Below are 112,363 nucleotides of genomic sequence, written 5' to 3' on the forward strand. Positions count from 1 at the left end.
TTGGATTGTTGATGGAAGGCCAAGCTCAAGTATTGCGTGGTCGTCGAGTATCTCAATCAGGCGCGTTGCAAGGAGTGATCGCGCGCATGAAGGAATGGTTTGCAGGAAATTTTTAAGTTGTTTTTCGTCGTCGTCAATGTAGTACGTTTTTTACCTAGGAGGGTATATGGAATTTGAAATGTTAGATCAAGAAGTTGCTGGCAAAACCATTATTAAAGTGGTTGGCGTTGGCGGGGCTGGTGGTAATGCAGTCCAACACATGATCCGTCGCGGAGTAAATGGCGTAGAGTTCATTTGCATGAACACCGATGCTGGCGCGTTACAGCGTTCTGAAGCATCTGTGAATTTGCAACTGGGCTCTAGCGGATTAGGTGCTGGTGCAAAACCAGAAATTGGCGCAGCAGCAGCTGAAGAAGCCCGTGCTCGTATTGCAGACGTATTGCAAGGCGCACATATGGTATTCATTACTGCTGGTATGGGTGGTGGCACAGGTACTGGTGCCGCCCCAATCGTTGCTCAAGTGGCAAAAGAAATGGGCATTTTGACAGTTGGTGTCATTAGCAAGCCATTTGATTTTGAGGGCGTAAAGCGTTTGAAAGTTGCAGAAAACGGCGCTACCGAACTCGAATCATATGTAGATTCATTAATTGTTGTCCTCAATGAAAAACTATTCGAAGTAATGGGTGAAGATGCTGAGTTTGACAAGGCTTTCGCTTGCGCTGATGATGTTTTGCATAATGCAGTTTCTGGCATCGCAGAAATTATTAACGTTCAAGGTTTGATTAACGTAGACTTTGAAGACGTTAAGACTGTTATGGGCGAACAAGGCAAAGCCATGATGGGAACGGCAACTGTTTCTGGTATGGATCGTGCCCGTTTAGCTGCCGAGGCTGCAGTTGCTTCACCATTGCTAGAGGGTGTAGATTTGTCTGGTGCGCGTGGCGTATTGGTAAATATCACTGCAAGCCGTTCGTTGAAGTTGTCTGAAACCCGTGAAGTCATGGCTGCTATTCGTGGTTACGCCGCTGATGATGCAACTGTGATCTTCGGAACGGTATATGATGATAGTCTCGGCGATGCTTTGCGCGTAACTGTAGTTGCAACTGGTTTAAACAACCCACAAGCTCGTCAAAGCAATCAACCAGAAGTTGTTTGGAGACAAGCTACTGGTACTCATGATGCAATTCCAACAATGGCAGACCTCAATAGCTTTGCGCCTGCAAGTGCTTCTGCAGCAATCAGTAAGATTGGTCTAGATTCTGCATTAAGCACTAGTGCAGGAGTGGCGATGACTGGTTCTGCTGGTGCGCCAGCAATGGCAGCCCAGCCGACATCGACTAGTGCGGTTGATTACAGTCAGTATGATTTGCCACGGGTTTTTCGTAGCTCTCGTGAAGCAACTCCTGCGCCGACATTAGGTGCAGATAGCTCTCCGCAAGCGAAGACCTTATTGGACAAAGGGGCTGATTACTATGAAATCCCTGCGTTTTTGCGTAAGCAAGCAGATTAACTGACTGCTCAATACAATAGGTAATTGCAAGATGCCAGCGCAGCGCCCCTCCGGACGACGAATCCTGCGCTTGCGTTGGCACGTTAACTGACAATTACTTATTGGAGACACCATGATTGCTATTGGACAAAAATTACCAAATGCCACCCTTTATGAGTTTTTTAATGAAGAGACTGAGGGATGTGCATTAGGGCCAAATGCATTTGAAGTTGAAAAAATTGCCGCTGGCAAAAAAATTGTGATTTTTGGGTTACCTGGTGCGTTTACTCCAACATGTTCTGCCAAACATGTTCCAGGATATGTTGAGAATTACGATGCGATTAAGGCTAAAGGCGTAGATGAAATTTGGTGTATTTCCGTGAATGATCCATTCGTAATGGGCGCATGGGGACGCGACCAAAAAGTAGGAAAGAAAGTTCGCATGCTAGGTGACGGCAGTGCCGAGTTCACTAAAAAATTAGGCTTAGAGTTGGATTTAACAGCTCGGGGTTTGGGTGTTCGATCAGATCGTTACGCCATGATTGTTGAAGATGGCGTAGTGAAATCTTTAGATCGTGAAGCGCCTGGAAAATTTGAAGTAAGTGATGCTGCTTCCATATTGAAGAAGCTGTAATTTTTAATCTATATCCCCTGAATTTAGAAAAGCGATCATGATGAAGCAAAGAACCATAGCCTCTCCGGTGAAAACCGTGGGAATTGGTTTGCACTCTGGTCGTAAGGTGACGATTGTCATTAAGCCTGCACCAGTAAATTCAGGGGTTCAATTTGTTCGCGTGGATACCGAGCAGCAATCCACTGTGCCTGCAACTGCTTTGGCTGTTTGCGACACACGTTTGGCATCGGTTATTCAGAAGGATGGCGTTCGAGTATCTACGGTTGAGCACCTGCTTTCAGCTTGTGCAGGCTTAGGTTTGGATAATTTGTTTATCGAGCTTGATGGTGAAGAGGTTCCCATCATGGATGGTAGTGCCGCTTCTTTTCTGTTCTTAATTGAATCAGCTGGAATCGTTGAGCAGGATGCTCCACGCCAGTTTGTAGTGATTAAGAAACCAGTTGAAGTTCGTGAAGGTGATAAGCTTGCGCGCCTTGAGCCTTTCTTCGGGTTTAAGTTAGATTTCACGATTGATTTCAAACACCCTGCTGTAGATAAAACTGGTCAGCGATTTGTAGTGGACTTTGCAGAGCATGCCTATCGTAGTGAAATTGGGCGCGCTCGTACATTTGGATTTGCACACGAAGTAGAAGCCCTCAGAGAAATGGGCTTGGCTCGCGGTGGCAGTTTAGATAACGCAATCGTGCTTGATGAGCATCGTATTTTGAATAACGAAGAGCTTCGCTACGAAGATGAGTTTGTGCGTCATAAAATTTTGGACGCAATTGGCGATTTGTATTTAGTTGGCCACCCTATCGTGGGCGCTTACGTTGCCGAAAAGTCAGGACATGCATTAAATAACGCACTGTTACGCAAGCTCTTGGAAGATCCAAGCGCTTACGAAATTAGTACTTTTGCAGAAAATAAGGCGCCTGCCGCCTATTCTCAAGAAAATCAGCCCCTCTTTTTCTAGGGACATTTTTCCTTATTTCGGTTTATGCCGAAGTAATCTTTCTACCGTTTTTCGTAGTTCTGAATCGGGCGCAAGTTTTTGCAGTAAATCTTCCCAAGATTTTTTAGCAACCTCATTAAACCCTCGTGCACTCCCGCTAGCTGGGGCGTTTTCTCGAGGTTTTATTTCCCACTGGGCTGATGCAGGTTTTATTTTGATCTGAATTGCGGTGCATTGGACACCTAATTTCTGTAACTCGTTGATTATGCTGGGTAAATTCTGCTGTAATCGATTCGCAATACTAGCGTTATTCACCAGTAGAAAAAGCGCATTTTCTTTGTTTGAGCTCCATCCTGGTTCAATTTTGGAGCTGAGGTGCTCGAGATCTAACTTTGCCAATGCTTGCTCAAGGGTGAGTTTGAGCTTCACAAGACCTTCGGTTTTAGCCAGAATCCCTCCTAAACCATTGGATTCGCGTAGGTAATCAACCCATTCGTGGGCCGTCTGCTTGCGGGAAGGTTTACGAGCAAAGTTCATAAAAAATGGGGTTCGGATGATAAACTCAAGGTCTTCATTTTCTTCAATATCCCATGGTAATCGGTCTTCTTAAAACCCTGGTCGGCAGTCGTAACGACCGCCTATTAAAACAGTATCGCAAAGTCGTTGCCAAAGTAGCCGCTTTTGAGCCTGGCCTTAAGGCTTTGGACGATGCTGCACTTGCGGCCAAAACAGATGAATTCAAATCTCGTTTGGCTGCTGGCGAGTCTTTGGATGACATTGCACCAGAGGCTTTCGCTGTTGTGCGTGAAGCTAGTGTACGTGTGATGAAGATGCGCCACTTTGATGCTCAGCTCATGGGTGGTCTTGCGCTTCACCAAGGCAAGATTGCTGAAATGGGAACAGGTGAAGGTAAAACTTTAACTGCCACTCTCCCTGTTTACTTAAATGCACTCACCGGTAAAGGTGTGCATGTTGTTACGGTGAATGATTACTTGGCGCAACGTGACGCTGAGTGGATGTCGACTTTGTATAACTTCTTGGGTATGAAAGTTGGTGTGAATCTATCGCAGATGGATCATAAGACCAAGCAAGAAGCATATGCGGCCGATATTACTTACGGTACGAATAATGAATTCGGTTTTGATTATTTGCGCGATAACATGGTGCAAGACCTGGGTCAGCGTGTTCAACGTGGCTTGGCATATGCAATCGTTGATGAAGTTGATTCGATCTTGATCGACGAAGCGCGTACCCCATTAATTATTTCTGGTCAGGCGGATGATCACACTGATCTGTATATCAAGATTAATAAACTACCCGCCTATTTAGAGCGTCAAATTGGCGAAGAAAAGGCTGATGGTACTGGCGTTGAGAAGCCAGGTGATTATTGGGTAGATGAGAAGTCCCAGCAGGTTTACTTGACTGAGCAAGGTCATGAAAAAGCTGAGCAGGTGTTGGTACAAATCGGCGCTTTGAATGATGGCGATTCTTTATACGCACCTCAGAATATTACTTTGATGCACCACGTTTATGCTGCTTTGCGTGCACATACTTTGTATAACCGCGATCAACACTACGTTGTTCAAAATAACGAAGTTATTATTGTTGACGAGTTTACTGGTCGTCTCATGCAAGGTCGTCGTTGGTCAGATGGCTTGCATCAAGCAGTGGAGGCCAAAGAAGGTGTGCCGATTCAGAATGAGAATCAGACTCTAGCGACAATTACCTTCCAAAATTATTTCCGGATGTATGGCAAGTTGGCCGGTATGACTGGTACAGCCGATACAGAAGCTTATGAATTCAAGGAAATTTATAACCTTGAAACAGTCGTTATTCCTCCGAATCGTATTAGTCAGCGCAAAGATCGCCAAGACCAAATTTACAAGTCTTCGCGTGAGCGTTATGACGCTGTTATTAAAGACATTGAGGATTGTTATCAGCGTGGTCAGCCAGTATTGGTTGGTACAACCTCAATCGAAAACTCAGAATTAATTGCTGGCTTATTGGATAAGCGCAAGTTGCCACACCAAGTACTGAATGCGAAGCAACATGCTCGTGAGGCAGAGATCATTGCACAAGCAGGTCGTCCAAAGATGATCACGATTGCAACCAATATGGCTGGTCGTGGTACCGATATCGTCTTGGGTGGCAATGTTGGTAAGCAATCCGCCCTAATTGAGGCCGATACTTCCCTCTCCGATGCTGAAAAAGCTGCCAAGGTCAAGCAATTGCAAGATGAGTGGCAAAGCATTCATGATCAAGTTTTAGCTGCTGGCGGTTTGCATATTATTGGTACTGAGCGCCATGAGAGCCGCCGTATTGATAATCAGCTTAGAGGCCGTTCAGGACGTCAAGGCGATCCAGGCTCATCGCGCTTCTATCTCTCGCTAGATGATCCATTGCTTCGTATCTTTGCAGGAGATCGTTTGCGCGCAGTGATGGAGCGTTTGAAGATGCCTGATGGTGAGCCAATTGAAGCGGGTATGGTGACTCGTTCGATTGAATCCGCTCAACGCAAGGTTGAGGGTCGCAACTTCGATATACGTAAGCAGTTGCTCGAGTATGACGACGTTGCAAATGATCAGCGTAAAGAAACCTATCGCCTCAGAAATGAAGTACTCGAAAGTGCTGATGTAGGTGAACTCATCGCTAATTTGCGTGAGGATGTTCTCCGTTCTGTCTGCTCTTACTATGTTCCAGCTGAGTCAATGGAAGAGCAGTGGGATTTATCAGGCTTGGAAAATGTTCTAGCAAGCGAGTGGGGTTTAACGGTCGATCTGCAGAAATGGGTTGAGGGTGAGGAAAGCGTTGACGATTCTGAAATCGTTGAGCGCGTGTTGCAAGCGGCTAAGGATTCGTATGACGCAAAAGTCGATCTCGTTGGCCGTGAGTCATTTGCTGGTTTTGAGCGTTCTGTTCTTCTCTACAGTCTTGATACCCATTGGCGCGAGCATTTGGCTGCTTTAGATCATTTGCGCCAAGGTATTCATTTGCGAGGCTATGCCCAGAAGGATCCGAAGCAAGAATATCGTCGTGAGGCATTCGAACTATATGGCGAGCTCTTGAATGTCATCAAGAACGACGTCGTTAAAAGTATCATGACCGTGCAAATTCGGAGCGCAAGTGAGTTGGATCAAGCGTCTGAGTCTATGAACGAAGATTTGGCCAAACTCAAAGATCTTCAATATCAGCATGCTGATGCCGATAAGGAGGTGGCCGGTTCAACGGGTGATCGTGGTGCTTTAATTGATATTCAGCCGGCGCCTGTGCGCACTGGCCCGAAGATTGGCCGTAATGATCCGTGTAGCTGTGGCAGCGGTAAAAAATATAAGAACTGCTGCGGCGCCTTAGCTTAATCAGCTTATTTGCTTATTCATTGCAAGGCTCAGATTACTGAGCCTTTTTTCTTGGTGAAATCCCTAGTCATTTCATGCGACGATCATCGGTGATATCTGTCATGATTTGTAAGTTCTAAATTGATTTTTAGCTTGTTACATATTCATGATTAGGGGGCGCTATGGCCGTAACATTTACTCTCAATGGTAAAGCAGTTAATTTTGATGGAGACCCAGAAACTCCCATTCTTTGGGTTTTGCGGGATCACTTAGATGTCACCAGTCCTAAGTATGGTTGTGGTGCTGGGCTTTGTGGTGCTTGTACCGTTCACTTAGATGGTGCAGCGATTCGCTCATGTTCTACCCCAGTTTCAGTAGCTTCTGGCAAAAAGGTAACTACTTTAGAGGGCCTATCTCCAAAAGTAGGCAAAGCGCTTGCAGATGCTTGGACAGAATTCGATGTGCCGCAATGTGGTTATTGCCAAACGGGGCAAATGATGTCGGCAGCAGATTTATTAGCCAAAAACAAAAAGCCTAATAGTGATGAAATTAAGAATGCCATGGCCGGCAATATTTGTCGCTGCGGAACCTATTCCCGTATTGAGAAGGCAGTGAAACGCGCTGCTGATAAATTGGCTTAAGGGGGGGTAGATACATGAAAAATCATTCATTAACAAATTTAAGCCGTCGTCAATTTCTTCAACAAAGTGCTGCAGCTACTGGAGCATTCGTGATTGGAATGCATCTACCTGTTGCTAGCGAGGCTGCAACTGCCAGTACTACACCTGCTTTGGCAAATGCCTGGATTCAAATAACACCAAGCAATCAAATTACCCTGATTTGTGCTCGATCAGAAATGGGTCAGGATGTGTACACCTCATTACCTGCATTAGTTGCGGAAGAATTAAATCTTCCACTTTCCATGGTTAAAGTAGAAATTGCTGGTGTGGCTCCGATCTATGTCAATGCAATGTTGGGTGGCCAAATTACTGGCGGCTCGACTTCAGTGCGTGAAGCATTTGATAAGCTGAGAATAGCTGGCGCTGCAACTCGATCTGTCCTGGTTCAGGCTGCTGCGCAACGATGGAATGTTTCTGTATCAGACTGTAAAGCTTTGAACGGCAAGGTGATACACGCCAGTGGTAAGACGGCTACCTATGGTGAGTTGGCTGCAGATGCCGCTAAATTGCCTCTCCCAGAAAAGCCTGTCTTGAAATCCCCAGCTAATTTCATGGTGATCGGAAAAGAGACCATGCGTCGCCTGGATACACCTGCAAAAGTTGCGGGCAAGGCGGTCTACGGTATTGACGTCAAGATTCCAGGCATGGCAATTGCCTCTTTGGCGCAATGCCCTGTGATTGGCGGTACTCCGAAATCTTATGATGCATCGGCTGCGCTTAAGGTTTCTGGAGTTCTTAAGGTCGTGCAAATTTCTGATGGCGTTGCGGTATTGGCAAAAGATTTTTACGCTGCACGCAAGGGTAGAGATGCTTTAAAGATTAATTGGGATGAAGGTCCAAACGCTAGCTTAAATAACGCAACTATTCGCAAAGCTCTTGAAGCTGGATTGGCGAAAAAAGGCGCTGTGATTAAGACGGTTGGAGATGTGAATAAAGCTACTTCAGGTGGCAAATCAATCAGTGCACAATATTTCTTGCCGTACTTAGCGCACTCCACCATGGAGCCGGTTAACTGTTCTGCAGATGTTTCAAATGGCAAGTGCAGAATTATTGGGCCTATTCAGTTTCAGCAGGGTGGTCAAGCCGTTGCTGCGGCTGCAGCCGGCGTCAAGCCAGAAGATGTCACTATTGAAACCACTTTCTTGGGTGGTGGATTTGGCCGTAAGTTAGAGCTCGACTTTATTCGTCAAGCTGCAGAGATCTCAAAGGCAGCAGGCATGCCTGTAAAGATGCTCTGGACAAAAGAAGACGATATTACGCATGACTTCTATCGTCCAATGAGTATTCATCAGGTTGACGGAGTGATCGGTGCTAATGGCCAGCTCGAGTTGATGAAGGCAAAGATGGTTTCGCAGTCGGTGACCGCACGCGCATTCCCGGGCTTTGTAAAGGATGGCTTTGACCCCTTCATGGTTGAAGGCTCTAATAATCTGACTTATGACATTCCTAATCTTGAGTTGACTAATGTAATTGAGGGTACTGGTGTTCGAGTGGGATATTGGCGGTCAGTTAGTAATGCATTAAATGCTTTTGCAGTTGAAAGCTTTATTGATGAAGCCGCTAAAGCTGCCGGCAAGGATCCGGTCGCATTTCGCATGGCTTCATTAAATAAACATCCACGAGCAAAAGCAGTGCTTGATACCGCAGTGAAAAAGTCTGGCTATACCGCGGGTAGTAAACGATTTGGTGTGGCTCAAATGGAGTGTTATGACACTTATTCAGCATGCGTTGTTGAATTAGACACTGCATCGACGGATACCAAAGTGAAGAAAATTACCTTCGTATCTGATTGTGGACTCGTGGTTCACCCAGACCAAGCAAGGGCCCAGTTAACGGGTGGTGTGATCTACGGACTAGGCGCAGCTTTGGGTAATGCGATTACGATCGAAAATGGTCGTGTTCAGCAGACAAACTTCAATAACTATCCAAGTCTTCGACAAAATCAGGTTCCGACAATCGAAGTGCATTTAATTCCTAGCCAAGAAAAACCTGGCGGATTGGGTGAGGTTGGGGTTCCGCTGGTAGCTCCAGCTCTGGTTAACGCAATTGCGATGGCCACAGGCAAACGTATTCGCGAGTTGCCAGTAAAGGCTTGATTTAGGTAATCTGCAGCCAAGCAAGCAAAGCGCGCCAAATACGGCGCGCTTTGTTTTTAAGCCTCATCTACAATTATTGGACTATGACCGTTAATTTACCTCTCCCTCAAAAAGCTGATCTGAAACCCGTTAAGGGCTTTGCCATGGGTATTGCAGAAGCTGGCATTAAAAAAGCCAATCGCAAAGATTTGCTAGTGATGACGCTTGCGCCGGGTTCTCAGGTGGCAGGCGTATTTACCTTAAATCGATTCTGTGCTGCTCCCGTTCAAGTTTGTCGTGAGCATTTGGCACAAGATGGCGCTAAAGGTGAAATAAGAGCATTAGTGGTTAACACGGGTAATGCCAATGCGGGCACCGGTGAGCAGGGCATGAAACATGCTCAAGAGACTTGTCAGGCGCTGGCTAAAGAATTGAAGCTCAATCCTGAACAGATCTTGCCATTTTCAACGGGTGTGATCTTAGAGCCATTGCCGATTCAGAAAATTATTAGCGCGCTTCCTAAAGCGGTTGCAAACCTTGGTGAGAATCATTGGTTTGATGCTGCCCAAGCCATTATGACTACCGACACTCAGCCAAAAGCGAGCTCTGTCACAGTTCAAACTCCAGTTGGCCGAGTGGTGCTGACAGGTATCTGTAAAGGCGCAGGAATGATTCATCCCAATATGGCAACCATGTTGGGTTTTATTGCAACGGATGCGGGATTTGCTCCAGGATTGCTCAACGAGCTTACGCGCGAGGTAGCCGATCTTTCATTCAACGCCATCACAATTGATGGGGATACCTCTACTAATGATTCTTTCATCATCATGGCGACGGGTCAGTCTTCGGTAAGCATTCAGTCGACAAGCGATCCAAGTTATGCAGTATTACGCGATGCCCTGATTGATCTCGCTAGAAAATTAGCGCAAATGATTGTGCGCGATGGTGAGGGTGCAACCAAATTTATGACGATTGAGGTGTTGGGCGGCAAAACTCCAGAAGAATGTCGTTTGGTTGCAAAAGCAGTATCTCACTCACCTTTAGTCAAAACAGCATTCTTTGCTAGCGATCCAAATTTGGGACGGATATTGGCTGCCATTGGATATGCTGGCATTCAAGACTTGGATGTGAGTCGCGTCCAGATGTGGCTTGGCGATGTTTGGGTGGCCAAAGATGGTGGACGTAATCCGGACTATCAAGAGGCAGATGGCCAACGAGTAATGCAGGCTCCCGAAATCACGGTCAAGATTGACTTAGGTCGTGGCACTGCGTCTCAAACGATATGGACATGTGATTTATCACACGACTATGTATCAATTAATGCGGACTATCGCTCATAAGTAAGACTAATCCCATGAATGAAAAATTAGACCGTCTTTTAGAGCATCTAGAGACTTTTTTACCAAAGCCATTAACCGAAGAACAGTGGAAATCCTCTACTGCTTTTAGATGGCGTCGTCGAGATAGTATTTTTGGCAGCATCGGATTTTTACAGCCTGTAAAACATGTTGCAGACATTACCTTTGAAGATCTAAAAAACATTGATCGTCAACGTGATGCGATTCGAGATAACACGAAAAATTTCATACAGAAAAAGCCAGCAAATAATATTTTGCTAACTGGCGCAAGGGGTACAGGAAAGTCTTCCCTTATCAAGGCTAGTCTGCATGAATTTGCGAGCCAGGGATTACGTTTAGTGGAGGTGGAGAAAGAGCATTTGGCAGATCTCGCCGATATTACTGAGCTACTGGCAGACCGCCCTGAGCGGTTCATCATTTTCTGTGACGATCTGTCGTTTGAGGATGGCGAATCAGGCTATAAAGCCATGAAATCCGCCCTCGATGGCTCCGTTTCTGCCCAGGTCGACAATATCTTGATCTATGCCACTTCAAATCGCCGCCATTTGTTGCCCGAATATATGAAGGACAACGAAGGCTATGTGCATAGTGATGATGGTGAAATTCATCCAGGGGAAGTCGTAGAAGAAAAGATCTCTCTTTCGGAGCGATTTGGCTTATGGCTTTCTTTTTATCCGCCAAAGCAAGATGAGTACCTAGCCATCGTTGCGCATTGGTTGGCGCATTTTGGTTTAAGCAATTCGCAAATTGAAGCAGCTAGATCTGAAGCGCTCGTTTGGGCTTTAGAGCGTGGCTCACGTTCAGGTCGAGTAGCTTGGCAGTTTGCCAAACATTGGGCTGGCTCTCACGCTTAAAGCAATCCCTTGAACTCAATAGATCGACCCATTACTGAAGTAGCCGCAGGAATCTTAATTGATGAATCTGGTCGCTATCTTTTAGGTCAACGACCAGAAGGTAAACCATATGCTGGCTACTGGGAAGTTCCAGGAGGAAAAATTGAAAAAGGGGAATCCGTTTTTCAGGCATTAAAGCGAGAGCTTCATGAAGAGTTAGGAATTGATATTCAATCTAGTGAAGAGTTAACCGTTCTTGAACATGATTACCCGCATGCATATGTCCGTTTGCATGTCAGCGTTATTCGAAATTGGAGTGGCACCCCGAAGGGCTGTGAGGGGCAGGCTCTATCTTGGGAGATTTTGGGTGCCGAGAAGCCAAGTGTTGAGCCCTTGTTGCCAGCCGCTTGGCCAATGCTGGAAAGGCTAAAAGCCTTATTGACCTAGAACTGACAGAGTGTCAGTTTAAAAGGCACATCTTTATTAGCGGGTTGTGCTTTTTTGTCACGATCAGACTGCATGAAGCGGATCGAAAGTAGATATTTATTGGCACTAATTTCTGAGAAGAGCGTGTCATCCTCAACAGCAATACGCATGAGTTGATAGACTTTTCCAGAAGGTGCTTGCTGAAAAGATCCGCTGTGAGCAACGACATCTTTAGCCTCACCTGATTGACGCAGTAAACGCAAAAATAATTGACAAGCATCTTGCCAGGGCAACAAAGGCGCAATATAACTTTCTAATAATTTTCGTCGTTCAGTCGACGGACTATTTTTCCAAGCGTGGTAACTTGGTAAATCAATCGGGCTTGTTCCACCAGGAATATTTAGACGAGTGCGTATGCCATTGAGCCATTCACTCTCAGAAATGATTAAATTTGGCCTACCTGCGGATTGGTTGATTTTGGATGCGACCGAATCAATCTCATTTAAAGTTTGTGTGAGAGCTTCTTGGTCAACCTTTTGAGATGACTTCAATCCATTAAGAGCATATTTCTGGCGTTCAAATTCTTTTAAGAGCAGGGATTTGATGTCACCACGTGCGCCAATGTCACCAAGATCAAACAAAATAGCGATTGCATTGTGATGCAATTCAGGGTCATCAGACCGAATGAAATGATTAAAGCGGGCGAACAAATACTCCAGTCGAAGCATGCTTCGAACTAATTCATTGAAAGGGTATTCGTAGACGATCACAAGCCCATATTCTATGACGAACTGCGTTACCCCTTCTGAATTTCGAGGATTTTTTGGTTTAGCTGATTTACTTGATTAATGAGCTGATCGAGACTGCCTTGATTTTCGATAACAAAATCGGCATGAGCCAGGCGATCATCTCGAGAGGCTTGAGTTTGGAGAATTTTCTCAACCTCGGTTCTCGGTAAATTGTTGCGCTGCATTACCCTGGTGATTTGGGTCTCTACAGGGCAATCAACCACTACCAATCGGTCAATCAGATCTATCCAAGTGCCAGATTCAAGGAGGAGTGGAACGACAAAAACGAGATAAGGTGCACCGCCGCTGGCTTGCTGGAAGGCTTGTTTAATGGTTTCTTGGCGGATTAGGGGGTGGGTGATTGATTCCAGTGCTTTCTTGGCTTCTGGCTTATTAAAAACCAGGGCGCGCATCTTAGTCCGGTCTAAGGCGCCATTGGCATCAATGTAGTCTGGGCCAAAATGCTCGCGTATAGGATTGATTGCTGAGCCGTTTGCTGCAGTAATTTGATGAGCAATGACATCGGTATCAATAACTCCAGCACCTAATTTACCCAATTGATCGCTAACAGCAGTTTTTCCGGAGCCAATTCCGCCTGTGAGACCAATAAGGGGGATGACCCCCTTAAGTCCCTTTAAGTTGGACTGTTCAGAATAAGGGCTTGAAGATGTTGTGGCCATAACAACTCAATAATGCCAGCAAACGCAAGAAACGGTCCAAAAGGAAATGCAGTATGAATATTTTGCTTTTGATAACGCAGCCACAGGACTCCTCCAATGGCGCCGCTGATGGAAGCAATTAGAAGAATGCTGGGGATGGCTTCGATTCCAAGCCATGCCCCGAGGGCTGATAAAAGCTTTGCGTCCCCCAGGCCAACCCCATGCTGTTTCTTTATTTGAAAGTACGCTTGATCCAGGTTCCACAATAGGGCATAGCCAATAATTGCGCCGAGAAGGCTATTTAGGGGGCTTGCAAACCCTGCGTAAAGTAATCCACCAATCGTATTGAAGATTAATCCAACTGCAATCATCGGAATGGTGATGGAATTAGGCAATTGAAAAGAATGTAAATCAATGTAAGCCAGAAAAATAAGTGCGGTGATGAGCACTACTTTTAGTATTACTAGGAATGTAAATACATCCATCAAACAATTTGCCCCAACTGAAAGATTGGTAGATACAGAATTATGACAAGACTGCCAATAATGATTCCAATCAAAATGATTAGCAAGGGTTCCAAGGTTTGTCCGAGATTATTTAATTGTTTACTGAGTTGTTCACTCAGTGTTTTAGCGCGTTTATTAAGCATATTTGCCAGAAAGCCACTCTGACTGGAAATATGAAGTAGTTGAAGGGTTTCAAAGTCAAAGAATCGATTTTTGGGGTCTGCCTTTTGCAGCGCTTCCCCTAGCGACCAGCCGCGGGTGATGTGTTTGAATACCTCAGCGCTAAGATCGTGGGTAGTCCAGTGATTGGATGAGTGGGCTGTAACTCGTAATGCATCTGGCAGAGGTAGGCCCGATTCTAGTAAGTGTCCCAATGTGCGACACCAGTATTGAAGAGCTGAAATCCGAAAAAGCTTACCTAGTAATGGAATATGAAGAGTCCATTGATCACATTTCTTTTGTAGGTAGATGTATTTACTCCAACCGAAGAAAAGCGCAATAAAGAAAAAGATGAGACAAATACTCATTTCAATAAAGTAATTTTGAATAGCGGTAGAAATCTGAATAAGCGCCTTAGTAGCTGAAGGTAGATCGGCTTGAAAATTTTCAAAAACTTCTTTGAATACGGGTATCACCCATACCATCATCACAATTAATAATAAAAAAGAAGTTCCCAATGTTGTGATGGGATAAGTTAAGGCTTGTCTAATTTTTTGCTTAAGTTGAATTTGGGCTTCTAGTTGTTGGGTGATAATTTCAAGCGCGAGTTGCATATTGCCTGTGCGCTCACTGACTCGAATGAGATTAATCAATTCAACGGCAAACAAATTACCTTGAGTGGCTAAGCTTTGAGAGAAGCTATTACCTTTATTGAGTTGACCCTGAATAACTTTAAGCCATGGCTGCCAGTCTCTGGGCGCGCTAGACTGGATAAGTTGCATAGCATTGAGAAGGGGTAGACCAGCATTTAGGAGCGTTAATAATTGCTCTGAGAACTCCAATTGGCATTGCGAACTCAGTGCCATGAGTAAATTTCCGCTCTCAAAGAGACCTGATCAATTAATCCCGCATTGATATGTCGTGATCCCGCCTCGTTCATGCTGATATACGCCAGCGAAGGATTGACAACTTGTTCGACATTTAAAACTTCATGAACGCCAATGCGACCTAAGTAAGTAATTCCCTTGCAGGCTCTGCAAGGATTAATAGATTGATCAGACCCACCATCAAACTTTTGCTCTCTGCAATAAGGGCAACGTGCTCTAACAAGGCGCTGTGAGCTCACACACAATAAACAGGATTCAAGCAATTCTCTTTCTACACCCAGACTTTGAAGTCGGGATAGGGCACTTCTTGCGTCGCGTGTGTGAAGGGTGCTGAGAACAAGGTGCCCAGTCTGTGCCGCTTGGATGGCTAGGTTCGCAGTAGCACCATCTCGAATCTCGCCAATCATGATGACATCAGGATCTTGGCGCAGTAGTGCTTTGATAATGGTCGAAAACTCCAGGCCAGCGCGTGGATGGTAGGCCACTTGATTTACGCCAGGCAGACGAATTTCAATGGGGTCTTCAATGCTACATAGATTGCGGTGCGTTTGATTCAGTTTGTTAAGGCAGCTATAGAGAGTGCGCGTTTTGCCGCTGCCAGTTGGGCCAGTTACCAGAATTAGACCATTTGGCTGGGCAATTGCAGTTTGCAAGAGATCCAGTTGTTCGGGTAATAAACCAATTTTTTCAAGGTCAAGTTCCTTAATTTGACTCTGCAAAATGCGAATAACTGCTTTCTCGCCATAAAGTGTTGGTATTAAAGAAACACGACAATCAATTTCTGGGTTTGAAAAATTGAAGCCGATACACAGCCGTCCATCTTGTGGAACGCGTTTCTCTGCGATATCTAAACGCGCCAGTATTTTGATGCGAGTAATGAGCCGCTCGTGAAATTCAATCGGATACTCATATTGCGTCTGTAGCAATCCATCTACACGAATACGGACGAGGCTGCTTAAAGGGCGGGCCTCAATGTGAATATCGCTCGCCCTGGCATGAAGTGCATTTTCTGCTATCTCTTGCCAAGTACGAATAATAAAAGATTCATCATGAATGCTGATCAAGCTAAATCTTGGTCAATTTTAGGTCTGTAAAGTTTGACCGTTTTCACACCTTGATCATCAAACTGAACAATTTCCATCACGATCTCACCAATTTTGATGCTGACATCATGATCTGGAATGGCTTCTAGATTTTCGAGGATAAGGCCATTCAAGGTGCGTGGCCCATCTAGAGGGAGATCTAAGTTCAACAGGCGATTGAGATCTCGTAACGAGGCTCCACCACTAGCAAGATAGGTACCATCTGCTAGCCAGCGCGGATCGGTGGAAAGGTCAGAAAAAGAGGTGGTGAACTCCCCAATTAGCTCCTCCACAATATCCTCGAATGTCACTAAACCTAAAACTTCCCCATACTCATCGACAACTAAACTCAAGCGTTGTTGGTTGTCTTGAAAAAATTGCATCTGCTGCAATACTGGTGTACCAGTAGGGATAAAGTAAGGCTCATTGAGCAAGGCGCGGAAATCTTCATGCTGTAAATCGGAGTCGCCCAGTAGGGATAGAGCCTTCTTAACTGACAGGATACCGACGATACGCTCAGAATCCCCATCGCAAACCGGTAATTTATTGTGATAGCAAGTTTCTAACTGCTGAACGACCTCATCAATCGGTCTTGAAAGGTCTAGCAATTCAATTTTTGACCTAGGCGTCATAACATCATCGACGGTGATGTTCTCTAAATTAAATAAATTGAGCAAAATATTGCGATGATGATTTGACACAAAACGATTAGATTCCAGAACAAGGCTGCGTAATTCCTCTTTGCTCATAGTTCTGCTGTCGGAGGATGATTGCAAGCCCGAGACTCTCATTAATCCAGATACAAAGTTATTAATTAGCCACAGTAATGGAGCAAAGAGAAATGTGAGGGGCAGGATTAACCAGCCTACATTAGATGCGATCTTTTCTGGGAAGGCTGCGCCAATTACTTTTGGTGTGATTTCGCTGAAAATAATAATGAGCAAAGCGACGAGTAGAGTGGCAACAGATAAAACAAGCCCGCTCTCGCCAAATAAATGCAAAGCAATCCCAGTTACCAAAATTGGAAGAATGGTGTTGATCAAATTGTTCGAAATCAACAATACTGATAGCAGTGAGTCAATGCGTTTAAGTAATTTTTCAGCTAAAGCTGCCCCCGTATTTCCACTATTGGCCATCGCACGTAGGCGATGACGATTCGACGAGATCATGCTGGTCTCGGCCATAGAAAAGAAGCCTGAAAGGGCGAGTAAGAATAGGACTAAGGCTGCCTGACTATAAAGGGGCCAATCGTCAAAAAAGTTATCCATCTGTGTGCCTATGTAAATGCAGGATGATTCAATATAGCAAAGTGGGGTTACACAAGCTATAGATCAAATGCGTTAAGTCATCATCCTGTTTGCTGAAATTGTGTGAGAATCTTTCTTATGCCTCGGACAAAAGACTCTGTAACCATCAAAAGCGCAAGTTATTGTGTGATTGAAGCCCCATTTGGTCGATTGGGTATCGCGACTGAATTGGTTGATGGCAGTCTAATGTTGTCAAAAATTGACTATCTTCCTGTGAGCAAGGCTTTGTCATCACCCCAAAATGCTTTAGCTAAAGAAGTGGCCAAGCAATGTAAAGCGTATTTTAAAGATCCGAACTATCAATTCGATCTTCCCATGAAGCCATCAGGAACCGTTCACCAACAGAAAGTCTGGCAAAGTATTCGGAAGATTCCAGCGGGGGAGGCAAAAACGTATGGAGAGATTGCCCGAGCAATTAAGAGTGGGCCACGCGCAGTTGGCACAGCCTGTGGCGCAAACCCTTTTCCCTTAATTACACCCTGCCATCGAGTAGTTTCTGCTCAAGGTATTGGTGGATTCATGAAAGAAAACTCACCAGGCCTATATCGTCAAATTAAGACTTGGTTGCTAAAGCACGAGGGCGTGCTCTAGATCTTAGTCATTTTTCTAAGATTTTTAGAGGAGCAGTGAAAAAAGATTTTCATCAAAAGATCGCTATGAATAGCAAGCCCAGTAAAGCTGTAAAAAGTCATCACCGTTCTTCTGGATAACTTCACTTCATTCTTATTATTAAATTCGGTACGCTGAGCAATTTTGCTGAGTGTCATCACGGCTAAGCCAAAAGCTAGAAAGCAGAAACGTCTTATTCCACTATCTTGTTTTGGAACTAGCAAAATGTACCGCAAAGAGTCCTGTAGTTTTTCATAGGCAATCTGCAGAAGATTAGATTGGCTCATATCGGCAGGCTTCCAAGAAACTCCACGCGCTTTGTCTTCAGGAGAGTCCTTTAGGATATTGGTCATTTGTAGCGCTTGACCAAAAGCAATTGCTAGACTCTCTTTGCTTTGGAAGCTTTTGGCAAATGCAGTTGAGTGATTGCCAAATACCGTTGTTAAGAGTTCCCCAACAACGCCGGCAACAACATAGCAATATTTTTCAAATTCTTTTAGATCTTGAAGTCCAGCTTGGTTTTGCTTATCATGGAAATAAGACATCCCATCAGACATGATCGATATGCATCTACTGACTGCCGCTTGATCTTCCTTAGAGCATGTGTGCAAAATTCTTAAGACCGTTGGCGTATGTGCAATGAGATCTAGTTCATCAAGATTGCCGTAATCTCGAAGTGCCAAGAGACAGGCATTTACGAAGTCCTGTGCAGGCAATCGTTCCAAAACACAATCCAAAAATAGTTTAGATAGTTCCTGTTTCGTACTGACGCTTAAATTAGCTGCGTCCTCGATGGTATCGATGATCCGACAAAGTAAGTAGGTGTTACCTACGACCTTTTCGATTGCAGGGGGGAGAAGGGGAATGGTTAGTGCAAAGGTTCTGGATACCGAACGCAAAATGGTCTTTTGGTAAGCCAAATCCTGGGCTTGGCTGTCGTTAAGGCTTGCGGTGAGGCTGGATGTAGGCGATTGCACCCGCCCATTATGTCAGACGTAGTGGTATTGAAGCGGCAGTGAATTGGGCTTTCATTTCCTTACTAACAAAAGTGACATAGCCATATAATTTCATCTAATTCTTTTAGGGGAAATCTGGCGTGCTGATTTGGTTCGTCATCATTTATTGGGTGGTATCAGTCGGCATTGGCTTGTGGGCTGCTCTACGCGTTAAAAATACTGCTGACTTTGCTGCGGCAGGACATAGCCTCCCCATGCCAATCGTTACAGCTACGGTTTTCGCTACTTGGTTTGGATCTGAGACGGTTTTAGGTATTCCTGCTACTTTCCTAAAAGAGGGTCTGGGTGGGGTAGTCTCTGATCCATTTGGATCCTCTTTATGTTTAATTCTGGTCGGTCTCTTTTTTGCGCGTCATTTGTACAACAGACGTATGTTGACGATCGGTGACTTCTTTCGTGAAAAATATGGTCGCACAGTTGAAGTTCTAGTTACGCTTTGCATCGTCGTTTCTTATTTGGGTTGGGTAGCCGCCCAGATCAAGGCCTTGGGTTTGGTCTTTAGTGTTGTATCTGAGGGCAGCATTTCTCAAACGGGCGGCATGATGATTGGCGCTGCCAGCGTTTTGATCTATACCTTGTTTGGCGGTATGTGGTCTGTGGCAATTACCGACTTTATTCAGATGATCATTATTGTGATTGGCATGCTGTATATCGGTGGAGAGATGACAGCTCAAACTGGTGGCATTAGCGTGGTGATTGAGCATGCCGCCGCAGCTGGTCAATTTAGCAATTTTTTGCCTGATATGAATTTGGCGTCCATCTTGGGGTTTGTTGCTGCGCTTTGCACCATGATGCTGGGCTCCATTCCTCAGCAGGATGTGTTCCAGCGCATTACCTCAAGCAAGAACGTCACCATTGCCGTTAACGCTGCAATTTTGGGTGGCGTACTATATTTTATTTTTGCGTTTGTACCGATGTACTTGGCATATTCAGCAACATTAATTAGTCCGGATCTAGTGAAGCAATATCTCAATACTGATCCGCAGATGATTCTGCCTAAATTGATTTTGAATCACGTCCCAATCATTGCGCAGGTGATGTTCTTCGGTGCACTGCTCTCTGCAATCAAGAGTTGTGCAAGCGCAACTCTATTGGCACCTTCGGTAACCTTTGCTGAAAATATTGTTCGAGGCTTTTTCAAGCACCTATCTGATCATGCGCTATTGAAAATTATGCGAATCACAGTTTTATGTTTCGCAGTGGTGGTGACATTCTTTGCTGTGAACTCCGAGCTGTCTATTTTTAAGATGGTGGAGAGTGCATACAAGGTGACCTTGGTTGCCGCATTTGTGCCACTCGCATTTGGGGTGTATTGGTCAAGAGCAAATTCTTTGGGAGGTTTGCTGGCGGTGGTTGGCGGTTTGACTGTGTGGATTAGCTCTGAAATCCTGGCTCCCAACGCCATCATGCCGCCTCAGTTAGCGGGACTGCTAGCAAGTATTGCAGGGATGATTTTGGGTAGTCTAGTTCCAAAAGACGATCTCAAGGCGGTTTAAAGCAATGCATGCCTAAAAAATAGGCAATCAAATTTGTTGCACCGCAAAACATTCACATTAAAATGAAACTAATTCAAAATTTTTTATTCTTGTGGAGTTCCTATGAAAATCTGTGTGATCGGTGGAGGTGGCGCTATTGGCGGCTACCTAGCTGTCATGTTGGCGAGAGCGGGCAATGATGTAACGGTTGTTGCGCGTGGCGCTACTTTAGCTGCCATTAAAGAACGTGGTCTAGCTCTAATTATGGATGAGCAACCTGAGCCATTGGTTGCACAGGTAAAGGCAGTCGAAAAGATTCGTGATGCCGAGACACCAGACGTTGTTATTTTGGCAGTGAAAGCGCATCAAGTGGAGCCAATCATTGATGACTTAGCAGCCATCATGGGGCCAGAAACTATTTTGATTCCGATGCAAAACGGAATTCCTTGGTGGTATTTCCAGAAGTTGGGTGGCGAGTATCAAGATCATTCTGTTGAGACTGTGGATGCTGGTGGACTTGCTAAGAAGGCAATTAATCCAAACAACATCATTGGTTGTGTTGTTTATCCAGCTACCTTTACACAAGCTCCTGGCGTGATTCGTCACGTTGAAGGCAATCGTTTCCCATTGGGTGAGTTGGATGGCAAGACAACCGATCGCATCCAAAAAATGTCAGAGATGATGAGTGCCGCAGGCTTCAAGTCTCCGATTCTGGATGATATCCGCTCAGAGATTTGGTTAAAGCTTTGGGGCAATATGACTTTCAATCCAATCAGCTCGCTGACACATGGAACACTTGAAGGTATCTGCCAATATCCGTTAACCAAAGAGTTGGCGCGCAACATGATGGCTGAGGCACAAACGATCGCTGAAAAGTTGGGCGTTACTTTTCGTGTGGATATCGAGCGTCGTATTGCTGGCGCGGAGAAGGTCGGTAAACATAAAACTTCGATGTTGCAAGACCTAGAGGCAGGTCGTAGCCTAGAGATTGATGCACTCCTAGGTTCAGTAATTGAATTGGGTCGCATTACCCAGACCCCAACTCCTTGCCTAAATACAGTCTTTGCTCTAACGAAGTACTTGGATGAAAACGTTCAAGCCTCTAAAGGTAGCTTGGCTTTGCCTTCAGTATCGGGTTATTAAAAAATAATTTGAGTTATTTGATTCATTTAACTCATTTCTTTTCGCGGTAGTTAAAAAGCCCTTACTTTTAGCAAGGGCTTTTACTTAACGGCCTGTCGATAAGCGTTTATTCGAAACGATTATCCAGTCTACCAACGCCATCAATGATGATGCTCACGTTGCTTCCAGGTTTCATGGATCCAACGCCGACTGAGGTGCCGCAAGCAATAATGTCGCCAGGTTCAAGTGGAACATCTTGTGAAATGAGACTCGCTAATTTAGCGGGCGGGAAGATCATGTCTGCAACAGGATAGTTTTGGCGCTCTTGATCGTTCAAGATCGTTTTGATGGTGAGCTTGCTTGGATCTACATCAGTAGTGATGTAAGGGCCAAACACACCAAAGGTATTAAAGCTTTTAGAGCGCGTCCACTGAGCGTAGCCAGGATCACGATTCAGAATTTCAATAGCAGTGACATCATTGATGCAGGTGTAGCCAAAAATCGCTTTAGCCGCTTCAGATTCATCTGCTTCGTGGATGCGTTTGCCAATCACAATGCCTAGTTCACCTTCATAAACCACTTTCCCTGAGTAAGACTTGGGTGTACGAATGACTTGATTTGCCGCCAGGAATGAATTATTCCCTTTTAAGAAATACAGCGGTTCAGTTGGCACTGTGTGTTCAAGCTTAGTCACGAGCGCATGAAAGTTATCCACCATGGCAACCATTTTGGAAGGGGTGCAAGGGATATCAATGGTGACTTCTGCTAACGGAATTGTTTCACCGGTGGGTGAAGGGCTATTAAACAAATCACCTGAATAGACGGCAATCTGATCCCCTTGAACTTGCCCTAATCCACTTTTGCCTTGATGTTGAAATCTGAGCCATTGAGCCATAATGGTTTCCTAAAAGTTAAATATTGAATAGGCGATATCTTACAGGGCGGACTTATGTCTCAAGTAACTGAACTTGTTTTTGCACCAGAATGGGATCGGCCAGTTCCTTATATGGAGCGGACGCGCAACTATTACTTAGGCTTAGGCTACGACAATCCCTATGTATGGGCACATTACGTAGAGGTTCCATTTAGCCCCCTCAAAAAACCGCTGAACGAATCTGTATTGGCATTAATTACCACCGCAGTTCCATATGACCCGCAAAAAGGGAATCAAGGGCCTGGTGCGCCATATAACGCAGCAGCAAAGTTTTATAAACCATACCAGCAATCTATTGATGCGAACGCTGACCTAAGAATTGCACATGTTGGTATTGATCGCAAGAACGCCAACATGGAAGATAGTCACTGCTGGTTTCCGCTAGAGGCGGCTAAGCAGGCAAAACAAGGCGGTAGGATTAAAGCGCTATCACCCCATTTTTATGGCCTCCCAACTAATCGTAGTCAGCGACATACTTTAGAGATAGATGCTCCAATTATTTTGGAGATGTTGCGTGCCGATCATGTAGATGCGGCGGTATTAATTCCGAATTGCCCTATTTGTCATCAGAGTCAAAGTTTATTGGCGCGCTATTTAGAGGCCGAAGGAATTTCTACGGTCGTAATGGGCGCAGCAAAAGATATCGTGGAGTTTTGTGGCGTGCCCAGATTTTTGTTTAGTGATTTCCCCCTCGGTAATGCTGCAGCTAAACCGTATGACGCTGTATCCAGGCAATTGAATTTTGAATTGGCTTTGCGTCTTTTGGAATCGGCACCAGCGCCCAGAACTACTGTGCAATCCCCATTGGTTTGGTCTTTGGATCCGAGTTGGAAATTAGATTATTCCAATATAGAGAGACTCTCTAAAGACGAGGTTGCACGATTGCGTGAGGAGGCCGAGCAGGCTCGAATTACTGCGCGTGAACTACGTATGAATAGCGTTGGGTCTTAAGTTTGTCTAGCAAGTGAGTAGACGCATAGATCACGTAATGCAGTAGTTGCTTCATTGCTTGGAAAGTCTTGAATGCATTCCAAGGCTAAGTCCGCTTCACGTTTAGCGGCGGCTTGTGTGTAATCAAGTGCACCAGAATTTTGTACCGCACTTAAGATTTGGGCAAAGACGTCCTCAGGCAAATCTTGGTTTTGTTCAATCGCTGCCCGCACCAGAATTTGTTCTGCATGCGTGCCATTCTCAAGAAGATAGATCAGCGGCAAGGTAGGTTTGCCTTCACGTAAATCATCTCCTGCATTTTTGCCCATTTGAGCTGCATTAGCGGTGTAGTCCAACAGGTCATCCATGAGTTGGAAGGCGGTGCCAATGTGTCTTCCAAATGCCGCAGCTTGTTCTCGTTGTACATCACTGGCTTGAGCCAAAATAGCGCCAAGCTCGGTTGATGCTTCGAATAACTTGGCAGTTTTATAACGAATCACTTGTAGATAACTTGCTTCATCCACTTCGGGATCATTCATATTGAGTAATTGCAATACCTCGCCTTCAGCAATCGTATTGGTTGCATCCGACAGAATTTGCATTACTCGAAGATCATTGGGTCCCACCATCATCTGGAAGGCTCTGGAATACAAAAAATCACCCACTAAAACGCTAGCTGCATTTCCGAAGGCGGCATTAGCGGTTTCACGACCTCTTCTGAGTGTCGATTCGTCGACTACATCGTCGTGTAAGAGGGTGGCTGTATGGATAAATTCAACCACAGCAGCCATTTCTAGGGTGTGTGGGGTTGGTTTGCCGTTGGCAAGTGCTTTAGCAATTAACATCAATAAAGCGGGCCTTACCCGTTTTCCACCCGCTTGGATGATGTATGAAGAAATCTGGTCAATAAGGGCTACTTTTGAGGCTAAACGAGCTCGAATTACTTGATCTAAGTCCTTGAATTCTAAGGAAATTGGCGCCAGTATTTGGCTAAGGTCATTGGTTTTGACAGTGCTCGTCATGCAAGATATAATAATCGGCTTAGCTAATCCAAGGTGGATTGGTTTAAATGAAGATATTAATTGAGGTTTCTAACCATGTACGCGGTCATAAAAACCGGTGGCAAACAGTATAAAGTTGCTGCTGGCGAAAAATTGAAAATAGAACAGATACCAGCGGAAATCGGCAGCGAAATCACTCTTGACCAAGTTCTCGCCGTTGGCGAAGGCGCTTCACTGAAGTTAGGTGATCCATTGGTTAATGGTGCAGCTGTGATGGCCACTGTCGTCTCCCAAGGACGTCACGATAAAGTGACAATCTTTAAGATGCGCCGTCGCAAGCATTATCAAAAGCACCAAGGCCATCGTCAAAATTTCACTGAAATTTTGATCAACACGATTAAAGCCTAATTCAGGGTAGGAGAAAGATATGGCACAGAAAAAAGGTGGCGGCTCAACACGAAATGGCCGCGACTCAGAATCGAAACGCCTAGGCGTTAAGGTATATGGCGGCGAGCAAATCAATGCTGGCAGCATTATTGTTCGTCAACGTGGTACACGTGTTCATCCAGGTGTAAACGTTGGTATTGGTAAGGATCACACTTTGTTCGCTCTCATCGACGGTACAGTGGAATTTGGCGTTAAGGGTGCTTTGAAGAAGGCCCAAGTTTCAGTATTGCCTCGTTCATAAGGCGCCTGACTGAGACACGTTTGATTCAGATTTATTCCGAATTTAACTCTTAGGAACAGGCCTCGCTAAGCGAGGCCTTTTTTATTCATGAAATTTATAGACGAAGCGCGTATTGAGGTAATAGCTGGCCAAGGTGGCGCCGGCAGTGCTTCTATGCGCCGAGAAAAGTTTATCGAGTTTGGTGGCCCTGATGGCGGTGATGGCGGTCGGGGTGGAAGTGTTTGGGCGGTTGCTGATCGCAATATCAACACCTTGATTGATTACCGCTATGCCAAAACGCATACTGCAAAAAATGGTGAGCCAGGTCGTGGTGCGGATTGTTATGGTCGCGCAGGCGATGATATTGAATTGCGTATGCCAGTCGGCACCATCATTACCGATTACGAAACGGGTGAACCAATTGCGGATTTAACCACTCATGGCGAGCGTCTTTGTTTGGCGCAAGGCGGTGTTGGCGGTTGGGGCAATATTCATTTTAAAAGCAGTACCAATCGTGCGCCACGACAAAAGACTAATGGTAAGCCTGGCGAACGACGCAAACTCAAGCTTGAGTTGAAAGTATTGGCAGATGTAGGTTTGTTGGGTATGCCAAATGCCGGTAAATCGACTTTGATTACCGCTGTATCGAATGCGCGTCCAAAAATTGCCGACTATCCATTTACTACTTTGCATCCCAATTTAGGTGTGGTGCGTGTGGGTAATGAGCGTAGCTTTGTAATTGCTGACATTCCTGGTTTGATTGAAGGGGCTGCGGAAGGCGCTGGTTTAGGTCATCGTTTCTTACGCCATTTACAGCGTACAGGCGTACTTCTGCATTTAGTTGATCTAGCCCCGTTTGATGAGAACGTTGATCCAGTGGCTGATGCTAATGCGATCGTCAATGAGTTACGTAAATATGATGAATCGCTTGCTGAGAAACCACGCTGGCTTGTATTAAACAAGGTCGATATGATCCCCGAAGAGGATCGTAAAAAAGTGGTTGCTGACTTTGTGAAAAAGTTTAAGTGGAACGGCCCTGTTTTTGAGATTTCTGCATTAACGGGAATGGGCTGTGAGAAGCTTTGTTATGCGCTACAGGATTATTTGGATTCTGTGCGCCGAGATCGTGATGATGCTGAAGAGCGTGCGGCAGATCCGCGATATCAAGATCAAGCACCAGATTAATAAGTTAACCAAAACTTTTTATGAGTAACAAAGAAACTAAACGCATCGTTGTCAAAGTGGGCTCCAGTCTTGTCACAAATAATGGTGAGGGCTTGGATCATGCCGCCATTGCTAATTGGGCTGGGCAGATTGCCGAGTTATTAAAAGCAGGTCATGAAGTATTGATGGTGAGTTCGGGTGCGATTGCTGAAGGTATGCAACGTTTGGGTTGGGCTAAGCGTCCACAAGAGATTCATGAGCTACAGGCAGCTGCAGCTGTCGGGCAAATGGGTTTAGTACAGGTATATGAAAGCTGTTTTGCACGCTTCAATTTGCGTAGCGCTCAGATTCTATTAACAAATGCAGACCTTGCGCATGCTGAGCGTAATGCCAATGCTAAAGGTACTCTAGATACATTGTTGAAGTTAGGCGTTGTTCCTATCATCAATGAAAACGATACCGTTGTGACCGACGAAATTAAATTTGGCGATAACGATAGTTTGGCTGCTTTAGTGAGCAATTTAGTTCATGCGGATCTCTTGGTGATCTTGACTGATCAAGGCGGTTTATTTACTGCGGATCCACGCCAGAATCCAGATGCTACCTTATTAAGTGATGCCACTGCTGGCGATCCTGCCCTAGAAAAAATGGCTGGTGGTGCTGGTAGTGAGCTGAGTAAAGGCGGTATGTTGACTAAAGTGCTGGCTGCAAAAATTGCAGTTCAGACTGGTACGACAACTGTTATTGCCTCAGGGCGTGAGCCAAATGTGCTGACGCGTTTAATCGCCGGAGAGAAGATTGGCACTCGTTTGAGTGCCAAATAAAGCTTTGGCTTATTGAATTCCAAAAGAGTTAGTGGGCTTTGTTCCCCCAGTAAACCCATTGGGGTTTAATGACTGAACTACAGTCTTGATATTTTTTTCTTGTGTATTGAAATTGCAGAAAGCGCCTTGAGCCAAGGATGCTTGATAGCGATTGGGCACATTACTTTGTATTGATCTCCAGCTGGAGAGTGGATTCTCTTTCCAGACCCCGTTTTCTAGAGTTCCATACAGGCGCCACTGGAATGAATCACAGCGAATACCTTCATATTGGGCTTGTTGGCCTCCACTAGGATTAGTCATGACCACGATATAGCGTGTCACCCCATCTGCTCCAATCAAAATGGAGTCGGTGTCAACGGCGAATTTAAAAATCGTATGTTGAGAGACGTAAAAAGGTATGAGAGTTGATGGGTTAGGCGGGGAAGCGGGCATCTTCGTAACGCCCTCCTTAAATACCATTGGTGCAAATGGATCTAGGCCACTTTCCATTGGATCGCCAGCGCAAGCCACAAGGGATAAAACAAAACAAATACACACTAGGATTTGGTTAAATCTTTGAAAAAGTGGACTCATTATTTTTGCTTATCTGATTTAGTGGATTCTTTTTGATTGTTTTCACCTCTGGAATAAAAGGAATGAAAGAGATCCAGTGGTGTTCCCCAGGCGAGTTGTTGCATACGCACTCCTTTGGCAAGGTAGCGCGCCAGTTCAGATAAGGCCAGTTGATAGACCTCACGCTTAAAGCCTATTACGGCATCTAATTGAATCCAAAATGGTACCCATCGCCAAGCATCGAATTCAGGATGTTCGGTAGCGCGTAACTGAATGTCACTATCTAAACCAACAAGGCGCAATAGAAACCAGATTTGCTTTTGGCCACGATAAGCCGCGCGGTGAACACGTGTGGCATGTTGTCGACGCAGGTATTCCTCAGGGACGTCGTAGCGGAGCCAGTCCCTTGTTCGTCCAATGATTTGGACATGTTCCGGTAGCAAGCCAACCTCTTCATGCAATTCGCGGTACATCGCTTGCTCAGGACTCTCGCCATGAGCTATCCCACCCTGCGGGAACTGCCACGAATGCTGCCCAACGCGTTTTCCCCAGAAAACCTCGTTACGGCTGTTAAGGAGGACAATGCCGACATTGGGTCTATACCCTTCACGGTCAAGCATGATCGTGCCCCAAATCCTTTAAAATCAATGATTTGATTATATCCATACATGAAAGCATCACAATCATTTCTCGCGACGCTAAAAGAAGCCCCCTCTGACGCTGAGGTGGTTTCGCATAAGCTCATGGTACGTGCGGGTTTAATCCGCAAACTGAGTGCTGGTGTTTACAACTACCTACCCTTGGGATTAAAGGTGATTCGTAAGGTAGAAAACATCATTCGCGAGGAAATGAATCGTGCGGGTGCGATCGAGTTGCTCATGCCCATGATCCAGCCGGCAGAGTTGTGGCAAGAGACAGGTCGCTGGGAAAAGATGGGACCCGAGTTGTTGCGCATCAAAGATCGCCATGATCGCGATTTTTTGATCCAGCCAACTTCTGAAGAGGTGATTACCGATTTAGCTCGCAATGAGATAAAGAGCTACAAACAATTACCCGTGAATTTTTATCAGATTCAGACGAAGTTCCGTGACGAGCGTCGTCCTCGTTTTGGGATTATGCGTGGGCGTGAGTTCAGTATGAAGGATGCGTATTCATTTGATCGCGATACCGAGGGTTTAAAGAAGTCGTATCAGATTATGTTTGATGCCTACACCCGCATCTTCAAGCGCATGGGTTTGAAGTTTCGCGCTGTAACAGCCGATAACGGGGCAATTGGCGGCTCTGGTAGTCAAGAGTTTCATGTGATTGCGGATACTGGCGAAGATGCAATTGTGTATTGCCCGAGCTCGGATTACGCAGCGAATTTAGAGGCTGCTGAATCATTGGCACTCATTGCCGCGCGTGCTGCAGCAAGTCAAACTATGGTAAAGGTGCCAACGCCTGATAAAACAAATTGTGCAGATGTAGCGAAGTTTCTCAATATCCCACTCGAGAAAACCGTCAAGTCTTTATTGTTCGCAGCCGATCAAGAAAATGGCCCCGCAAAACTCTTTATGTTGTTGGTGCGCGGCGATCATGAGCTCAACGAAGTTAAGGCGAGCAAAGTGCCAGGTATGGCTGAGTCACGTTTTGCTACTGAAGCAGAAATCAAGCAAGCATGTAATGCCCCCGCAGGCTATTTAGGTCCTGTCGGCGTAAATGCAAATGTCACTGTGGTTGCCGATCGTACCGTAGCCAATATGTCGGATTTTGTATGTGGTGCAAATGACGCTGGTCACCATTTTACAGGCGTGAATTGGGGCCGTGATTTACCCGAGCCTTTGGTATTGGATATTCGGAATGCGGTAGTTGGCGACCCTTCACCTGATGGCAAAGGCGTGGTTGATATTTGCCGTGGCATTGAAGTTGGACACGTTTTCCAACTGGGCACCCGCTACTCTGAAGCGATGGGTTGTACCTATTTAGATCAACAAGGCAAGGCACAGCCAATGGTCATGGGTTGTTATGGCATTGGTGTAACCCGCTTGTTGGGCGCAGCAATCGAACAAGGCCATGATGACAAAGGAATTATTTGGCCTATCTCCATGGCCCCATTTGAAGTAGTCATTTGCCCGATGGGTTACGAAAAGTCGGAACAAGTTAAAGCCGCTTGCGATCAACTTCATGACGAATTGCTTGCTGCTGGAATCGATGTAATTTTGGATGATCGCAATGAGCGTCCAGGCGCGATGTTTGCTGATTGGGAGCTCATTGGCGTACCTTTCCGCGTAGTCATTGGTGATCGTGGTTTAGCGGATTCTCAAGTGGAATTCAAAGGTCGCACCGATTCTGAGTCCCAGAACGTTCCCTTGGCACAGATTAAAGATAAAGTGATTGCCGCCGTTCAGGCCGCTAAAAATACAGTCGCGTAATACTCGTAATACTATTTTTTAAAGAGACCGCCAATACCTTTGGCGGCTCCTTTAGCAGCCATAGCCGCCATGGTGCGCGCCATCTTGCCACCCTTAAACTGCTTCATCATGGTTTGCATTTGCTCGAACTGAGCCAATAGGCGATTGACTTCCTGCACCTCTACACCTGATCCTGCAGCGATGCGCCGCTTGCGACTGGCTTTTAATAGTTCTGGCTTTCTGCGCTCTTGTGGGGTCATGCTGTCAATAATTCCACGCATGCGTTTGGTTTGTTTATCCGCATTACTCAAGTTTGCTTTTGAGGCAGCTTGTGCAACTTGGCTAGGAAGTTTATTCATCAGGCTAGCCATGCCACCCATCTTTTGCATTTGCATCAACTGATCTCGAAAATCTTCTAGATCAAAACCACCTTTGGAAATCTTACTTGCTAGTTTTTCTGCTTTTGCAACATCAACGTGTTGTTGGGCTTGTTCAACCAAGGCAAGAATATCGCCCATGCCTAAAATGCGGTTTGCCATGCGCTCCGCATCAAAGGCCTCTAGGCCATCCATCTTCTCCGCTACACCAATAAATTTAAGCGGTACACCGGTGACTTGACGGACGGATAACGCAGCACCGCCACGAGAGTCACCATCGAGCTTAGTGAGGATCACTCCGGTAAGTGGTAGCGCCTCGTGGAATGCTTTGGCGGTGTTGACGGCATCCTGACCTAGCATTGCGTCCACTACAAATAAGGTCTCAATCGGATTGAGATTGGCGTGCAAAGTTTTGATCTCTTGCATGAGCGTCTCATCAATGCCAAGACGACCGGCGGTATCGACAATCACTACATCAAAGTAGTGGCGACGTGCCCAATCTAAAGCAGCAGCGGCAATATCGTCTGGTTTTTGATTAACGTTGCTAGGGAAAAATTCTGCGCCAACTTGCTTGGTGACTGTCTCTAGCTGTTCGATAGCAGCAGGTCGATATACGTCACAAGAAACGGTGAGCACTTTCTTTTTCTTTTTTTCTTGCAACCATTTAGCGAGCTTGCCAACTGATGTGGTTTTACCCGCACCTTGTAAGCCCGCCATCAAAATCACTGCGGGTGGCTGGGTAGCGAGATTGAGCCCACCACTTTGATTGCTATCGCCTGCCATGACTTGGGCAAGTTCACGTTGTACAACTCCAACTAAGGCTTGGCCTGGGCTGAGGCTGCCAACCACTTCTTCGCCCAGCGCCTTAAATTTAATCTGCTCCAGCAAAGACTTCACTACGGGTAGGGCTACGTCTGCCTCTAAAAGGGCAAGACGGATTTCCCGCAACATCTCAGCGGTATTGGCTTCGGTAAGGCGGGCTTGACCTCGCATTGTTTTCACAATACGGGATAGGCGATCGGTGAGGTTTTCTAGCATTTATCGATTAGACTTTGTAGATGGATATTTTAGGTCACCCAGCATACGAGTTGCTTCCATCCGCACTCTATCTGCTTCTTTTGCTTTTTTTGAGCTTTGGCCCAAAGAGTAAAGATAAACCCTCAGAGTCGTCACCGCTGATTCAGGCCTTTATTCTGTTGGCCTTGCTGGCGCATGGCATGCAGCTCCATGATTCCGTATTTACCCCTCAAGGTTTTGTTTTCGGGTTTGCACAAGATTTGTCGTTGGTCGCCTGGGTTGGTTTGGCTTTCTACTGGTTCCAATCTTGGTTTTTGCCTATTTCCAGTTTGCGTTGGTTCGCTGTTCTTTTTGCTTTTGCTTGCTCACTTTTGCCAAGCCTTTTTCCGGGAACATTAATTTCACCAAGAGCAGTTTCTGATCCTTGGTTTAAGGGGCATTTCATTGTTGCCACGATTTCTGTGGGCTTGCTTAGTTTGGCTGCAATGCATGCGATGTTGATGAGCATTCAGGATCGAGCATTACATCGTCAACTAGCGATTGTTCCTAATGGTCGGGTTGCACATTGGCTCGAGGACTTACCCCCATTAATGACAATGGAAAACCTTTTATTCAACCTTTTATATGTTGGCTTTACGTTATTGAGCTTGACAGTTTTTTCTGGTTTATTGTTTTCGCAAACGCTGTTCGGTAGACCATTGGTATTTGACCACAAAACTATTTTTGCTTTGATCTCTTGGTTTTTATTTGCAGGTTTATTGTTGGCGCGTTGGCGCGTAGGTTTGCGTGGACGAGCGGCGATTCGTTGGGTGTTGAGTGCTTACTTTGCCCTGCTTCTCGCTTATGTAGGCAGTCGATTTGTTTTAGAAGTCATTTTGCAGAGAGCGTAATTCTTGTTTAAGTGGCTTTTATTACTTGCGGGTGCTTACCTTGTTTATCGTTGGTTAAAGGGTAAAAAGCCTATTCAGACTGGGGGAGGGGAGGTCCATAGCCCCAAGCCATATAAGGCTCCAAAGACTACCCAGCCAGAGGAGATGGTGCAATGTCAGCATTGCAAAGTACATCTTCCAAAGTCAGAGGCTAAGATTTTTGAAGAACGTTTTTATTGCTCTCAGGAGCATCTCAATGTACTTGATCAACAAGGTTGGGTTGGTTTCGCAAAGTGGCGTCTTTCGCCGAACCAAGATGTTCGTCCAGAAAATATTTCTCCAGATTTAGTGGTCATTCATCACATTAGCTTGCCGCCTGGTGAATTTAGAAAAAAAGACTCCAGTCAGTACATCATTGATTTTTTTCAAAATCAATTAGATCCAAAAGCACATTCCTATTTTGAAGAGATTGCAGGGCAAAAAGTATCCAGCCATTTTTTGATTACCCGATCTGGTGAGTTGGTGCAATTTGTTTCAACTCAAAATAAAGCATGGCATGCTGGCGTTTCTTCATTCATGGGAAGAGAGAAATGCAATGATTTTTCAATTGGAATTGAGCTAGAAGGCGATGGAGATTCTCCGTTTGAAGAAGCGCAATACCAAACCTTAAAAAAAATAATCCCATTATTGGAGTCTCTTTACCCGAATTTGCAGTTTGCTGGGCACAGTGACATTGCTCCCGATAGAAAGACGGATCCCGGAATATATTTTGATTGGAAAAAGTTCCAAAAAGAGACAAACGTTTCTTTAAAAAATCTGCCATACGGACTCACTTCTCGGTAGCCTCTTTTTTGTATGTGAGCGTACGCTTACTTTTTTAGCCTTTAGGCAAAACGGGCAAAAAAATTCGCACCAATATGACCCCTAAGAAGGGTCAATCACATAGTAAAAGTACTGATAAATATTTGTAAGAAAAGACTTATCAAGGACTCAATATTTCCCTATACTTAGTGCCTAATGCGCTTCAAGACACTAGATGTAGTGTTTGAATCTAGCAATACCCCATTGTTTTTTAACGATATTTTGTCCAAATAACTATATATAGACGCAGGAGTAACATGACATACGCAAATCCACAGACGGCAGGCCAACCATCTGGTACAAATAATCCAGGAATTAACCCTGCAGGGGCAATCAATCAGACCCCTTCTGCCAGCTTTGTAGCCGGCGGAGTTGGTGGTACTCAGGCTACCCAATTGTCTGACTACAAAATTATTCGCCGCAATGGTTCTGTTGTTGCGTTCGAGCCATCGAAAATTGCAATTGCAGTAACCAAAGCATTTTTGGCGGTTAATGGTGGTCAAGGTGCCGCATCTGCTCGCGTGCGTGAGCAAGTTGAGCAATTAACCCATTCCGTTGTGCGCGCTTTATTGCGTAGCCGTCCTAACGGCGGCACTTTCCATATCGAAGATATTCAAGATCAGGTTGAATTGGCTTTGATGCGTAGCGGCGAGCATAACGTTGCTCGTGCTTATGTTCTCTATCGTGAAAAGCGCAACCAAGAGCGTGCTGCGCAACAAGAGGTTGCTCAAGAAGCTCAGACCGCAAACCTGGCTGCGGAGTCTGGCATCAAGGTAACTGACAACGGCGTAGAAAAGTGGCTCGATATGGCTGCATTGCGTACCGTGATTGAAGCTGCTTGTGAGGGTTTGGGCAATCATATTGATGCAAGCCCAATCATCACTGAGACTATCAAGAATTTGTACGATGGAGTTCCGATGGCGCAGGTATACGACTCTGCTATTTTGGCTTCACGTACCTTGATTGAGAAAGATCCAGCCTACAGCCAAGTGACAGCGCGCATCTTGATGCACGTGATTCGTAAAGAGATCTTGGGCAAGGAGGTATTGCAAGGTGATATGCAAGCTGAGTACAGCACTTACTTTGCTAGGTATATCCACGAAGGTATCTCTGCTGAATTATTAGACCCACGTATGAATGAGTTTGACTTGCCACGATTGGCTGCTGCCTTGAATGCCAGCCGTGACTTGCAGTTCAATTACCTCGGTTTGCAAACTCTGTATGACCGTTATTTCTTGCACATTGAAGATCGCCGTATTGAGATGCCTCAGGCATTTTTCATGCGCGTTGCAATGGGCTTGGCTTTGAATGAGTTGGATCGCGAGCGTCGTGCGATTGAGTTCTATGAAATCCTATCTACATTTGATTTCATGTCCAGCACACCAACCTTGTTTAATTCAGCAACAACACGTCCACAGCTTTCAAGTTGCTACTTGACGACTGTTGAAGATGATCTTGATGGCATCTATGAGGCATTGAAAGAGAATGCATTGCTATCTAAGTTTGCTGGTGGCTTGGGTAACGACTGGACCAATGTTCGTGCATTGGGTAGTCATATCAAAGGTACAAACGGTAAGTCACAAGGTGTTGTGCCATTCCTCAAGGTAGTGAATGACACAGCAGTTGCTGTAAACCAAGGTGGCAAGCGCAAGGGCGCGGTTTGTGCTTACCTAGAGACATGGCACTTAGATATTGAAGAGTTCTTGGAATTGCGTAAGAACACAGGCGATGATCGTCGTCGCACGCATGACATGAACACTTCTAACTGGATTCCTGACTTGTTTATGAAGCGTGTAATGGAAAACGGTGAATGGACATTGTTCTCTCCATCCAATACTCCTGATTTGCATGACAAGTTTGGTAAGGCATTTGAAGAGGCTTATGTTGCCTATGAGCAAAAAGCCGATCGTGGTGAGCTCAAGCCATTCCGTAGAATTCCAGCGCAGCAATTGTGGCGCAAGATGCTCGGTATGTTGTTCGAAACTGGTCACCCATGGATCACCTTCAAAGATCCTTGCAATATTCGTAGCCCACAGCAGCATATTGGCGTAGTTCACTCTTCTAACCTCTGTACTGAGATCACCCTCAATACAAACGAGGATGAGATTGCAGTTTGTAACTTGGGCTCTGTGAACTTAACTGCTCACATGACTACCGATGCGAACGGTAAATTGGTTCTCGATCACGAGAAACTCCAAAAAACCGTACGTACTGCAATGCGTATGCTCGATAACGTGATCGATATCAACTACTACGCAGTAGCTAAAGCACGTAATTCCAATTTGAAGCACCGTCCAGTTGGTATGGGCATCATGGGCTTCCAAGATTGCTTGCATATGCAGCGCATTCCATACGCCAGTGACGAGGCAGTGAAGTTTGCAGACACCTCCATGGAGGCAATTTGCTATTACGCATATCAAGCTTCTAGCGAATTGGCTGAAGAGCGTGGGGTGTACAGCACATACAAGGGATCGTTGTGGGATCGTGGCATCCTCCCGCAAGATACCGTAGCAATGTTGGCCGCGGAGCGTGGTGGCTATGTTGAAGTGGATACCTCTTCAACGATGGATTGGGCTGGTTTACGTGCTCGTATCAAGCAACACGGTATGCGCAACTCCAATTGCGTGGCAATTGCTCCAACCGCAACAATTTCGAACATTATTGGTGTTTCTGCTTGTATCGAGCCAACATTCCAAAACTTGTTTGTGAAATCTAACCTTTCTGGTGAGTTCACAGTAGTAAACGAGTACTTGGTGCGTGATTTGAAAGACCGTGGACTATGGGATGAGGTCATGATTGCTGACTTGAAGTACTTTGACGGTACTTTGTCTAAGATCGACCGCATTCCTCAAGATCTCCGTGATTTATATGCGACTGCCTTTGAGGTGGAGCCAAGCTGGTTGGTTGAGGCGGCTTCCCGTCGTCAAAAATGGATTGACCAGGCACAGTCATTGAATATTTACATGGCTGGTGCATCAGGTAAAAAATTGGACGACACTTACAAGTTGGCTTGGTTGCGTGGTCTGAAAACGACTTACTACCTCCGCACGATGGCGGCAACCCACGTCGAGAAATCCACTGTGGCTAGCGGTCAATTGAACTCTGTTTCTAGTGGTGCTGAAGGTGGTGGTGTAGCTGCGGCTCCTGTTGAGGCAGATGGTCCAGTTTGCACAATGCGTCCAGGTGATGCTGGGTTTGAAGAATGTGAAGCATGCCAATAAACATTGTTTTATTGGCCATAAATAAAAGAATTTAGGAGAAAGTTATGTTGAATTGGGAAGAGGAAGTAGCTCCAGCACTAGCGAAAGCTGGTCTCGCGCCACAACCGGTTGCGGCTGAACCGCAACGCCCGCAGCCAGACCAAGTGGCGATGGCGGCACCTCAAGCTGCTGCGCCTGCAGTAGCGCAAACACAAAGTGCGCCAGCGGCTGGCATGGAAACTCGTCGCGTTAATGTGGCTGACAAGCGCGTTATCAATGCGAAAACCGACGTTAATCAGCTTGTTCCATTTAAATATAAGTGGGCTTGGGAGAAATATTTAGCGGGTTGCGCTAATCACTGGATGCCACAAGAGATCAATATGAACCGCGATATCGCGCTTTGGAAAGATCCAAACGGCCTTACAGAAGACGAGCGTCGCATTATTAAGCGCAATCTTGGCTTCTTTACCACAGCAGATTCTTTGGCTGCAAACAATATTGTTTTGGGCACCTATCGCCAAATTACCGCTCCAGAATGCCGCCAATACTTATTGCGCCAGGCTTTCGAGGAGGCAATTCATACTCACGCTTATCAATATATTGTGGAATCTTTGGGTCTAGACCAAGGCGAAATCTTCAACGCATATCATGAAATTGAGTCGATTCGAGCTAAAGATGAGTTCCTGATTCCTTTTATTGATGTGCTCACCGACCCAACATTTAAGACTGGAACATTAGAAAACGATCAAAAATTACTTCGATCTTTGATTGTTTTTGCCTGCGTAATGGAAGGTTTGTTCTTTTATGTTGGTTTTACGCAAATACTTGCGATGGGTCGTCAAAACAAAATGACAGGTGCCGCGGAGCAGTATCAATACATCCTTCGTGATGAGTCAATGCACTGCAATTTTGGCATCGATTTAATTAACCAAATCAAGCTGGAGAACCCGCAGTTATGGACTTCCGCGTTCAAAGACGAGATTAAATCGATCTTCGAAAAAGCGGTTGAGTTGGAGTACCGTTATGCCGAAGATACGATGCCTCGAGGAGTACTCGGATTGAACGCTCCGATGTTCAAAGGTTACCTAAGATACATTTGTAATCGCAGATGTTTGCAAATAGGACTTGACGCGATGTTCCCAAATGAAGAGAATCCATTTCCATGGATGTCAGAAATGATTGATCTTAAGAAAGAAAGAAACTTTTTTGAGACACGCGTTATTGAGTATCAAACCGGTGGTGCGCTAAGTTGGGAGTAATAAGATAGTTTTAAAGCGCACAACTGGCTAAACAGGAGATTAGACGGTTGGTTAGTTTAAGAAGTAAGCAAAAACAGACTCAAATCCGAAAACCCTTGCTCAAGGGTGCTTGGGCTACTCTCCCCGTTTTTTCCAGCACATTTAAGAAGCCGTTGTCCTTCGGGGCCACGGCTTTTTTTCCAGGATTCATTAGCGTGCAGCACTTAGCTTCAAGCCGCGCGCCGATGAATGGCTCGCTCGTTCATCCTGAATGGTCGGGTCTTCTTAATGTAGTTTGTACTAATCCTCACGTGAAGGAGTAACACACATGGCAACAAAGAAAAAACCTGCTGCAAAGAAACCAGCTGCTAAGAAAAAAGTAGCTGCTAAAAAGCCAGCTGCTAAAAAAGTAGCTAAGAAGCGCCCAGCTGCTAAAAAAGCTGCTGCTAAAAAGCCAGCTGCTAAAAAAGTAGCTAAGAAGCGCCCAGCTGCTAAAAAAGCTGCTGCTAAAAAGCCAGCTGCTAAAAAAGCTGCTAAAAAGCGCGTAGCTAAAAAAGCTGCTGCTAAAAAGCCAGCTGCTAAAAAAGCTGCTAAAAAGCGCGTAGCAAAAAAAAAGTAAGTAAGCCTGCTGCGAAGAAAGCGGGCTCTGCTGTAAAAAAGCCCGCGGCTAAGAAAGCTGCACCAGCGACTAGTGCGTTGAATCCTGCCGCTGCTTGGCCCTTCCCAACTGGCACACGTCCGTAAGTTTCGACTTTAGACGGGTGTTATCAGAAGGGGTCTCTCACGAGACCCCTTTTTTATTGCCAGATATTTTGGTAGTTTTGGCAGTGTTAGAAATTAAATCCAAAAGCCAATTCGAATTGCTCAGCAATCTGGTCTTTGCTCGGTTGGTGATTTTGTGGCCCTTGATGGGTAATCTTGATTGAGCCCATGAGGCTGGCCAAGCGCCCAGTGGTTTCCCAATCCATATCATTTTCAAGGCCATGTAGCAGTCCGCCACGAAATGCGTCGCCACATCCAGTGGGGTCAACCACTTTTGCTGCGGGAACAGGCGGAATGGAAATACATTTGCCTTGCGTATAAATCTCCGCACCTTGAGCACCTTTGGTGACGATCAGTGCTTTTACACGCTCAGCAATTTTTGCTAAATCCAAACCAGTTTTTTTGGAGAGCATTTCGCCTTCATAGTCGTTTACCGCCAAATAGCTAGCAATCTCAACTAATTCGAGGAGTTCTGGCCCGTCAAACATTGGCAATCCTTGGCCTGGATCAAAGATGAATGGAATATTGGCATCCGCAAGTTGGTGACAGTGCTCCCACATTCCTTGCCTGCCATCTGGAGCAACAATTCCGAACTTTGCCGCAGCTTTGGCGTTCTTGCTGCGCTCAGCAACGACAGCTGCAACTTCATTGAGATGCGATTCGCTCATGGCACCGGGGTGAAATGCGGTAATTTGATTATTGGTTTGATCGGTCGTGATCAAGGCCTGCGCTGTAAAGGCATTTTCGATTTGGCGAATATGGCTGGCATCGATCTTCAGTTTCTTTAAATGATCCAGGTAAGGGTTTGCATCGCCGCCAACGGTTGCCATGATGATCGGATCGCCACCCAAAAGATGGAGGTTATAGGCAATATTGCCCGCGCAACCACCGAATTCTCGGCGCATAGTTGGGACCAAGAAGGCCACATTCAGGATATGAATTTGCTCTGGAAGGATTTGATCGGCAAATTTGCCTTCAAAGTTCATGATGGTGTCGTATGCGATAGAACCGCAGATCAGGCTAGACATAAATTGCTTTCTGTGTTGATTTTGAGTTTGATTGGGTGGGGAATGAAGTGTAAAAAGTTGCCAGGATAGGATCAGCGCGGGTATATGACATGCACTCGATAGCCCGCAGCATTCGCAGGTAGCACGATTGGCAACTCACACTGAATTATTTCGCCAGCAGGCGCACCATTTTTTAAAAAATCAGGGTGAGACTCTTGCCAAGAAAGTGGTAACCATTCTTTTGGAGTCAATTGAATCGATTTGATTTCAGATTCTTCTGCGTCAGTAAGAGAAATTTCTAAATTTGGGAATAAAACAGGAACTGCAATACGATTTTGTATTTCAACTTGCAAGATCGATTGATTTACAGCGGTTTTAAGGCCATCACGCGCGTTTTCGAGTGAAAGTGTTGCAGAGGTTATTTTCCATGCCGAAAAATCGCTTACAGGGCGATTAAAGCACCCTAGTGCACTACATAATTTTTGATCAATCAACTGCAAAAGCGAAAATGCGCGCACGGCAATGACATTTGATGAGCCATCGATACGCGGCGCCAGTGCTGGAATAAGTGTATTTCTGGAAAGATGCCCTCCAAAAATTAGCAAGACAAGTAAAAAAAGACTAAGCAGAGTCGGTTTTAGGTATTTCGACAGCTTAATACTTTTTTTTTGAGAAAAATTAGAGTCGCTGTTTGAAGACTTTGTTTGGCTGCCACCTAAGGTGCCATGTAAACATACCCATCCTTCACTCTCTTGCCATACTGAGAGTTTGAGCCACTGACTATAGGTGGCAATCACTTCATCGGCTTGTCGAGCTAGAACACCAGACAGCACAATTTGCCCACCCGGACGCATCTTATTAACCAATGCAGGTGCAAGAACCTGCAAAGGGTTAGCCAAAATATTAGCCATCACAATGTCGTATTTTTTTTCTGCGGCGAGCTCTGGGGCGTCTTCGGTTGGCAATACAAAACGGATCTCAGTCTTATTAATCTCCGCATTGCTGCGCGCGGCAACCATTGCTTGGGGGTCAATGTCGGTGCCGACTACAAGATTACAGCCAAGTTTTGCGGCAGCGATTGCCAAAATGCCTGATCCACAACCGTAATCCAACAAACTTTGGTTTGAGAGATTTTGATGTTCTTCTAGCCAAAGTAGGCATAAATGGGTAGTAGGATGACTGCCAGTACCAAACGCAAGTCCTGGATCAACTGCTAAGCAAATCGCGTTTGGATCATCGGGTGCATCATGCCAAGAAGGAACCACCCAAATTCGTTTTCCGATCTGAATGGGCGCAAATTGGCTTTGGGTTAAGCGAACCCAGTCTTGTTCTTCAACCGTTTTTTCTTGAGGTGGCGATAGTTTGAAACCAGCCTCCTTTAGCGAGGCAAGTAGCTGAGGAATAAATTCTGCGGAACCAGATGCATCGATTTCTGGATTAAAGAGGGCGGTAACGGATGATCTATCCCATGCTTGCACTTCAGGCGATAAGCCTGGCTCACCATAGAGCGGATTCTCATCGTAGCCACCCGCAGCATCATCCTCAACGGTGACCGATAGTGCACCCAGCTCGAGTAAAGCGTCTCCTAAAGGCTCAGCGGTTTCCGCCGCTACCGTGAATACCAACTCACGATAAGACATGTAAGGCTCTTATAACTCGCATGAATTGAGGTGCATTAAGACTTGCCGCGACTGGCAGCCTGTTCCTCTAAGCGATGCTCTAGGTAGTGAATGCTGGTGCCACCTTCCATGAAGTTGGGATCGAGCATGAGTTCGCGATGCAGCGGAACATTGGTCGTAATGCCATCAATCACCATTTCGGAGAGGGCAATTTGCATACGACGGATCGCCTGCTCGCGAGTATTGCCATAAGAAATGAGTTTGCCAATCATCGAATCGTAATTAGATGGGACCATGTAACCGCTATAGGCATGTGAATCTACACGAATACCGGGGCCGCCTGGCATGTGGAACGAACCAATTCGACCAGGGCTTGGGGTGAACTTGAAAGGATCCTCTGCGTTGAGTCGGCACTCAATGGCATGTCCACGGAACACAATGTCTTTCTGGCGATAGCTTAGCTTTAGGCCGGCTGCGATACGAATTTGCTCTTGCACGATATCGACGCCGGTAATCATCTCGGTTACTGGGTGCTCAACCTGAACACGGGTATTCATCTCAATGAAGAAGAACTCACCGTTTTCGTACAGGAATTCAAAAGTGCCAGCGCCGCGATAGCCAATCTTTCGGCAAGCATCCGCACAGCGCTCACCAATTTTGGCGATTAAGCGACGGTCAATGCCTGGTGCAGGCGCCTCTTCAATCACTTTTTGGTGACGACGTTGCATAGAGCAATCACGCTCGCCCAGCCAAATGGCATTTCCATGGGTGTCAGCTAGAACCTGAATTTCTACATGGCGAGGTTTTTCTAAAAACTTTTCCATATAGACTTCCGGATTACCAAATGCACGACCCGCTTCTTCACGAGTCATGTTGACAGCATTAATCAAGTGCGCTTCGGTATGAACCACACGCATTCCACGACCGCCACCACCACCAGCAGCTTTAATGATGACGGGGTAACCTACTTTTTTCGCAGCGGCGATAATTTCTTTTGGGTTGTCTGGTAATGCCCCTTCAGATCCTGGAACGCAAGGAACGCCAGCTTTAATCATGGCGCGCTTAGCGGAAACCTTATCGCCCATTAATCGAATGGAAGCTGCTGTAGGGCCAATAAAAGCAAAGCCAGATTTCTCAACACGTTCAGCAAAGTCTGCATTCTCTGAGAGGAAGCCGTACCCTGGATGGATTGCTTCAGCATCCGTTACTTCCGCTGCGGAAATAATGGCCGGCATATTGAGATAGCTTTGTGGCGATGGTGCTGGGCCGATACAGACGGCTTCATCGGCAAGTTTTACGTATTTCGCTTCTTTATCGGCAGTGGAGTACACCACAACAGTTTTGATTCCCAACTCGCGACATGCGCGTTGGATACGAAGAGCGATTTCTCCGCGATTGGCAATCAGAATCTTATCGAACATGTCGGCTCTGAGTTAAGTAAGGGTTTGGAAAAAGTCAGGCGCTCAAATACTTAAGCGATGACAAATAGGGGTTGATCAAACTCAACACCTTGGCCGTTTTCAACCAGAATTTCTTTGATTACGCCAGCTTTCTCAGATTCAATTTCATTGAGCAGTTTCATTGCCTCAATGATGCAAAGTGTTTGACCCACTTTGACCGTATCACCTACATTCACAAAGTTTGGCGATTCTGGATTTGGGGCGCGATAGAAAGTGCCAACCATTGGCGAACGAGCAACAAAGCCCTCTTCAGCGGCGGGTGTCTCTGCAGCAGGCGCTTGGGCTGTAGTAGCTGCCGCAACTGGAGCTGCAGTAATGGCTTGAACTGGAGCAGGGTTGGCATAGACAACTTGGCCTGTAGTAACTGAAGGGCCAGAATTTACGATGCGAACACGATCTTCACCTTCGTTTACTTCTAGTTCAGAAATACCTGATTCAGAAACGAGATCAATCAGGGTTTTGAGTTTTCTAAGATCCATGTGAGCTTGTCCTCTCTTGAAATTCTGTAAATAAGCTTATTTTTGTAAACGGGCGATTGCAGCCTGTAATGCAAGTTCATAACCAATAGCGCCAAGTCCACATATCACTCCCGTTGCAATGTCTGATAAATAGGAATGTTTGCGAAATTCTTCGCGTTGATGAATATTGGATAAATGGACTTCGGTAAATGGAATGGCAACACCCGCCAAAACATCACGCAGAGCTACGCTGGTATGCGTAAAGGCACCAGGATTAATGATGATGAAATCAACCCCGTCTTGTTTCGCCTTTTGAATACGATCGATGAGTTCGCCTTCGTGATTGCTTTGATAGGTGCTCAGCTCGACGGATTGAGATTTTGCAAGCTCTCCCAGTCTTTGGTGAATATCTTCCAGGGTAGTTTTGCCGTAAACCTCTGGTTCACGAGTGCCCAATAGATTGAGATTTGGGCCTTGTATGACGAGAATTGAAGCTTTTTTAGACATAAATCCCTGTTTTTAGAGACAGTTAGGTATCAATTGTTTAATTTAGCTTAATTTAACTATTAAGCCGCCTAGACTGCTATTGCTTTTTTTTTTGCTTCAGCTGCTATGGGTGAAAGTATACCCTCAGAAATATCTGAAAAGTCTAAAGCTGGAGACTGAAAATGAAATTTTCACTACTTTTAAGAGCAAATAATGAAAATTAGCCTAAAAATTGCTTATTAATTCAGCAATTGATAATCGGTAGAATCAAAAGAAAATGGGTTAAATGATCTCATAATGCGCCATTAATAGCTTTTTTGAGCTCATCTTCACTTATTTTTCCTAATTTTGTAAAAGTCGATTTTCCGCTTGGGCTAATGATGACGGTATAAGGTAGTGCCCCTTGGGGGTTGCCCATTTGCTTTGCTAAATTGCTGCCCTCTAATCCGCCAATGACGATCGGGTAAGAAACAGGGGTTTTTTGTAGAAATTCGCGTACGTTAGATGGTGAATCAATGCCGATACCGACAAATAGAACATTTTTTGAAGCATATTCTTTCGAAACTTGATCCAAAGTTGGCATTTCTTCTACGCATGGAGGGCACCAGGATGCCCAAAAGTTAACCACTAAGACCTTGCCTTGCCATTTTTCCGTATTAACTGGTTTTCCATCTGGACTTTGCCAAGGATTAGCAAAAAATGCCTTAATCGATGGCTCACTGGCTAGGCCAGATTGAGAGATCCAATGCGAGGTAAAGATGCCAGTCAGAAGTGCCAGTAGGCTGACGCCAGCAATCACAATCCATTGTCTTCGGTTCATCTCAAGTCCTTCGCTAAAATTCATTAATGCATATACATATTTTGGGCATTTGCGGTACTTTCATGGGCGGCATTGCCGCAATTGCCAGACAAGCTGGACATCGCGTAACGGGTTGCGACGCCAACGTGTATCCCCCAATGAGTACACAACTAGAATCTCAAGGCATCGAACTAATTGAGGGTTTCTCACCAGATCAATTATTGCAGTTTGAGACGATGCCGGATTTATTTGTAATCGGTAATGTGGTTTCTCGTGGCAATCCTTTGATGGAGGCCATTTTGAACCAAGGACTTCCGTATATTTCCGGCCCGCAATGGTTGGGTGAGCAAGTTCTGTATGGCAGACATGTTTTAGCCGTAGCGGGAACGCATGGCAAAACCACTACTTCCGCAATGCTGACATGGATATTGGAATTCAATGGATATAAGCCAGGTTATTTAATCGGTGGCGTTCCTTTGAATTTCACGGTCTCTGCGCGTTTGGGCGAAAGCAAATATTTTGTCATCGAGGCGGATGAATATGACACTGCATTTTTTGATAAGCGCAGTAAGTTTGTTCATTACAGACCACGCACTGCTTTATTAAATAATTTGGAATTCGATCACGCTGATATTTTTGCTGATTTAGCTGCAATTGAAACCCAATTTCACCATTTGGTGCGCACTGTTCCGAGCGACGGATTGTTGGTCGTCAATGGCGAAGAGCCGGCATTAGAGCGCGTTATTGCAAGGGGCGCATGGGCGCCAGTAGAGCGCTTTGGGCAGGATGCTGCTAATGAATGGTCTCTGATTTCGCAGGCAGCCGATGGTTTTATCGTTCACAAGGCAGGCAAGGATGTTGCAACTGTGACGTGGGCGCCAGACTCTGGTGTGATGGGCAGACATAATCAATTAAACGCCCTAGCGGCGATTGCAGCTGCGAATCATATTGGAATTTCGCCTGGGGATTCTGCACGCGCTTTGGCAGAATTTAAGAACGTAAAACGCCGGCTAGAGACAATTGGCGTTGCTAATGACATCACTGTGTATGACGATTTTGCACATCATCCGACTGCCATAACAACAACGGTTGATGGTTTGCGTCGTCGTGTAGGTCAATCTCGTATCTTGGCTGTTCTTGAGCCCCGCTCCAACACCATGAAGCTGGGCACCATGAAAGCCCAACTACCGGATAGCCTGCGGCAGGCCGACAAAGTATTTGCTTATGGCGCCAGTAGCGGTAAAGAGTCTTTAGGTTGGGATCTAGCTGAGGTTTTGGCACCCCTAAATACTAAAGAGCGCACTAAAGCACTTGCTTTTGATAATCTGGATTCTCTGGTGCTTGCTCTTGCAAAAGAGGCTAAGCCAGGCGATCACATTTTAGTAATGAGTAATGGTGGGTTTGGTGGCGTACACCAAAAAATATTAAAGGCAATTGCAAGCTAATCTAGCTTGTGGCCACTAAAGATACTGAAAGTACATTCATGGGCGATCGATTAAAAGGTAAGGTAGCAATTGTTACTGGGGCTGCTAAAGGTATTGGTTTTGCAACTGCCCAGCGTTTTGCGCAAGAGGGCGCAATTGTGATCGTTGCTGATGTAAATCCAGAGGCTGTCAAAAGCGCTGCTGCGCAAATTCCCAATAGCGAAGCACATGTCATGAATGTGACTGATCGTGCCAGCATTCAGGGGGTTGTAGATCAAGTGATGCAACAACATGGTCGCATTGATATTTTGATTAATAACGCAGGTATTACTCAAGATGCACGCCTGATTAAGATGACCGAAGCTCAATTTGATGCGGTGATTGATGTGAATTTAAAAGGAGTCTTCAATTGCACGCAATTAATTGCTCCGCACATGCTGGAGGCAGGCTCAGGTGCGATTGTGAACGCCTCAAGCGTTGTCGGCTTGTATGGCAACTTTGGCCAAACTAATTACTCGGCTACAAAATTTGGCGTGATTGGATTTACCAAGACCTGGGCGCGTGAGCTTGGCCCTAAAGGTATTCGCGTAAATGCAGTATGCCCTGGATTTATTGCTACCGAAATGGTGAAGGCAATGCCCGAAAATATTCTGAAGGATATCGAAAAGCGCAGCTGGCTTGGACGTTTGGGCACCCCAGAAGAGATGGCGAATGTGTATTTGTTCTTGGCTAGTGATGAGGCTAGCTATGTCAATGGCGTGGCATTAGAAGCTAGCGGCGGAATTTCGCTTTAAGCATGAATCTCTTATATGAAGAGGGTGGCGATATCAAAATTGCCACAGTGCAGTCCGCAACAGGGACTGGTGATGCAGAGTCTTGGCAGGCTACTAGCTTATCTGGCAAAAAAATCAAACTCAAGGCTAAAGAGGTTTGGTTGCGCTTTGAAAAGCCTGAAGCTCAGGCGGTGATGGACGAGGCGCTCACCCTATCAACAGAAATTGATTTGCAATTGCTCTGGGATTGCGCTCCTGATGAAGAGTTTGGTTTGGTGGATGTTGCTCATGAGTACTTTGGGAATCAAGCGTCCATTCCGCAACAAGTTTCGTTGGCAATTGCCTTGCAAGGTGCGCCAGTATTCTTTCGTCGCAAAGGGCGAGGACGCTTTCAGAGGGCGCCTTTAGAGCAGTTGCAGGCTGGTTTAGCGGCGCTCGAGCGTAAGCAAAAAGAATTAGAGCAACAGTCCCTCTGGCAACAAGACTTAGTGGCTGGAGTGTTCCCTGAGGACTTAAAGGCTTCTGCCAAGCAACTTCTCTTTTCTCCGGATAAAAATAGTCCTGCTTATAAAGCCTTAAATACAGCCTGCGCAGAGACTGGTGAATCGCCTGCTCAGTTGATGATTCGCTGTGGTGCGATTGATTCTCCTCTCGCATACCACCAAGGCATGTTCTTAAAGGCTCACTTTCCAAATGGCTCTGCTCATAATCCCAATCTGGAGGTTGATCAAGATACTTATGATGCTGCGATTGCAGAGCTTCCTTTGGCAGAAGTTCGAGCATTCTCAATTGACGATTCTGGCACCACGGAAATTGATGATGCGCTTTCTGTAACGGATTTACCGGAAGGTGGTCACCGTATTGGAATTCATATTGCAGCCCCTGGTTTGGTGCTAGCGAGAGACGATGCCTTAGATGAAGTGGCTCGTAGCCGGATGTCTACGGTTTACTTCCCGGGTGACAAAATCACAATGTTGCCGGATGCGGTGATTCAGAAATTTTCTTTGGATGAAGGGGCTGCAAGACCTGCTTTATCAGTCTACGTAGATATTAATGCTGAAGGCTTGGTAAACCGAGAGACCATTCAAATGCGTGCGGAAATGGTTCCAATTACCGCCAATTTGCGCCTTGAAAATATCGAAGACTTGGTAAGCGATGAGACTTTGTCTGATACCGATACTGAATACCCTTTCAAAAAAGAATTAGGTATTTTGTGGCGAGCCGCAAAACATTTACATGCTGGGCGTCAAGAAAAAAGAGTCGCCAATGGATTGCGTGCAGAACAACTAGGTTTTGTAGACTCAAATGCTTTAGCAAGAGATTTTCATTTTCAGATCAAAAATAATGATGGAGTTGAGCGGGTAGAGATTGTCCCGCGTAAGCGTGGTTCCATTCTGGATACGATTGTTGCCGAGTGGATGATCTTTTGTAACAGCGCATCAGGTCAATTGCTCGCTGACCATGGCTTACCCGGTTTGTTTAGAACGCAAAAAGGCTGGGGTCCAATGCGCACTCGCATGCAAACGACCCCTGGACCTCATGAAGGCTTGGGTTTGGACTACTACGCCTGGTCCACTTCCCCCTTGCGTCGTTACTCTGATTTGGTTAATCAATGGCAATTACTCGCATTGGTAAAACACGGTGTTACCGCAAAAATGGTTGCTCCTTTCCCCCCGCGAGATGCGGTATTAATGGGAATCGCCGCGGATTTTGAATCTTCTTATCAAGCCTATGGTGAGTACCAAGATCGCTTGGAGAAATATTGGTGCTTGCGTTGGATGACGCAAGATGAGAGTTCAAAAGCCGTTCATATACGGCATCTAAAAGAGGGCATGTCGAGAGTTGAGCCAATACCATTGCACTTGCCAGTTCCAGAGCTGGCAAGTCATCCACGCATGACTCGAGCCTACGTAATGGTGTCCGATATAGATCTTTTGCAATTAAGTGCAGCTGTTAGAGTTTTGGAGATTGAGTCGACGCAGTCAGATAATCAAGCTGCTGAGGGCCAAGAAGTATTGCCATCTGGAGGGGCGGGAGAAGATGCGAACCTGGATTAGGCCAATCCAATTCCCTCGCTTTGAAAAAGTGGAGCGCTTGATTTCTTATTTTCAAGAAGCCTGGAGAAAGCATCCTTTTCGCTTGGCGTTGCTTGTTTCTATAGCTATCCATGTCATCTTTTTGTCGTTTCGTTGGGGTATTGGCGAGATTCAGAATCGTCGCCTGAATACTCCCCTAAGTGTAGTTCTTGTGAATGCCAGTAATAAAACGCCCCCTAAGCAGGCAAATAAATTAGCCCAGGCTGATTTACAAGGCGGCGGAAACTCTGAGACGCAAGATGCCTCAGCCTTACATCGTGCTAGATTGGGAGCCGAAGCCAGGCTTGAAGTTCTCGAGAAACAACAAAAGCAAATGTTGGCCAAGCTCGATGAGCAGCGTGCTCGCTCTGGTGGTCGAAAAAGTGGCGATGATCAAAAGGTAACTCAACAGCTCAATTCATTAGAGGCTGAATTGGCTAAACGACTTCAACAAGATGGTCGTCAACCCCGTCGCAAAGTGTTAACGGGCGCCAATACAAAAGCAGTAACTTTTGCCCATTACTTTGATGCTATGCGTCAGAAAATAGAGGCTTATGGCAGTACGTTTTTCCCAAGAGCTAATGGACGGCCTTTGTATGGGAGCTTGATCATTGTGGTGAGCGTGGATGCTCAAGGCCGTATTACCAATAATGCCCAGGGAAAAGAGGGGCTTTCAATTGGACGTAGCTCTGGCAATCCAGAGCTAGATCGTCAGGCACTTGCAATTGTTAGGGCTTCAGCGCCATTTGGACCCTTCCCCGCGGAAATGCGAAATCAAATCGATGTGCTGGATTGGATCTCGACTTTTGACTTTACTCGAGAGGGAAACGATCATTTGGAATTACGAAACTAATTCGCTTATTCTGTAAGCCTTATGACTTCAAATGCCAATCTCGATCTGCATACAGACCCCAGCCTTTTTCCTGGCAAGGACGTGTATGCAGTTGCAGGAAACCCTATTTCGCATAGTAAGTCACCCACAATTCATCAATCGTTTGCTGAGCAGGCTCAGCAAACCATGCACTATGGTCGTTTACAGCCAGAATTAGGCGGTTTTGCAAAAACAGCAAAGTCATTCTTTGCTGCTGGTGGTAAAGGAATGAATGTCACCGTTCCTTTTAAGTTGGATGCGCAGGCATTTGCAGATCAATTAACAGATCGTGCTCGCTTGGCGGGTGCAGTAAATACGCTGTGGATTCAGGATGGGAAAATTTATGGTGACAATACTGATGGCGCAGGCCTGGTAAGAGATTTATTGGCACAAGGAATTGATATTCATGCTGCACGTATTTTGTTATTGGGTGCAGGTGGTGCATCACGTGGCGTCATCGGACCCCTATTGGAGCGCTCACCTAAATGCTTAGTGATTGCCAATCGCTCTGCAACTAAGGCGGATGAGCTGGTGAAATTATTTGCTGACCTAGCCGCAAGAAATGAGGTTTCGCTAGAGTCTCGTACCCTAGCCGATCTAGAGGGTGCTCAAAAAACACCCCATCCTTTTGATTTGGTGATTAATGCAACAGCCGCAGGATTAACAGACCAGTCACCTTTGAGTGAAGCGGCAGTAATGCAGGTTTTTAAACCGGGATCATTTGCTTATGACATGGTGTATGGCAAGACCACAGCCTTTATGAAACAAGCTTTACAAGGTGGTGCTCGCATCAGTGATGGTTTGGGGATGTTGGTAGAACAGGCGGCAGATGCATTCTTGCTGTGGCGTGGTGCAGAGCTTGCTACAAAGATCAATTCGCGTGCAGTTTTAGCTAAATTACGTAGCTCAGAAGCAAGCGGCTAATAACAGTCCACAAACAAGCAAACACTTATTTTTTCAATGCGCTGGATTTTCTATCCGTTGAAATGTCTGCTGGCAGGCTTTGTTGCCATGCAGCTTTATTTCGTAATTCAAATTGGTTTATGGACTAGTTTAGATCCCAGTAGTACAGCATTTCAGAGAGCCGAACGTTGGCGTTTATGTTCATGGCATTTCACATGTGACATTCAATCTCAATGGATACCTTATGACAAGATTTCCAATAATCTCAAGCGAGCAGTCTTGGTGAGTGAGGATGACATCTTCTTTCAGCACAAAGGAGTGCGTGTTGAAGATATGCAAAAGGCTTGGGAGAGAAATCAACAGCAAAGTCAGGCCCGATCGCAGTCTGGTGGAAAGACCAAGCTCGCCTTAAGGGGTGGCTCAACAATTACACAACAGTTAGCAAAAAACCTATTTTTATCTTCAGAGCAAAATTATTTCCGCAAGACCCAAGAGCTCATCATCACTGGCCTTCTGGAATTGATACTTCCAAAGCAAAGGCTCTTCGAGATTTATTTAAATTCCGTGGAGTGGGGTGAAGGCATTTTTGGCATTGGCGCTGCTGCCCAGCATTACTACTCAACAACTCCCGCTAGGTTGGATTTAGACCAAGCTGCCGCTTTGGCTTCTGCTTTGCCTGCCCCCAAATGTTTTGATAAACAACAGTATTGCTACAGGGGAAGCATTAACTACTCCGCTCGCCAAGAATTTATTCTAGAAAATATGGGGCGCGTTGCGCTAGCCCCAATCCCTGCGCCTAAAAATACTAAACGTTAAGTAATATTCACTCAGTAATATTTGCAGTATCTAGCTTGCTGCTCTTAGCGCATCACGGGTGCTAATGGCAACCGCTCTTGCCGCCTGAGCAAAATCATTTCCAGAGCTAGCATACAAAATCGCCCTAGAGGAATTAATGATCATGCCTGTCCCGGGTTTGCCTGCGATAGCACCTGCTTTAACGGTTGCTTCAATATCTCCGCCTTGAGCACCAATGCCTGGAATTAAAAGAGGCATGTCACCCACGATGGCGCGTACTTTTGCGATCTCTTCAGGAAAGGTTGCGCCAACAACCAAGCCAATTTGTCCGCTGCTGTTCCATTGGGTGGCAGCTAGTTTGGCAACATGAAGATAGAGGGGGTCACCACTTGGAGCAACATTCAAAAACTGTAAATCAGATCCACCGGGGTTAGATGTGCGGCACAGCACGATGACACCTTTGCCAGTTTGTTTGAGGTAGGGCTCGATCGTATCGAAACCCATATAAGGATTAACCGTAATGGCATCGGCGCTATAGCGCTCGAATGCTTCTAGTGCGTAATGGTCGGCTGTGCTGCCAATATCACCACGCTTGGAATCCAAAATTACCGGAATGTGGGGATATTTATCTTTGAGGTGACGAATAAGCTTTTCGAGCTGAGCCTCAGCCCTTTGGGATGCAAAGTAAGCAAATTGGGGCTTAAAGGAGCAAACAAGGTCTGCTGTGGCATCCGCAATCTCACGACAAAATTGGAAGATGCCTTCTGGCTTCCCTTGTAGGGAGTGGGGCAGACGCTTGGGATCAGGGTCAAAACCAATACACAGCATGCTGCCTTGGGAAGCCCATGCGGACTGGAGTTGCTGGGTAAAGGTGTTTGAGCGAGAGTTCATTCGATTTGGCTTATTTTAATGAAACGGTCATGTTCTATAGGATAAACTAGCGCACATTCCTTAGGAGTTCACCATGATCAACTTGTTCGTCCTGCAAAATGGCCGCCTCTCTCAAGAGCAAGTAGAAGATCGCAATGAATTATTGCAGTATGCCAATCCTATTTGGATTGACGTGGTCGACCCAGAAGAGGAAGAGCTCATTTGGATTAAAGAGGCTTTTGGCGTACTTTTGCCAGAGCTAGATGATTTAGGAGACTTGGAAGCCTCTGCTCGTTACTTTGAGGCAGATGATGGTCACCTACATATTCGAACTGATTTCTTATTGGATGAAGAAGAGACTTCTCGCAACGTGCGAGTTGCGTTTGTGCTGACTAAGCAAGTTTTGTTCTCCATTCATGATGAAGATTTACCGGTTTTCCGCTTGGTACGTTTACGTGCTCGTTTGCGTCCTGGATCGGTGAGCAATGCAAAAGATGTGCTACTTGATCTATATTCAACCGACGCTGAATATTCCGCTGATGCTCTAGAAGAAGTTTATGAAAATCTCGAATTAGCAGGCAAACGGGTTTTGCAAGATGACATCAATGATGCGGATGCTGAACAGGTTCTGGAGACAATTGCTAAGGAAGAGGATACCAATGGACGTATTCGTCGCAATGTCATGGATACCCGCAGAGCCTTATCTTTCCTAATGCGCAGCAAGTTGCTCTCTGATGAGCAGCAAGAAGAAGCACGTCAGATTTTGCGTGATATCGATTCATTAGAAAACCATACTGCTTTCCTATTCGACAAGATTAACTTCTTGATGGATGCGACTGTGGGTTTCATTAATTTGAACCAATCTAAGATCATCAAGATCTTCTCGGTGGTATCAGTAGCCTTAATGCCACCAACTTTATTGGCCAGTATTTGGGGTATGAACTACAAACATATGCCTGAGTTAGATGCTACTTGGGGTTACCCAATGGCAATTATTGCGATGATCGTTTCTGCGATTATTCCATTGTGGTACTTCTATCACAAAGGGTGGATGAAGTAATTTCACTAAGCTTTTTGTGGTGCTAATTCTCGAGAAGTTTTGCTAATTCACTGAGTGCGTAATCGCACGCTTGTTGCCGCACGAGTTGCCGATCCCCATCAAAATGCATCGTTTTGGTGATGATTCGGTTATCGCCAGAATTGCTCCGAATCGCCCATCCAAAGCAGACCATGCCAACAGGCTTTGTTTGAGATCCACCACTTGGGCCAGCAATTCCAGTAATTGATAGGGCAGCATTGACTCCAGCTTTGACCTGAGCACCCTCAGCCATGGCCTTGGCAACCTCCTCGCTAACAGCTCCAAAGGCTTCAATCAGCTGGCTAGAAACATCCAAACACTCTGATTTAGCTTCGTTGCTGTAGGTGATGTAGCCGCGCTCAAACCAATCGCTAGAGCCGGCAATTTCGGTCAAACTGGCGCAAACCAATCCACCAGTACAAGACTCAGCCGCAGCCATTTTCCAATTCTTTGATTTCAGAATTTCTGCGAGAGTGCTAACGATGTCTACGGTATTCATGATGAGATTTAAGTCAAGGACATTGCGATTATCTGAATTAGTGCAATTACCAAGAGTGTGGACAATGCCGCTGCAAGATCATCAATCATGATGCCAAAACCTTGCCACCATATTTGTAATGGAGTTAATGGCGTATCCATATCTTCTTTGTTTTTAAAATGTCGATCAATCCAGCCTATTGGACCTGGTTTGACTGCATCAAAAAATCTGAACAATGCAAAAGCCAAAATTTGAATCCAAAGATTGCTTGGCATGATAAGTCCCAGAATGACCCAGAACGCAATCATCTCATCCCAAACAATACCGCCAAAATCTTGCTTTCCCAATGCCTCACTAACGGATCCACAGATCCAGCAACCCCAAATAAATCCAACTCCCAGAGCCCATAAGAGTGCAGGTGTACCAGACAAAGGAAAAATAAAGTCGACAATTAAATAGATGGCCCAAGCCCATAGGGTGCCAGCTGTGCCTGAGGCTACAGGGCTAAGACCGCTTCCAAATCCAAAAGCAAGAACCCTATTCACGCTTCCTAACATCCACTTGTAATTTGGCTTTATGGTTAGCTCTTGTGAAGCAGTGTTATTCACGAAGTTGTTCATGCTGCAAAGTGATCAAAGGATTTGAGAAGTTGCGCTGCTTCAGTATCAGAAAGAATTTTTCCATCCGCATTCAAAATATGAACTTGTGATGAATGATTTTTTTTCTGAGTGATTCGACCTATACAGGTTAGCGACAAATTGAGTGTCTTACTTATTTCTGAAACGGCTTGATGTTGATTTTTGGGGGCCGTGAAGCAAAGCTCGTAATCATCTCCCCCGCAAGCAGCAAATTGATTTTGAATTTGAATACTTTGTTTTTTTAGAGTATCCGATTTTGGTAGACGATCTATGAATATTTCTGCATCTACTTGTGATTGGCGCAAGATATGTTTTAGGTCTCCAAGTAGGCCATCCGATAAATCCAGAGCTGCATTAGCAATATCTCTTAATCTCAGGCCTAATTCAATTCTGGGGGTGGGCTGATGCATCCGATGTTCAATGACCTTCAACTCATCTTTGCTTAAGGAGATTTCATGACGCAGTGCAGCAAGAGTGAGTCTTGCATCTCCCACTGTTCCTGAAACCCAAACTTCATCATCTACTTTTGACCCTGACCTACGAATGGCTTTTCCATGGGGCACGCTACCAAAAGCAGTAATAGAAATGGTGAGTGGACCTGCGGTAGTGTCCCCGCCTATTAGCGGGCAACCAAACCGATTGGCAATGGAAAATAAACCCTCAGAAAAAGTCTCTAACCATTGCTCGTCCATATTGGGCAAAGCGATTGAGAGGGTAAAGCCAAGGGGTTTAGCACCCATTGCCGCAAGGTCTGAAAGGTTGACCGCTAGGGCTTTACGGCCCAGTTGTTCAGCGTTAGCACCCCTTAAGAAGTGTCGACCTTCAACGAGCATATCGCTGGTGATGGTAATTTCTTCACCTGATGGTGGGTTGATGAGTGCGCAATCATCCCCGATGCCTAAGTTGATCGCAGGATTAGGAGATTGCGCAAGAGATGGCGTTTTGAAAAAACGCTCAATCAGGTCAAATTCACCCAAAGGCTTGGAGGAAGAGTGCATGTCCTATTTTATGGCTCTTGGGACTAGAGTGCTCGAGAGGAATAGAATTGATGATCTATTTAGCATTTCAAGATAAAAGTAAAACAAACTAGTGAGTTCGTTGATGAGTAAAGATAACAGTAAAGAACAACAAATTGCAGCTTTGAGACAGGCTGCCCTTCAGTATCACGAGTCTCCAGTTCCTGGAAAGATTGAGATTGCACCTACTAAGCAACTCACAAATCAACGCGATCTGGCTTTGGCTTACACGCCAGGTGTTGCCGCTCCTTGTGAAGAGATCGTCAAGAATCCTGCAAACGCATTTAAGTACACCGCCAAAGGCAATCTTGTTGGCGTAATTACAAACGGTACTGCTGTGCTTGGATTGGGAAATATTGGCCCACTAGCTAGTAAGCCGGTGATGGAAGGTAAAGCAGTCCTCTTTAAGAAATTTGCAGGCATTGATGTTTTCGATATTGAAGTCAATGAAAACGATCCTGACAAACTCGTTGAGATTATTGCCGCACTTGAGCCAACATTTGGTGGCATCAATTTAGAAGATATTAAAGCACCAGATTGTTTTGTGGTTGAGCGTAAGCTACAAGCGCGCATGAAGATTCCCGTCTTTCATGATGATCAACATGGAACTGCAATCGTTGTAGCTGCGGCGATCCTCAATGGTTTGAAGGTGGTTGGTAAAGATGTTGGCAATGTGAAGTTAGTTACTTCTGGTGCTGGCGCCGCGGCCTTAGCTTGCTTGGATTTATTGGTTGACTTGGGTATCCCACGTAAAAATATTTGGGTAACTGACCTTGCAGGTGTTGCCTATAAAGGTCGTAAAGAATTAATGGATCCAGAGAAGGAGCCGTTCTGCCAAGAGACCGATTTACGCACTTTGGATGATGTGATTGCAGGTGCAGATATCTTCTTGGGTCTATCGGCTGGCGGTGTCTTAAAACAAGAGATGGTGAAAAAGATGGCAGATAAGCCACTCATCTACGCTCTTGCAAATCCAACCCCAGAAATTCTTCCGGAAGAGGTGAGAGCAGTTCGTCCTGATGCAGTGATGGCAACAGGACGCACTGATTATCCAAATCAGGTGAATAACGTTTTGTGTTTCCCATTTATTTTCCGTGGCGCATTAGACGTGGGCGCAACCACGATTACACGCGGTATGGAAGTTGCCGCAGTAAAAGCTGTAGCAGAGTTAGCTCAAGCTGAGCAAAGCGAAGTGGTGGCATCGGTATACGGTATTGAGAATTTATCGTTTGGTCCAGAGTATCTAATTCCAAAACCATTTGATCCACGTTTGATTACAGTCATCGCACCTGCAGTTGCTAAAGCGGCAATGGATGATGGTGTGGCTTCTCGTCCTATTAAAGACTTTGATGCGTACCGCAATCAATTACAGCAATTTGTGTACCACTCCGGTACTTTGATGAAGCCCCTCTTTAGTATTGCTAAGCGCGTACCTGCCAATCGGAAGCGCATCGTCTTTGCCGAGGGTGAAGATGAGCGCGTATTACGCGCGGTGCAAATCATTATTGATGAGCATTTGGCAACCCCAATTTTGATTGGTCGTCCAGCGGTTATTGAGCATCGAATTGAGAAGTTCGGCTTGCGTATGAAATCTGGTGATGATTTTGAGATTGTTAATCCGGAGAATGACGCTCGTTACCGTGATTTCTGGCAGACCTATCTTGGCCTAACTGAGCGCAAAGGCGTTACCGAATCTTTTGCGAAGTTAGAGATGCGTCGTCGTAATAGTTTGATTGGATCTGTCATGATCAGCAAAGGCATGGCTGATGGCATGATTTGTGGCACGGTCGGCAACTCTGCAACGCATTTGAAGTATGTTGATGAGGTCGTTGGTCGTGAGCCTGGTGCAAAGGTCTATGGTGCAATGTCAGGCTTAATCTTGCCTGGTCGCCAAGTATTTTTGGTTGATACCCATATCAACATCGACCCCAGCGCTGAAGAGTTGACCGAGTTGACTTTGATGGCAGCAAGCGAAATGCGCAAATTGGGACTAGTACCTAAAGTTGCGTTGCTATCCCACTCCAATTTTGGATCTAGTAATGCGCCATCGGCAGTCAAAATGCGCGAAGTACTGGCATTGATTCAAAAAGCAGATCCTACTCTTGAAATTGATGGTGAAATGCATGGCGATAGCGCTTTGGATGAAACCATTCGCGCTGGCGCGGTCACCTCATCCCCATTGAAAGGCGATGCTAACCTGCTGGTACTGCCAAATATTGACGCAGCCAACATTTCTTACAACTTGTTAAAAACTGCGGCTGGTAATGGCATCGCAATTGGACCGTTGCTCTTGGGTGTTGCTAAACCAATTCACATTCTGACTCCGGCAGCTACCGTTCGTCGTATCGTTAATGTCACCACTTTGGCGGTTGTGGAGGCTGCAAGTAACGCTAGGGGCATCTCCTAAGTTCTTATAATTTATGTAAGTTATCACTAACTTACATAAATTAATTACATATAAATCAAATACTTATAAATAAGTTGTCGTATTTGGGCTTGATTTGATGGCGTGTTAAGGGTAACCTAGCACCCATCATGAATAATCGCTCTGAAAACACCAATACAGCCAGCTTCGAAGAACATAGCCGCGCTGAAAGTTGGGATAGCAACGATCGACTTGAGTCTGAATCGTCTGCTGCCAATATTTATGCCGAGGGCGGCTTATCTCGTTTACAAACCTATGCAGCAAATCAAGTTTCGGGGAAAAAAGTGACAGCTTCTTGGCGTGCCGCTTTGGCCGTTCGCGATGCCGGACCGCCTGCTATGTTGCGCAGTGTGCGCACTAACATCGTGCAATCGATTCGCGCATTCCGTACACCTGATTTGCAAGAAGCTGCTACTGAGCTCGGTCAACATTTTATTTATGCCAATTGCGCAAATGCAATGACCAAGGGTGAAGTGCTAGAGGCAATCGCGATTGCTTATACCTTTACCAAACAGCAGGCTAAAAATTTCGATCCGCTGTTAGACGCATTGACAACGACTACTGACAAAGCAGGTCAACAACCTGGATTTGTGGTGGTGCTTGAAGGTTTGCCTTGCACACAAAAATTCGACAAAGAAGCTCGCGAAACTTTATTAGATGTGTTCCGTGATGCCGTGGATTATTGGGCTGAGCGTCGCACACCGTATCGCGTGTTCTACTCTTTCGCTTAAAAGATTATTACCGTCAAAGCCTTGAAACGCCTCACTTGAGGCGTTTTTGCATTTCTGGGTTCCACACACTGTGCACTGCCGTAATAGCTACTACGCCTGCCGTCTCCGTGCGTAGCACTCGCTCTCCAAGGGATACTATTTGATAGCCTGCAGCTTGAGCTCGCGATTCTTCCTCGGGTGAGTGACCTCCCTCTGGGCCGATCATGAGAACGATATCTTGAGGTTCTGTTTCCATTAGAACTGAGTACAAACTTTGAGATGCATCGGGACTAAGAAGAAGCTTTAACTTAGGTTTGGATTCCTTCAAATACTCATCAAAAGTTTGAATAGGCTCGAGTGTTGCAAGAACCGTTCTATCGCATTGCTCGCATGCTGCCTGAATAATCCCTTTCCAGTGAGTAAGTCGTTTTTGGGCCCGATCTTGATCGCTTGGTCGAGTTAGCTTGAGGATTGATCGCTCGCACTGTAAGGGGGCAATTGCTTGCGCACCAGTTTCAATAGCTTTTTCGACAATCCAGTCCATTTTGTCGCCACCAGCAAGACCTTGCGCCAAGGTAATGGCATAAGGCGTTTCACGGTGAGTGTCAGTGCGGATTTCGCTTAATTGGGCTGTGCCACTTTTCCCGCTCAGGGATAGGAGTTTGGCTTTGGCAACTTGGCCTTTTCCATCAAAAATCGGGAAGGTTTCTCCAAGTTCAATTCGTCTGACACGTAAATGATGGGCTACCTCTGGGGTGAGGGAGGTTGGCTTTTCGGAATCCCATGGTCCGGGAAGATAAAATTGAGGCATTACTGAAATATAGCCAATTTATTTTCCCAGAGACCATTTTTACGATGTCAAATCTTCAAATTCGCATGGCCAATGCCATTCGCGCCCTATCCATGGATGCAGTTCAGCAGGCAAATTCAGGTCACCCTGGTATGCCAATGGGTATGGCAGATATTGCTGTTGGTCTATGGAATGAGCATTTAAAGCACAACCCTACAGATCCTCATTGGATCGATCGTGATCGCTTTGTGTTGTCTAACGGTCACGGCTCGATGTTGTTGTACTCCTTATTACATCTCTCTGGTTATGACTTACCAATTGAAGAATTAAAAAATTTCCGTCAATTGCATAGCAAAACACCAGGTCATCCAGAGTATGGAATTACTCCCGGAGTTGAAACAACTACAGGTCCATTAGGTCAGGGCATTTCTAATGCAGTTGGTATGGCCTTGGCAGAGAAATTACTTGCTGAAGAATTTAATCGCCCCGGTCACAACATCATTGATCACTACACCTATGTCTTCTTAGGTGATGGTTGTTTGATGGAGGGTATTAGTCATGAGGTTTGCTCATTGGCGGGTACTCTGAAGTTAAACAAGTTGATTGCGCTTTGGGATGACAACGGTATTTCCATCGATGGAAAAGTAGTCTCTTGGTTTAATGAAGACACGCCTAAACGCTTTGAAGCCTATGGCTGGAACGTGATTCGTGATATTGATGGTCATAATGCGGAAGCCGTTTCCAAGGCGATTGCAAAAGCGAAGAAGAGCGATAAACCGACTCTTATTTGCTGTAAGACCGCGATCGGCCAAGGCTCACCAAATATGGCTGGCACCGATAAGGTCCATGGCTCACCACTAGGTGCCACTGAAATTGCAGCAACACGTGTTGCCTTGAATTGGCCGTATGCCCCATTTGAAGTGCCTAAAGATATTTATGCTGCTTGGGATTTCAAAAAACGTGGTCAAGCACTTGAGCATGAGTGGAACAAAGACTTCCAAAAATACAAAACTAAATTTCCTGAACTTGCCGCAGAATTACAGCGTCGCATGCAAGGGGATTTATCCAAAGATTTTGCGCCAACCCTCAACAAATATTTGAAGGCATGCCAAGCAAAAGCGGAAACCGTTGCAACACGTAAAGCAAGTCAAAATGCAATTGAAGCATTAGCTCCCGCATTACCTGAGTTTATGGGCGGCTCTGCAGATTTAACAGGCTCGAATTTAACCAATTGGTCAGCATGTAAGGCAGTTCGTGGTGATAAATGGGGTAACCATATTAATTACGGTGTGCGTGAGTTTGGTATGAGTGCCATCATGAATGGTATTGCGCTTCACGGCGGATACATTCCGTTTGGCGGTACCTTCCTAACGTTCTCAGACTACAGTCGCAATGCCATCCGTATGGCTGCTTTGATGAAACTGCGTAGTATCTTTGTCTTCACGCATGACTCAATTGGATTGGGTGAAGATGGACCTACCCACCAGTCTGTAGAGCATGTAGCTAGTCTCCGTTTGATCCCAAATTTGATGGTCTGGCGCCCTTGCGACACCACCGAGAGTGCAGTAGCTTGGGGTGCAGCAATCGAACGCAAGAACGGCCCAAGTGCCCTGATTTTTAGCCGTCAAAATTGCCCGTTTGTTTCACGCTCTGCAGCGCAAATCAAAGATATCGCACGTGGCGGCTACGTATTGCGTGATCCACAATCTGGAAAAATTGATGCAGTGATTATTGCAACTGGCTCTGAAATTGCTTTGGCACTGCAGACTGCAGAACGTTTAGAAAAAGAAAGTAATGGAAAGATCGGTCTTCGTGTTGTTTCAATGCCTTCCACCACAGTCTTTGATCAACAAAACGCAACATACAAATCATCAGTCTTGCTACCCAATATTCCTCGCATTGCTATTGAGGCGGGTGTCAGTGATTTTTGGTGGAAGTATGGCTGTGCAGCAGTACATGGGGTGGACACCTTTGGTGAGTCTGCACCTGCAGGTCAGTTGTATGAATATTTTGGCTTAACAGTAGATCAAATTGCAAAGACTGTGCAGCAGTGCATCAATAAGAAGTGATTTGAAAATACTAACTACGAATGAATTCAATATTAGCTAGGGGAAATCAATGACAATTCGTGTCGCAATTAATGGTTATGGACGTATCGGTCGCATGGTATTGCGTGCCTTGTATGAAGATCAAGTAAACGGCAAGCCACGTCGTGATATCAAAGTCGTTGCTATTAATGCGATGGGTGATATCGCCATCAATGCCCATTTGACTCAATATGATTCAGCGCACGGGCGCTTCCCGGCTGAGGTTTCAGTGGATGGTGATCACATGGTAGTAAATGGTGATCGCATCAAAATGTTTTGCACTCGCAATCCTGCAGAAACTCCATGGGGCGAGTTGGGCGTTGATTTAGTTTTGGAGTGCACTGGCAAGTTCACTTCAAAAGAAAAAGCCATGATTCATATTCAGCAGGGCGCTAAGAAAGTCTTGATTTCTGCGCCTGGTGAAAAAGATGTGGATGCGACCATTGTGTACGGCGTCAATCAAAATGTATTAAAGCCAAGTGATGTTGTTGTATCAAACGCAAGCTGCACTACAAACTGTTTGGCTCCATTGGTAAAGCCATTGCTAGAAAAAATTGGCATTGAATCTGGTTTGATGACAACCATTCATGCCTTTACAAATGATCAAGTATTAACGGATGTGTATCACAAGGATATGCGCCGTGCACGTTCTGCTGTAAGCAGCATGATTCCAACTAAAACTGGTGCAGCAAAAGCCGTAGGTTTAGTATTGCCAGCATTGGCAGGGCGTTTTGATGGTTTTGCAATGCGCGTTCCAGTGATTAACGTTTCTGTAGTCGATCTCACATTTGCTGCAAGTCGCGCAACCAGTGTTGATGAAGTAAACGCTATTTTGAAAGCTGCTAGTGAGGGTGAGCTCAAGGGTATCTTGGGCTTTAATACCTTGCCTTTGGTTTCGATCGACTTTAACCATGACCCTCGTCCAAGTATTTATGATGCTTCCCAAACTCGCGTTTCTGCGGATGGCAAGCTAGTTAAGGTATTGGCTTGGTATGACAACGAATGGGGTTACTCAGTGCAAATGCTCAATGCAGCAGAAGCATTAATGGCAGTTAAGTAATTAAAAGCATCTAATTAACGTTTACTGCATCTAAAAGTCGTTAAAAAACAAAAAAGACCTCAAATTGAGGTCTTTTTTGTTGTCTGAGAAGTTAAAAATGAGCCAAAAGTCTTTAAAAATACTTATTTTTGCTTATTACGGCAGTTTTTCTTTTGGCAATGGCCGTACATCGCTAGGGCATGTTCTTGAAGCTTAAATCCAAGGTTTTTGGCAATATCTCGCTGCCTTTTTTCAATGGCTTCATCCACAAACTCCTCTACATGCCCGCAATCTAGGCAGATTAAGTGGTCGTGGTGCTGGCCTTCATTAAGCTCATAAATCGCCCTACTATCGCCTTTGCTGGACTCAAAATGGCTTCGCAGCAATAAGCCGGCTTGCTCAAACTGGGTGAGGACCCGATATACCGTAGCCAGACCAATTTCTTGGTCTTCTTTAGCCAGGGCCATAAATACGTCCTCAGCGCTGAAGTGAGTGCCGCTGTTCTGGTGGAAAAAGTCCAAGATTTTCATGCGCGGCCCTGTGGCCTTGAGGCCAATATCGCGTAGATTTTCAGGAGTAGGGTTTTGGTTCGTATTCATGGCTTTGGAGGCTAAAATCAATGTCTTAATGATACGACCAGCTATGCAAAATTGCCTTGAACTTTTTAATCGCTTTTTGAGTGCGCTCCCAAGAGGGTTTTTTACTCCCTCCAGGGACGGTGCTGTGGCGATTGCCGCAATTATGGCCCTTGGAATTGGTGGTTGCACATCTGCTGTAGACGAAACCCAACGTGCTTGGATGAATAAAGTATTTCGTCCGTATGTTCCAGATGTGGTGCAGGGCAACTTTATTTCTAGCGAGCAATATGCCAAATTGAAGCTTGGCATGACTCGCGAGCAAGTGCGTCAAATACTGGGTACGCCTTTATTAGCAAGCTACTTCCATGCAAACCGTTGGGATTACGTATTCGAATTTAAGCGCTCTGGTCAGCGTGTAGGTGCTGAGCGTCACGTCACAGTGTATTTCGATGGCGACAAATTAGTGAAGTTTGAAGGCGATGCATTGCCAACAGAGGTTGAATTGGTTGCAGAGATTGATAACTACGCTAAATCAAAACGTTCATTCTGGGATGTCATGACGGGCTCCAATAAGCCTCCAGTAACTCCACCTTTGCAGCAACCGGAAGTGATGGTTACCAGCAAGACGGATAACTTGCCAGCTGGAGCTTCTATTCCTGCGGTGCCTGCAGAAAGTAAAAGTTCCTTTTGGGACTTCTTTGGTTCTTCAAGCAAATCCAATGCTCAACCTGAAACGCTTGGCCCAGGTTCTTTAAATACTCCGCCTGCAACCGAAGCGAAGCAGTAAAAGAATTCATTTTTGTACTAACAACATGGGAAACCATAGGCATTTCAAAACAGGCATTCAGTAGCTATTTGAAATACCTTTAATTAGAAGCGAAGAAACACATGATGAAAATTGCAATAGCTGGAGCTACTGGTCGTATGGGTAGGATGTTGATTGAGGCCGTACTCAATACGCCAGACGCGCAACTCGTTGGTGCGCTTGAGCACTCTTCCTGCCCTCAATTGGGTGAAGATGCTGGATCTTTCCTAGGTAAAAAAACTGGTGTTGTGATTTCATCTGATGTAGCTGCTGTTCTAGCTAACGCAGAGTTTTTGATTGACTTCACAAGACCTGAAGGCACGATGGCACATTTGGCTGTAGCCGAAAAAACGGGTACCAAAATGATTATTGGTACGACAGGTCTTAGTGCAGATCAAATTGCTAACTTGAAAAAAGCATCTAGTAAATTGGCAATCGTATTTGCTCCCAATATGAGCGTTGGCGTGAATGCGACGTTCAAGCTTCTAGAAATCGCCGCCAAGATGTTGAACCAAGGATATGACATTGAGGTTATCGAAGCCCATCACCGCCATAAAGTGGATGCACCATCAGGCACAGCGCTAAAAATGGGTGAGGTGATTGCTGACGCGCTAGGTGAAAAACTAGAAGATGTTGCTGTTTACGCACGCGAAGGCCATACAGGCGAACGTAAAGAGGGTTCGATTGGCTTTGCCACGATTCGCGGCGGAGATATTGTGGGAGATCACACAGTGCTTTTTGCAGGTGATGGCGAGCGCATTGAAATTAGCCACAAATCCTCCAGTCGTCAGTCATATGCTCAAGGTTCATTACGAGCCGCGCGCTTCTTGCAAAGCCAGACTTCAGGTCTATATGACATGCAAGATGTCTTGGGATTACGTAAGTAAATCAAAAATACAGTCAATAAATAAAGTAAAAGAAGAAAAGAGTTGTATTGAATGAGTAAGGATTACGATTACCGGGCGATTGAAGCTGCAGCACAAGCAGACTGGAATGCTGCCCAAGCTTATAAAGTTGCAGAAAATGCTGTCGGTGCAGACGGTAAGAAAAAGCCGAAGTATTACGCGTGCTCAATGTTGCCCTACCCATCAGGCAAGTTACATATGGGGCACGTTCGCAATTACACAATCAATGACGTGATGGCTCGCCAGTTACGCATGCAAGGCTATAACGTCTTGATGCCGATGGGTTGGGATGCCTTTGGTATGCCCGCAGAAAATGCCGCCATCCAAAATAAGGTTCCACCTGCACAGTGGACTTACGACAACATCGCTTATATGAAAAAGCAGATGGCGGCGATGGGTCTAGCAATTGATTGGTCAAGAGAAGTTGCTACATGCAGTCCAGATTACTATCGCTGGAACCAGTGGCTCTTTTTAAAGATGCTAGAAAAAGGTATCGCCTATCGCAAGACTCAGGTCGTTAATTGGGATCCAATCGATCAAACTGTTTTAGCAAACGAACAAGTCATCGACGGCCGTGGTTGGCGCTCTGGCGCTTTAGTTGAAAAGCGCGAGATTCCAGGTTACTACTTCAATATCACTGCTTACGCAGAGCAATTGCTTTCTGGTTTAGATGGTTTGGGTTGGCCTGAGCGTGTCAAAACCATGCAGCAAAACTGGATTGGTAAGAGCCGTGGCGTACGTTTTGCTTTTAAGCATGAGATTGCAGATGCACATGGCAAATTTATTCAAGATGGTTTGTTGTATGTGTTCACGACACGTGCTGATACCATCATGGGCGTTACTTTCTGCGCGGTTGCGGCAGAGCACCCGCTGGCTGCTAAGGCAGCTGAAAATAATCCTGCCTTAGCAGCGTTTATTGAGAAATGTAAAACGGGCAGCGTGATTGAAGCAGATCTTGCCACTCAAGAAAAAGAAGGTATGTTCACAGGCTTGTATGTGACACATCCACTAACGAATGAGCCAGTGCCGGTTTGGGTTGGTAATTATGTTTTGATGTCATATGGCGATGGTGCGGTGATGGGTGTGCCTGCGCATGATGAGCGCGATTTTGCATTTGCTCTCAAATACGATTTACCCATTAAGCAAGTAATCGCATTAAAAGGCGAATCGCCAATGTTTAATGCCACTCGCTGGGAAGATTGGTATGCCCAAAAAGAAGGTGTAGTTTGCTTCAATAGCGGTAAATATGATGGTCTTTCTCATGATGAGGCAGTAAATGCAGTCGCCAAAGATTTGAGTGAAATGGGCATTGGTGAAATTAAGACCACCTATCGTTTACGTGACTGGGGCATCTCACGTCAGCGCTATTGGGGCACACCGATTCCGATTATTCATTGTGGTGACGAGCAAGACCCTGGTTGCGGTGCTGTTCCGGTTCCAGAGGCTGATTTGCCCGTAGTGTTGCCGGAAGATTGTGTGCCGGATGGCAGTGGTAATCCACTTAACAAGCGTGCCGATTTCCTGAATGTGAAATGTCCAAAGTGTGGCAAGCCTGCACGACGTGAAACCGACACGATGGATACCTTTGTGGATTCTTCATGGTATTTCATGCGCTATACCGGACCAGATGCTAAGAGCATGGTTGATGAGCGTAATGAGTATTGGATGCCAATGGATCAGTACATCGGCGGCATTGAGCACGCGATTTTGCATCTGCTTTATGCGCGCTTTTGGACCAAGGTCATGCGCGATCTTAATTTAATTACCTTTGATGAACCATTTCAGAATCTCTTGACTCAGGGAATGGTTCTGAACGAAACCTATTACACCGAAGAAGCGTCCGGTAAAAAGACTTGGCTCAACCCCTTGGATGTTGAATTAGATTTAGATGAAAAAGGCCGTCCACAGGGGGCCAAGCTCAAAAACAACCCTTCATCACCAGTCATGATCGGTGGCGTTGAGAAGATGTCTAAGAGCAAGAACAATGGCGTCGATCCCCAGGCTCTAATTGATCAATATGGCGCTGATACTGCTCGTTTATTCGTGATGTTCGCAGCCCCACCTGAGCAGCAGCTCGAGTGGTCAGGCGCTGGAGTAGATGGTGCTTCCCGTTTCTTGCGCCGCGTATGGACTTACTCAAGCAGTCAAGCTAGTTTTGTTCGTGAAGCGCAAGATGCAGTACCAGGCATCTTAAACGACGCAGAAAAAGAATTGCGTAGAGAAGTGCATTCAGTGCTGAAGCAGGCGAATTTTGACTATCAGCGTCGTCAATACAACACTGTTGTATCTGCAGCAATGAAAATGCTCAATGTACTTGAGCCCATCAAGTTAGACCAGGGTGCAACTATTAGCGCATCAGTATTGCGTGAGTGTCTCAGCATTCTGTTGCGCGTTCTCTATCCGGTGGTGCCTCACTTAACTCATGTTCTTTGGAAGGAGATGGGCTATGCAAAGACCTTCGGTCCTTTGTTGGATGCGCCATGGCCTGCCGTAGATGAGGCTGCACTTATACAAACAGAAATTACTTTGATGTTGCAAATCAATGGCAAGTTGCGTGGCGATATTAAGGTTCCAGCTGAGGCTAGCAAAGAGCAAATTGAATCTATCGCCTTAGATAGTGAGCCTGCACAAAAAGTGCTTAATGGTGGAACGCCAAAGAAGGTGATTGTGGTTCCGGGCCGTTTAGTCAATATCGTTGCATAGGTCTATAGGAAGCATACCCATGGTCACCAGCCCACTTCGTCGTGTATTGCTTGGTCTGATTGCTAGCGCCCCAGTGAGTGGCTTGGTAGCCTGCGGTTATCGTCTGCGTGGCATGGTGGATTTGCCATTTAAGGCAATTGCGATCACCGGAAATCCTTCGCCACCCTTACGCGCTGATATTCAGACATCGATTTTGCAAGGCACAGATGCCAAGGTTGCCATTAGCCCAAAGGACGCAGACCTTATTCTTGAGATCACGAACGATATTAATGGCCGTGAAATCTTGGCCTATAACTCGGCAGGTCAGGTTTCTGCATACCGCTTAAATATCCGTGTTGGCTTTCGAGCGTTTGATAACTCTGGTGCAGAAATCATCCCAGATAGCGAGATTTATATGACTCGCGATATGGACTTCTCAAATACCACTGTGTTAGCGACAGATGCTCAGCAACAACAATTTTTGTCCTTGATGCGCAAAGATCTAGCCGTGCAAATTCTGCGTCGTGTATCTGCCGCTGCAAGAGCACCAAGAACCAAATCTTTTTAAAAAACAAAATTCCAGAGAGCCTAGACTCGCATGGTCAAAATTGACACTCTGCAAGCCCATCTCAAATCTTTGAGTTCTGGAGGTGCCATGCTACCGCTCTACGTTTTTAGTGGTGATGAACCGCTACTAATGATGGAGGCTATGGATCAATTGCGCATCGCCGCCAAGAAACTGGGCTTTACCGAGCGTGAAGTTTTATTGCAAGAGCGCGGCTTTGATTGGAGTGCCCTACTTAGTGCTGGCCAAACAATGTCTTTGTTTGGTGATAAAAGATGGGTCGAGCTTCGCATCCCGACTGGTAAGCCTGGGCGCGATGGAGCTGATGCATTAAAGCAGTTTGCTGCGCAAATAGCATCACAGCCCAATACTTCAGAGGGGCCTGATACGGTGGTTTGTATCGTGCTACCTAGGTTAGATGGCAAAACCAAAACCTCAGCTTGGTTCAGTGCTTTAGATGAAGTGGGTATGGCAGTTCAGATTGATTCAATTGATCGTGCCAACCTACCAAGTTGGATTGGTGCGCGTCTGAAAAAACAAAATCAAGAAATAGATAGTGGCCCAGAGGGTCAACGAGCCTTGGAATTTATTGCGGATCAGGTTGAGGGTAACTTAATCGCAGCTCATCAAGAGATATTAAAGTTGGGATTGCTTTACCCAGTCGGAGCACTCACAGAGGAACAGATTCGTTCTTCCATTCTTAAGGTGGCACGATATAACGTATTTGAGTTAACTGAGGCGATGTTGGCAGGCGACCTGCCTAGATTAAATCGCATGTTAGATGGTTTAAAAGGTGAGGGCGAACCTTTGGTATTAATTCTGTGGAGCGTGACCGAAGAGTTAAGGCTGCTATCAAAGTTAAAGGCTGCTAGCGATGCTGGAGAGTCGGTGCAGCAACTCATGCGTGCCAATCGCATTTGGGGTAACAAGGAGCGCCTGTATCCGAATGCTTTGAGAAGAATTCAGCCTTTGAAGTTACGTAGAGCTATGCAAGTGGCAGCCGGCCTCGATCGTCAAGTCAAAGGCTTATCCGCAACTGAGTTGCCTGCAGACCCATGGGATGGGCTGCGTTTGGTAGGAAATCTACTGCGATAGAAATTAGTAGAAAATAGCAAAGATGAGCACAGAAATTCAGAAAATGATGCAGGACATTGGTCAGCGAGCACGCAGTGCTTCGCGCGCTATGGCTCGCGCATCTAGTGAGCAAAAGAATCAAGCTTTATTGCACATCGCTAAGTTAGTTCGCCAAAAAGCAGATGAGATTCAAAAAGTAAATGCAGCGGATGTTGAGCGCGCCAAAGCAAATGGACAGGATGCTGCATTTGTAGATCGCCTTACTATGACGCCAAAGACTATTGAAACGATGGCTTTGGGTCTTGAGCAGATTGTTTCTTTGGAAGATCCGATTGGAAAAGTCTCGGCTCTGAAAAAACAGACTTCTGGAATCGAACTTGGTCAGATGAGAGTGCCTTTGGGTGTAATCGGGATTATTTATGAATCACGTCCAAATGTCACGATAGATGCTGCAGCATTATGTCTCAAATCAGGTAACGCAGTGATATTGCGCGGTGGCTCCGAAGCGATTGATTCAAACACATTGCTGGCACAAATTATTCAAGAGGGGCTTGTAGCGGCAACTCTTCCAAAAGATGCGGTGCAGGTAGTGACCACCACCGATCGCAGTGCTGTCGGTGAAATGATCACCATGACGCAATACATTGATGTGATTGTTCCTCGTGGTGGCAAAAGTTTAATTGCGCGTCTCATGGCGGAAGCCCGTGTGCCAATGATTAAGCACTTAGATGGTATTTGCCATACTTACATTGACGCAGATGCTGATCTGGCGATGGCGGTTAAAGTTTGCGACAACGCAAAGACGCAGCGCTATGCCCCATGTAATGCAATGGAAACACTATTGGTCAATAAAGATATTGCTGCAAAGGTGTTGCCAGAGTTATGTAAGATCTATCAAGACAAGGGTGTTGAATTACGTGTGGATGCCGCTACCCGCGCTACTTTAGAAGCAATCGGTTTCAAAAATTTAGTGGATGCCACTGAAGAAGACTGGCAAACAGAATACCTTGCCCCAATTTTGTCAATCAAGACAGTCGCTAATATTGATGAAGCAATGAATCATATTGAGCGCTATGGTAGTAAGCATACCGATGCGATTATTACGGATAACAAATTGAATGCAGATCGATTCTTACGTGAAGTAGATAGTGCGAGCGTGATGGTCAATGCGAGCACACGTTTTGCTGATGGTTTTGAATATGGCCTAGGCGCCGAAATTGGTATCTCTAATGACAAGTTGCATGCCCGCGGACCTGTTGGCTTGGATGGACTTACTTCGCTGAAGTATGTTGTCTTGGGTCATGGTGAAATCCGGACTTAACTGACAAATTAAAAGATCGAATCCATCATGACAAACGCATACCTTTGGGTAAAAACGCTTCACATTGTGTTCATTACCTCTTGGTTTGCTGGATTGTTTTATCTCCCCAGAATTTACGTAAACCTAGCGGATGAGAAAAATCCCGATGCCTATGCCCGTCTTTTAGGAATGGCTGACCGACTTTATCGCTTTATGACGATTTTGGCGGTTCCAGCCATTTTGCTTGGACTCACACTTTGGCTTGGCTTTGGTGTTGGCGCTGGTGACGTATGGATGCATGCCAAATTATTCTTTGTCATTTTGGTGATGGGTTATCACCATGCCTGTTTTAGTTTGCTTAAGAAGTTTCGGGCTGGTCTCAACACTAGATCTGGCGTTTGGTATCGCTGGTTTAACGAAGTTCCGGTAATTTTGTTATTCGTGATTGTTGCTCTGGTGATTTTCAAACCCTAAGCAGTCAACTAAGTATTCCCATTTTTCATTTAAGGCTGTTAGCCCTATGCGATTTTTTGTTGTTTGCCCAGGCGGTTTAGAAGTTCCGCTAGCGCAGGAGCTAGCGGAAATTGCTCAGCGTCCAGATGCTAAAGCCTTGGGAGCATGGGTTATTGACCCAACTCCAACCAGCCCTACGGGCGGCATTGGGCTTGCTGGGCCGCTTTCTGCAGCAATGGCCCTGAACCTGCATTCCAGAATTGCTAGTCGAGTGTTGTTGCAAATGGCGCAGGCGCCTTATCGACATGAAGATGATCTTTATAAATTAGCTTCTGTTCTAGCCTGGGAAGATTGGTTTAGTTCAAAGCAAACATTACGGGTGGATGTAACTGCACACCGCTCACCGTTAAAAAGTTTGAATTTTGCAACTCTGAAGATTAAAGATGCCATTGTGGATCGTTTGCGAGATGTCACAGGCGATCGTCCTAATATTGATACGACCTTTCCAGATATTCGGGTGCAAGCGCATTTAACCGCAACCCATGTCACGATTTATTTGGATACTTCTGGTGAGGCGCTTTTCAAGCGCGGTTGGCGTGATGAAAAAGGAGATGCTCCCTTAAAAGAAAATTTAGCCGCAGGTATTTTGATAATCACAGGCTGGAAGCCTGGGCAGACTCTATTCGATCCCATGTGTGGCAGTGGAACCTTTTTAATTGAAGCAGCGCAAAAGGCGTTGGCTATTCCTCCGGGCGGCATTCGGGCTGGGATGTATGGTGATGGTGCTAAGCCTAGCAAATTGGCTTATCGTCCACTAGTGACCTCTTCAGATGGATTTGGTTTCCAGAGGCTGAAGCCATTTAACGAAGCCACTGAACAAAAGCGCTGGGCAAGTTTCAAAGAGTCATCCTTAAATGAGATTCTGGAAAAACGCAAACAATATCCAGATGCTCAGTCCCTAGGAATTAGCGGTAGCGATATTAACGAGAAGTTGGTTTCGATGTTCAAAGGCAATTGGCAAAGAGCGCAATTACCAGATCAAGCACCAGTTCGACAGGTCGATGCAATGGTAAGTAAACCGCCTGGTAATACTCAGGGCATCATGTTATTGAACCCTCCTTATGGAGAGCGTTTAGTCATCAAAGGGGGTCGTGGTCAGGATCGCAATACGAGAAGTATCGAGGATGAGTCTGGTGAGCCAGAAAACCGATTTGAGCTCAATTTAGAGACTGGTCGTCAAAGTGCAAAGCGATCTAGTCGGGATTCATTAAAGAAGCTTCAAGCCCAACAAGAGCAAGATCCGAAGTTTATTGAGTTCTTGCGCCAATTTGGACAACATCTTAAAGATGCTTTTGGCGGTTGGAATATCTTTGTATTGACCGCTGATATGGCTTTGCCAGGCCAACTACGGATTAAAGAGTCAAAACGCACGCCCTTATTCAATGGTCCCTTAGAGTGTCGACTATTTAAATTTGAGATGCATCAAAAACGCCCTGCAATAAAAGAATCGGGTGATCAATAAAATCCTGAATGCGTTTTAAAATAGACTAAATAAATTGAGAGTCTGCAATTTTTCTATTGCAGTATTAAGGAGAATAACTCGATGGAATTTAAAACATACATGTGCCTCATTTGTGGCTGGGTCTATGATGAGGCTGCGGGTTTGCCTGATGAAGGTATTGCGCCAGGAACGCTTTGGAAAGATGTGCCGATGAATTGGACTTGTCCTGAGTGCGGGGCGCGCAAAGAGGATTTTGAAATGATGGCGATTTGATTATTTGCTATCTAATAACAAAGAAATTAAATAGATTGAGATCATAGTGAGTCAAAACGACGTCTTATTTGAACGCGCGCAGAAAACGATTCCTGGTGGCGTGAATTCTCCAGTGAGGGCATTTCGTCAAGTAGGCGGTACACCCCGTTTTATAACTAAGGCTCAAGGCCCTTATTTTTGGGATGCTGATAACAAGCGTTACATCGATTTAATTATGTCCTGGGGGCCCATGATTGTTGGTCATGCGAACCCTGAAGTAGTTGAAGCTGTTCAAAAAGCGGCTACAACAAGTTTTAGTTATGGCGCTCCCACTGAAGGCGAGATTGAGCTTGCTGAGTGTATCTGTGAACTGATGCCTAGTGTTGAGCAGGTTCGTATGGTTTCGAGCGGAACTGAAGCGACGATGAGTGCTTTGCGTCTAGCTCGAGGCTTTACTGGTCGAGACTTAATTATAAAGTTTGAAGGTTGTTACCACGGTCATGCCGATAGTCTATTAGTGAAGGCGGGTTCGGGTTTATTGACATTTGCTGACTCCACCCAGAACGCACCATCTTCTGGTGGCGTACCCCAAGATCTAGTGAAACACACTTTAGTGTTGCCTTATAACAATGTTGAGGCAATTGAAGAAGTATTTGCAAAGCAGGGAAATCAAATTGCGGCGGTCATTCTGGAGCCTATTGCGGGCAATATGAATTTAATTCAGCCTTCCAAGGAATTCTTAAGCGCTATTCGTAATTTCACGAGTCAGTATGGCAGCGTATTAATTTACGATGAAGTCATGACTGGATTTAGGGTGGCCCTTGGTGGTGCCCAATCATTGCATGGCATTACACCTGATTTGACCTGTCTCGGAAAGGTGATGGGCGGCGGTATGCCAATAGCAGCTTTTGGCGGCAAAAAAGAGATCATGTCGAAATTAGCCCCTCTGGGTAATGTTTATCAGGCTGGAACATTATCTGGTAATCCCGTAGCGGTAGCTGCCGGCCTTAAAACACTCGAGATTATTTCTAGAGAAGGTTTCTTTGAATGCCTCACTGGCCAAACAGAAAAATTGATGATGGGTTTGAAGCAAGCAGCAGATAAAGCAAATATTCCGTTTTCAGTAGACAGTGTTGGTGGTATGTTTGGTTTCTATTTTGCTAAGGATGTGCCCAATTCATACGAGGCAGTTACCAAAACCAATATTGAAGCCTTCAAGAAATTTTTTCATCTCATGCTTGATGAGGGTGTGTATTTAGCGCCTTCAGCCTATGAGGCTGGATTTACATCGATTGTGCATGATAATAATGTCGTTAATGCCATTATCACTGCTGCAGAGAAGTCATTTCAAAAGCTAAAGTAATTTTTATTACATTCTGAGTGGATGATCGTAGCCATCCACTTGAATGATTTCTGAGTATTTCATATCTTTATTGGAGTTAGAGATCTCCATAGCAGTGAGTTTTCCACCCCATACGCAGCCAGTATCAAGACCCACAACATTGTTCTCTCGTAAGAGGCCTAAGGTAGACCAATGACCAAAGTAAATCACAGTATTTTGTGTTTTTCTCTTAGGTACTTTGAACCAAGGAATATAACCTTTAGGGCCCTCTTCTAAGCCTTCTTTGCTTTCAAATTCCATTCTTCCGCTGGGTGTGCAGAAGCGCATTCTGGTTAATGCATTTGTGATAACTCGCAAACGATCATAGCCCTTTAGGGAATTACTCCATTTATTAGGGGTGTTGCCATACATATTCCCTAAGAAGTCTTTATAAGATTTACTGCGTAATACTTTTTCAACTTCTTGTGCGCATTCAATGGTTTGCTGTAAATCCCATTGTGGAAGCACGCCGGCATGAACAGTGAGAACCTTGCCATTACTCAGGGCGAGAGGGCGTTTGCGAACCCAGTTAATCAGTTCTTTGCGGTCAGGGGCTTTTAAAATGGATTCGACAGTATCTAATCCCCGAGTTTTACGAATGCCAGCATCTATTGCTAACAAGTGAAGATCATGATTTCCAAGAATGCATTCTGCTCTACCAGATTCTTGTAAGGCTTTGAGTTGACGAAGTGCACCGAGGGAGTCGGGACCACGATTGACCAAGTCTCCCAAAAAAATCATTTTTGATTGTTTTGGAAGTTTTTTAACGAGGTTATTTAGAGGGGGCGTGCACCCTTGTACGTCTCCAACAGCATAGATCTTGCTCATGCCTTATCTTAAATCTGAATGCTAGGGTCAGAACAAGATTAGCTAACTTTTTTAACAACGTTATACCGAACAAGGGTCTTCTTGCGTGCCTCATCATGATCAACCACGGGGTATGGATAGTCTCGCCCCAGCACAATGCCTGCGCTTTCAAGCTCGATATGCCCGGCTTTCCAGGGAGCATGAATCGACTTCTTAGAGAGTTTCTCTAATTGGGGTAGGTATCGTTTGATAAATTTCCCTTCCGAGTCAAATTTCTCGGACTGGGTAATAGGATTAAAGATCCTAAAATAGGGCTGAGCATCACAGCCTGAAGAAGATGCCCATTGCCAGCCACCATTATTGGATGAGAATTCAAAATCATTTAGATGTTCAGCAAAGTAGGTCTCGCCCCAGCGCCAATCAATACCGAGATCTTTTGTAAGAAAACTCGCCACAACCATGCGCAAACGATTGTGCATATAACCAGTTTGATTCAGTTGGTGCATTGCTGCATCCACTAGTGGGTATCCAGTTTTACCCTCGCACCAAGCATTGAATAGCTTCTTAGCTTGAGCTCCACTTTCCCAAACAATATTGTCATAGTCAGGCTTGAATGAGACGCCCTCCGCTAAGCGCGGATGGTTAGCAAGAATCATGAAGTAAAAGTCACGCCAAATCAGTTCGCTTAACCAAACAGTGGCTCCCATGCTGCCCGCTAACATCCGACGATGCGCTTCTCGCACTAAGCCTCGAATGGACAGCATCCCAAAGCGAAGATGTGTGGATAGGTAGCTTACGCCTTTGACCGCTGGGAAATCCCTTCCAATCTGGTATTGATCGATGCGTGACAGAAAGTCTTCCAAAAATAGCTGGCCACCTTGAGAGCCGGGCGGAAGATAGCTTTCAATGCCTGTGGAACAAAAGCCCATCGACTCTAGAGAAGGCAACCCTAGATCCAGTTTTTTAGGAACTGGAGCCAATTGCCCTGGCTTTGAATTGCAATTATAAGTGGCAAGGTCTTTTTCTTGCAGAGTCTTGAGCCAATTATTTTTGTAAGGTGTGAATACTGAAAAGACCGTATTGGAGTTGGTCAAAATTTCTTTTTTCTCAAAGATCACCTGATCCTTGAAAGTCTCAAATCGAATACCTAACTTTTCAAGTGAATTCTGGACTAATTCATCTCTACGAATTGCGGAAGGTTCATAGTCGTGATTGGTGAAGACGGCATCAACACCGAGCTCTTTAGCGATTTGGGGAATACATTCAGTCGGATTGCCAAAACGGACAATAAGTCCGCCACCAAGCTGTCGAAGTTCCTCATCTATCTGTTTGATACCTTGCCAAATAAAGTCAACTCGACGGTCGTGTTTTAGACCCTTTGAATCAAGCTCACCTTGCAAAAGGGGCTTCAGAATTTCAGTGTCAAAAATGAAGGTAAGCCAGACTTGCTTGCAGTTCACGAGAGCATGGTGAAGTGCCGCATTGTCATACAAGCGGAGATCGCGTCTAAGCCAAACAAGTCCTTTATTCATAGACCCTATATTAGGGCTAATTGATAAAAATTGTTTAGAGGAGCTCATTTAAAAAGGTTAAGATTTCAAGCAATAATGGATACGATCTTTTTTATTCTCTCGAAGGTAGTGCAGTTCTGCATAGAGCCCCTGAATTGGGTAATTCTTTTTATTATTTTCAGCCTGATTTTCCTGATCCTGCGGAAGGTAGCTCTTTGCAAGCGTTTTCTCCTGCTGGCACTTTTTGATCTGTTGGTGGTCGGTTGGTTGCCGACTTCTGAAATGGGTTTGAGGTATCTCGAGGAGCTTATTCCAAAAACCTCGCTTGCAACACTTTCTGAAAATGACCTAGGTGGAATCATCATCTTGGGTGGCGCAATTGAGGGCAGTCAGATTGCCGTCGATCGTGGAGAGATCTCTATTGGCTCTGCTGCCGAAAGAGTGTCTAAAGCCTTTGAGTTGATTCGCAAGTATCCAAATATTCCATTTATCTTCAGTGGCTACTCAGGTCACATTAGCCCCAAAGGTATTTCAGAATCAGAAGCATTTAAACAGCTGATTCAAGAACAGGGTCTTACTGAGCTGACAGAGAAGACTGCGCATTATGAGAATCAGTCCCGAAATACCTATGAAAATGTTCTTTTCATGAAGCCAATGATTGAAGAATTTGGTAAAAAGAACGAGTCTGGTAGCTTGAAACCATGGTTACTGATTACTTCTGCGAGTCACATGTATCGCTCTGCCAGAATCTTTGAAAAGCAAGGTATTGCCATCATTTCGATGCCAGTCGACTTTCAGACAGCAGCAAGCCTTCGCTGGACTGAGTTTGATTTAGTCGATGGCGCCCAAAATTGGAACAAGTTATTTCATGAGCTTGTCGGACTTTTGGCCTATTGGATTACCGGGAAAATCTAGATATTCGGTAAAATACCTCATATGACTACGGCCAAAAATGCCCCTCATGATTCAGATCCTGGATCTTGGGTATCTTATTCGGCCGATCATTTAGCAAATCAATTCTTGATTGCTATGCCAGGCATGGTCGACCCCAATATTGCAAATTCTGTTGTTTACTTGTTTGAACACAATGAACGAGGTGCAATGGGTCTGGTGGTGAACAAGCCCACTGAAGTCGATTTAGCTACTTTATTTGACAAGATAGAACTGAAACTCGAAATCGCGCCATTGCTTGAGCAGCCAGTCTATTTTGGCGGACCTGTGCAAATTGAGCGTGGTTTTGTCCTTCATGAATCCAATCCCCATCTTTCCTATAGCTCTTCTCTAATTATTCCTGGAGGTTTGACAATGACAACTTCCAAAGATGTGCTGGAGGCAGTTGCTTTGGGAAATGGTCCCAGAAATTTTCTAATGACATTAGGTTACGCAGGTTGGAGCGCTGGTCAGCTTGAAGAGGAAATTACCTTAAATGGCTGGATGAATGTGCCCTTATCAAAAGAACAAATGATGGAAATTATTTTCAATACTCCATCTAGCCAGCGTTACGAGAGAACTGTTAGTCATCTTGGCTTTGATTTATCCTCTCTATCTGGCGAAGCAGGGCATGCCTGAAATGTCTGATTCATTGATCAATCAGCCCATTGCGGTAATGGCTTTTGATTATGGAACCCGTCGTGTGGGGGTCGCGGTCGGAAACTCGGTAACGCGATCAGGGCGCGCTTTAAAAACGATTACTGCGCCAAATTTAGACGCTTTGTTTGCAGAGATTCAGGCGCTAATAAAGGAATGGCAGCCTGATCGACTGGTGGTTGGGCGACCCTTCCATCCTGATGGCGTAGAGCATGAGATGACTGCTAAGGCTATCCGATTTGGTAATCAATTACACGGACGGCTCAATCTGCCAGTAGCTTGGGTAGATGAGCGTTATTCTTCGGTAGTTTTAGAGGGGGATGCAAAGATGCGGGACAATCTAGATGCGCACTCTGCTGCCCTCATTTTGGAGCAGTATTTTGCGGAACAATAATTGCTTGAATTCGAGAAGTGTTGGAACGAATAATGAACGCTGAATTGATGTACGAAAAGTTGCTAGGAGCTGTCAAAAAAAGAGCTCAACAGGGTTCATTTGAGTTGGCTGGACTGGCAATGGGCGGCGCTTGGATTGCGGAGCGTTTAGCCAAGGAATTAGGTATGCCTCATTATGGGGTCATCAACGTGGCTTTTCATCGAGATGATTATGCAGAAAAAGGGATGACTGCATTACGCACTGCGAGCACCATGACAACTCATTTGCCGTTTGAGGTGAATGGCGCCAATATTATCTTGATTGATGACGTCTTGTTTACCGGTAGAACAGTGCGCGCTGCCTTAAATGAATTATTTGATTTTGGTAGGCCAGCGCAGGTTGAACTAATGGTGCTGGCTGATCGCGGTCATCGTGAGCTCCCAGTTGCAGCAAATTTTGTGGGTGAGCAAGTGGAAGTAGCTGATAAACATATATTGGTTTTAGAAAAAGATTCCGCTGGAAAATTGAGTTTTCAGCTTGAGGAGCGTGAATAATGGGCGTCAATAATCTTGTAAATCAATTTAATTCTGCTGGTGAGTTGACGCACCTTTTAACTTTGGAGGGTTTGCCAAAAGAGCAGATCCTGCATATCTTAGATACAGCTCAGCAGTTTGTGAGCGTTACAGACCCTTCTCGTGAAGTAAAAAAGGTTCCATTGTTAAGAGGAAAAAGTGTTTTTAATTTGTTTTTTGAGAACTCGACTCGTACTAGAACCACCTTTGAAATCGCTGCCAAACGCCTTTCTGCCGATGTTATTAATTTGGATATTTCTACTTCATCTACTGCAAAGGGTGAAAGTCTTTTAGATACCATCGACAATCTTGTGGCAATGCAAGCCGATATCTTTGTTGTTCGCCATAGTGTTTCAAGGGCGCCAATTGAAATTGCCAATCATATTCCTGCTCATGTCCATGTTGTGAATGCTGGCGATGGTAGTCATCAGCACCCCACGCAGGGCTTGCTTGATATGTATACGATGCGTCACTTCAAGCAGAACTTCAAAGGCTTAAAAGTAGCAATTGTTGGTGATATTGTGCACAGCCGGGTGGCTAAATCCAATATTCACGCCCTTACCACTTTGGGGTGTGAAGACATTCGCGCAATTGGTCCAGAGAGTTTGCTTCCAAGTGATTTGGACATGTTGGGTGTTAAGGTCTTTCATAGCATGGAAGAGGGTCTCAAAGATGTTGATGTGGTGATGACCTTACGCATCCAGAAAGAGCGCATGGAAGCAGGTCAAGTACCTGAAGGCGCTGCATTCTTCAAGCAATATGGCCTCACACCTACACGTCTTGCGCTTGCTAAATCTGATGCAATCGTGATGCATCCTGGCCCCATGAATCGCGGTGTCGAAATCGACTCAGCAGTAGCAGATGGCCCTCAATCAGTGATCTTGAATCAAGTTACGTTTGGCATAGCGGTCCGCATGGCCGTGATGTCAATTGTGGCTGGTAACTAATAGACCTTACTTGTGGGTACGCAAACTCATATTGTGGGACAAAAGAAGCGATGGCTAGTTTTGTCGCATGGCTTCAATATGGATGGCCGCGCATCCAGTCAAACGATTACCGACAAAATTCCCTATTTTTTAGAGGCTGGTGTAGAGCCAATCGTCTTTAGTGCCATAACTGGTATAAAAGATCAACGATTTCCGCATTATCAATTTTTGGCTTGGGGACCCGCCGCTTTTCGTTTTGACTTTCGTCATTGGATTGCCAACAAATATGGTCGCGGCCTCACATATAAGCTTCTCACCAGGACAGTTTCCATTCTGCTAGCCCCGTTGATTGGTTTGGAAAAATTAATTTTGGGCTATTCGAGTCAGTGGTCATGGGCAATGCCTGCATTTATCCATGGCTTAGGATTAATTCGCGCGAATAAAGTAGATCTAATCTATTCAACTGGCGGGGCTTGGTCAGCTCATCTTGCGGGACTTTGGTTAAAGAAGTGCACGGGATTGCCTTTGATTGTTGAGATCCACGATCCATTAGTCATTCGCAAAAGTCCTGATGATCAGGGGTTTGAGAAGCCCAAGAGTAGAGATGCACAATTTCGTCAACAATTAGAAAAGAGAATTTGCAAAGACTCTGACTTGGTTTGGTGGTTTACTGATGGCGCGTTGCATTACGCAAAGGTGCGAAATCCTAATCTAAATACAGCAAATAACGCACATGGGTTTATGGTACTTCCAGGTGCTGAGCCTCCAGGGGGTCTTACATCTAAACAAGTCCATGTCTACTCTAATTTCTTGAATTTATGTCACTTCGGTTCTTTGGCCAATGATCGTTCTCTATCAATTATTCTGAAGGCCTTGGTTCCACTCATTTCTAAATATCCTGAAGCCAAAGAGCTAATTCGTATTCATGCATATGGCGCTCTACTGGATTCTTTGACGACTGAGGCCATTAAAGCGTTTGGATTTGAAACGGTGCTACAGGCGCATGGTCGTTTAGAAAAAGATCCTCTTTCTGGAAAGTCTGGACGAGAGCGGGTGATTGAAAAAATGCAATCTGCTGATGTTTTGATCCTACTGCATGGAAATGATGAGTGGTGTGCCGAATATATTCCTTCAAAATTCTATGAATATTTATGGAGTGGCAGACCTATTTGGGGAATTACCCATAGAAATTCCCAGTTAGATAAGATGCTAGAGGATCAGTGCGCCTATCTTAGCCATGAAGGAGATGAAATGGGTATCGTAATGGCCCTCGAGAGAATTTGGCTTGATTGGCAATCTAAACAACTCATTGAGCCGAAGTGGGGTCCGATTGGTGTAGATCAGGCAGCATATAAAATACTTAATCAAATATATAAAAACACCTAGGAACCCTCTTTGAAAGATATAGTTCTCTACTGCAAGTCTTATCGAAGAGATTTTCTTCGCTTAAAGCGCTTGCTGGAGTCGATTAATCAATTTAATCAAGATCAAATTTCGTTTTATATCTCTACGCCAGAAGATCAGTACCAAGATTTACTTTCTGTACTTGGCGATAAATACTATTACTGGATATCTGATGAATCTATAGTATCTTCAAATCCAGTCGTACCCAAAAATATTGAGAAGACTCGATCTGGCGGTTTGTCGCAGCAGGCAATCAAATCAGAATTTTGGAGACTTGGTATCTCTGATAATTATGTTTGCTTGGACTCCGATTGCGTATTTATAAAACCTTTTTTTCGATCTGATTTTTTGGCTCCCGATGGCAATCCTTATACCGTTATTTATCAAAATAAGGAATTCTTTCAGCTAGCAACTAATCGAAACCATTCAAAAATCGTTCGTAATCTTGAGGCTGAAGGCAGCGCAGTAAAAACTCTCTTTGGTCGAAGCGGCCCGAATTACTATTGCCCGTGCCCACCGTTTATATGGTCAGGAAAGGTATGGAAATCTCTTGATGAGCAGTTTCTAAAACCAAGAGGCATAAACTTTTGGGATATATCGACCGAGAGCCATCCAGAGACTTTGTTATATCTAGAAGCTTTGCTAAATTATCAAGCAATTCCTTTGCATCCAATAGAGCAGTTATTTAGAATTTATTACTATGACTGGCAGTTTTTTTTACTGCGCAGGTTAGGGGAAACCCCAAAAAAACTGGCTAGCAACTATTTGGGGCTGATATATCAATCTAATTGGGAGTCTGGAATGGATTACGGCATCCCAAATAAGCCATTCTTGTCTAGGCTAAATAAAAGGGCTAAAAGTTTCTTGCGCTACCTACAGAGTTATATTTAATTAACCATATGACTGCTACCTCCCTACCTATTCAAATCTTAGTAATTTCCCTAGAAAGATCGGTGGACCGTAGAGCTAAGGTTGAACAGGAAATGAAAAAAACCTCATTATCCTGGTCTTTTTTAAACGCAGTGGACGGTTCTGCGTTGAAAAATCCACCCATAGAATATAAGTCTCATAAGGTGCGATGGCTTCTTGGCCATGATTTAACGGCTAACGAAATAGGTTGCTACTTATCCCATAAAGAGGCATGGAAGCATTGTGTTGAGAAAAATATTCCGACACTTATCTTTGAGGATGATTTTGTGTTGATGCCAAATTTTCATATGGTAGTTTCTTACCTTCTGAACAATGAAAAATTAGATTTTGTTCGGCTACAAGGTTTGTATGAGGTTCCCTTCCGGGTTTTGGGTGAGATAGGTGGCTCAAGTATTGCTAAAAATTTAGGTGATGCCGTAGGTGCAACTGCATATTGGATTAAGCCTGAAATTGCTAAAAAGCTAATTGATGCTTCATCTGAAATTTTTGAGCCTGTCGATCATTTTTTGGAGCATCACCAAAAGCACGGTTTAAGTTTTTTGGCTATACGGCCATACCCTGTTGATATTACTAGAGCTAAGTCAACTATTGATGACCGAAATGAGCGTCAGCCAATTAAGGGGCATAAAAAGCGTTTGCGATCATTCGCCAGGGCCATTGATCGTCTTGTGAGTCCGAGTCCTTGGTTCCCTAGGGGCTAATTAACTTAGTACTTGATCAATTAAATCTTTGATAAATATCTTTAATTGATCTAATGAAGGTTTTTTGAGTAAAAGTGTTTCATTGGCGTATGCACTCAGCAATTTTTGGGAATGCAAAATTTCATTTAGCCCAGCGAAATTATTGTAAGACATCGGTGCAAGATTAATGAAGGCATTTGGGTTGAAGTCTGCTTTCACATTTTCGTCTGCCCAAGTGATTGGTAGGCAGCCAGCCATAAATGCCTCAGGAATTTTTTCTGTGTAATACCCTGGATACATACCATTTTCAGGGCATAAATTAAATGCAACTCTTTTCAGCTCGTCGTATTTTACGATGCCGCTTTCTAAGTGATTTTTTATCTTTGAATCAAAAGTGCGCCCATATTGAATTACCTCAATGTGTTTTTTGACAATATTTAGTAGCGTCTGCCGTGGTTCCCTGAGGTGGGAGGCAAAGATTGCGGCCTTTTGAGGCCTCGCTAAAAAATCATTTCCTAGTGGCTGCAAAAGCCTTTCAAGGCTCAGTAGACATCCATAGCGCGGATTTAAATTTCCGGTTACACCTTCATGAGACCAATCTACCATTTCCATCCAGTAGGGCATTCGAAAATGATTGGATGCTATTACCCCAAGATCAAAAGAGATTGCAAAGTCACACTTTTGAAAATCATGTCTCACATTCTCCCCTGTAATCAGAAGCGTAGGCGGGCCCTGATGTTTCCTGTTCTGATGATTTGCGCCATTTTTGGATTTCGAAATAGCCGACCTAAATGGCTTTGGAACCCAATTAAAGCGTTTCTTTTCTTCTAAAAATGGGCCCACTATCAACAAGCTGCAATTGTTTAGGTTTGTCCAAACTGGTTCATACCCTAAACTTCTAAGGATTGCTGGAAACAGTGAAGTCTGGAAGTCTTTTGCAACACCTTGGGCGGCAAGTTTGAAGGGTTTGAGCTTAGGCATGAATTACATGATAATCCCACTAAAGGGATGGTGAATATGATTTTGGTAACCGGTGGTGCTGGATTTATTGGCGGTAATTTTGTGCTCAACTGGCTATCAGATGCCAACGCAGAGGGTATTATCAACCTTGATAAGCTTACTTATGCTGGTAATTTAGCAACATTAGCTTCTTTAAAGCATGATTCACGGCATCAATTCATTTGTGGCGATATTGGTGACGGGGATCTGGTTTTAAGCTTACTAAAAAAGCATCGTCCACGAGCAATCATTAATTTTGCAGCAGAAAGCCATGTAGACCGATCCATTCATGGCCCTTCAGAATTTATCCAAACTAATATTGTTGGTACCTTTAATTTATTAGACTGTGCTCGTGAATATTGGAGCTCTCTTCAAGAGGAGCAAAAAGAGCAGTTTCGTTTTCATCATGTCTCGACAGATGAGGTCTATGGTTCCCTATCTTCCTCGGATCCTGCATTTAAAGAGACCAATCCGTATGAGCCAAATAGCCCATACTCAGCATCTAAGGCTGCTTCGGATCATCTGGTGCGGGCTTGGTTTCATACCTATGGTCTTCCGGTAGTCACAACCAATTGCTCAAATAATTATGGCCCTTATCATTTTCCGGAAAAATTAATTCCCTTGGTTATTCTAAATGCCATAAATGGTAAGTCGTTGCCAATTTATGGTGATGGACAGCAGATTCGTGATTGGTTGTATGTTGGCGATCATTGTTCGGCTATTCGTGAAGTATTGGCTCGTGGACGCTTAGGGGAGACTTATAACATCGGCGGCTGGAATGAGAAGGCGAATATCGATGTGGTTAAAACTATCTGTAATATTCTTGATGAGCTTAAACCCCGTGCTGATAAAAAATCTTATGCAGATCAGATCACTTTTGTCAAAGATCGACCTGGTCACGATCGACGCTATGCTATTGATGCTAGCAAGATTGAAAATGAGTTGGGGTGGCGTCCTGCAGAAACTTTTGAGACTGGTATTCGTAAGACAGTTGAATGGTATTTGAATAACTCAGAATGGGTTGAAGGAGTAACTACCGGCTCATATCGTGACTGGCTCGATAAGCAGTACCGTAACTAATCACTATTAACTAATGAATATTCTGGTTTTTGGTAAAGATGGTCAGTTGGGTAAGGCTTTCCTGGAGCAATTTCAGAATTCTTTGGGTCGATCAGAAAATAATTTCATGTTTGTTGGACGCTCTGAATGTGATTTGAGTGATGCCAGCCAAATTACTAAAGTACTAAATTCTTTTGAGCCAAATTTAATTATTAACGCTGCTGCTTATACTGCAGTAGATAAAGCTGAAACAGAAGTTGATTTAGCCTTTGCAATTAATGCATCTGCCCCTGAAATCATGGCTAAGTATGCTGCACAGCATGGTTCTACATTGCTTCATTTTTCAACGGATTATGTATTCGATGGTTCAAAACAAGATGCATATTTAGAATTGGATATCACTAATCCGCTCGGCGTTTATGGGAAGTCAAAAGAAGCGGGTGAGCAAGCAATCATTAAAGCTTTTGCTAAAAGTAAAGCGGGTCAATATGCCATTCTGAGGACTAGCTGGGTATATGGCGACGGCAGCAACTTCATCAGAACGATATTACGATTGGCAAAAGATCGGTCAGCTTTACGAGTCATTAGCGACCAGTATGGCGTTCCCACAAGCGCATCATGGTTGGCAGACGTAGCTATGCATTTGGTTCTGGATGGAAGTAACCAAAGAAAATTTAATTCTGGTGTTTATCATGCCGTCCCACAAGGAGAGACTAATTGGTATGGTCTAGCATGTCTGGCAACTCAAGTGGCAAAAGATGCTGGACTGCCTTTACAAGTAGATCTGGACAGCATTACTCCGATTCCGGCCTCAGAGTACCCCCTGCCTGCTCCAAGGCCAATGAATTCTCGTCTATCTAGAGTAAAGCTTCAAACTGAGCTAGAGCGCCTGGGTCTTATGTCAAAATTACCCCATTGGTATCAACCGTGGGATGAGCAAGTAATTGCATACGTCAAAAATTTATCGTGTATTTGACGTTTTGCTTTATTCCAGTCTATGAGGGTAAAAATGGCTACTAGCCTTTTAAAAAATCGCAAAGGCATCATTTTGGCTGGAGGCTCTGGGACTCGCCTATACCCCGTCACCCAAGCCGTTTCTAAGCAGCTCATGCCTGTCTACGACAAGCCAATGGTGTATTACCCATTAACCACACTTATGCTTGCAGGCATTCGTGAGATCTTGCTAATCTCTACGCCGCATGACACACCAAGATTTACAGAGTTACTCGGTGATGGCTCTCAGTGGGGCCTCAATATCCAATATTGCGTTCAACCCTCTCCAGATGGTTTGGCGCAAGCATTTATTCTAGGGAAGAGCTTTGTTGGGAATAATCCCAGCGCTTTAGTTCTGGGAGATAATATTTTTCATGGGCATGAGCTGGTAGGAAACTTAGCAAGTGCTGACCAGCGTCAGCACGGGGCAACAGTCTTCGCATATCACGTTACGGACCCTGAGCGTTATGGTGTAGTTGAGTTTGATCAACATTACAAGGCTAAATCCATTGAAGAGAAGCCTGCTAAACCTAAAAGTAATTATGCTGTTACCGGCTTGTATTTTTACGATAATCAGGTTTGCGACATTGCTGCCTCGATTATGCCAAGTGCACGTGGCGAGCTAGAAATTACGGATGTCAATCGTGCATATCTTACAAAGGACCAGCTCAGTGTAGAAATCATGGGTCGTGGATTTGCCTGGCTAGATACCGGCACTCACGATTCCCTACTGGATGCAGCAGGTTTTATAGCTACCCTGCAAAAACGCCAAGGTCTTATGGTTGCTTGCCCTGAAGAGATTGCATTCCGTCAGGGCTGGATTGATGCAGAAGCCGTTCATAAAGTGGCAACCCAGCTGAGTAAAAATAGTTATGGTCAGTATTTGGTCAAAATTTTGAATGAGATGAGAAGTGGTGCTCAGCCTATTTCTCTATTGCAAAAGAGGGCTAATTAATGCCCCATTCAAAGCCACATCCCAAAATTTTAGTAACACCTACCGCAATACCGGATGTTTTGGTAATCGAGCCAAAAGTCTTTGGTGATGAGCGTGGTTGGTTTACAGAATCATTTAATGCGCAAGACTTTTCTGATGCAACTGGCTTGAATATAGCTTTTGTTCAAGATAACCATTCATTTTCTCGTCAATCGACTTTGCGGGGAATGCACTATCAGTTAGAAAAGACACAAGGTAAGTTGGTGAGAGTAGTTTCTGGCGCTGTTTATGATGTGGCTGTAGATCTTAGAAAAAGTTCTCCCAGCTTTGGGAAGTGGGTTGGAGTAGAGCTGAGCGCAGACAATCACAAGCAACTCTGGATACCAGAAGGTTTGGCTCACGGGTTTTTAGTGCTTTCACCAACAGCCGAGTTCTTATATAAAACCACTGATTACTATCACCCTCAAAGCGAGGTCTGCTTGGCTTGGGATGATCCGGTAGTTGGAATTCAATGGCCTTTAGGATCAGGGGCCCAGCCGACTTTGAATGCTAAGGATGCTGCGGGCCTTTCTTGGGAAAAGGCCCCAAAGTTTGAATGAATAACTCAAGCGCTAGCCCAAAAATACTCTTGGTAAAACTATCTTCTTTGGGGGATGTGCTTCATAACCTTCCAATAGTTTGGGATATACGTTCACGTATACCTGATGCTCAAATTGATTGGGTTGTTGAAGAAGCATATGTCAATTTGCTCACCCCTCTCCTCACTAAAGATGGTTTTCGAGGAATTGATCGCATTATTCCATTTGGTTTGCGTCGTTGGAAAAAATCACTTCTAAGTGCTAATTCATGGAGAGAGTTTTTTGCCTTTAAAAATGAACTTCAAGCTGTAAGTTATGACATTATTATTGAAACCCAGGGTCTGCTGAAGTCTGCTCTTGTTTGCGCTTTTGCTAAAAAGAACTCTGGTGCTGTAGTTTCTGGATTGGCTAATGCCACAGAGTACTCAGGGTATGAGCCAATCGCACGAGCTTTTTATAATAAGTCTGCTCAAGTCCCGTTTCAGTGTCATGCTGTAGATCGGGCTCGATATGTCACCTGTTCAGCTCTAGATTGGCCTCTCATTGGGAGAGGTCAGCAGGTCCAGTTTTATCCTGCTGGCTTTGAAGGTTCCTTTGGAAATATCCATATTGCAGGACTGAAGCATCCATACATTTTGTTTTTTCATTCAACTGCTCGAGAGGCTAAGCGTTGGGTTAATGCTCATTGGGTTGAATTGGGAATCGAGCTCTCAAAATTGGGATATCAAGTTGTTCTCCCATGGGGAAATACTTCTGAGCAAACGATCAGTAATGCGCTTGCTTCTCAAATTCCAAATTCATTAGTGCCGAATGCATTTTCTATTGAAGAAGCTTTTTCAGTTATCGCAAATTCAAGTTTAGTGGTTGGTGTTGATACGGGCTTAACCCATTTGGCCGCGGTATTGAATAAACCTACTGTTGAAATTTATTGCGATTCGCCTCGTTGGAAAACAGAAGGATATTGGTCCAATAAGATTAGGAATATAGGCGATATGCAAAAACCGCCAGAAGTCAAAGAAGCTCTCGATGCTTCTTTAGGGCTACTCAACGCAGCAAAGAATTAATCGCAATTAAATCTTCGTCAGTTAAGGCCGCTGCGTGAGCCTTCAATCTGATGGCATTCAGAATGGTGTTGTATCGAGCCTGCTGCAATTGCGAGCGAGTGGTAATTAAAGTATCTAAGGCAATCAAGACATCAATATTAATTAAGGTTCCCACCTGAAAGCCTAACTTGCTAGATTCCAGCGCAGAGCTTGATGAACGCTCAGCCGCCTCAAATGCTTTTACGCTCGCTAAGCCACCATAAAAACCGGTAAATGCCGTGCGGGTATTTTGTGCGGCAGTGCGGCGTGCATTGTCGTAATTCGCTTTGGCAGCATCTACCAAAGCAGCGTTTTGTCGGATAACAGCGCTATTGAATCCACCAGATACCAAAGGAATATTCATCTGTAGGGCAACAGTATTGTTGTACACATTGGTGTTCGCAGGTGTGTAGCTATTGGGCGTGCCATTAGAAGTGTTATAGCCCGCCGTTCCAACCAAATTGATGGATGGGTAATTCAACGCCTGAGATGCGCGATAGGTGCTCTCAGCCAAGCTAACCGAAAGTTGGTTAGCCAGTACGTTAAAGTTTGCGCTTTCTGCTTGATTAATCCAGTCTTCTAAGGTTTGTCCTGGAGGCAATTGCGGGTTCACGCTTTCCGCAATAGGGTTTCCTTTGGAGTCTTTGCTCTTCGAGCGCGGATCTTTAAGAACACCATCAATTTTTGCTTCTTTAACAAGGGGGCGTAATGGTCCAACAGGATGACCAACAAGTTGCTCTAGGGCGCCTTTTTTCACTACGAGATCTGCTTGAGCGGCGATCTCTTGGGAGTTGGCTAGGTCAAGCGCGGCTTGAGCAGTATTCACATCCACAATCGTAGCTAGGCCAGCATCAAATTTAGCCTGTGCAGCATCTAACTGTTGCTTGATAAGACCTTTTTTATTGCGATATAGCTCGACATTATCTTGGCTGGTGAGCGCATCAAAATAAGCTTGAGATACCCGAATGATAAGGTCTTGCTGCGCTAAGTAAAAGCGCATATCAGCAATTTTGGTATTGAGGTCACCTTGCTTAAATGCTTCTAGCGCACCCAAATTAAAAACTGGTTGGGTGAGAGTAACCGTATAGTTCTTTTGATCGAAGACGCGCGAATTACCTGGACCAGCTGAGACTACAGTTTGACCCACGCCATGCTGGTAATAGCGTGTCCCACCAGGTGTGGCATTGGCTTGTGGTAAGAGCAAAGAAAGGCCTTGCCAGTAGAGTTCTTTGCTCGCTTGGTAATTAAACCGCGCAGCATTCAATACGGGGTCGCTAAATGCTGCGTCTTGGTATAGCTGAATCAAGTCGCTAAATTGCCCCTTCTGCGCATTTAGGGTATTGTCATTCACGCTCGATGGGGCAGCGCTCGTAGGTAATGCTGGCTTGCTTGGTGGAGGTGCAATCTGTGGCGGTTGCTCTAAACCAATTAATGATGAAGTGCTGACCGGCATCGGAAGAGCCGGCTTTGCTGCGGCATTAGGGCTTTGCGCTAGGGCTAATGGCTGCCATGAGCTAAGGCCGAGTGCCTGCCCCAGTATGAGACCGAGTACGGTCAGTCTAGAGGGGCGAAAGCGGCTTGGAGTCATTAAATTCATCAATTCTAAAAGTGCATGAAGTTTAAGGCTAAATGACCATGAGCGGTAATTTGAGCTTTATTTTGCCAAATAAGTGTTTTGCTTTGACAACCCTATAAAATTTGCCCCATGGATCTTATATTGTTACTGAAAGCGGTTATCCTGGGGGTTGTTGAGGGGCTGACGGAGTTTTTACCTATCTCTAGCACTGGCCACCTGATATTGGCTGGGGATTTACTAGATTTCAATGATGAGAGGGGTAAGGCCTTCGAGGTCATTATTCAGTTCGGGGCCATTTTGGCGGTTTGTTGGGAGTTTCGAGAAAAGCTCCTGAAAGTGGCTCTGTCACTAAATAGCAGCCCAAGCTCTCGGCGTTTCCTGCTCAATCTGATTATTGCTTCCATTCCAGCAATGGGCCTCGGATTTGTATTTGGCAAACATATTAAGGCGGTGCTTTTTTCACCGATTCCAGTCGCTAGCGCTTTTATTGTTGGGGCCTTAATTATTTTTTGGGCAGAGCGTCGTCAAGAGAAAAAAACAAATACGAATACCCACATACATTCAGTAGATGACCTATCTTATTTAGATGCCCTTAAGGTAGGTATTGCTCAATGCGCTGCCTTGATTCCGGGCACATCTCGCTCGGGTGCAACAATTATTGGTGGGATGCTATTTGGTTTGCCGCGTTCGGTGGCAACGGAGTTCTCCTTTTTTCTCGCGATCCCGGTGATTGGGGGTGCGACGGCTTATGAACTACTAAAGCTTTGGAAAAATCCGATTACTATCTCGGGGGAATTTAGTCTTGCCATTGTTATTGGATTCGTAGCTGCTTTTATTTCTGCCTTTATTTGTGTGCGTTGGTTAATTCATTATGTGGCGCATCACAATTTCATTCCGTTTGCCTGGTACCGAATCGTGTTTGGATTTTTGGTGCTAATTACAGCCTACAGTGGCGTTATTGCCTGGTCACATTAATCAAGAAAACTGGACTTTTTATGGATGTATCAATTGACGCAATTACCAACAATATCCAGTTGGCTTTAGCGCCTGTATTCTTATTAACAGCCGTTGCTACATTATTAAATGCGATCTCTGTTCGACTTGCCAGAAACGTTGACAGAATGCGTGCGATTCAAAATACGCTTTACTCAGGAGAACCTAAGGAGGGTAGAGTTTTAGAGCATATGCAACAAGAGGCGAACGAATTCAAGTTTCGAGGCCGCCTCTGTACTCTGGCGATATTTTTCGATGTACTCAGCGGTATATTGATTTCCTTGACGGTGCTCGAACTTTTCTTCTTTCAAGCGGGCGCTGTACGCTCACTGCAAACCACTTATGTTATTTGGACCTTCGTTTTAGGTCTGATATCCTTTATGACTTCTTTATCCGTCGTGTTAGCCGAGGTTGTGTATGCCTATCGATCTGCAGGCTGGAACTTTCCTAAACAATATTAAGTTTTCAGAAACTACCTTGATTAAACAAAAACTATGAACAAAATTCTCATCACTGGCGGCGCAGGTTTTCTAGGATCACACCTTACTGAAAAACTCTTAAAAGAGGGCAATGATGTTTTGGTGGTTGATAACTACTTTACTGGCTCTAAAGCAAACTTAGCTCATCTACTCCCCAATCCTAATCTAGAGTTAATGCGACATGATGTGACATTCCCGCTCTATGTAGAAACAAATCAGATTTACAACCTAGCTTGCCCAGCCTCTCCAGTCCACTATCAATACGACCCTGTACAGACGACCAAGACGAGTGTCCATGGCGCGATTAATATGCTGGGCCTAGCCAAAAGAACCAGGGCTCGCATCCTCCAAGCCTCTACAAGTGAAGTCTATGGTGATCCAGAAGTGCATCCACAACCAGAGGAGTATTGGGGAAGAGTTAATCCAATCGGTATTCGCTCTTGTTATGACGAAGGTAAACGTTGCGCAGAAACCCTCTTTTTTGACTACAACCGTCAACACGATCTTGATATCAAGGTCGTCCGCATTTTTAATACTTATGGCCCGCGCATGCATCCGAATGATGGCCGAGTCGTGAGCAACTTCATTGTGCAAGCATTGCAGGGCAAAGACATTACTATTTATGGCGATGGTCAACAAACCCGCAGCTTTTGCTACGTCGATGATTTGATTGAAGCCATGGTAAGAATGATGAATTCAGAGAAGGGTTTTACTGGTCCAGTCAATATTGGCAATCCCGGTGAGTTCACCATGCTGCAATTGGCCGAGACTGTTCTTAGACTTTCTGGCAGTAAATCTAAGATCATCCATCAACCCCTACCATCGGATGACCCCAAGCAGCGTCAGCCTAATATTGATTTAGCTAAGGCAAAACTTGGTTGGGAGCCAAAGGTCAATTTAGAAGATGGGCTCAAAGAAACGATTGCATACTTTAAAAAGGTTGTAGCTTAAGTTGACTCAGGAAGGAGTTCATAAAGAGGAAAAGCGGTTTGAGCGTATTCGCTCTTTCGTTTTAAGGGCTGGAAGAACAACTGCTGGTCAACAGCGTGCTATTGATGAGTTGGGTCCAAAATTTCTCATTTCATATGAGGGTAAAACGCTTGATCTAGTGAGTGCGTTTGGGGGCTCAACAAAACCGAAGATTTTAGAAATCGGTTTTGGTATGGGTGAGTCCACCGCTAAGATTGCTGCTTTAAGAAGCGAAGAAGACTTCTTGGCAATTGAGGTTCATCTTCCTGGTGTAGGGGCACTATTAAAGTTGATTGGAGAAAATAACCTCACTAACTTGCGCCTCATTCGTCATGATGCGGTTGAAGTTCTAGAAAACATGATTGCGCCCGAATCTTTAGATGGAATTCATATTTATTTTGCCGACCCATGGCATAAGAAACGCCATCATAAGCGTCGCCTTATTCAAGAAAAATTTGTGAAGCTACTGGCATCACGTCTCAAGGCAGGTGGTTATCTACATTTGGCGACAGACTGGCATAACTATGCAGAGCAAATGCTCTTAGTGATCAATGCCGAATCAGCTCTACAAAATACCTCCAGCCAGCAGATTAAGATCGAAACATTTACCACCGAAGATGTAGCTTCACCAGAAGAGCTTGCAAAAGGTCTAAATGAATTCAAACCCACCATTGAGCAGTTGAGCATGGAGCACTTAGGTTATGTGGAACGGCCGAGCTACCGCCCACTAACGAAGTTTGAAAATCGTGGCATTAAGCTGGGCCACGGCGTCTGGGACTTGGTCTATAAAAAAGTAAGTTTCTAAGTTTTCTACTTACAAACCAACACAGACATACTTCATTTCTAGATATTCATCCATGCCGTAGACACTGCCTTCACGGCCGAGACCAGATTGCTTTACGCCACCAAAAGGAGCTACCTCATTGGAGATGAGGCCGGTGTTCACTCCGACCATGCCGTAATCTAGTGCTTCAGCCACCTTCCAGATCCGTCCAATATCACGGCTATAGAAATAAGAGGCCAAACCAAATTGGCTGTTATTGGCGAGTGCGATTACTTCTTCATCAGTTTCAAATGGAATAACCGGAGCAACGGGGCCAAAGGTTTCTTCATAAGTAATCAGCATTTGATTAGTCACATTTGAAAGAATGGTTGGCTCATAAAAGTTTTGTGATGCGACGCTTTTCTTGCCACCCGCTACAAGTTTAGCTCCTTTACCCAGCGCATCTGCAACATGCTTCTCCACTTTCTCGAGAGCAGCAGTTTCAATTAGAGGACCTTGAGTGACTCCTTTTTCCATGCCGTTACCAACTTTGATTGTGGCAATAGCTTTGGCAAATTTTTCAACAAATTGATCTTGTACTTTTTTGTGGACATAAAAGCGATTTGCGCAAACACAGGTTTGTCCGGAGTTTCTGAACTTGGATGACATGGCGCCACTCACTGCAGCATCAATATCGGCATCTTCAAACACGATAAATGGGGCATGCCCTCCAAGCTCGAGAGCTAGTTTTTTAACGGTCGGGGCGCATTGTGCCATCAAGATGCGGCCAACTTCTGTCGAGCCGGTAAAGGAGAGGTGGCGTACGGTTGGGGAGGCGCAGAGCGTTTTGCCGATCGCAATTGACTGATCGGCGTCTGCAGTCACAATATTGATAACACCATCTGGAATCCCGGCACGTTTGGCGAGCTCTGCTAAAGCGAGAGCCGAGAGCGGCGTCAGTTCAGCGGGTTTGATCACAATGGTGCAGCCTGCAGCTAGAGCGGGTGCAATTTTGCGAGTAATCATCGCAATGGGAAAATTCCAAGGGGTAATGGCGACACAAACACCGATGGGTTGCTTTAACACCATCATGCGCTTATCGCCCCAAGTAGTAGCAGGGATAGACCCCGAAACCCTTTTGGCTTCCTCTGCAAACCATTCTACAAACGAGGCGCCATAAACTACTTCACCCGCAGCTTCCGCTAGAGGCTTGCCTTGCTCTAAGGTCATCAAAGTAGCTAGGTCTTGTGTATTTTCAATAATGAGGTCAAACCATTTGCGTAGGATGATTGCGCGCTCTTTACCCAGTTTGTTGCGCCAAGCAGGTAAAGCTTCCTCAGCTGCTTTGATAGCTTCTTCGGCAACCTTATTGCCCAAATTGCTAACCGTGGCAATTAGCTCATCGGTAGCTGGATTAGTAACATTAAAAGTTTCTGTAGAGTTAACCCATTGACCATTAATAAAAGCCTGCTCTTTAAATAAGCTGGAATCTTTTAAAAGACTGCGGATATCTGTTTTTTGCATGATGAACTCTTCCGTTTTGGGTGTATGCACTATTCAGAATGATTTTATCCCCATAAAGAAAAAACCTCACAAGCATTACCCTGTGAGGTTCGTTAGCTTTAGCACCCTGTAATAGAGTTTAGTCAGCTTTTGTTTCTGAGATGCGGAGTTTCTGTGCCAAGAGATCTAAGACGCCATTGACATATTTATGGCCATCTGTGCCGCCAAAGGTTTTGGCAAGCTCCACAGCTTCGTTGATCGCCACTTTATAAGGTACGGATAAGTCGGCAGCAAGTTCGTAAGCGCCAATCAGTAGGGCGGCATGCTCTACGGGGGATAGCTCATTAATGGGTCTATCAAGTGCCGGGGTAATAATGGCCTCGAGTTCGTCAGTACGTTCAAGTACACCTTGAAAAATACAATTGAATAGATCGAGTTGGCAACGCTTAAATGCCGGATCTTCAGCCAATTGTTTGGCGATTGCAGGGCCATTTGGAAGGCTGCCTGCTCGACGGACAACCAAGCTTTGATACACGCCTTGAAGAGCGTATTCACGAGCGCGACGACGCGGCGTTAGAGAGCGCTTAGGTGCGGCAGATTTAGTGTTATCTCCATCTTTACTAGATTGTGATGGATTCAGAGATGATTTAGTCATGTTGATTATTACTCTTTACCATCATTCATTTCAAAATCAATATCGGGGGTCAGCGCTAATGCAAGATTAGCCATCTCCACAACAGCTTTGGCACAGTCAGCGCCTTTCACATTGACGCGGACAGCCGCTTGCTCATCAGTATCACATGTGAGAACGCCATTGGCGATTGGTAAACCAGAGTCGATGGAGATGCGAGTAATGCCTGAGGCGGATTCGTTCGACACTAATTCAAAGTGATAGGTTTCGCCGCGAATCACTGCACCCAAGGCAACTAATCCATCGAATTCACCTGTTTCTGCAAGCTTTTGAAGAGCAAAGGGAATCTCTAGCGCACCAGGAACAGTCACAAGCTTAATGTCTGACTGAGAGACGCCCAATGCAATCAATTCACCAATACAAGCATTCGTGAGTGCAACACAATGATCTTCATTAAAACGAGCCTGCACAATGCCGATGCGCAAATCTTGACCATTGAGGTCTGCCTCTAACACACTTACTGCGTCATTGTTTGAAATAGTCATGATGATCTTTTGATGGGATTGGTTTTAATTAGGTTCTTGCCAGCACTCTTATTTGGATTCATAAGGAAGATATCCAGTAACTTCAAGCTTATATCCAGAGAGGCTTGGTACGGGACTTGGATTTGCTAGTAAACGCATTTTTCCGACGCCAATATCTTTGAGAATTTGAGCACCAATACCATAGCTACGGAAATCAGTTTTGCGTGTAAGGGGCTTTTTTACTGCATCGGTTGGCTGATTCAGTTTTTTGAATTGCGCTAGCCAATCTTGATCATTTGGCGCGGCAATACCAGATGCATTCAGCAAAACTGCGACTCCTGCTGAAGCAGCGGCAATCTCTTGTAGTGCTTGTGCCAATGGCCAGGAATGGGTGCTGACCTGAGAGTCTAAAAAATCTAAAACGGTTACAGGCTCGTGAACCCGAACTAGCGTTTCTTGTGATTCGGATGGCTTGCCGTGAATAAGCGCAATATGGATACATGAACTTGGTGTATCGCGATAAATAATGCCTTCAAACTTGCCCCATGGAGTGATGAATTCACGAACACCTTCTCGAACAACAATACTTTCATGTTGACTACGATATTTGATTAAGTCGGCAATACTACCAATTTTGAGTTGATGTTCTTTTGAAAACTCGAGCAAGTCTGGCAAGCGCGCCATACTGCCATCATCTTTCATAATTTCGCAAATCACCGCCGTCGGAGAGCAGCCCGCCATAGCGGCAAGATCACAACCTGCCTCTGTATGACCAGAGCGAATTAATACACCACCCGGTTGCGCCATTAGCGGAAAAATATGACCAGGCTGCACTAAGTCGCTGGGCTTGGCATTAGGGGCTACGGCAGTCTTAATAGTGAGGGCGCGATCTGCTGCAGAAATACCCGTCGTGACACCAGTGGCCGCCTCAATCGAAACGGTGAAGTTGGTTCCCATGGAGGTGCCGTTATCACGCACCATCAACGGTAAATTAAGCTGCTGGCAACGTTCGCGGGTCAAGGTAAGGCAGATGAGTCCGCGACCGTGTTTAGCCATGAAATTAACTGCTTCTGCGCTGACATGATCGGCGGCCAACACTAGATCACCTTCGTTTTCACGATCTTCTTCGTCCACCAGAATGACCATGCGGCCAGCACGAAGCTCGGCAATGATTTCTTCTGTGGGGGAAAGGGTATTTGGCATAGCTCTGTATTTTAAGCTGAGCAGGCGATTATCGTTAGTCTCCGACGGCATTCTTCCGCTTTTCAGACAGCAAGAGCCTCTGTAGCCTGTTTTATTTCCATAAGGGGCCCTAGAAAATGGGGTATGCACCTTACCAAACCAAATGCCGTAGATGGATTTGTCTTACTTGAGGTTTTAGTAGCTATGAGTCTCATTTTGGGCGTTTGGATGACTTCCATTAGTGCTTATCAAGGATTAGCTCTTTGGTTTAAACAACAGGGGAGTAAGCGTTCTGAATTGAGAAGAAACCTTGATACCTATGAGCTAGCTGAACAGCTTAGAGCTAATGCTATTCAACATATTCTTTTAAATCCCTCCAATATTTCTTCTAAGGATACGAAGAATGAATCTTCTCGATTGTCTAGTCGGAATCGCACTTTGCACCCTACTACTAAATCCACTGCTAAAAATCAGCGCTGATTTGTGGGCTAAACAAATGGAATATGAAAAATCTCAAGCTCTCACATCAGAAGCGGAGCGCGCATTGGAGTTGATTGGGCGCGCCATTCGGATGGCAGGCTATCGAAATGTGAAATCAGTTCAAGAGATTGGAAGCAAGAAAAATATCAAAAATTCAATTGAGATTCAGAAGGATGCTGGTTATCAGGGATCTGATTCTTTGCTTACGAGACATGAGTTATCGGAAGGAATTGATTTTGATTGCATCGGAAATGTATTAACGAGCGATCGCACAAAACATAACTTAGCCTTGCAAGGTTTTCTGGTCGAAAGGCAAGCTGGCTTACCAAAGGGAATGAAAATTAATGGTGGCTCGCTAATGTGTCAGTCATTAGATCGTCAGGGCCGAATACAAAACACTACCCTGATGAACGGTATTAATCACTTAAACATTGATGAACTAAACCCCTCTATAAACCAGATCCAGAGGGTCTTTAGGATTAAACTGGAAATGACCGATGGAGCTTCTTTGCAGAAGGCATTCACGCGCATCTTCACCACCAGAAATCTTCCATGATTTTGACTTGGGTGATATCACTATTACTTTTGTGTACGTCTCTCATTATTTATCTTGAGAGATTAACCAGTCTGCGTGTGCTTGAGATAAAAACGATTGAGTATGCACAAGAGCGATTTATGTCTGCAGAAAGATCAGTTCTTGAATGCGAAGCAAATATTACTAATGTATCTGCATTAATCGAAAATCACTGCTTCATTCAGTCTGTAGGAAAGGGCCTATGGCTGATTTCTAGTAAAGAAAAACCGAGTATTCACATACATGTTTTGGTAGATGAAAAATCAGGTGCGGTTACCCGCCTAAATTGGCGTCAAGCATTTGAATAATATGCATCAATCTGAGTCGGGGGCAAGCTTGGTAGAACTAATGGCGGTGATGTTGATTATTGCTATTGCCGCAACTGTCACGATGCCACTGCTGCAACAGCAGATTGCCACTCGCGAAATCGAATCAGTCGCCAGAAGATGGATTGCTCACGCTCAATTTGCACGTCAGCATGCATTGCACTTGGGTGAGTCTATAAGGCTTGAGCCAATGTTGGATGGCAAGTGGGACAGTGGGTGGCTTATTAAAAGTGGTTGTTTAAGTAAATTCAGCAAGCCTGATTGCGTGAGCAAAGTATGGCTTTCTCAAGGGAGAGTTGACCCCATCTTTTTTCGGGGTGGGGGCAGATACTTTATGGATCCCCATACGGGCAAAACTGGAATTCTGTTTAATGCTGCAGGGGCTGCTAAAACAGCTCAGGGCGGTTTTGTTGCCAATCGTCTGGTATTGGGCCACCAAAGGTATCCGGGCTTAGAGCGCCAGCTGATATTGGGCAGTGGTGGGCGTTGGCGAATCTGTGACCCTGCCAGAGATACAAAGCGTTGCCATTGAATGGTTTAATAGATGCATGTATACCGCTGTTGATTACAAATGGATGGGCGAGGCATTAGCCGAGGCTCAGAAAGCACTCTATTTGTCCAACCCCAATCCTCGGGTGGGCTGTGTCATTGTGAAAGATGAGCAAGTCATAGGCCGAGGATTTACACAGCGTGTTGGCGGCCCTCATGCAGAAGTCCAGGCGCTGGCAGATACCAAAGCGAATGGAAATGATCCAACAGGCTCAACTATCTATGTGACTCTAGAGCCGTGTAGTCATACTGGACGTACGCCGCCTTGTGTGGATGCATTGATCGCTGCAAAGCCAGCTAAAGTGATTGCAGCAATGAGCGACCCAAATCCATTAGTTGCCGGAAATGGTCTTCAGAAGTTAAAGGTTGCTGGTATTGAAGTGCAATGCGGCTTGATGGAGTCTAAAGCAAGGGAGCTTAATCGCGGATTTATTTCTCGAATGACTCGAGGTCTACCTTGGGTGCGTTTAAAGATTGCTGCAAGTCTTGATGGAAAAACCGCCTTACCCAGTGGCGAGAGTCAATGGATTACTGGACCAAAGGCAAGAGCTGATGGCCATCACTGGCGAGCCCAAGCCTGTGCAATTGTGACTGGCGTTGGTACTGTTAAGGAGGATGATCCCACTCTCAACGTGCGCGATGTTGAAACACAACGCCAGCCTTGGCGAATTATTGTGGACTCCAAGCTAGAGACGCCACCCAATGCGAAGATTTTGGAAAATATTGACCAATCCGGTGTCATCATTGTTTGCGCAAACTTGGATAGTCCAGAGAGCCAAGAAAAAGCAAAAGCTTTTAAAGCAAGAGGTATTGAGGTCGTTGCAATAGCTAATGCTTTTGGAAAGGTGGATTTACCTAAACTTTTTGCATATCTTGCTCAAGAGCGCGAGATGAATGAAATCCATATCGAGGCTGGCTTTAAGCTGAATGGTTCGATGTTGCGAGAGGGTTGCGTAGATGAGTTATTGCTTTACTACGCACCATTCCTGATGGGCGAGGGCATTGGTATGGCTAATGTCTCTGCCTTGGCTTCATTAAGTTCGCGCCAAGACTGGCAAGTCATAGATCAGAGCTTGATTGGCGATGAGTTCAGGATTAGGCTGATGAAGCGTTAATTAAATTGAAGATACAAACTAAAATCACCATATGTTTACTGGAATTATTACTGCCGTAGGTCGAATTAAAAGCGCTCAAGCTAAAGGCGATGGCTTGCACTTAATCGTTGAGGTGCCCTCAGGTTATTTGGATGATGTAGCCCTTGGCGATAGTATTGCCATTCAAGGTGCTTGCATGACAGCGACGCAATTCAATGGCAATACTTTTGCTTTGGATATTTCTCGCGAGTCTCTTAATAAAACGGTTGGACTTGATCAAGTTGGCCCAGTTAATCTAGAAAAGGCACTGCGTTTAAATGATCGACTTGGAGGCCATCTAGTTAGCGGCCACGTAGATGGTATTGGTAAGGTAGCCCACTTTGCCCAAGTTTCTCAAGATGCTCATGGCTCTTGGTTATTGAGAATTGAAGCGCCAAAAGTGTTAGCACCATTTTTAGCCTACAAGGGCTCTATCGTTGTGAATGGTGTATCGCTCACTGTCAACAAAACAGAAGACACTACTCAAGCTTGCATTGTCGATATCAATTTAATTCCGCATACCTTGCAAAGTACTACTCTTGGTAATCTGAAGCAGGGAGATGCGGTCAATCTTGAGGTAGACCTCATAGCGCGTTATGTTGTGCGTATGCTTGAGGTAAAAACATATGCAAACTAAAGGCTGAATTATTTTCTTTTTAAAGCTTGTTGGTAGACTAAGTCTTGATTTCTTTTGCCGACTGCGGTGACTAAAATGACCAGACGATGGTTAATCACCTCATATACAAGTCGATATCCAATAGTTCTAAGCTTGATCTTATAGAAACCGTCTAAGTCGCCACGAAGTTTTGCTGATGCAACTCGCGGATTAACCAATCTTTTTTCTAGCTGCTTTTTAAACTGTTCGCGTGTTGAGCTATCTAATTTTTGCCATTCTTTCAGCGCTTGAATATGAAACTCAAGACTAAAGCTGCTAAAGCTTTACCTTCACTGTTTTGCCGCCTTTGCGTTCTTTGATGGTTTTAATTAAGGTAAGGTCATCAATTAATTCGAGCAAAGCTTCATATGCTTTCGCTGACAATAAATAGGCCTCGGGTCTATTATGATTTAAGACGGCCACGGGCAAATCACCAGCTATCTCCATGATTTTGCTAGGATTTCTTCTTAAATCGGTCATGCTTACCGTAGTTTTTGCATGAATTGTTTGCGTGATGCTCATATATAAATGCCCATTATTTAGTGCATTATAAAGCACTTTTTTCCATTATCAACTGCTAAAAAATAAGCCTTTTGCAACCACAGGTTTCATAGGAGGGGGATGTCCTAGCGATAACGCGTAGGATCACTCACATTAGCCTGTTTAAAGCCGGCCTGTCTTAGTCTGCAAGATTCACATTCACCACAGGCTTCACCCAAATCGTTTGCTTGATAGCAAGACACAGTTTGTGAGTAATCAACCCCAAGCGTGTTGCCTAGCTGAATAATTTCTGCTTTGGTGAGGTTGATGATGGGTGCGTGAACACGAAAGCGATTTTCATTGTTGGAGGCTTCTACCCCAGCCTTAGTCGCTAAGTTGGCCATCGCTTCAAACGAGGCGACATATTCAGGACGACAATCTGGGTAGCCTGAGTAATCTACCGAGTTTGCGCCATAGAAAATATCTAGTCCGCCGAGTGCTTCTGCCCAGCCCAAAGCAAGTGACAGCAAAATCGTATTGCGTGCAGGCACATAAGTGACTGGTATCTCTTGATCTTTGCCTGGGGTGGTCGGAACTGCAATAGAGGCATCAGTTAGGGCGGAGCCACCAAAGCGGGTTAGGTCTAAATGAACGACCTCATGACGAGCAACACCCACTTTCTTCGCGATATGTTTTGCTGCAGCCAGCTCAGAGGAGTGACGTTGCCCATAACCCACTGAAAGCGCATAGGGTGTGTACCCCAAATCTTTTGCAAGTGCTAAGACGGTTGTGGAGTCTAGACCACCCGAAAAGAGAATGACTGCAGGTGCGCCCAGTTTACGTGGTGCAAGATTCTCAAAAGCGGCAGACAGCTTAGACATGAAGGCGTAAGTGTCTACTTTGTAGCAGCTAGAAGCTGTTGAGCATCTTTCGCTGCTTCAGTATCTGGATATTTAGCAATAATGTCACTAAAGGTTTTCTTGGCAGCTGCTTTGTTACCGCTCTCTAATTGAGAATTTCCCAAAGTAACCATCGCTGCAGGAATGCGCGGATGGTTTGGGTATTTTTTAATCAAACTTTGTAATTGGCTGATGGCCCCAGCGTAATCCTTATTGGCATACTTGCTATTACCACTCCAGTAAAGTGCGAGAGGCAGATATGGGCTCTTAGGGTATTTGGCAGTGAAAGCAGCAAAACCATCTTCAGCCTTTTTTAGATTGCCTGCCTGGAATGCTTTCAATGCATCATCGTAAGCTTTCTTTTCACCAGGCTGGACAGTGCCACTCACACCTTCGATCGTAACAGTGCGCGGTTCAAAATTACCTAAGCGTGTATCGAGATCTTGGTAGTACGTTTTCTGACTGGTCGAAATGTCTTCACCCTGCTTCTCAAGCTCTTCCACTTTTCCTCGTAGCTCTGCATTCTCAGTTTTGAGTTTGTCGATCTGGCTTTGGAGCTCAAGTTGAGTGGTAGCTAGTGACTTACGCAAATCCAAAATGGCCTTGCGAGCCTCATCGTCTGAGAATAGCGCCCAAGCACTATTGGAAGCGCATAAGCAAAATAGGGCGGCACTTAAACAAAACGCTCGTGAGAGCGTTTGTTTGATGATGTGTGAAGAGTTATTCATTTAGTTTGTAATGTAAACAATATCAGCGCGGCGATTTTCAGCCCAGGCTGCTTCGTTATCGCCTTCTGCCTTAGGTTTTTCTTTACCAAAGCTGACGGCTTCCATTTGATTGTCTGATACACCCATCAAGTTCAATGATTTACGAACTGCATCGGAACGACGTTGGCCTAGTGCGAGGTTGTATTCAGCGGTACCGCGATCATCGGTATTGCCTTGAATGATGATCTTTTGATTTGGATTTGCTTTTAAGTAGCTAGCGTGAGCCGATAGCATCTTTTGGTATTTAGTTTGTACTGTGTACTCATCAAATCCGAAATACACACTCTTCTCAAAGAGTGGGCTCTTAGGATCATTCCATGGCTGTGAGCCGAAGCTGCCACTGCCGCCAGCTCCATTAGCGCCGTCAGTGTCATCTAGTTTCACGCTTGAACAAGCCGCCATTAAAAAAGTAGTAATACCAATGATGGCTAAGGTTGCTGCACGGCGTGCGATAGAAACAGTCATGATTTTCCTTTTCCAACAAACTCAGTGATGAAGTTGATATGTAATTCAGAGGGCATGCAGCCCATACCCAATATTATGCCCTTAGGAGCATCAAAAATGCCTATTTCACCCTCAAAAAAGGTGTTTTAGTCCATGAAAGGACCCCAGGATGGCTGACGGACATCAGATCCTGGAATGCTCAACACTTGCTTAGAGTTGCCATCAACCGATACTGCCGCCAAGGCACGCTTGCCGTTGACCTTGGTTGAATAAAGGACGTAGCGACCGTTTGCGGCAAAGGATGGGGATTCATCACTGGTGCCATCGGTTAATGCCTGAGCATCACCAGTAGCAAGGTTCAGAATATACAAGCGATATGCGCCACCGACATTAGCTATGTAGGCTAAGTATTTTCCATCTGGTGAGATGCGCGGAGAGGTAACGAAGCCTTGTTTAAAGGTGACGCGTTTAGCGCCCTCTACTTGCTCTCCATCGGCACTCATGCGATAGATCTGTGGATTGCCACCGCGATCACTCGTGAAATAAATATAGCGACCATCTGCAGAATATTGTGGTTCGGTATCAATGGTATTGCCGCGAGTTAAACGATGTAATCCGGTGCCATCTGCATTGATGCCATAAATTTGGGTATTGCCATCTTTCGATAATGAGATCGCTAATTTCTTACCATCAGGTGACCAAGCGGGAGCGCTATTGTTCCCTTTCTGATTAGATAGAGAAATGCGGCGACCAGTTGCTAGTTCATGAACGTAGATGACTGGTTTGCGATCTTCGAAAGAAACATAAGCCACTTTCTTGCCATCAGGCGACCATGATGGAGAAATGATTGGCTCGCCACTATTCATCGCGTTGCGAATATTTTGACCATCCGCATCAGAAATCACCAGGCGATAGCGCTTACCGTCTTTGATGACATAGGACAAGCGAGTCGAGAAGACACCACGCTCACCTAGCAATTTATAAATAATGTCATCGGCAATTTTGTGGGCGGCTGCGCGTAAATTATCAGCGCTAGAGTTGATATTGAGGCCACCTAGACTTTGCGATTTGCGAATATCAAATAATTTGTAATGAATCTCAAACTGGCCATTACCGGTTTGCACGACCGAACCAACTACTAGTGCATCAGCACCACGAGCAGCCCATGATTTGTAGTTAGGTATACCGTCATCACCTTCAACAGCATTACCGTTTTCAGTATTCTTGAAGTAACCACTGCGAGCTAAGTCTTGACGAATAATTTCTGTAACGCTGGTTGGCAGCTTTGTTTCATCTTTGAAGCGCATGACTGCGATAGGGTAGAGGGATTGGCCCACACCGGTAATTTCGATATTCATTTGCGCGCAGGCTGGGCTGATAAAACTCAAAGTCGAAATAGCAATAGCAACGCCAGTCCAACTGAATTGACGAATCATGGTTTTGAATAACTGCAGCATGCTTAAGCCTTATTAGTCTTTCGGTTTAAAGGTCAATTTCACTTCGCGTTGTGGAATTTTGCCATTGTCGTCTTTTGGCAAGCTCTCGGCACGAGATAGGGCTAAAAGTACCGCACGATCCCAGGCAGGATTACCACTAGAAGTGAGTATGCTTGTACTCAGAATAGCGCCATCGGGCGCGAGGCTCACTTGTATCACAGCTGCTGGATTTCCAGTAACAGATTCTGGATTGAAAACTATCAGCGGTTTTACCTTTTTAATGACCTTATCCGTCCAGCCTGGGGGTGCGTTGCCGCCACCACCAACACCGCTACCTGATGTGCCACCGCTACCACCCTCAGCTCCAGCAGCAGCTCTGAGTCTAGCCAATTGATCTGCACGGACTTTTTCAGCGGCGGCATTCGCTTTCGTTTCTGCGGGCGATTTTGCTTCTACCTTTTTAGTTGGCTCTACCTTCTTAGGAGCTTCCTTTTCTTTCTCTTTTGGAGGAGGTGGTTTTACCGCTTTTGGTTTTTCTTTAACCACCTCTTTCTTAGGCGGTTCTTTTTCCACCTTCTTTTTCTTGACAGCAATATCAGCCGCTTCTTCTTTGACTACGCTTTTCACCTCTGGCTCGGGTGGCGTTTCAACTTGAGGTGTGGAGTCCCAGAGTTCCACCTCAACGCCAGATGGTGTGGAGTTATTCCAACTGATACCGATGACTAAAAAAGCAAGCAACCCCAAATGCGCGATTAGCGAAAATGTAAAGGCACGTTTCGTGCTCTCTTGTTTGGTCAATCGCCCCCTCTTGAATGGCGAGGGGGATGATTGAAAAGTGGCTGCGCTATTCATGGACAAATGAAATAGGTGAAATGGGCCAAGATCCTATTGACTCTTCACTGCAAGGCCAACGCGTTTGACACCATTTTCTTTAAGCTTAGACATGACATTCATCACTGTCTCATACTTAATCGATTTATCTGCAGCAAGAACAACCGGTTGTTCAGCCGATTTTTCAGCTTGAGTTCTAGCAAAGGCCCCAAGTTCAAATGGAGTCAGTGTTTGAACGGGTTCGCCATCTTTGCGCACGATAACGTTTTCATTGGCATCGATGGTTAAAAAGACGGGTGGTAGTGCTTGAACCTTGGCGCCACCAACAGTGGGCAGATTCACTACGCCCGGATTGACCATGGGGGCAGTCACCATAAAAATGACCAACAATACCAACATCACATCAATGTAAGGTACGACATTGATCTCAGCCTTGGCACGGCGTTTGGATTTGCGCAGAGAAGAGCTAGCCATGCTGATACTCCTTAGCGACCCGAAGTTTGACGTTGCAAGATGTTGGTGAACTCTTCAATGAATGTTTCAAAACGAATGGCTAAGCGATCTACATCCGTTGCTGCGCGGTTGTAGGCAACCACCGCAGGAATCGCTGCAAATAAACCAATCGCAGTAGCAATCAAGGCTTCAGCAATACCAGGAGCAACCGCAGAGAGGGTTGCATTTTGTACATTTGCTAAACCGCGGAAAGAGTGCATGATTCCCCACACTGTGCCAAAAAGGCCGATGTAAGGTGAGACGGAACCTACGGATGCCAAAAATGGCAGGTTCGCTTCCAATGCGTCCATCTCTCTTTGGTAAGTCGCTTTCATTGCCCTGCGAGCAGCATCGATTTCATGAACTTTCATGAACTCTTGCATGCCGGCCTCGAAGATGTGTTCAAGAACGGCATCGCTGCGAGTGTTGCGCTGGGCTGCTTCTAAAAGAGTGTTCAGATCACCGCCAGACCAAAAATCGCGCTCAAATCGGTCCGTATCTTGGCGAACCCCCCGCAAAATGGCGGTTTTCTTGAAAATAATGGTCCATGAGGCTATGGACATCCCAATCAATAACACCATTACCAACTGCACTAATAGGCTGGCATTGAGGACAAGGGATAGAAAAGAGAGGTCTTGTGTAGTAGTCATGGCGGATTTTGTATGATGTAGGTTGATTTTACTTACTTAATGGAATAACCCAATTCCGAGTTAGTTCATTACCCAACACCCTAGGATTTTTATCATGTTTGACCGCCAGAACACCTTAGCCAAAATTGACCCCCAGTTATGGGAAGCCATCCAGAATGAAAACAAGCGTCAAGAAGACCATATTGAGCTGATTGCTTCTGAGAATTACACCTCTCCAGCGGTTATGGCAGCTCAAGGCTCTCAATTGACCAATAAATATGCTGAAGGCTATCCAGGCAAGCGTTACTACGGTGGCTGTGAATTCGTGGATGTTGCGGAGCAGTTAGCGATTGATCGCGTGAAAGCTTTGTTTGGTGCTGAGGCAGCAAACGTGCAACCCCATTGCGGCGCTTCCGCAAACCAAGCAGTTTTCTTGGCGTTCCTAAAACCAGGCGACACCTTTATGGGAATGAGTTTGGCTGAGGGTGGTCACTTAACACACGGTATGGCATTGAACATGAGTGGTAAGTGGTTTAACCCAATCGCATACGGTTTGGATAAAAATGAAGAAATTGATTATGAGCAAATGGAGCGTTTGGCTCGTGAGCACAAACCCAAATTGATCATTGCAGGCGCATCTGCTTACTCCAAAAAAATTGATTTTGAGCGCATTGGTAAATTAGCCAAAGAAGTGGGCGCGATCTTTATGGTAGATATGGCGCACTATGCAGGTTTGGTTGCTGCAGGCGTGTATCCAAATCCAGTGCCGCATGCGGATATCGTGACTTCCACTACTCACAAGAGCTTGCGCGGCCCACGTGGCGGCATCATTTTAATGAAGGCTGAGCATGAGAAGGTTATTAACTCTGCAGTTTTCCCTGGTTTGCAAGGTGGTCCGTTGATGCATGTGATCGCTGCTAAAGCGGTAGCTTTTAAAGAGGCTCAAGAGCCTGCATTTAAGGATTATCAAAAACAGGTTGTTGCAAATGCAAAAGCATTGGCAGAGACCTTAATCTCTCGTGGCTTACGTATTGTTTCTGGCGGCACAGATTCTCATGTGATGTTGGTAGATTTGCGTGCAAAGAACATGACCGGTAAAGAAGCTGAACGTGTTCTAGGCGAGGCTCATATCACTTGTAACAAAAACGGTATTCCGAATGATCCAGAAAAGCCAATGGTCACTAGTGGTATTCGTTTGGGATCACCAGCGATGACAACGCGTGGTTTTAAAGAAGCTGAAGCAAGACAGGTGGGTAATTTCATTGCGGATGTTTTGGATAATCCAAATGATCCTGACAATATTGCCAAGGTACGCGCTCAAGTCGCGGAGTTAACTAAGCGCTTTCCTGTTTACGGTTAACTTAATAAGCAAGAGCAAGTAACAACAATAAATAACGAATGCGCTGCCCTTTTTGCCATAACGACGATACCCAGGTTCTAGATACCCGGGTATCTGACGAGGGTGATACCATTCGCCGTCGTCGCCGTTGTGCCAAGTGCGATAAGCGTTTTACGACTTATGAACGGGTTGAGCTTGCATTGCCGGCAATTGTTAAAAAGAACGGCAGTCGCGTTGAATACAGTCACGACAAATTAGCAAGCTCAATCAAGTTGGCCCTAAGGAAGCGCCCTGTTTCGTCAGATTCTGTTGATGAGTCTATTGCTCGCATTGAAGAAAAATTACTGAGTTTGGGTGAAAAAGAAATTCCGAGCGAGCGTGTAGGTGAGTTGGTAATGCGCGAGCTTAAGCGTCTTGATAAGGTTGCTTATATTCGCTTTGCTTCTGTATACCGAAGCTTTGCAGACATCGAATCTTTTGAAAGTGCCTTGAAAGAGCTCAAATAGATTTTCGGCCTTAGCTCTTCGATACTTCTGATCATCTACCTTTCATTTTAAGAATGACTATTTTGGGAAAACGGCTTTGTGTATACTGTAACCAATTGATTACAATTTGGGGATGTATGAAATTCGTAAAACAGTTGACTTTGAGATATGGCTTGCAAGCATTCGTGATCCACTGACACGGGGTCGATTATTTGCAAGACTTCGTAAAGTATCTCTTGGGAATTTTGGGGATGTGGCTCCCATATCGGATGGTGATGGAATTTGGGAAATGCGTGAGTATTTTGGTGCTGGTTGGAGAATGTATTACATACAACGCAGAAAAGTAATTATCTTAATGTTGGGTGGCGGCTATAAGTCAACGCAAAAAGCTGATATCAAGAAAGCAAAGCAATTACTTCAAACTCTGGAGGGCTAAATGAAAAGTATGAAAAAGATAAAAATAAAAGATTTGCCTGAGTTTGATGTAGTTGATTATTTAAAGACTGAAAAAGATATCGCCGCGTATCTGACAGCAGTGCTGGAGGATGGCGATCCTGCCCTATTTGTTGCGGCAATTGGCGATATAGCAAAAGCAAAAGGAATGACCGAGATAGCAAAAAAAAGTGGCGTTACACGAGAATCCCTTTATAGGGCATTAAAAATTGAGGCACGACCTCGTTTTGAGACTGTCGCCAGAGTCATACATGCACTTGGTATGAAACTGAGTGTGCATGCTTAATCATTAAAAAAGGGACTGCAATTGCAGTCCCTTTTATCGACAAACTGTTTAAAGCAGAGCTTACTTTAATGCTGCAAAGATAGAAGTCGTAATGTCTTCGACGCTACCAGTGCCATTCACTTTTCTATAAGCTGGCGCTTTCACTTTGTCAGTGGGGCTCGTTTGAGCAGCCCATGAAGAATAGTACTCAACCAGTGGGCGCGTTTGGCTATCGTAAACCTGCAAACGCTTGCGAACAGTTTCTTCTTTGTCGTCATCGCGCTGAATGAGGGGTTCGCCAGTGACATCATCTTTGCCTTCCACTTTGGGAGGATTAAATTTGATGTGATACGTACGGCCTGATGCAGGATGAACACGACGCCCACTCATACGATCAATAATGGCATCAAATTGGACATCGATTTCTAAAACGTAATCAATCGGCACGCCAGCATCTTTCATGGCCTGTGCTTGAGGAATGGTTCTAGGGAAACCATCAAATAAATAACCTTTACTACAATCAGGTTGGGTCAGACGATCCTTAACCAAGCCGATGATGATGTCATCGGAAACCAAGCCACCAGCATCCATAATTTTTTTAGCTGCAACGCCTAGTTCGGTTCCTGCTTTTACAGCAGCGCGCAACATGTCGCCAGTAGAAATTTGCGGAATACCAAATTTTTCACAAATAAATTGAGCTTGTGTGCCTTTGCCAGCACCCGGTGCACCGAGCAGAATTAACCGCATTTTTTTCCCCTTAGAAGAGCAGTCATTGTCCCGTATTTTGTCGGGATCATAGATATATGGTTCTAAGGATTATCCCCGAGAAACTCACTGCGATCCCTAAAAGAAGTGGGTAAATTGTGTTTAGGAGGCCTTAAAGGCGCCTCTAACGCGTTCTAAGTCTTCTGGGGTGTCTACTCCGGCGGGTGGGGTCTGATCGGCGATATGAACCGCAATTCGGTAGCCGTTCCAAAGTGCCCTAAGCTGTTCAAGAGCTTCTGCTTTTTCTGGCGGGGCTGGATCAAGCCGGGTATAGGCTTGTAAAAATTCCGCCCGATAAGCGTAGATGCCCAAATGGCGCAAATGCGGCGAAGGTGTAGTTTTATTTTCTTCTCCAGCATCTCTCACAAAGGGGATTGGTGCTCTCGAGAAATACAGCGCTTCACCAGCCCGATTCAAAACCACTTTAACCACATTCGGATTTTGAATATCTAGCTCATCATCAATAGGTACCGCAACAGTGGAAATAGCGCAATCTTGATGATCGGCTAGGGTTTGAGCAACTTGATTAATCAGTTCTGGTGGAATGAGTGGTTCATCACCTTGCACATTTACCACTAAAGCATTGTTTGGTAATTTGAGCAATTGAGCTACTTCAGCAAGACGGTCTGTACCAGTGGGGTGATCTTCGCTGGTAAGTAAGCATTCAATACGATGCTCATCACATACCGCTTGAATCTCAGGAGAATCTGTTGCAACCACCACGCTTTGCGCAAAGGATTTTTTGGCTTGCTCAGCAACTCTAACAACCATCGGTTTACCGCCAATGTCCGCAAGGGGCTTGCGAGGTAGTCGTGTTGAGCCGAGTCTAGCTGGTATGACAACTAAAAAATCAGGAGATCCAGATTTGCTCATATCAAATGTATTAGAGAACTTCGTCAGCGCTGATACTTCGAGCTTCTTCGACTAGCATCACTGGCACGTCTTCGCGAATAGGGTAGGCAAGGCGATCTGCTTTGCAAATGAGCTCATTCTTATCGGCATCCAAATGTAATTGGCTTTTACATAGGGGGCAAACCAAGATATCGAGTAATCGTTTGTCCATGATGATTTCTATATAACTTCGCTAAGTGTAGGTTCTGTTAGAGAGTATAGCGACGCGGATCGGGTCTTTGCAAAATGGATTGCAGCCATTCCATGAGATTTTCAGGTAACCGCAATGACATTGGGGCAACCCAAATCCGTTCATCAGAGATGCCAGAGCACTTCACGGCATCTTTTTCAGTAATCAAAATGCATTGAGCCTTGATTGCTTCAAAAAACTCGGGCGTGAAAGTAGCATGGTCTGGTAGCGGAATATGTTTACCAGTGATGCCATGTTTTGCTAGATCGTTAAAAAAGCGTTGTGGATTTCCGAGTCCAGCAACTGCAGTAATGTTCTTTGGTAAGAATTGCTCTGCAATTCGCTCAAAAGATTGGGTGTTTGCAGGATTGTTTAGTTGGTATGGAGTATCTAAATGATTGGATAGATGAAAGGATCTGCGGCCCAGAAAGTATTCGTCAGAAGACCCAGGTTTCGGATTTTTTGATACACCAGTAAAGAGTGTCGCATCGCGTTCACGAGACGCAGGCTCGCGCAGAGGTCCTGCAGGTAGTAGGAATCGGTTACCCTCACCTCGATCATCGCGTACGACAAACTCCACGTCCCGACCTCCTTCGCGGGCTGGCCAGCGAACCAATCCACAGTGTTGCAAGCCATCATCACTAATGATCACATTCACTTCGGGAAATTTTTTTAGTAAGGCTTGAATGCTTTCTTGGCGCTTAGGAAAAACCCAAATCGGAAATTGGTTATGAGTACGTTTTGCAATTAAAACAGGTTCATCACCAGCCACTAACGGATCTGAATCAGTACTTACTTGAAGCGGTGAAGTCTGTAGAGGTGAGCCATAGCCTCTGCTGATGATTCCGGGTTTCCAGCCAAGCTCAGATAGTTGTTGCGCCAAAGCAATCACGATTGGCGTCTTGCCAGTACCACCCACTCGAATATTACCCACAATAATGATGGGAACTGGTGCGGGTTTGGCGTTTTCAATACCTAAATCGCTAATGATTTTGCGAATACGCAAGACCAATCCATAGAGCCAGGACAAGGGCCACAGCAATAGGCTAGTAGGCCCACGCCTTTCCCAAAATTTGGGTGCTTTGCGAAAAAAAGATAGCGACATAGCCTTTGTGATCAGATCTTGACTACTTTTTTGTCTGACTGCTAAAGACAATATTTGAAAGGTTTGCATCGCGCGCTGCTTCTAAGGCTGTCATCACAGATTGATGAGGCGCTTTGGCATCTGCATCGATATTGACCTGAAGGTTGCTATCTTTGTTGCTCAGTTGGGTTAGGGCATTACTTAACTGAGATGAGTCTGTTACCTTGCCATTAATCGCAAAACGCCCATCACGGCTGACGGCAATATGTACTTGCTTGCTTTCTGCTTGTGACTCGCTGCCACTAGCTGTTGGTAGGGTAATAGCTAGCTCTTGATAGCGTGTAAAGGTTGTGGAGATCATTAAAAAGATCAACACTACTAACAAAACATCGATAAATGGAATGAGATTAATTTCTGGTTCATTAGAAACAGAAATTGTTCCTAAAGAAAATGAATTTCTAGATTTCGAGTGTGTTTGTAGCCAACTCATGAGTTAGATTCAGTTGGATAAAGTTTTTTAAATAGTTGGCGTGTGAATTCTTCACACTCACGTTGACGTTGGTTGGCGATTGCTCGAAGCGCACGCCAACTTGCTAATGCAGGTATGGCAATGAGCAAGCCAAAGGCGGTGTTGTAAAGCGCCACTGAAATACCATGAGCAAGTTGTTGGGGGCTGCCTGCACCATT

The 112,363-nt window shown here is 45.1% G+C and carries 119 protein-coding genes and 2 pseudogenes (2 of these 121 cut by a window edge); 72 read left to right on the forward strand and 49 right to left on the reverse strand.

The genetic code is table 11. The annotated features are described in order from the left end of the window. The 4 genes from ftsA to lpxC form a co-directional block, all read left to right on the forward strand. Positions 1–116, forward strand: the 3' end of a protein-coding gene (gene ftsA / locus NHB35_RS00935; protein ID WP_215390058.1) for a cell division protein FtsA. Its footprint begins 1,114 nt before the window's first position; 116 of the gene's 1,230 nt are visible here — the last part of the coding sequence; its start codon lies off the left edge, out of view; it ends in the stop codon at positions 114–116. 50 nt (positions 117–166) lie between these two features. Continuing rightward, positions 167–1,510 (forward strand): cell division protein FtsZ, encoded by a 1,344-nt coding sequence (gene ftsZ / locus NHB35_RS00940; protein ID WP_353432499.1) that lies wholly within the window; start codon positions 167–169, stop codon positions 1,508–1,510. Between the two features lie 112 nt (positions 1,511–1,622). Continuing rightward, a complete protein-coding gene (locus NHB35_RS00945) occupies positions 1,623–2,123 on the forward strand; it encodes a peroxiredoxin (RefSeq protein ID WP_353432500.1) in 501 nt (166 codons plus the stop codon). 37 nt (positions 2,124–2,160) lie between these two features. Beyond that, on the forward strand, positions 2,161–3,075 hold the full coding sequence (gene lpxC / locus NHB35_RS00950; protein ID WP_353432501.1) for a UDP-3-O-acyl-N-acetylglucosamine deacetylase: 915 nt from the start codon (positions 2,161–2,163) through the stop codon (positions 3,073–3,075). A gap of 12 nt (positions 3,076–3,087) precedes the next feature. Here the strand turns inward: lpxC and NHB35_RS00955 are convergent, their stop codons facing one another. Beyond that, a complete protein-coding gene (locus NHB35_RS00955; protein ID WP_353432502.1) occupies positions 3,088–3,591 on the reverse strand; it encodes a hypothetical protein in 504 nt (167 codons plus the stop codon). Between the two features lie 53 nt (positions 3,592–3,644). Here NHB35_RS00955 and secA point away from each other — a divergent pair, with 53 nt between their 5' ends. From secA to NHB35_RS00985, 6 genes are all read left to right on the forward strand, one after another. Next, on the forward strand, positions 3,645–6,410 hold the full coding sequence (secA, locus tag NHB35_RS00960) for a preprotein translocase subunit SecA (RefSeq protein WP_353432503.1): 2,766 nt from the start codon (positions 3,645–3,647) through the stop codon (positions 6,408–6,410). A 161-nt stretch (positions 6,411–6,571) separates the two neighbouring features. Next, positions 6,572–7,030, forward strand: coding sequence for a (2Fe-2S)-binding protein (locus NHB35_RS00965; protein ID WP_353432504.1), 459 nt, complete (start codon positions 6,572–6,574; stop codon positions 7,028–7,030). Positions 7,031–7,044: 14 nt separating this feature from the next. Beyond that, entirely contained in the window at positions 7,045–9,165 is a 2,121-nt protein-coding gene (locus NHB35_RS00970) for a molybdopterin cofactor-binding domain-containing protein (RefSeq protein WP_353432505.1), read from the forward strand. Between the two features lie 83 nt (positions 9,166–9,248). Then, a complete protein-coding gene (gene argJ, locus NHB35_RS00975; RefSeq protein ID WP_353432506.1) occupies positions 9,249–10,484 on the forward strand; it encodes a bifunctional glutamate N-acetyltransferase/amino-acid acetyltransferase ArgJ in 1,236 nt (411 codons plus the stop codon). A gap of 14 nt (positions 10,485–10,498) precedes the next feature. Then, positions 10,499–11,356 carry an ATP-binding protein gene (locus tag NHB35_RS00980; RefSeq protein WP_353432507.1) on the forward strand — a complete coding sequence of 286 codons (858 nt, stop codon included), beginning with the start codon at positions 10,499–10,501 and terminating at the stop codon, positions 11,354–11,356. 9 nt (positions 11,357–11,365) lie between these two features. Next, positions 11,366–11,782 (forward strand): NUDIX domain-containing protein, encoded by a 417-nt coding sequence (locus NHB35_RS00985; RefSeq protein WP_353432508.1) that lies wholly within the window; start codon positions 11,366–11,368, stop codon positions 11,780–11,782. On the opposite strand, the gene zapD is transcribed toward NHB35_RS00985, so the two are convergent. The 6 genes from zapD to NHB35_RS01015 are packed head-to-tail and all read right to left on the reverse strand — an operon-like array spanning position 11,779 to position 17,110. After that, positions 11,779–12,531, reverse strand: a complete 753-nt coding sequence (zapD, locus tag NHB35_RS00990; RefSeq protein WP_353432509.1) for a cell division protein ZapD — start codon at positions 12,529–12,531, stop codon at positions 11,779–11,781. The two genes, NHB35_RS00985 and zapD, sit on opposite strands and share 4 nt — an antisense overlap. Before the next feature lie 26 nt (positions 12,532–12,557). Then, positions 12,558–13,166 carry a dephospho-CoA kinase gene (gene coaE / locus NHB35_RS00995; RefSeq protein ID WP_353433360.1) on the reverse strand — a complete coding sequence of 203 codons (609 nt, stop codon included), beginning with the start codon at positions 13,164–13,166 and terminating at the stop codon, positions 12,558–12,560. Between the two features lie 17 nt (positions 13,167–13,183). Continuing rightward, the gene (locus NHB35_RS01000) at positions 13,184–13,693 is read right to left on the reverse strand and encodes an A24 family peptidase (RefSeq protein WP_353432510.1); all 510 of its coding nucleotides are present in this window, start codon (positions 13,691–13,693) and stop codon (positions 13,184–13,186) included. Continuing rightward, a complete protein-coding gene (locus NHB35_RS01005) occupies positions 13,693–14,739 on the reverse strand; it encodes a type II secretion system F family protein (protein ID WP_353432511.1) in 1,047 nt (348 codons plus the stop codon). Before NHB35_RS01005 ends, NHB35_RS01000 begins: the two co-directional genes overlap by 1 nt. Further along, entirely contained in the window at positions 14,730–15,824 is a 1,095-nt protein-coding gene (locus NHB35_RS01010; RefSeq protein ID WP_353432512.1) for a GspE/PulE family protein, read from the reverse strand. Before NHB35_RS01010 ends, NHB35_RS01005 begins: the two co-directional genes overlap by 10 nt. Then, positions 15,821–17,110, reverse strand: coding sequence for a CNNM domain-containing protein (locus NHB35_RS01015; protein WP_353432513.1), 1,290 nt, complete (start codon positions 17,108–17,110; stop codon positions 15,821–15,823). Before NHB35_RS01015 ends, NHB35_RS01010 begins: the two co-directional genes overlap by 4 nt. A gap of 117 nt (positions 17,111–17,227) precedes the next feature. On the opposite strand from NHB35_RS01015, the gene NHB35_RS01020 reads away from it, so the two are divergent. Continuing rightward, entirely contained in the window at positions 17,228–17,740 is a 513-nt protein-coding gene (locus tag NHB35_RS01020; protein ID WP_353432514.1) for a methylated-DNA--[protein]-cysteine S-methyltransferase, read from the forward strand. On the opposite strand, the gene NHB35_RS01025 is transcribed toward NHB35_RS01020, so the two are convergent. Continuing rightward, the gene (locus NHB35_RS01025) at positions 17,737–18,735 is read right to left on the reverse strand and encodes a squalene/phytoene synthase family protein (RefSeq protein WP_353432515.1); all 999 of its coding nucleotides are present in this window, start codon (positions 18,733–18,735) and stop codon (positions 17,737–17,739) included. The two genes, NHB35_RS01020 and NHB35_RS01025, sit on opposite strands and share 4 nt — an antisense overlap. 119 nt (positions 18,736–18,854) lie before the next feature. Here NHB35_RS01025 and NHB35_RS01030 point away from each other — a divergent pair, with 119 nt between their 5' ends. Together NHB35_RS01030 and NHB35_RS01035 are read left to right on the forward strand one after the other, a co-directional pair. Beyond that, positions 18,855–20,270 carry a sodium:solute symporter family protein gene (locus tag NHB35_RS01030; RefSeq protein ID WP_353432516.1) on the forward strand — a complete coding sequence of 472 codons (1,416 nt, stop codon included), beginning with the start codon at positions 18,855–18,857 and terminating at the stop codon, positions 20,268–20,270. 102 nt (positions 20,271–20,372) lie between these two features. After that, entirely contained in the window at positions 20,373–21,392 is a 1,020-nt protein-coding gene (locus NHB35_RS01035) for a 2-dehydropantoate 2-reductase (RefSeq protein ID WP_353432517.1), read from the forward strand. A gap of 106 nt (positions 21,393–21,498) precedes the next feature. Here the strand turns inward: NHB35_RS01035 and NHB35_RS01040 are convergent, their stop codons facing one another. Next, on the reverse strand, positions 21,499–22,266 hold the full coding sequence (locus NHB35_RS01040) for a fumarylacetoacetate hydrolase family protein (RefSeq protein ID WP_353432518.1): 768 nt from the start codon (positions 22,264–22,266) through the stop codon (positions 21,499–21,501). Positions 22,267–22,320: 54 nt separating this feature from the next. Here NHB35_RS01040 and NHB35_RS01045 point away from each other — a divergent pair, with 54 nt between their 5' ends. Next, entirely contained in the window at positions 22,321–23,256 is a 936-nt protein-coding gene (locus tag NHB35_RS01045) for a glycine/sarcosine/betaine reductase selenoprotein B family protein (RefSeq protein ID WP_353432519.1), read from the forward strand. On the opposite strand, the gene NHB35_RS01050 is transcribed toward NHB35_RS01045, so the two are convergent. Continuing rightward, a complete protein-coding gene (locus tag NHB35_RS01050) occupies positions 23,253–24,257 on the reverse strand; it encodes a polyprenyl synthetase family protein (protein WP_353432520.1) in 1,005 nt (334 codons plus the stop codon). The two genes, NHB35_RS01045 and NHB35_RS01050, sit on opposite strands and share 4 nt — an antisense overlap. Positions 24,258–24,332: 75 nt before the next feature. On the opposite strand from NHB35_RS01050, the gene rplU reads away from it, so the two are divergent. The 4 genes and pseudogenes from rplU to proB all read left to right on the forward strand — a co-directional run. Further along, entirely contained in the window at positions 24,333–24,644 is a 312-nt protein-coding gene (gene rplU / locus NHB35_RS01055; protein ID WP_011902040.1) for a 50S ribosomal protein L21, read from the forward strand. 19 nt (positions 24,645–24,663) lie between these two features. Continuing rightward, positions 24,664–24,924 (forward strand): 50S ribosomal protein L27, encoded by a 261-nt coding sequence (rpmA, locus tag NHB35_RS01060; protein ID WP_353432521.1) that lies wholly within the window; start codon positions 24,664–24,666, stop codon positions 24,922–24,924. Between the two features lie 87 nt (positions 24,925–25,011). Further along, the gene (cgtA, locus tag NHB35_RS01065) at positions 25,012–26,088 is read left to right on the forward strand and encodes an Obg family GTPase CgtA (RefSeq protein WP_353432522.1); all 1,077 of its coding nucleotides are present in this window, start codon (positions 25,012–25,014) and stop codon (positions 26,086–26,088) included. 20 nt (positions 26,089–26,108) lie between these two features. Continuing rightward, positions 26,109–26,885: pseudogene (gene proB, locus NHB35_RS01070) on the forward strand (glutamate 5-kinase); the annotation flags it as partial. Positions 26,886–26,900: 15 nt separating this feature from the next. Here the strand turns inward: proB and NHB35_RS01075 are convergent. Further along, positions 26,901–27,464: a CNP1-like family protein gene (locus tag NHB35_RS01075; RefSeq protein ID WP_353432523.1), complete on the reverse strand. Its 564-nt coding sequence runs from the start codon at positions 27,462–27,464 to the stop codon at positions 26,901–26,903. Continuing rightward, positions 27,464–28,063 (reverse strand): RNA pyrophosphohydrolase, encoded by a 600-nt coding sequence (locus NHB35_RS01080; protein WP_353432524.1) that lies wholly within the window; start codon positions 28,061–28,063, stop codon positions 27,464–27,466. The genes NHB35_RS01075 and NHB35_RS01080 overlap by 1 nt, the downstream gene beginning before the upstream one ends. A 48-nt stretch (positions 28,064–28,111) precedes the next feature. On the opposite strand from NHB35_RS01080, the gene NHB35_RS01085 reads away from it, so the two are divergent. Further along, positions 28,112–29,854, forward strand: coding sequence for a proline--tRNA ligase (locus NHB35_RS01085; RefSeq protein ID WP_353432526.1), 1,743 nt, complete (start codon positions 28,112–28,114; stop codon positions 29,852–29,854). Between the two features lie 11 nt (positions 29,855–29,865). Here NHB35_RS01085 and ffh read toward each other — a convergent pair whose 3' ends face one another. Next, a complete protein-coding gene (ffh, locus tag NHB35_RS01090) occupies positions 29,866–31,248 on the reverse strand; it encodes a signal recognition particle protein (RefSeq protein ID WP_353432527.1) in 1,383 nt (460 codons plus the stop codon). Positions 31,249–31,268: 20 nt separating this feature from the next. Here ffh and ccsA point away from each other — a divergent pair, with 20 nt between their 5' ends. The 5 genes from ccsA to NHB35_RS01115 all read left to right on the forward strand — a co-directional run bounded on the left by ccsA (position 31,269) and on the right by NHB35_RS01115 (position 38,014). Beyond that, on the forward strand, positions 31,269–32,117 hold the full coding sequence (gene ccsA, locus NHB35_RS01095) for a cytochrome c biogenesis protein CcsA (protein WP_353432528.1): 849 nt from the start codon (positions 31,269–31,271) through the stop codon (positions 32,115–32,117). Between the two features lie 3 nt (positions 32,118–32,120). Further along, on the forward strand, positions 32,121–32,939 hold the full coding sequence (ampD, locus tag NHB35_RS01100) for a 1,6-anhydro-N-acetylmuramyl-L-alanine amidase AmpD (RefSeq protein WP_353432529.1): 819 nt from the start codon (positions 32,121–32,123) through the stop codon (positions 32,937–32,939). Between the two features lie 275 nt (positions 32,940–33,214). Then, positions 33,215–36,178 (forward strand): ribonucleoside-diphosphate reductase subunit alpha, encoded by a 2,964-nt coding sequence (locus NHB35_RS01105; RefSeq protein ID WP_353432530.1) that lies wholly within the window; start codon positions 33,215–33,217, stop codon positions 36,176–36,178. Between the two features lie 44 nt (positions 36,179–36,222). Next, on the forward strand, positions 36,223–37,416 hold the full coding sequence (locus tag NHB35_RS01110; protein WP_353432531.1) for a ribonucleotide-diphosphate reductase subunit beta: 1,194 nt from the start codon (positions 36,223–36,225) through the stop codon (positions 37,414–37,416). A 307-nt stretch (positions 37,417–37,723) separates the two neighbouring features. Continuing rightward, on the forward strand, positions 37,724–38,014 hold the full coding sequence (locus tag NHB35_RS01115) for a hypothetical protein (protein WP_353432532.1): 291 nt from the start codon (positions 37,724–37,726) through the stop codon (positions 38,012–38,014). 211 nt (positions 38,015–38,225) lie between these two features. Here NHB35_RS01115 and NHB35_RS01120 read toward each other — a convergent pair whose 3' ends face one another. The 7 genes and pseudogenes from NHB35_RS01120 to NHB35_RS01150 all read right to left on the reverse strand — a co-directional run bounded on the left by NHB35_RS01120 (position 38,226) and on the right by NHB35_RS01150 (position 44,007). Continuing rightward, on the reverse strand, positions 38,226–39,185 hold the full coding sequence (locus tag NHB35_RS01120) for a carbohydrate kinase family protein (protein ID WP_353432533.1): 960 nt from the start codon (positions 39,183–39,185) through the stop codon (positions 38,226–38,228). Between the two features lie 71 nt (positions 39,186–39,256). Beyond that, positions 39,257–39,823, reverse strand: a complete 567-nt coding sequence (locus tag NHB35_RS01125) for a DUF3426 domain-containing protein (protein WP_353433361.1) — start codon at positions 39,821–39,823, stop codon at positions 39,257–39,259. Between the two features lie 60 nt (positions 39,824–39,883). Next, positions 39,884–40,804, reverse strand: a pseudogene (gene prmA, locus NHB35_RS01130) (50S ribosomal protein L11 methyltransferase); the annotation flags it as partial. A gap of 35 nt (positions 40,805–40,839) precedes the next feature. Beyond that, positions 40,840–42,204, reverse strand: a complete 1,365-nt coding sequence (gene accC / locus NHB35_RS01135; RefSeq protein WP_173954987.1) for an acetyl-CoA carboxylase biotin carboxylase subunit — start codon at positions 42,202–42,204, stop codon at positions 40,840–40,842. A gap of 50 nt (positions 42,205–42,254) precedes the next feature. Further along, positions 42,255–42,722, reverse strand: a complete 468-nt coding sequence (accB, locus tag NHB35_RS01140; RefSeq protein WP_353432534.1) for an acetyl-CoA carboxylase biotin carboxyl carrier protein — start codon at positions 42,720–42,722, stop codon at positions 42,255–42,257. 36 nt (positions 42,723–42,758) lie between these two features. Further along, on the reverse strand, positions 42,759–43,208 hold the full coding sequence (aroQ, locus tag NHB35_RS01145; protein WP_353432535.1) for a type II 3-dehydroquinate dehydratase: 450 nt from the start codon (positions 43,206–43,208) through the stop codon (positions 42,759–42,761). Positions 43,209–43,479: 271 nt separating this feature from the next. Then, positions 43,480–44,007, reverse strand: a complete 528-nt coding sequence (locus NHB35_RS01150) for a TlpA disulfide reductase family protein (RefSeq protein ID WP_353432536.1) — start codon at positions 44,005–44,007, stop codon at positions 43,480–43,482. A 26-nt stretch (positions 44,008–44,033) separates the two neighbouring features. Here NHB35_RS01150 and mpl point away from each other — a divergent pair, with 26 nt between their 5' ends. The 6 genes from mpl to mtgA are packed head-to-tail and all read left to right on the forward strand — an operon-like array spanning position 44,034 to position 50,848. Next, positions 44,034–45,431, forward strand: a complete 1,398-nt coding sequence (gene mpl, locus NHB35_RS01155) for a UDP-N-acetylmuramate:L-alanyl-gamma-D-glutamyl-meso-diaminopimelate ligase (protein ID WP_353432537.1) — start codon at positions 44,034–44,036, stop codon at positions 45,429–45,431. Positions 45,432–45,469: 38 nt separating this feature from the next. Beyond that, positions 45,470–46,204, forward strand: a complete 735-nt coding sequence (fabG, locus tag NHB35_RS01160; protein WP_353433362.1) for a 3-oxoacyl-ACP reductase FabG — start codon at positions 45,470–45,472, stop codon at positions 46,202–46,204. A gap of 2 nt (positions 46,205–46,206) precedes the next feature. After that, entirely contained in the window at positions 46,207–48,240 is a 2,034-nt protein-coding gene (locus NHB35_RS01165; RefSeq protein ID WP_353432538.1) for an RNB domain-containing ribonuclease, read from the forward strand. Next, positions 48,224–49,111, forward strand: coding sequence for a TonB family protein (locus NHB35_RS01170; protein ID WP_353432539.1), 888 nt, complete (start codon positions 48,224–48,226; stop codon positions 49,109–49,111). Before NHB35_RS01165 ends, NHB35_RS01170 begins: the two co-directional genes overlap by 17 nt. Positions 49,112–49,132: 21 nt before the next feature. Continuing rightward, complete coding sequence (aroE, locus tag NHB35_RS01175; RefSeq protein ID WP_353432540.1) at positions 49,133–50,053, forward strand: shikimate dehydrogenase; 921 nt, start codon at positions 49,133–49,135, stop codon at positions 50,051–50,053. Positions 50,054–50,089: 36 nt separating this feature from the next. Continuing rightward, positions 50,090–50,848 carry a monofunctional biosynthetic peptidoglycan transglycosylase gene (mtgA, locus tag NHB35_RS01180; RefSeq protein ID WP_353432541.1) on the forward strand — a complete coding sequence of 253 codons (759 nt, stop codon included), beginning with the start codon at positions 50,090–50,092 and terminating at the stop codon, positions 50,846–50,848. 30 nt (positions 50,849–50,878) lie between these two features. On the opposite strand, the gene pyrF is transcribed toward mtgA, so the two are convergent. Further along, positions 50,879–51,718: an orotidine-5'-phosphate decarboxylase gene (gene pyrF, locus NHB35_RS01185; RefSeq protein ID WP_353432542.1), complete on the reverse strand. Its 840-nt coding sequence runs from the start codon at positions 51,716–51,718 to the stop codon at positions 50,879–50,881. Positions 51,719–51,791: 73 nt separating this feature from the next. Between pyrF and corA the strand changes: the two genes are divergently transcribed. Then, entirely contained in the window at positions 51,792–52,757 is a 966-nt protein-coding gene (gene corA, locus NHB35_RS01190; protein ID WP_353432543.1) for a magnesium/cobalt transporter CorA, read from the forward strand. A gap of 22 nt (positions 52,758–52,779) precedes the next feature. Here the strand turns inward: corA and NHB35_RS01195 are convergent, their stop codons facing one another. Genes NHB35_RS01195 through thiL form a run of 3 tightly spaced genes read right to left on the reverse strand, consistent with a single transcriptional unit; the run spans position 52,780 to position 54,889 of the window. Further along, positions 52,780–53,274: a CinA family protein gene (locus NHB35_RS01195; RefSeq protein ID WP_353432544.1), complete on the reverse strand. Its 495-nt coding sequence runs from the start codon at positions 53,272–53,274 to the stop codon at positions 52,780–52,782. Between the two features lie 8 nt (positions 53,275–53,282). Further along, on the reverse strand, positions 53,283–53,873 hold the full coding sequence (locus NHB35_RS01200; RefSeq protein ID WP_353432545.1) for a phosphatidylglycerophosphatase A: 591 nt from the start codon (positions 53,871–53,873) through the stop codon (positions 53,283–53,285). Beyond that, complete coding sequence (gene thiL / locus NHB35_RS01205; RefSeq protein ID WP_353432546.1) at positions 53,870–54,889, reverse strand: thiamine-phosphate kinase; 1,020 nt, start codon at positions 54,887–54,889, stop codon at positions 53,870–53,872. Before thiL ends, NHB35_RS01200 begins: the two co-directional genes overlap by 4 nt. A gap of 103 nt (positions 54,890–54,992) precedes the next feature. Between thiL and NHB35_RS01210 the strand changes: the two genes are divergently transcribed. Both NHB35_RS01210 and NHB35_RS01215 read left to right on the forward strand, forming a co-directional pair. Further along, on the forward strand, positions 54,993–57,314 hold the full coding sequence (locus tag NHB35_RS01210; RefSeq protein ID WP_353432548.1) for an NADP-dependent malic enzyme: 2,322 nt from the start codon (positions 54,993–54,995) through the stop codon (positions 57,312–57,314). Between the two features lie 128 nt (positions 57,315–57,442). Then, entirely contained in the window at positions 57,443–58,063 is a 621-nt protein-coding gene (locus tag NHB35_RS01215; RefSeq protein WP_353432550.1) for a barstar family protein, read from the forward strand. Positions 58,064–58,094: 31 nt separating this feature from the next. Here the strand turns inward: NHB35_RS01215 and NHB35_RS01220 are convergent, their stop codons facing one another. Continuing rightward, the gene (locus NHB35_RS01220) at positions 58,095–58,853 is read right to left on the reverse strand and encodes a 16S rRNA (uracil(1498)-N(3))-methyltransferase (protein WP_353432551.1); all 759 of its coding nucleotides are present in this window, start codon (positions 58,851–58,853) and stop codon (positions 58,095–58,097) included. A 44-nt stretch (positions 58,854–58,897) separates the two neighbouring features. On the opposite strand from NHB35_RS01220, the gene tkt reads away from it, so the two are divergent. Then, positions 58,898–60,901 carry a transketolase gene (gene tkt / locus NHB35_RS01225; protein ID WP_353432553.1) on the forward strand — a complete coding sequence of 668 codons (2,004 nt, stop codon included), beginning with the start codon at positions 58,898–58,900 and terminating at the stop codon, positions 60,899–60,901. A gap of 49 nt (positions 60,902–60,950) precedes the next feature. Then, entirely contained in the window at positions 60,951–61,979 is a 1,029-nt protein-coding gene (gap, locus tag NHB35_RS01230) for a type I glyceraldehyde-3-phosphate dehydrogenase (protein ID WP_353432555.1), read from the forward strand. A gap of 122 nt (positions 61,980–62,101) precedes the next feature. On the opposite strand, the gene fur is transcribed toward gap, so the two are convergent. Further along, entirely contained in the window at positions 62,102–62,557 is a 456-nt protein-coding gene (fur, locus tag NHB35_RS01235; protein WP_173955007.1) for a ferric iron uptake transcriptional regulator, read from the reverse strand. 43 nt (positions 62,558–62,600) lie between these two features. On the opposite strand from fur, the gene NHB35_RS01240 reads away from it, so the two are divergent. The 10 genes from NHB35_RS01240 (at position 62,601) to hemL (ending at position 73,436) form a co-directional block, all read left to right on the forward strand. Next, positions 62,601–63,323 carry an outer membrane protein assembly factor BamE gene (locus tag NHB35_RS01240; RefSeq protein ID WP_353433363.1) on the forward strand — a complete coding sequence of 241 codons (723 nt, stop codon included), beginning with the start codon at positions 62,601–62,603 and terminating at the stop codon, positions 63,321–63,323. A gap of 104 nt (positions 63,324–63,427) precedes the next feature. Continuing rightward, complete coding sequence (gene dapB, locus NHB35_RS01245) at positions 63,428–64,228, forward strand: 4-hydroxy-tetrahydrodipicolinate reductase (protein ID WP_353432556.1); 801 nt, start codon at positions 63,428–63,430, stop codon at positions 64,226–64,228. Between the two features lie 51 nt (positions 64,229–64,279). Next, positions 64,280–66,949: a leucine--tRNA ligase gene (gene leuS, locus NHB35_RS01250; protein ID WP_353432558.1), complete on the forward strand. Its 2,670-nt coding sequence runs from the start codon at positions 64,280–64,282 to the stop codon at positions 66,947–66,949. Between the two features lie 19 nt (positions 66,950–66,968). Beyond that, positions 66,969–67,496, forward strand: a complete 528-nt coding sequence (gene lptE, locus NHB35_RS01255) for an LPS assembly lipoprotein LptE (RefSeq protein WP_353432560.1) — start codon at positions 66,969–66,971, stop codon at positions 67,494–67,496. Between the two features lie 30 nt (positions 67,497–67,526). Next, complete coding sequence (gene holA / locus NHB35_RS01260) at positions 67,527–68,588, forward strand: DNA polymerase III subunit delta (RefSeq protein ID WP_353432562.1); 1,062 nt, start codon at positions 67,527–67,529, stop codon at positions 68,586–68,588. 22 nt (positions 68,589–68,610) lie between these two features. Beyond that, entirely contained in the window at positions 68,611–69,888 is a 1,278-nt protein-coding gene (locus NHB35_RS01265; RefSeq protein ID WP_353432564.1) for a glutamate-5-semialdehyde dehydrogenase, read from the forward strand. A gap of 27 nt (positions 69,889–69,915) precedes the next feature. Further along, positions 69,916–70,341 carry a CopD family protein gene (locus NHB35_RS01270; RefSeq protein WP_353432566.1) on the forward strand — a complete coding sequence of 142 codons (426 nt, stop codon included), beginning with the start codon at positions 69,916–69,918 and terminating at the stop codon, positions 70,339–70,341. A 46-nt stretch (positions 70,342–70,387) separates the two neighbouring features. Next, positions 70,388–71,842 (forward strand): class I SAM-dependent RNA methyltransferase, encoded by a 1,455-nt coding sequence (locus NHB35_RS01275; protein ID WP_353432568.1) that lies wholly within the window; start codon positions 70,388–70,390, stop codon positions 71,840–71,842. 81 nt (positions 71,843–71,923) lie between these two features. Beyond that, a complete protein-coding gene (locus NHB35_RS01280; RefSeq protein WP_071464595.1) occupies positions 71,924–72,094 on the forward strand; it encodes a rubredoxin in 171 nt (56 codons plus the stop codon). A gap of 46 nt (positions 72,095–72,140) precedes the next feature. Next, positions 72,141–73,436: a glutamate-1-semialdehyde 2,1-aminomutase gene (gene hemL / locus NHB35_RS01285; protein ID WP_353432570.1), complete on the forward strand. Its 1,296-nt coding sequence runs from the start codon at positions 72,141–72,143 to the stop codon at positions 73,434–73,436. 6 nt (positions 73,437–73,442) lie between these two features. Here hemL and NHB35_RS01290 read toward each other — a convergent pair whose 3' ends face one another. Then, positions 73,443–74,282, reverse strand: a complete 840-nt coding sequence (locus NHB35_RS01290; protein WP_353432571.1) for a symmetrical bis(5'-nucleosyl)-tetraphosphatase — start codon at positions 74,280–74,282, stop codon at positions 73,443–73,445. A 38-nt stretch (positions 74,283–74,320) separates the two neighbouring features. Beyond that, complete coding sequence (locus NHB35_RS01295) at positions 74,321–75,793, reverse strand: deoxyribodipyrimidine photo-lyase (protein ID WP_353432572.1); 1,473 nt, start codon at positions 75,791–75,793, stop codon at positions 74,321–74,323. Positions 75,794–75,868: 75 nt separating this feature from the next. On the opposite strand from NHB35_RS01295, the gene NHB35_RS01300 reads away from it, so the two are divergent. The 8 genes from NHB35_RS01300 to NHB35_RS01335 all read left to right on the forward strand — a co-directional run bounded on the left by NHB35_RS01300 (position 75,869) and on the right by NHB35_RS01335 (position 82,265). Continuing rightward, complete coding sequence (locus NHB35_RS01300; RefSeq protein WP_353432573.1) at positions 75,869–76,687, forward strand: YdcF family protein; 819 nt, start codon at positions 75,869–75,871, stop codon at positions 76,685–76,687. 114 nt (positions 76,688–76,801) lie between these two features. Next, a complete protein-coding gene (locus tag NHB35_RS01305; protein ID WP_353433364.1) occupies positions 76,802–77,341 on the forward strand; it encodes a YqgE/AlgH family protein in 540 nt (179 codons plus the stop codon). Beyond that, entirely contained in the window at positions 77,334–77,753 is a 420-nt protein-coding gene (ruvX, locus tag NHB35_RS01310; protein WP_353432574.1) for a Holliday junction resolvase RuvX, read from the forward strand. The genes NHB35_RS01305 and ruvX overlap by 8 nt, the downstream gene beginning before the upstream one ends. 32 nt (positions 77,754–77,785) lie before the next feature. Next, positions 77,786–78,286 (forward strand): bifunctional pyr operon transcriptional regulator/uracil phosphoribosyltransferase PyrR, encoded by a 501-nt coding sequence (pyrR, locus tag NHB35_RS01315; protein ID WP_353432575.1) that lies wholly within the window; start codon positions 77,786–77,788, stop codon positions 78,284–78,286. Next, positions 78,286–79,251, forward strand: a complete 966-nt coding sequence (locus tag NHB35_RS01320) for an aspartate carbamoyltransferase catalytic subunit (RefSeq protein ID WP_353432576.1) — start codon at positions 78,286–78,288, stop codon at positions 79,249–79,251. The genes pyrR and NHB35_RS01320 overlap by 1 nt, the downstream gene beginning before the upstream one ends. A gap of 12 nt (positions 79,252–79,263) precedes the next feature. After that, positions 79,264–80,616, forward strand: a complete 1,353-nt coding sequence (locus NHB35_RS01325) for a glycosyltransferase (protein WP_353432577.1) — start codon at positions 79,264–79,266, stop codon at positions 80,614–80,616. A gap of 9 nt (positions 80,617–80,625) precedes the next feature. Continuing rightward, complete coding sequence (locus NHB35_RS01330; RefSeq protein ID WP_353432578.1) at positions 80,626–81,525, forward strand: DUF6492 family protein; 900 nt, start codon at positions 80,626–80,628, stop codon at positions 81,523–81,525. A gap of 8 nt (positions 81,526–81,533) precedes the next feature. Further along, positions 81,534–82,265, forward strand: coding sequence for a glycosyltransferase family 25 protein (locus NHB35_RS01335; protein WP_353432579.1), 732 nt, complete (start codon positions 81,534–81,536; stop codon positions 82,263–82,265). Here the strand turns inward: NHB35_RS01335 and NHB35_RS01340 are convergent, their stop codons facing one another. After that, on the reverse strand, positions 82,266–83,225 hold the full coding sequence (locus tag NHB35_RS01340) for a glycosyltransferase family 10 (RefSeq protein ID WP_353432580.1): 960 nt from the start codon (positions 83,223–83,225) through the stop codon (positions 82,266–82,268). Positions 83,226–83,261: 36 nt separating this feature from the next. Here NHB35_RS01340 and rfbB point away from each other — a divergent pair, with 36 nt between their 5' ends. From rfbB to waaC, 5 genes are read left to right on the forward strand one after another with little or no spacing between them, the layout of a single operon-like run. Then, on the forward strand, positions 83,262–84,323 hold the full coding sequence (gene rfbB, locus NHB35_RS01345) for a dTDP-glucose 4,6-dehydratase (RefSeq protein ID WP_353432581.1): 1,062 nt from the start codon (positions 83,262–83,264) through the stop codon (positions 84,321–84,323). Positions 84,324–84,336: 13 nt separating this feature from the next. Continuing rightward, entirely contained in the window at positions 84,337–85,278 is a 942-nt protein-coding gene (gene rfbD, locus NHB35_RS01350; RefSeq protein WP_353432582.1) for a dTDP-4-dehydrorhamnose reductase, read from the forward strand. Between the two features lie 33 nt (positions 85,279–85,311). Further along, positions 85,312–86,250, forward strand: coding sequence for a glucose-1-phosphate thymidylyltransferase RfbA (rfbA, locus tag NHB35_RS01355; protein WP_353432583.1), 939 nt, complete (start codon positions 85,312–85,314; stop codon positions 86,248–86,250). Further along, complete coding sequence (gene rfbC / locus NHB35_RS01360; RefSeq protein WP_353432584.1) at positions 86,250–86,828, forward strand: dTDP-4-dehydrorhamnose 3,5-epimerase; 579 nt, start codon at positions 86,250–86,252, stop codon at positions 86,826–86,828. Before rfbA ends, rfbC begins: the two co-directional genes overlap by 1 nt. Further along, on the forward strand, positions 86,825–87,871 hold the full coding sequence (waaC, locus tag NHB35_RS01365; protein WP_353432585.1) for a lipopolysaccharide heptosyltransferase I: 1,047 nt from the start codon (positions 86,825–86,827) through the stop codon (positions 87,869–87,871). The genes rfbC and waaC overlap by 4 nt, the downstream gene beginning before the upstream one ends. Here waaC and NHB35_RS01370 read toward each other — a convergent pair. Further along, positions 87,852–89,477, reverse strand: coding sequence for a TolC family protein (locus NHB35_RS01370; RefSeq protein WP_353432586.1), 1,626 nt, complete (start codon positions 89,475–89,477; stop codon positions 87,852–87,854). The genes waaC and NHB35_RS01370 overlap by 20 nt on opposite strands. Positions 89,478–89,594: 117 nt before the next feature. Here NHB35_RS01370 and NHB35_RS01375 point away from each other — a divergent pair, with 117 nt between their 5' ends. The 4 genes from NHB35_RS01375 to trmB are packed head-to-tail and all read left to right on the forward strand — an operon-like array spanning position 89,595 to position 92,711. Beyond that, positions 89,595–90,440 (forward strand): undecaprenyl-diphosphate phosphatase, encoded by an 846-nt coding sequence (locus NHB35_RS01375; RefSeq protein ID WP_353432587.1) that lies wholly within the window; start codon positions 89,595–89,597, stop codon positions 90,438–90,440. Between the two features lie 20 nt (positions 90,441–90,460). Beyond that, the gene (locus NHB35_RS01380) at positions 90,461–90,919 is read left to right on the forward strand and encodes a DUF2721 domain-containing protein (protein WP_353432588.1); all 459 of its coding nucleotides are present in this window, start codon (positions 90,461–90,463) and stop codon (positions 90,917–90,919) included. Positions 90,920–90,952: 33 nt separating this feature from the next. Beyond that, a complete protein-coding gene (locus NHB35_RS01385) occupies positions 90,953–91,888 on the forward strand; it encodes a UDP-glucuronic acid decarboxylase family protein (RefSeq protein WP_353432589.1) in 936 nt (311 codons plus the stop codon). A gap of 1 nt (position 91,889) precedes the next feature. Then, complete coding sequence (gene trmB / locus NHB35_RS01390; protein WP_353432590.1) at positions 91,890–92,711, forward strand: tRNA (guanosine(46)-N7)-methyltransferase TrmB; 822 nt, start codon at positions 91,890–91,892, stop codon at positions 92,709–92,711. Positions 92,712–92,720: 9 nt separating this feature from the next. Here trmB and NHB35_RS01395 read toward each other — a convergent pair whose 3' ends face one another. From NHB35_RS01395 to ribBA, 4 genes are all read right to left on the reverse strand, one after another. Continuing rightward, positions 92,721–94,193 carry an NAD-dependent succinate-semialdehyde dehydrogenase gene (locus NHB35_RS01395; protein ID WP_353432591.1) on the reverse strand — a complete coding sequence of 491 codons (1,473 nt, stop codon included), beginning with the start codon at positions 94,191–94,193 and terminating at the stop codon, positions 92,721–92,723. A 118-nt stretch (positions 94,194–94,311) separates the two neighbouring features. After that, positions 94,312–94,827, reverse strand: coding sequence for a transcription antitermination factor NusB (gene nusB, locus NHB35_RS01400; RefSeq protein WP_353432592.1), 516 nt, complete (start codon positions 94,825–94,827; stop codon positions 94,312–94,314). A gap of 8 nt (positions 94,828–94,835) precedes the next feature. Further along, on the reverse strand, positions 94,836–95,348 hold the full coding sequence (ribH, locus tag NHB35_RS01405; RefSeq protein ID WP_353432593.1) for a 6,7-dimethyl-8-ribityllumazine synthase: 513 nt from the start codon (positions 95,346–95,348) through the stop codon (positions 94,836–94,838). 48 nt (positions 95,349–95,396) lie between these two features. Further along, positions 95,397–96,530, reverse strand: a complete 1,134-nt coding sequence (gene ribBA, locus NHB35_RS01410) for a bifunctional 3,4-dihydroxy-2-butanone-4-phosphate synthase/GTP cyclohydrolase II (RefSeq protein WP_353432595.1) — start codon at positions 96,528–96,530, stop codon at positions 95,397–95,399. A gap of 123 nt (positions 96,531–96,653) precedes the next feature. Between ribBA and NHB35_RS01415 the strand changes: the two genes are divergently transcribed. From NHB35_RS01415 to NHB35_RS01440, 6 genes are read left to right on the forward strand one after another with little or no spacing between them, the layout of a single operon-like run. Next, on the forward strand, positions 96,654–96,989 hold the full coding sequence (locus NHB35_RS01415; protein WP_353432596.1) for a hypothetical protein: 336 nt from the start codon (positions 96,654–96,656) through the stop codon (positions 96,987–96,989). Positions 96,990–97,005: 16 nt separating this feature from the next. Then, entirely contained in the window at positions 97,006–97,545 is a 540-nt protein-coding gene (locus tag NHB35_RS01420; protein ID WP_353432598.1) for a hypothetical protein, read from the forward strand. Further along, positions 97,542–97,871 carry a hypothetical protein gene (locus tag NHB35_RS01425; RefSeq protein ID WP_353432599.1) on the forward strand — a complete coding sequence of 110 codons (330 nt, stop codon included), beginning with the start codon at positions 97,542–97,544 and terminating at the stop codon, positions 97,869–97,871. Before NHB35_RS01420 ends, NHB35_RS01425 begins: the two co-directional genes overlap by 4 nt. Position 97,872: 1 nt before the next feature. Further along, complete coding sequence (locus NHB35_RS01430; protein ID WP_353432600.1) at positions 97,873–98,421, forward strand: GspH/FimT family pseudopilin; 549 nt, start codon at positions 97,873–97,875, stop codon at positions 98,419–98,421. Positions 98,422–98,437: 16 nt separating this feature from the next. Beyond that, positions 98,438–99,553 (forward strand): bifunctional diaminohydroxyphosphoribosylaminopyrimidine deaminase/5-amino-6-(5-phosphoribosylamino)uracil reductase RibD, encoded by a 1,116-nt coding sequence (gene ribD / locus NHB35_RS01435; RefSeq protein WP_353432603.1) that lies wholly within the window; start codon positions 98,438–98,440, stop codon positions 99,551–99,553. Between the two features lie 31 nt (positions 99,554–99,584). Then, positions 99,585–100,208, forward strand: a complete 624-nt coding sequence (locus tag NHB35_RS01440; RefSeq protein WP_353432604.1) for a riboflavin synthase — start codon at positions 99,585–99,587, stop codon at positions 100,206–100,208. A gap of 8 nt (positions 100,209–100,216) precedes the next feature. Here NHB35_RS01440 and NHB35_RS01445 read toward each other — a convergent pair whose 3' ends face one another. The 9 genes from NHB35_RS01445 to tolQ form a co-directional block, all read right to left on the reverse strand. After that, complete coding sequence (locus NHB35_RS01445) at positions 100,217–100,480, reverse strand: type II toxin-antitoxin system RelE/ParE family toxin (RefSeq protein WP_353433365.1); 264 nt, start codon at positions 100,478–100,480, stop codon at positions 100,217–100,219. Positions 100,481–100,502: 22 nt separating this feature from the next. Then, entirely contained in the window at positions 100,503–100,748 is a 246-nt protein-coding gene (locus tag NHB35_RS01450; protein ID WP_353432605.1) for a type II toxin-antitoxin system prevent-host-death family antitoxin, read from the reverse strand. A 104-nt stretch (positions 100,749–100,852) separates the two neighbouring features. Continuing rightward, positions 100,853–101,542 (reverse strand): 7-cyano-7-deazaguanine synthase QueC, encoded by a 690-nt coding sequence (gene queC / locus NHB35_RS01455; protein WP_353433366.1) that lies wholly within the window; start codon positions 101,540–101,542, stop codon positions 100,853–100,855. Between the two features lie 59 nt (positions 101,543–101,601). Then, positions 101,602–102,333 carry a tol-pal system protein YbgF gene (ybgF, locus tag NHB35_RS01460; protein ID WP_353432606.1) on the reverse strand — a complete coding sequence of 244 codons (732 nt, stop codon included), beginning with the start codon at positions 102,331–102,333 and terminating at the stop codon, positions 101,602–101,604. Beyond that, entirely contained in the window at positions 102,334–102,837 is a 504-nt protein-coding gene (pal, locus tag NHB35_RS01465; protein ID WP_353432607.1) for a peptidoglycan-associated lipoprotein Pal, read from the reverse strand. It abuts the gene before it with no gap. Positions 102,838–102,962: 125 nt separating this feature from the next. Next, complete coding sequence (gene tolB, locus NHB35_RS01470) at positions 102,963–104,273, reverse strand: Tol-Pal system beta propeller repeat protein TolB (protein WP_353432609.1); 1,311 nt, start codon at positions 104,271–104,273, stop codon at positions 102,963–102,965. A 12-nt stretch (positions 104,274–104,285) separates the two neighbouring features. After that, positions 104,286–105,050 (reverse strand): cell envelope integrity protein TolA, encoded by a 765-nt coding sequence (gene tolA, locus NHB35_RS01475; RefSeq protein WP_353432610.1) that lies wholly within the window; start codon positions 105,048–105,050, stop codon positions 104,286–104,288. 87 nt (positions 105,051–105,137) lie between these two features. After that, the gene (locus tag NHB35_RS01480) at positions 105,138–105,557 is read right to left on the reverse strand and encodes an ExbD/TolR family protein (RefSeq protein WP_353432611.1); all 420 of its coding nucleotides are present in this window, start codon (positions 105,555–105,557) and stop codon (positions 105,138–105,140) included. A gap of 11 nt (positions 105,558–105,568) precedes the next feature. After that, positions 105,569–106,225: a protein TolQ gene (gene tolQ / locus NHB35_RS01485; RefSeq protein ID WP_353432612.1), complete on the reverse strand. Its 657-nt coding sequence runs from the start codon at positions 106,223–106,225 to the stop codon at positions 105,569–105,571. 94 nt (positions 106,226–106,319) lie between these two features. On the opposite strand from tolQ, the gene glyA reads away from it, so the two are divergent. The 4 genes from glyA to NHB35_RS01505 all read left to right on the forward strand — a co-directional run bounded on the left by glyA (position 106,320) and on the right by NHB35_RS01505 (position 108,767). Continuing rightward, positions 106,320–107,564: a serine hydroxymethyltransferase gene (glyA, locus tag NHB35_RS01490; protein WP_353432614.1), complete on the forward strand. Its 1,245-nt coding sequence runs from the start codon at positions 106,320–106,322 to the stop codon at positions 107,562–107,564. A gap of 38 nt (positions 107,565–107,602) precedes the next feature. Further along, positions 107,603–108,049 carry a transcriptional regulator NrdR gene (gene nrdR / locus NHB35_RS01495; RefSeq protein ID WP_068947890.1) on the forward strand — a complete coding sequence of 149 codons (447 nt, stop codon included), beginning with the start codon at positions 107,603–107,605 and terminating at the stop codon, positions 108,047–108,049. A 112-nt stretch (positions 108,050–108,161) separates the two neighbouring features. Continuing rightward, complete coding sequence (locus NHB35_RS01500) at positions 108,162–108,464, forward strand: type II toxin-antitoxin system RelE/ParE family toxin (protein ID WP_353432615.1); 303 nt, start codon at positions 108,162–108,164, stop codon at positions 108,462–108,464. Next, positions 108,465–108,767, forward strand: coding sequence for an addiction module antidote protein (locus tag NHB35_RS01505; RefSeq protein ID WP_353432616.1), 303 nt, complete (start codon positions 108,465–108,467; stop codon positions 108,765–108,767). Between the two features lie 60 nt (positions 108,768–108,827). Here NHB35_RS01505 and adk read toward each other — a convergent pair whose 3' ends face one another. The 6 genes from adk to NHB35_RS01535 form a co-directional block, all read right to left on the reverse strand. Beyond that, complete coding sequence (gene adk / locus NHB35_RS01510) at positions 108,828–109,493, reverse strand: adenylate kinase (protein ID WP_353432617.1); 666 nt, start codon at positions 109,491–109,493, stop codon at positions 108,828–108,830. A 120-nt stretch (positions 109,494–109,613) separates the two neighbouring features. Beyond that, a complete protein-coding gene (gene kdsB, locus NHB35_RS01515) occupies positions 109,614–110,384 on the reverse strand; it encodes a 3-deoxy-manno-octulosonate cytidylyltransferase (protein ID WP_353432618.1) in 771 nt (256 codons plus the stop codon). A 10-nt stretch (positions 110,385–110,394) separates the two neighbouring features. Next, positions 110,395–110,574, reverse strand: a complete 180-nt coding sequence (locus tag NHB35_RS01520; protein WP_353432619.1) for a Trm112 family protein — start codon at positions 110,572–110,574, stop codon at positions 110,395–110,397. A gap of 37 nt (positions 110,575–110,611) precedes the next feature. Beyond that, positions 110,612–111,697 carry a tetraacyldisaccharide 4'-kinase gene (gene lpxK / locus NHB35_RS01525; protein ID WP_353432620.1) on the reverse strand — a complete coding sequence of 362 codons (1,086 nt, stop codon included), beginning with the start codon at positions 111,695–111,697 and terminating at the stop codon, positions 110,612–110,614. 22 nt (positions 111,698–111,719) lie between these two features. Then, positions 111,720–112,166: a biopolymer transporter ExbD gene (locus tag NHB35_RS01530; protein ID WP_353432621.1), complete on the reverse strand. Its 447-nt coding sequence runs from the start codon at positions 112,164–112,166 to the stop codon at positions 111,720–111,722. Continuing rightward, positions 112,163–112,363, reverse strand: partial view of a MotA/TolQ/ExbB proton channel family protein gene (locus NHB35_RS01535; RefSeq protein WP_353432622.1) — the 3' end only. It continues 435 nt past the right edge of the window; the window shows 201 of its 636 coding nt (coding positions 436–636); its start codon lies beyond the right edge, outside the window; its stop codon occupies positions 112,163–112,165. Before NHB35_RS01535 ends, NHB35_RS01530 begins: the two co-directional genes overlap by 4 nt.

The organism is Polynucleobacter sp. MWH-UH23A (assembly GCF_040409805.1).
Taxonomy (GTDB): Bacteria; Pseudomonadota; Gammaproteobacteria; order Burkholderiales; family Burkholderiaceae; genus Polynucleobacter.

Excerpts from the sequence above, each read along its gene's own strand:
- ftsZ (WP_353432499.1), top strand. The coding sequence starts at position 167 with ATGGAATTTGAAATGTTAGATCAAGAAGTTGCTGGCAAAACCATTATT.
- NHB35_RS00945 (WP_353432500.1), top strand. The coding sequence starts at position 1,623 with ATGATTGCTATTGGACAAAAATTACCAAATGCCACCCTTTATGAGTTT.
- lpxC (WP_353432501.1), top strand. The coding sequence starts at position 2,161 with ATGATGAAGCAAAGAACCATAGCCTCTCCGGTGAAAACCGTGGGAATT.
- NHB35_RS00955 (WP_353432502.1), bottom strand. The coding sequence starts at position 3,591 with ATGAACTTTGCTCGTAAACCTTCCCGCAAGCAGACGGCCCACGAATGG.
- secA (WP_353432503.1), top strand. The coding sequence starts at position 3,645 with ATGGTAATCGGTCTTCTTAAAACCCTGGTCGGCAGTCGTAACGACCGC.
- NHB35_RS00965 (WP_353432504.1), top strand. The coding sequence starts at position 6,572 with ATGGCCGTAACATTTACTCTCAATGGTAAAGCAGTTAATTTTGATGGA.
- NHB35_RS00970 (WP_353432505.1), top strand. The coding sequence starts at position 7,045 with ATGAAAAATCATTCATTAACAAATTTAAGCCGTCGTCAATTTCTTCAA.
- argJ (WP_353432506.1), top strand. The coding sequence starts at position 9,249 with ATGACCGTTAATTTACCTCTCCCTCAAAAAGCTGATCTGAAACCCGTT.
- NHB35_RS00980 (WP_353432507.1), top strand. The coding sequence starts at position 10,499 with ATGAATGAAAAATTAGACCGTCTTTTAGAGCATCTAGAGACTTTTTTA.
- NHB35_RS01000 (WP_353432510.1), bottom strand. The coding sequence starts at position 13,693 with ATGGATGTATTTACATTCCTAGTAATACTAAAAGTAGTGCTCATCACC.
- NHB35_RS01005 (WP_353432511.1), bottom strand. The coding sequence starts at position 14,739 with ATGGCACTGAGTTCGCAATGCCAATTGGAGTTCTCAGAGCAATTATTA.
- NHB35_RS01015 (WP_353432513.1), bottom strand. The coding sequence starts at position 17,110 with ATGGATAACTTTTTTGACGATTGGCCCCTTTATAGTCAGGCAGCCTTA.
- NHB35_RS01020 (WP_353432514.1), top strand. The coding sequence starts at position 17,228 with ATGCCTCGGACAAAAGACTCTGTAACCATCAAAAGCGCAAGTTATTGT.
- NHB35_RS01035 (WP_353432517.1), top strand. The coding sequence starts at position 20,373 with ATGAAAATCTGTGTGATCGGTGGAGGTGGCGCTATTGGCGGCTACCTA.
- NHB35_RS01040 (WP_353432518.1), bottom strand. The coding sequence starts at position 22,266 with ATGGCTCAATGGCTCAGATTTCAACATCAAGGCAAAAGTGGATTAGGG.
- NHB35_RS01045 (WP_353432519.1), top strand. The coding sequence starts at position 22,321 with ATGTCTCAAGTAACTGAACTTGTTTTTGCACCAGAATGGGATCGGCCA.
- NHB35_RS01050 (WP_353432520.1), bottom strand. The coding sequence starts at position 24,257 with ATGACGAGCACTGTCAAAACCAATGACCTTAGCCAAATACTGGCGCCA.
- rplU (WP_011902040.1), top strand. The coding sequence starts at position 24,333 with ATGTACGCGGTCATAAAAACCGGTGGCAAACAGTATAAAGTTGCTGCT.
- rpmA (WP_353432521.1), top strand. The coding sequence starts at position 24,664 with ATGGCACAGAAAAAAGGTGGCGGCTCAACACGAAATGGCCGCGACTCA.
- cgtA (WP_353432522.1), top strand. The coding sequence starts at position 25,012 with ATGAAATTTATAGACGAAGCGCGTATTGAGGTAATAGCTGGCCAAGGT.
- NHB35_RS01075 (WP_353432523.1), bottom strand. The coding sequence starts at position 27,464 with ATGAGTCCACTTTTTCAAAGATTTAACCAAATCCTAGTGTGTATTTGT.
- NHB35_RS01080 (WP_353432524.1), bottom strand. The coding sequence starts at position 28,063 with ATGCTTGACCGTGAAGGGTATAGACCCAATGTCGGCATTGTCCTCCTT.
- NHB35_RS01085 (WP_353432526.1), top strand. The coding sequence starts at position 28,112 with ATGAAAGCATCACAATCATTTCTCGCGACGCTAAAAGAAGCCCCCTCT.
- ffh (WP_353432527.1), bottom strand. The coding sequence starts at position 31,248 with ATGCTAGAAAACCTCACCGATCGCCTATCCCGTATTGTGAAAACAATG.
- ccsA (WP_353432528.1), top strand. The coding sequence starts at position 31,269 with ATGGATATTTTAGGTCACCCAGCATACGAGTTGCTTCCATCCGCACTC.
- NHB35_RS01105 (WP_353432530.1), top strand. The coding sequence starts at position 33,215 with ATGACATACGCAAATCCACAGACGGCAGGCCAACCATCTGGTACAAAT.
- NHB35_RS01110 (WP_353432531.1), top strand. The coding sequence starts at position 36,223 with ATGTTGAATTGGGAAGAGGAAGTAGCTCCAGCACTAGCGAAAGCTGGT.
- NHB35_RS01115 (WP_353432532.1), top strand. The coding sequence starts at position 37,724 with ATGGCAACAAAGAAAAAACCTGCTGCAAAGAAACCAGCTGCTAAGAAA.
- NHB35_RS01120 (WP_353432533.1), bottom strand. The coding sequence starts at position 39,185 with ATGTCTAGCCTGATCTGCGGTTCTATCGCATACGACACCATCATGAAC.
- accC (WP_173954987.1), bottom strand. The coding sequence starts at position 42,204 with ATGTTCGATAAGATTCTGATTGCCAATCGCGGAGAAATCGCTCTTCGT.
- accB (WP_353432534.1), bottom strand. The coding sequence starts at position 42,722 with ATGGATCTTAGAAAACTCAAAACCCTGATTGATCTCGTTTCTGAATCA.
- aroQ (WP_353432535.1), bottom strand. The coding sequence starts at position 43,208 with ATGTCTAAAAAAGCTTCAATTCTCGTCATACAAGGCCCAAATCTCAAT.
- NHB35_RS01150 (WP_353432536.1), bottom strand. The coding sequence starts at position 44,007 with ATGAACCGAAGACAATGGATTGTGATTGCTGGCGTCAGCCTACTGGCA.
- mpl (WP_353432537.1), top strand. The coding sequence starts at position 44,034 with ATGCATATACATATTTTGGGCATTTGCGGTACTTTCATGGGCGGCATT.
- fabG (WP_353433362.1), top strand. The coding sequence starts at position 45,470 with ATGGGCGATCGATTAAAAGGTAAGGTAGCAATTGTTACTGGGGCTGCT.
- NHB35_RS01165 (WP_353432538.1), top strand. The coding sequence starts at position 46,207 with ATGAATCTCTTATATGAAGAGGGTGGCGATATCAAAATTGCCACAGTG.
- NHB35_RS01170 (WP_353432539.1), top strand. The coding sequence starts at position 48,224 with ATGCGAACCTGGATTAGGCCAATCCAATTCCCTCGCTTTGAAAAAGTG.
- aroE (WP_353432540.1), top strand. The coding sequence starts at position 49,133 with ATGACTTCAAATGCCAATCTCGATCTGCATACAGACCCCAGCCTTTTT.
- mtgA (WP_353432541.1), top strand. The coding sequence starts at position 50,090 with ATGCGCTGGATTTTCTATCCGTTGAAATGTCTGCTGGCAGGCTTTGTT.
- pyrF (WP_353432542.1), bottom strand. The coding sequence starts at position 51,718 with ATGAACTCTCGCTCAAACACCTTTACCCAGCAACTCCAGTCCGCATGG.
- corA (WP_353432543.1), top strand. The coding sequence starts at position 51,792 with ATGATCAACTTGTTCGTCCTGCAAAATGGCCGCCTCTCTCAAGAGCAA.
- NHB35_RS01195 (WP_353432544.1), bottom strand. The coding sequence starts at position 53,274 with ATGAATACCGTAGACATCGTTAGCACTCTCGCAGAAATTCTGAAATCA.
- NHB35_RS01200 (WP_353432545.1), bottom strand. The coding sequence starts at position 53,873 with ATGAACAACTTCGTGAATAACACTGCTTCACAAGAGCTAACCATAAAG.
- thiL (WP_353432546.1), bottom strand. The coding sequence starts at position 54,889 with ATGCACTCTTCCTCCAAGCCTTTGGGTGAATTTGACCTGATTGAGCGT.
- NHB35_RS01210 (WP_353432548.1), top strand. The coding sequence starts at position 54,993 with ATGAGTAAAGATAACAGTAAAGAACAACAAATTGCAGCTTTGAGACAG.
- NHB35_RS01215 (WP_353432550.1), top strand. The coding sequence starts at position 57,443 with ATGAATAATCGCTCTGAAAACACCAATACAGCCAGCTTCGAAGAACAT.
- NHB35_RS01220 (WP_353432551.1), bottom strand. The coding sequence starts at position 58,853 with ATGCCTCAATTTTATCTTCCCGGACCATGGGATTCCGAAAAGCCAACC.
- tkt (WP_353432553.1), top strand. The coding sequence starts at position 58,898 with ATGTCAAATCTTCAAATTCGCATGGCCAATGCCATTCGCGCCCTATCC.
- gap (WP_353432555.1), top strand. The coding sequence starts at position 60,951 with ATGACAATTCGTGTCGCAATTAATGGTTATGGACGTATCGGTCGCATG.
- fur (WP_173955007.1), bottom strand. The coding sequence starts at position 62,557 with ATGAATACGAACCAAAACCCTACTCCTGAAAATCTACGCGATATTGGC.
- NHB35_RS01240 (WP_353433363.1), top strand. The coding sequence starts at position 62,601 with ATGCAAAATTGCCTTGAACTTTTTAATCGCTTTTTGAGTGCGCTCCCA.
- dapB (WP_353432556.1), top strand. The coding sequence starts at position 63,428 with ATGAAAATTGCAATAGCTGGAGCTACTGGTCGTATGGGTAGGATGTTG.
- leuS (WP_353432558.1), top strand. The coding sequence starts at position 64,280 with ATGAGTAAGGATTACGATTACCGGGCGATTGAAGCTGCAGCACAAGCA.
- lptE (WP_353432560.1), top strand. The coding sequence starts at position 66,969 with ATGGTCACCAGCCCACTTCGTCGTGTATTGCTTGGTCTGATTGCTAGC.
- holA (WP_353432562.1), top strand. The coding sequence starts at position 67,527 with ATGGTCAAAATTGACACTCTGCAAGCCCATCTCAAATCTTTGAGTTCT.
- NHB35_RS01265 (WP_353432564.1), top strand. The coding sequence starts at position 68,611 with ATGAGCACAGAAATTCAGAAAATGATGCAGGACATTGGTCAGCGAGCA.
- NHB35_RS01270 (WP_353432566.1), top strand. The coding sequence starts at position 69,916 with ATGACAAACGCATACCTTTGGGTAAAAACGCTTCACATTGTGTTCATT.
- NHB35_RS01275 (WP_353432568.1), top strand. The coding sequence starts at position 70,388 with ATGCGATTTTTTGTTGTTTGCCCAGGCGGTTTAGAAGTTCCGCTAGCG.
- NHB35_RS01280 (WP_071464595.1), top strand. The coding sequence starts at position 71,924 with ATGGAATTTAAAACATACATGTGCCTCATTTGTGGCTGGGTCTATGAT.
- NHB35_RS01290 (WP_353432571.1), bottom strand. The coding sequence starts at position 74,282 with ATGAGCAAGATCTATGCTGTTGGAGACGTACAAGGGTGCACGCCCCCT.
- NHB35_RS01295 (WP_353432572.1), bottom strand. The coding sequence starts at position 75,793 with ATGAATAAAGGACTTGTTTGGCTTAGACGCGATCTCCGCTTGTATGAC.
- NHB35_RS01300 (WP_353432573.1), top strand. The coding sequence starts at position 75,869 with ATGGATACGATCTTTTTTATTCTCTCGAAGGTAGTGCAGTTCTGCATA.
- NHB35_RS01305 (WP_353433364.1), top strand. The coding sequence starts at position 76,802 with ATGCCAGGCATGGTCGACCCCAATATTGCAAATTCTGTTGTTTACTTG.
- ruvX (WP_353432574.1), top strand. The coding sequence starts at position 77,334 with ATGCCTGAAATGTCTGATTCATTGATCAATCAGCCCATTGCGGTAATG.
- pyrR (WP_353432575.1), top strand. The coding sequence starts at position 77,786 with ATGAACGCTGAATTGATGTACGAAAAGTTGCTAGGAGCTGTCAAAAAA.
- NHB35_RS01320 (WP_353432576.1), top strand. The coding sequence starts at position 78,286 with ATGGGCGTCAATAATCTTGTAAATCAATTTAATTCTGCTGGTGAGTTG.
- NHB35_RS01335 (WP_353432579.1), top strand. The coding sequence starts at position 81,534 with ATGACTGCTACCTCCCTACCTATTCAAATCTTAGTAATTTCCCTAGAA.
- NHB35_RS01340 (WP_353432580.1), bottom strand. The coding sequence starts at position 83,225 with ATGCCTAAGCTCAAACCCTTCAAACTTGCCGCCCAAGGTGTTGCAAAA.
- rfbB (WP_353432581.1), top strand. The coding sequence starts at position 83,262 with ATGATTTTGGTAACCGGTGGTGCTGGATTTATTGGCGGTAATTTTGTG.
- rfbD (WP_353432582.1), top strand. The coding sequence starts at position 84,337 with ATGAATATTCTGGTTTTTGGTAAAGATGGTCAGTTGGGTAAGGCTTTC.
- rfbA (WP_353432583.1), top strand. The coding sequence starts at position 85,312 with ATGGCTACTAGCCTTTTAAAAAATCGCAAAGGCATCATTTTGGCTGGA.
- rfbC (WP_353432584.1), top strand. The coding sequence starts at position 86,250 with ATGCCCCATTCAAAGCCACATCCCAAAATTTTAGTAACACCTACCGCA.
- waaC (WP_353432585.1), top strand. The coding sequence starts at position 86,825 with ATGAATAACTCAAGCGCTAGCCCAAAAATACTCTTGGTAAAACTATCT.
- NHB35_RS01370 (WP_353432586.1), bottom strand. The coding sequence starts at position 89,477 with ATGACTCCAAGCCGCTTTCGCCCCTCTAGACTGACCGTACTCGGTCTC.
- NHB35_RS01375 (WP_353432587.1), top strand. The coding sequence starts at position 89,595 with ATGGATCTTATATTGTTACTGAAAGCGGTTATCCTGGGGGTTGTTGAG.
- NHB35_RS01380 (WP_353432588.1), top strand. The coding sequence starts at position 90,461 with ATGGATGTATCAATTGACGCAATTACCAACAATATCCAGTTGGCTTTA.
- NHB35_RS01385 (WP_353432589.1), top strand. The coding sequence starts at position 90,953 with ATGAACAAAATTCTCATCACTGGCGGCGCAGGTTTTCTAGGATCACAC.
- NHB35_RS01395 (WP_353432591.1), bottom strand. The coding sequence starts at position 94,193 with ATGCAAAAAACAGATATCCGCAGTCTTTTAAAAGATTCCAGCTTATTT.
- nusB (WP_353432592.1), bottom strand. The coding sequence starts at position 94,827 with ATGACTAAATCATCTCTGAATCCATCACAATCTAGTAAAGATGGAGAT.
- ribH (WP_353432593.1), bottom strand. The coding sequence starts at position 95,348 with ATGACTATTTCAAACAATGACGCAGTAAGTGTGTTAGAGGCAGACCTC.
- ribBA (WP_353432595.1), bottom strand. The coding sequence starts at position 96,530 with ATGCCAAATACCCTTTCCCCCACAGAAGAAATCATTGCCGAGCTTCGT.
- NHB35_RS01415 (WP_353432596.1), top strand. The coding sequence starts at position 96,654 with ATGCACCTTACCAAACCAAATGCCGTAGATGGATTTGTCTTACTTGAG.
- NHB35_RS01420 (WP_353432598.1), top strand. The coding sequence starts at position 97,006 with ATGGAATATGAAAAATCTCAAGCTCTCACATCAGAAGCGGAGCGCGCA.
- NHB35_RS01425 (WP_353432599.1), top strand. The coding sequence starts at position 97,542 with ATGATTTTGACTTGGGTGATATCACTATTACTTTTGTGTACGTCTCTC.
- NHB35_RS01430 (WP_353432600.1), top strand. The coding sequence starts at position 97,873 with ATGCATCAATCTGAGTCGGGGGCAAGCTTGGTAGAACTAATGGCGGTG.
- ribD (WP_353432603.1), top strand. The coding sequence starts at position 98,438 with ATGTATACCGCTGTTGATTACAAATGGATGGGCGAGGCATTAGCCGAG.
- NHB35_RS01440 (WP_353432604.1), top strand. The coding sequence starts at position 99,585 with ATGTTTACTGGAATTATTACTGCCGTAGGTCGAATTAAAAGCGCTCAA.
- NHB35_RS01450 (WP_353432605.1), bottom strand. The coding sequence starts at position 100,748 with ATGAGCATCACGCAAACAATTCATGCAAAAACTACGGTAAGCATGACC.
- ybgF (WP_353432606.1), bottom strand. The coding sequence starts at position 102,333 with ATGAATAACTCTTCACACATCATCAAACAAACGCTCTCACGAGCGTTT.
- pal (WP_353432607.1), bottom strand. The coding sequence starts at position 102,837 with ATGACTGTTTCTATCGCACGCCGTGCAGCAACCTTAGCCATCATTGGT.
- tolB (WP_353432609.1), bottom strand. The coding sequence starts at position 104,273 with ATGCTGCAGTTATTCAAAACCATGATTCGTCAATTCAGTTGGACTGGC.
- NHB35_RS01480 (WP_353432611.1), bottom strand. The coding sequence starts at position 105,557 with ATGGCTAGCTCTTCTCTGCGCAAATCCAAACGCCGTGCCAAGGCTGAG.
- tolQ (WP_353432612.1), bottom strand. The coding sequence starts at position 106,225 with ATGACTACTACACAAGACCTCTCTTTTCTATCCCTTGTCCTCAATGCC.
- glyA (WP_353432614.1), top strand. The coding sequence starts at position 106,320 with ATGTTTGACCGCCAGAACACCTTAGCCAAAATTGACCCCCAGTTATGG.
- nrdR (WP_068947890.1), top strand. The coding sequence starts at position 107,603 with ATGCGCTGCCCTTTTTGCCATAACGACGATACCCAGGTTCTAGATACC.
- NHB35_RS01500 (WP_353432615.1), top strand. The coding sequence starts at position 108,162 with ATGTATGAAATTCGTAAAACAGTTGACTTTGAGATATGGCTTGCAAGC.
- NHB35_RS01505 (WP_353432616.1), top strand. The coding sequence starts at position 108,465 with ATGAAAAGTATGAAAAAGATAAAAATAAAAGATTTGCCTGAGTTTGAT.
- adk (WP_353432617.1), bottom strand. The coding sequence starts at position 109,493 with ATGCGGTTAATTCTGCTCGGTGCACCGGGTGCTGGCAAAGGCACACAA.
- kdsB (WP_353432618.1), bottom strand. The coding sequence starts at position 110,384 with ATGAGCAAATCTGGATCTCCTGATTTTTTAGTTGTCATACCAGCTAGA.
- NHB35_RS01520 (WP_353432619.1), bottom strand. The coding sequence starts at position 110,574 with ATGGACAAACGATTACTCGATATCTTGGTTTGCCCCCTATGTAAAAGC.
- lpxK (WP_353432620.1), bottom strand. The coding sequence starts at position 111,697 with ATGTCGCTATCTTTTTTTCGCAAAGCACCCAAATTTTGGGAAAGGCGT.
- NHB35_RS01530 (WP_353432621.1), bottom strand. The coding sequence starts at position 112,166 with ATGAGTTGGCTACAAACACACTCGAAATCTAGAAATTCATTTTCTTTA.